Origin of the sequence: Vibrio sp. S457-15 (assembly GCF_000960545.1) — a bacterium.
GTDB lineage: Bacteria > Pseudomonadota > Gammaproteobacteria > Enterobacterales > Vibrionaceae > Vibrio > Vibrio parahaemolyticus.
Window position 1 is genome coordinate 1 of sequence record NZ_JYOQ01000129.1, and the last position, 115343, is coordinate 115343.

Here is a 115343-nt window from a genome sequence, read left to right on the forward strand (position 1 = left end):
GTCTGATGAGACTTTACTATATGAAAGCCTTCCCAGAATGAAGATAGGAAAGTATGATTCGACATGAAAACGGTAGTTTGTGTAGGTTTTGTTTGGCGATAAAACTCTATCACTTACTACCGTTTTTAGTTCCCGCTTATCCGCGATGAACCAAAAAAATTTCCCAGATTTCAGCGTTGAAGATGGGTTTCGTGCACCACAAACACACTTTATCGACAACATCGTTTATGACGGCCGTGAGCCAAATAAGTATCTAGAGAAGTTCTCTATCGGGCTTAAAGGAAAAGACAAGGTTTAGGATGAGCAATCCTACTAAAAATTCAGGGGGCAGGTGAGTCTGCCCGCAATAACAAGGATGTAGATTTCTTAGGAGTGAGTATGTCTAGTAATGTCATTTCCCTTTTTCCTGCTAAGCAGGTAGTGAACCGAAGTCGGCTGGTGCTTTTGCCCGTCATTGGCTTGCTGATCTTTTTGGCAATGTGGCACTTAGCAGCGAGAGAAGTGCAAACCTCATTAGGTACGCTGCCGGGACCTGTGCAAACTTTTCAGCAGTTCAGCAACCTTGTCGATGACCATTGGCAAGAGCGAGAAAAGGAACAAGCGTTTATCGAACGTCAGGAAAAACGCAATGCTGCGAAGTTAGCCAAGAATCCAGACACGGAAGTGAAGATTCGTCCTTACACAGGTAAGCCTACGTTCTTCGATCAAATCGTAACAAGCTTAGTGACTGTGACTGCGGGCTTTCTGTTGGCGACAGTTATCGCGATTCCACTTGGCATCGTGCTTGGTCTTAATCAAGGGCTGTATCAAGCGTTCAACCCAATCATTCAATTGCTCAAGCCTGTATCACCTTTGGCATGGCTGCCTATCGTTACCATGGTGGTGAGTGCTACTTATGTGAGTGATGACCCGATGTTTGCGAAGTCGTTCATTAACTCTCTGATCACAGTAGCGCTGTGTAGCTTGTGGCCGACGCTGATTAACACCGCAGTGGGGGTAACGAGCGTTGATAAAGACTTAATCAACGTGAGTAAAGTGCTTCAACTTTCGTGGTGGCAGCACATTCGTACCATCGTTTTACCTTCTGCCATTCCAATGATCTTCACCGGTTTACGTCTCTCTTTAGGTATCGCTTGGATGGTATTGATTGCGGCAGAAATGCTCGCGCAGAACCCTGGGTTAGGCAAGTTCGTCTGGGATGAGTTCCAAAACGGCAGCTCAGCATCATTGGGTCGCATCATGGTGGCGGTCATCACTATCGGCTTTATTGGTTTGATGCTCGATAGAGGCATGCTGCAACTTCAAAAGTGGTTGTCTTGGAATAAACAACAAGCGTTGAGATAAGGGAAAAGATCATGGAAAAAGCATTATTAGATCTAACGCGATTAGGGATGCGATTCCCAACGCTAGATGGCGAGTTCATCGCGTTAAAGAACGTCGATTTACAAATCAATAAAGGCGAGTTTGTATCGCTGATTGGTCACTCTGGTTGCGGTAAATCAACGGTATTGAACTTAGTCGCAGGACTGCACATGCCAACAGACGGCGGCGTGATCGTCGATGGACGAGAGGTGGCAGGGCCGGGACCCGACCGTGCGGTGGTGTTCCAAAACCATTCATTATTGCCTTGGTTAACCGTGTATCAAAACGTTGAGCTCGCAGTAAAACAAATTGCCGGCAAAAAGGGCAAAGCGTGGATTCAGGAGCAAGTGAATCACTATTTGGAGTTGATTCAAATGCAGCATGCCGCGCACAAAAAACCGGATGAAATCTCGGGTGGTATGAAGCAGCGAGTCGGCATTGCGAGAGCACTGGCACTTCAACCAAAGGTTTTATTGATGGATGAACCATTTGGCGCGCTGGATGCGTTAACACGTGCGCATTTGCAGGATGCACTGATAAAGATCCAAGCCGAGCTAAACAACACCGTCATCATGATTACCCATGACGTGGATGAAGCGGTGCTGCTATCCGACAAAATCGTGATGATGACCAACGGACCGGCGGCAACTATTGGTGAAGTGTTAGAAGTGAATCTACCTCGCCCTCGTGAGCATGTCGCACTGGCGGATGATGCGCAGTATCAGAAGTGTCGACAAGCAGTGCTGAAGTTCCTTTACGAGAAGCAATCTAAAACCGAGATTCCAGCTTCGAAAGAAGACAAACCCAAAACCGCAGCGCAAACGGCATAAGGAGGCAGCGATGAACAGTCCTTTAACGATCCCAGTAAAGAACGCATTGAGCCACATCGTTGTGGTAGGCAACGGTATGGTCGGGCAACACCTCGTCGAGCAATTAGTGCAGAAAAATGCGCATTTGGAGCACCGAATTACCGTGATTGGTGCAGAGCGTTTTATCGCGTATGACCGTGTACAGTTGTCCTCTTTGTTCGCGGGTAAGTCTCATGATGATTTAATGCTGAGTAACCAAGAATGGTACGACATGCATGGCATCCAACTGGTACTTGGCAGTCAAGTAACAGGCATCGACAGAGAGCAAAAGCGCATTCTGCTTGATGGTGAAGATGTGCTGGGTTACGACCAACTCGTGCTCGCGACCGGTTCGTACCCGTTTGTGCCTCCAATTGAAGGTAAAGACCGAGACAACGTGTTTGTCTACCGCACGCTTGATGACCTTTCACAAATCAAGAAGGCATGTGAAGGCGCAAGAACAGGCGCAGTGATTGGTGGTGGCTTGTTGGGTTTAGAAGCGGCAAACGCACTCAAACTATTGGGGTTAGAAACTCACGTTATTGAATTTGCACCCCGCCTGATGCCCGTACAGTTAGATGATGGTGCCGGCTTAGTGCTGAAAGAGAAGATTGAAGCGCTAGGGCTAACCGTTCACACCTCAACGGGTACGGAACGAATCTGCGATGGTGAAACGGCTAAGCATCGCATGGTGTTTAAAGACAAAGATCCTCTCGAAGTGGATGTGATTGTCTTTTCCGCAGGGATTCGCCCCCAAGATGAGTTGGCAAGGCTGGCTGAGCTAGAAGTAGGCGAGCGAGGCGGTATTGTGATTAATAACCAATGCCAAACCAGCGATGAGAACATATACGCGATTGGCGAATGTGCCCTTTGGGAGCAGAAGTTCTTTGGTTTGGTCGCTCCCGGTTACACCATGGCTAGAACCACCGCCGATGTCTTGACTGGAATGCCGAGCGAAGGTTTTAAAGGTGCAGACATGAGCACCAAACTCAAACTACTTGGGGTGGATGTGGCGTCTATCGGCGATGCACAAATGCAAACCGAAGGCGCACAGGAAATGGTCTTGCAAGACGGGGTTGCAGGCATCTACAAAAAGCTGGTGGTTGATGCGAGTGGTACCCAACTGCTCGGTGCGATTCTCGTCGGTGACAGCAGCGACTACGATGCGCTCTTACAGTGTTATTTGAACAAAACGGTTCTGCCAGACCACGCGGCGAATCTGCTGTTTGATACAGGAATGCTGGACGGAGAGATGCCAGACAGCGCCATCATCTGTTCTTGTCACAACGTCACAAAAGGTGACTTAGTTGCCGAGATTCAAGCTGGCACTACCAACCTGACGGACCTTAAAGCCAATACCAAAGCCGGTACTGGCTGTGGTGGCTGTAGCAATATGGTGAAGTCGGTATTGGATACGCAACTGGCAGCCATGGGGGTAGAGGTTAACAACTACCTTTGTGAGCACTTTGAGCTCAGTCGGCAAGAGATGTTCCATATTTGCCAAGTGGAACAGATCAAAGACTTCGACACCTTAATCGCACTGCATGGCAAAGGGCATGGGTGTGATATCTGTAAGCCGACAGCAGCATCAGTGTTTGCTTCTTTGTGGAATGAACACATCATGGAGCCACAGCATCAATCTCTGCAAGATTCTAACGATGCCTTTATGGCAAACCTGCAAAAAGACGGCTCTTACTCGATAGTGCCTCGTGTTCCGGGCGGCGAAATTACACCAGACAAACTCATTGTGCTCGGCGAAGTTGCTCAGCAATATGATCTGTACACCAAGATCACTGGCGGTCAGCGAGTGGATTTATTTGGTGCGCAGTTAGAGCAACTTCCTGAAATCTGGCAAACCTTAATTGATGCTGGTTTTGAAACAGGGCACGCCTACGGCAAATCGGTGCGCACCGTGAAATCTTGCGTGGGTTCTACTTGGTGTCGTTATGGTGTTGATGATTCAGTTGGATTAGCCATTGAGTTAGAGAACCGCTACAAAGGATTGCGAGCGCCCCATAAGCTTAAATTTGCCGTATCGGGCTGTACTCGCGAGTGTGCAGAAGCGCAAAGTAAAGACATTGGGGTGATCGCCACTGAAAACGGCTGGAATCTATACGTTTGCGGTAATGGCGGCATGAGACCAAGACACGCTGATTTGTTTGCATCCGACTTATCCAAATCAGAGTTGATCACCATGATTGACCGAGTTTTGATGTTCTACGTCAGCACCGCTGATCGCTTGCAGCGTACGTCGGTGTGGATGGAGAACATGGAAGGGGGCTTAGATTACCTTAAACAAGTGATTTTGGATGACTCTCTCAACCTATGTGACTCTTTGGATGAACAAATGGCGCGCGTCGTAGATACCTATCAATGTGAGTGGAAGAGCACGCTGGATAATCCTCAGAAACTGCAACGCTTCCGTCCTTTCTTGAACAGCACGTCGGGCAGCAAAGTCTTACCGTACCAGCGTGTGCGAGGTCAGCGTATTCCCGTGAAACAGGAGGTGTAAATGGCAGCGTTAACCAAAGTGAAATTGTGTCAGCTTGATGACCTAATGCCATTCATCGGTGCCACAGTGTTGATTGAAGGCGAGCATGTCGCGTTATTCTACATTCCAGATAGCGGTGTTTACGCCGTTCAAGATTGGGACCCAATTGGTAAGGCTTATGTGATGAGTCGAGGGATTGTCGGTGATATCGATGGTGAGATGTGTGTTGCATCACCACTGTACAAACAGCATTTCAGCTTAAAGAGCGGGCAGTGTTTGGAAGACGAGGCGCACTGTCTAAAAACGTGGCAAGTAACGGTCGACGATAATCAGGTTTGTTATTTAGTCGAAGAATGATCCTCGAAATTAGCTTGCTCGATATGAGTAAATTCTTAGCGTAAGAGATAAGCGAATAAAGCTCCAGAGACACCACAGTATGGTTCTGGAGCTTTTTGCTATTTGGAAGGATTCACTTGTAGTTCGGTATAGCCAGTCGAGTCGTCCATCGCTCTAGTGAACTCAAGTTCTGAGTAAGAATGGATGATCAATTCTGCGGTAGTATCAATCACTGTGCCTTCTAGCAAATGCCCACCCCAAACTCGTCCTTCACGATCAGAGACCGAGATATGAACGTGTTGATGTTCAGGCGTTAAGGTTCCCATCACAGAGACGATTTCAAATGGATTTTGTTTGGTTAACGTACTCTCTGCACCTGCCAAACGAAGGTTGAGCTGAGAGATACAGCCAACGCATGAAGCAATCGAACCCGCTTTGATACCGTGCTTCTCGACCAATTTCGCTAGGCTCAGCTTTAAGTCCATGCCTTTGGTAAGACGTACTGCTATTACTTCAATCGACATATTACTTCCTAATCAAAACCAGCAAGCAGGAAAGCGCCGTATCCAAGTCGGCATAACGTTTGGCTTTGCCAAGTACGCGCATGCCTTGCATGTTGTTGAGAACAAAACGGGCGAGTTCTTCTGGCTTGAGCGTTTTCGGCACTAAGGTTTCTTTCTGTGCGTTTTTCAAGGCATCGGTAATGATGTCGATTAAATGATCAAATAAAAAATGCCCTTTTCTCAGTACATCATCGTCTTCGCCTGCATGCTCCACAAGCGCATTTTGAATAAAACACCCACAACTTCGCTTGCGTTGTAACTCTGCAAAGGACTTAAGGAAAGACTCAAGTTCTGGCAGGGATGCGCCGTCTTTCTCTAAGTCGGTGAGTGAGGGCAATGAGACTTTTTTTAGATAAGCATCCAGTGCTTCGTAGTAAAGCTGCTGCTTATCACCATAGGTGTTGTAAAGGCTAAAGCGGTTGATATTCAACTCGTCAGTGAGATCAGAAATGGATGTATTAGCAAAACCTTTGCGCCAAAAAACGTCCATAGCGACTAATAGTTTTTCTTCTCGATCGAAGTTGGCTTTTCTTGCCATATGCGTACCTACCTGAGCGGTTTTTCTCAAACCACTCCTAAACTTATTGAACAACTTTTGGGAAATGAAGTTCTTGACTGATCGTTTATAAACTGGCTACAGTATATCCTAACCAATCGGTTAGAAAAAGGAAAAAGGATATAAAATGAAGCTCTACGAAACCGCGATAACTCCAAGTTGTAAGCGAGTTAGCATTTTTTTAAAGGAAATTGGTGGCGATGTTGAACGCATCGCTTTAAATGTGCGTGACGGCGAAAATCTAGCGGAAGATTTCAAGCAAAAAAGCGTCAATGGAAAAGTGCCATTGCTTGAGCTTGAAGATGGCACGACGATTTGTGAGAGCGTCGCAATTTGCCGCTATCTCGATGAAGCGTTTGAAAACGATTTGGCGTTGTTTGGGGCAAACCAACTTGAGCGTGCGCAAGTGGAAATGTGGCACCGTGTCGTCGAGTTCCAAGGCCTTTATGCGGCATTCCAAGCGTTTCGCAACATTACGGCGATCTATCAAGATCGTGAAAACTGTGTGGCAGCGTGGGGTGAAGAATCTAAGTCTCGCGTCCTCGAGTTTTTGCCAACCTTAGATAAACGTTTGTCAGAGAGTGAATACATCGCGACAGACCAGTTTTCCGTTGTCGATATTACCGGTTATATTTTCATTGGTTTTGCGGTGAATGGTTTGAGTATTGAAGTCTTCGAGAAGTACCCAAACATCGCTCGCTGGTTTGAACAAGTGTCTGCCCGAGACGCATTCCAAAGCTAATTTTTTCGCAGCGAGCGTTTTCTCTCTCGCTGCGTATTTAATGCCAATGACAAAAAGGTATTCAAATAATTCAAGTTTTCTCTTCTTTTTTTACTCATCTCCTATAATTATTTTTATATACAACAACCTCAATAGGCTTCAATGCGTTTTAGAGCAGAGTGCTCTTAGTCTGTAGACGTTCTTTTCATTTAGAGATGTCTGGCAAGAGACAAGGAGAGGTTATGAATCTTCAAATCAAAACCATCAACAACGTACTGTTTGCTTCGCTCGTTGTTTCTATTTTTGGTTTAGTGGCGATGTACCTGAACTATATGCAGCAAAGTGATCAAATAGAGCAATTGCGCGGGCAGCTTATCGAAAAAGAAAATCAGATCGTCATTTCAAACGAAGCATTGTCTTACACCCGTTATCAACATCAACTTTTAGCCGAAGACTACAGTCGTTTTAGAGATGAGCAGTCAATAAACAGAGTACTTCGTTAGTCGCTACCAGCGTTGAGGAGAGAGATGAAACCAATCTTATTGGTCGACGATAGCAAAACGGTATTGCTTTACATGACCTCCGCATTGCAAAAGCAAGGGTACGAAGTCATCGCTGTGGAGGACGGTGAGTCTGCACTTGAAGTCCTGACGCACCGAAAAGATATTCAGTTTGTTCTCAGTGACCTGATGATGCCTGGGCTCAGTGGTATTGATTTGTGTCGTGTACTCAAATCTGCGGCGTTTGAGCGGTATATCTTTTTTGTCCTACTTTCTTCACGCAATGATCAGGGCTCGATTGTTAAAGGCATTGACGCTGGCGCGGATGATTTCGTAGATAAAAAAACATCGGTAGAAGAGCTTCAAGCACGCATACGAGCAGGGTTTCGTACTCTCGATTTGCACAATATGTTACTCGCGAGAAATCAAGAATTAGATATCGCTTACCAAACGATTCGCCAAGATCTAGAATCTGCTGGTGATCTCATGAGGCAGCTTTTACCGGTAGAGCTGCAAATCGGAGCGACAAAATTAAGTTATTCCTATCTTCCTTGTTCTCAGCTTGGTGGGGATATGCTCGGTTATGCTGCGCTTGATGAGCAGCATGTGGCGTTTTATGTATTCGATGTTTCTGGGCACGGTGTCTCTTCTGCTCTGATGTCGTTTTCCATTCAAAAAACGTTATCTCGAAGCTGTGGACCGGAGTCGGTAACGACAGATCTTGTCGAGGGCGAATATGTTGTTTCGGAGCCGAATGTGGTGGTGGAGAGGCTCAACCTTCGATATCAACAAACACCTGACAGCCAATTGTACTTCACAATCGTTTACGCAGTTTTGAATACTCAAACAGGCAAACTGAGGTACTGTACCTCCGGTCACCCTAAGTTCTTATGGCGACATCAATCAGAAGCAACCATTGATATGGTTGGTGATGAGAATTTTATAGTAGGCGCGTTAGCACCAATGCAATACAAGGGCGGGGAAATTACGTTAGCACCAAACGACTCGATTTGGTGTTTTTCTGATGGCGTGGTTGAAGCGCGGTACGACAATGAGCTTTTCTCTGTAAATCGTTTAATCGCGAACGTACAGAGCGTTTCTGGACTTCCATTTGAAGCACAGGTTTCTTCTGTCGTCGAATGCATTAAACGCTGGCAAGTGAAGGAAGAGCTAGACGACGATTTGACGCTTTTACAACTTCAATGGTCTGGTCCAAACACGTCGACATGTGAGGGTGAGGATGACTGATTACGAGTTTAAAAAAACCTTTCTTAGCTCACTAAAATCTTCCCGTGAGGCGAGTAAGCAGCTTGCCGAGTTTCTCTTTCAACATCAGGTATTGGTAAGTGATGTCCAACATCTCGAATTGTGCGTAGTTGAGGTGATGAACAATGCCTTTATACACTCCTACGATGAGCAGGAAGGCGAGCCGATTGAGCTCGAATGTGCAATCTTATCTGACTCTAAGTCTACTCAGATCGAAATGCGTATTTCTGATTACGGTCGTCCTATTAAAAAATCGGTTTTCCAAGAGCACACGAATAAAGAAATAACAGCACCAAGCTTGTTTGATGAAGACAGCTGGATGTCGTCAGGAAGAGGATTAATGTTAATAAGTAATCTAGTTGACAGTTTTCAGGTATTGAGATGTGGTCGAAAAAATACGTTTGTATTGATTAAAAGAGAGGCGCGTCTAACAACCAAGCAAAGTTCTGTCACTTTACCTGGTTCTTAGTTTTCGTCCATGACGAATTAGCTTTCTTTATTTGTGATCCGTGGTGGAAGCCGATGACAGAAGCGCTTCCAATTCCTCTCTGGTCAACAAGTCTTGCGGAGTTAGCATTCCGCTCTCGTCGTCCAAAGACATTTTGGTTCTGCTGATCAAATATCGTTTTTGAGTAGGAGTTAAGTCCTTGAGCGACTCAATCAACTCCTTGAAATGGTTGTTGTCCATGTTCATAATTTCCCCGTTCTAAGCCTTAAGGTGTTTTATTTTAAGTTTTCTAAGTAAGCGAAAATCTGCTTTTTAATTGTCACCAGCTCGTTATTAACTATAGTTATATCTTCGCATTCTGGTGCAGTATTGTTTCTTGTGCTTGTTTCTATCTTCTCCAGTGCAGCAACTGCGGTATCTTCTCCAAAGCCTTCTAGAATACCTTTCAAGCTGTGTGCCATCAGATACAGCTCTGGCCAATTTTGTTGTACGAACATTTTATTTAGTTGTTCTGTCGCATCAGAGTAATCCTCCAAGTAAGTTGAAAAGACAGCAATGATGATGTCTACGTCATTGTCCATGTATTGATTGAGCAATTCGAAGTTGATCATTTTCACTCCCTGTCGGTTACGTGATAGCTAAACGGTTCGGGTATCTGGCTAGAAAAAGAACCAGAGAGATAATCGCTTAACCACCGCGACCAATTTGGTGGTAATGCCCTTTGTTTTAGGAAGTTAACCACCGACTCCGAATTAGAATGGTGTTGTTGGTCCGGCGCTGCCAGAGCGTTCAGTTTTGTCTCTACTGAAAATGGATAGTCGTATTCGTGTGGTACGATATTACACTCTTGAAGTCGGACTGATGAACACGATTGATTGATCACTCTAAGCAAGCTGCGTCTGATAGAAAACTCACCAAAAAAAGCTAATAGCGGAAGGGCTTGTTTCAATAATGCTATCGGCATTTGTGTTGGAATATCGTAAAAGTAACTCAATGACTCTAGCAATTTTAGGTGCGCTTCTGCCGCGCGAGACTCGACGAGAAGTAGCTTGCACTGCATGAGTTGCTTAAAAGCTAATAGATTAACTTGCTGCTCTTTACCCAACTGCTTTTGCGTGAGTAAACAGAGTTCATTCAGCTGAACAAGCACTTTCCTCTTGGTATGAATATGAGTAAGCGTTTTAAAATAGTCGCTGACTAAATCAACGTAAGAAGAAAGGACATTAAGCCATTGGGCATCGGTTTGTGATAAATGGGCTGCATAGGTACGGCCTAGCTCATAGAGATCTTCAAACAGGCCTAACTTGGCAGTAATTCGGGATGCTGAGAGAAAACGAGAACCATTACTTGGCGTGAGCGAAAAAGCTCTTTTTGCCAAACAGAGCGCATGTCGTTGTTGCCCCAAGCTTTCATAAAGACCGATCAAACTGTCAATGGCAGCCAAGCAGAGCGGATTCCGAGTTACATAATCAGCCAGAACTTTGACTGCTTCAGATATGTGGCCTTGATGATGCAACAAAAACGCGGTCGCACATACTTTACTTGCATGCTCTTTCTGACTGCAGAGAGGTAAATAATCCTCAAGTAGTGTGTAGTCACGTCTTTCAACTAAAGTATCGATAATCAGAGATTCAACACAAATACTGGACGCGTGGGTCTTGTGAAGCAAGATGACATCAGATAGTAAGAGAGGTTGTGAAGCCAGCAGTCTTGTTGTTACAGCGGCAATGTGCTGTTGTTCTTGCAGTGCTTGGAGCATTTTCGTGTAAAGTGCTTTTGTTTGAAGGGGTTTTGTTAGCAGGTGACGAACCCGCCCAGAGCTAGAAAGTGCTGTGAGAACTGTCTCTTTTGTGGCATCGCTAGAAATCATAAGCACAGCGGTTGTGTCTGAAATCAGTTGTGCTCTGCTCAGGAGGTGAACGAGATCCAAACCTGTGTATTTTTCTGCAAGATGGTAATCAATCACTAAGAAGGAATAAAAGCGAGTTTTTGCGGCGAGCAAGGCCGCTTGCGTGTTAGTCACGCAAGTGATGTTAGAAGCTTTTGCGCCTAATGCAATGAGTTGGTGTTTCACTAGCAGTGATGATGTAGAACAGTCATCAACGACCAGGATATTGATATCACCAACGGCGACTCTTCCCTCGGCCAAAGTCTATCTTCCTTACTACAGCTACACTAATAAGCTAGTCATCTGAGTGCATAAAGGCAAGGCGTTTTTGAGGAAAGGGGCTTAGAAGCCCCTTAAATGAGACAAAATTCGTTAACTTTGCTTGGAATCTTGCTCAATTTGTTTCATCAAATCGTTCGCTTTCTTCATTGCTCGTCTAGCGCTGGTGGTCTTTCTTTTATTCAACAGAATGTCGGAGAATTGTAGATACTTGTCCGCTGTTTGGAAGCGTAGGTCATTGATATCTTGGAATCCAACAGGGAAGTTTTCAGAGAATTTATCGACGTCTTTAACTAACTTATCCAAATGTACAGTGGTTCTTGCTTGCTTTAGGCGATAGTACAGGCCATCAAACTCGTCTTGATACAAGATTCGAGCAGCATCGATAGGGAAAGGTAACGGATTGCTCGAATCTATCGCCGTTTCATAGAGCTTCATTTCGAGCACCGCATCTTTCATCGCATTGCTTATCTCTAAGTTAGCTTTATGTTCATCGCTATTGGTGAAGAACGTGTTGCCAACCTTTATCAATGTTACTAATGCCGCTGCATCACGATCTTTCAACGCGTCACTTAAGTGTTTACCAAACACGTCACTAGAAAGTGAGCTCGGTACGAAAGGGTAGTCCTGATGGATCTGGTTTAGCTCTTCTTTCAGCTCATAGATAGACTTGGTATCTTCTTCCTTATCGTAACGTGATTTCTCCAAATGACTGTTAATCTGACGAGCAATAGAAAGTAGAGTAGAGTGCTTACTTGATTGAATGTCTAATGCAAGAACTTCGATTTTATGTGAGTCCGGGTAGTAGCCCTTGGCCTTTTGTAAAATAGCCTCAATCTCATCGTAATTCGGATAGCTAGTCGCATCGGAATTGAGTACATCGTCTATTTCTGATTCAAATTGACCGAGTAAATAGGGCTTATGTAGACGGAGCAACCCAGCTTTAATTAGAGGGTGAAGGGAAGCGTCACCATCGATTAAAGAGCGGCTATGCTCCGGCGAAGTACTTAATAGAAGCTCTGCATTTTGGATAACTTCGTTTTGTTGACTGAGCTTTGCTTCTAGACCGGAAATGGTAACTTGCTGTTGGTTGTAGACTAATCCAAGACCTGCCATAAACAACAAGCTGGCTGCGACACCAGTGGCCAAGGGCCAATATTGCTTGTTCAAACGACGCTTAACTGTCTTTGCATTAAAATCAGCGGGAATTGTACCAGTTGAAAAAATCTTCGAGAAAATCGGCCACTTCGCTATTGGCATATTTGCTGGTTTAGAGACCTTAATATTTTTCTTTAGTGCTTCATTAACTGGTGTTCTTGAATATGGATGCTTACAACTCAACAATTCATACGTAATACAACATAAGGCGAACATATCATCGCTTATGTTTGGTTCTTTTCCTGAGAGCAGGTTGAGTGAGGCGTAGTTAGGCGTGTAGCCCAGCGTTTCTAGATCTTCTGTTTTACGTTTTGCTGCATACTGATCCTGTTTGATCTGGTGAGTTTTCGACACACCAAAATCCAAAAGCTTTACATGGCCTTCGGAGGTTAAAATTACGTTGGCTGGTTTTAAGTCGGCGTGTACAACACCGAGCGAATGAGCATAGGATAGTGCGTCGAGGATTTGGTTGAGGATAGAAAGCATTGCATGGTACTTCAAACCATTTGGACGAGATCGTTGGATTAAACTTTCCAACGTTTCGCCGTCAATATATTCCATCACTAAAAAGTAGATATCACAGTCGACTCCGAAATCAAAGACCCGGATTACGTTTGGATGACTAAGTCTTTGTGTTTGTTGCGCTTCTCGAATCAACATTCTTGCTGTCTCTGGCTGAGACGCAAACTCTTTCTGTAAAACTTTTAGAGCAACATAAGGGGACTCCGAGCCAGAAGACTCAAGAATTTTGTCTTTTGCTAAATAAACATCACAGAGTCCACCATGACCTAAAATAGACTCAATTTCGTAACGGTTTTTTACTGTTTGCCCAATTAAATTTGAGTTAATAACACTTTTGTTTTTTATGTTCTTATTATCACTTTTGTTGATAGGTGGTATTGTGTTTTCTTTTTGAGACAGTTTTGTATCCGTTTCATTTATATTTTCATCGGAGTCTTGTTTATTAACATTTTTAGCGGGTTCAATTGCGTTTTCTCTTTTTTGAGTCTTTACAATTTTTGTTTTATCTCCGCTATCGCTGCTATTTATAGATTTGTCTTTATTTTTTTCTTCCATCACAAGGACTCCATATAAATGATGGGGTTAATATATATATTCCTGCTAAATGAAAAATACTTCGGTTAGATTTTCTCGGCCAAACTAACATCGGTTTTTTGACGGGTGAAAGTTTGAGTGTCAAAAATTTGAACCTGGTTGGATATTTAAAATTGTTCAACAATTCATGATTGCTTTGATAAAAAAATGATTCATTATGCCGTCAATAGTTTTTATAACAGCTATAAGAACTCTATTAATCTTAATGTTAATAATTAAAGCTTCAAATCTAATTATAAAAATCGATATATAAATATTTAGCAGGTCTTTGGCGAGGTTTTTCATGAAATTGGTATTGACCATAACGAGTTTCCACAAATTTACTCCGGAAATAGAGAGTGAGTTTGTGTTTGAATCAAGTGATGAGCATGCAAAGGTAACCTTCGGACGCTCAGAACAATGTGACTGGACGTTACCAGACCCTGAGAGAGTTATTTCTGGGACTCACGGCGAATTGATTAAATTTGGCGATAAATATCTAATTAAAGATTTATCAACAAATGGCACATTTGTTAATAATGCAGTTACTCCAATCGGCCAAGGGAATGAGCTTGCTTTGTCCCATGGTGACACTGTTGCTTTAGGCGATTATCAAATACAAATTAGTATTAGTGATATCTCTGAAGATAGGACAGAGCATCAATTTACATCTAACCCAGAGGTTAAGACGCCAGTTGGATTCGAACAGCACGTAGAATCGATTCCAGAGATGGAAGATTTTGGTTTAAGCGCTGCCGAGTTGATGGATGAAAGTGTCCCATCAGATTTTCAGTTAGACATTGGTCTAGTAGATGATTTTCTAGAAATTCCGAGTCACGAAACTGAAGTGCCACAACCTAAAGTTGCATCAATGCAGCCTGATACCAACGCTAAAAGCCAAAAACCTACAGTGCATCGAGGTGAACTGGAAGCCTTCATTTATGGCATGGGGATCGACCCCAATATGGTACCAAGCCAAAATCGAGAGCAGTGGTTTGAACAATTAGGTCAGTCGTTTTCTCTCATGCTTATTGGGCTAATGGAGACTCTTCACAATCGGGCTGTATTTAAACAAACCAATCGCGTCAATCATACTGCATTTAGAAAGTCTGAAAATAATCCACTTAAGTTTTCAGCAAATTTGGAAGATGCAATCCACAATTTGTATAACCGTCAAACGTCAAGTTTTTTAAAGCCTAATGCCGCAATAAAAGAAGCATTTAACGATATTGAAAATCATGAGCAGGCTTTAATGCAAGGAGTAGCGGGTACGGTATCGAGTGTCATGTCTCTCGTTGAACCTAATACTATTTATTCAGATGCATTGGCTAAAGACAATGTAATTAACAAGGTTATTCCAGCAAGAAAATATGCTCAGAGTTGGAAGCGCTTTGAAGGTATTCATAGCCAATTAACAGATGAACTTGTCAATAAAGAGTCTCCATTTTATTTAGAAGATTTTGCTAAGCACTACGAATTAGCGCTCAAGAATAAAGGTTAAGGTGGGATTGTGAAACAAATTTATAAATCATTTTTGTTATTTATATTTTTAGTATTAATGGGATGCTCCGCCGCTAATTTAGTGGTCGACCCATATGCGGATTTAGAAATAACGGCAAATCATAATATCAACCCTGACTCGAATGGAAGACCATCACCAGTTGTTGTATATGTATTTGAACTTACATCAAATACACTGTTTGAGAGCCAAGATTTTTTCTCTATTTATGAGGAGCATGAAAAAGTACTCGGTCCAGACTTGGTGAATAAATATGAAATATCTTTGACACCAGGCCAAAAAGAAATCTACCAAGCTAGTATGTCTCCTAAAACAGAATATTTGGGTATCGTAGCCGCGTTTCGCGATATTGAGAATTCAAATTGGCGACAAGTCATTAAAGTAGATAAGACGGGTTACAACACTTATCAAATCTCGTTAGAAGATCTGTCTTTGGTCGTACAATAACGTTTAGTTGGCTAATTATAAATGATGCAATACTCCAAGACGGCTTGGTGCGAGGGGATGTTTCTGCGTCCCCAGCATTTTCAACAGCACGAACGCGCAATATCTAATGAATATAAAGGCTTACACAGTTTAGGTGGCTCATATAACTGGGGCGTTTGGAATTGCCGTGTAAAAGAACATGCCTTAAAAACAGGCTTGATTGAACTTGATAATCTTCAAGCAATTCTTCCTGATATGACGCTGATAGACTTTTCAGCAACGACAAGTTTTCTGTCTCCTTTAAAGGTAAAAAAAGGGACGGAAAATACCTTAGTGAAGGTGATCGTTCCACTCTCAAAAGTCAGCAGTAAAATGATCGCGGATCCAAGTGAAACAACGGTTTCTCGGTATTTACTTCAAGATCTAGACGTTATTGATAACCTGACGGGCCAAGATGAAGAAACGATTCAAGTGGCCTCATTAAATATCGAGCTGAAATCAAGCAATGAGCAGTTAACAGGTTATATAGAGCTACCAATCCTTAAGATTAAAGAAGTTTCTACGGAAGGAGAGGTCATTCTTGATGACTCTTACGTACCGCCACTTCTAAACTTGTTAAATGACAAGGTGATGACGGGGTATCTACGTAATGCAATGGCAATGACCAAGATACGCGCAGATGTTATCGCTCAACGACTTGTTAAAGGAAAAGCGGCTTCAGCATCTGCGGTAGATTTCATAATGCTGCAAATGTTGAATCGATATGAAGCCATATTGAAGCATTTTAGTGAGCTGGAGAAAGTACACCCCTTAGAGCTTGCGACAACCTTTAAAGGCTACATAGGCGAGTTGGCAACGTTTTCTCACACCACCAAGCGCTTACCTAATCTCAAAGCTTACGATCACCTTGAAGTTGCAAGTGTGTTTGCTGAACTTAATCAAGTCCTTAGTCAGTACTTGAGTGTCGTTCTTGATCAGACTGCAAGTAAGTTGCCACTAGAAGTACGCCAGTACGGTATTCAAGTGACACCACTTCCAGATAAGCGACTATTGGAATCATGTCAGTTTGTATTGGCGATTAAAGCGGACACAACAACGGATGAGATTAGACGCTTAGTCCCTGCGCAATTGAAGCTTGGTCCGGCAGAGCAGATTAGAGATCTAATCAACAACCAGATTAATGGAATTAACGTAGCTCCTTTAAGTGTCGTGCCACGACAGATTCCATATCAAACGGGGTATGTTTATTTTGAGGTCGTTAAGAAGGGGCCATTCTGGATGCGACTTAAAGACAGCGGTGGTATTGCACTGCATTTATCTGGTCATTTCCCAAATCCGGACATAGAGCTTTGGAGCATTAATCAATAAAAGTGGTAAGTATGGAACAGACGATAGTAAAACCTACTCCTGGCGGAAGAGCGGCTGTATCTAAAGCTCAGCCTCAAAGATCAGCAGACAGTACTGTTGTGATATCCAAAAGCCCTGAGTTGGTTAACAACGATTCAGTTGTTGCTTATGGAGATAATCCATTATTGGCAGAAGCTAATGGTCTACTTTCGATTATTGGACAAATCAGAGCAACAGCTACTCATTCCGATCCTTTGTTTCTTAAAGAAACGCTCGCGCAAAAACTTAGGGATTATGAGAATCGTCTGCGTCAACATGATGTTGACTTGGAAACCATTGATACCGCACGTTATTGTCTGTGCTGTTCTTTAGACGAAGCAGTATTGAATACCAATTGGGGGAGTCAATCGTTTTGGACACATGATTCTCTGTTGAGTTCTTTTTACGCGAGCAGCCAAGGTGGAGAGGCTTTTTTTAAGCATCTAGATAGCTGTTTGGCTCATCCGGAATCCCACCTAGATTTACTAGAGCTAATGTACGTATGCTTATCTTTGGGTTTTATAGGTCAGTATCGTTTAGAAAAAAATGGGCTTGAAGCTCACCGTAGATTGAGAAAACAAGTTGTATCAGTGCTTAAGTCACATGGTCGCGGAGTACAGCAAGAGCTTAGTAACAAAGTAGAACAACATATATTGGCAGGTGCTCAGGTTTCGGAACGTGCTCCTCTATGGGTGGTTTGTTCGGTAACTTCCGCACTGCTTGTTTGTATTTTTATGTACTTCAGCTACGAGTTGAACAAAGCTTCCAACCAAACTTTTGCTCAATTGGTAAACCTGATTCAACCAACCCCAGCAGTTAGTAATCCTATGGTTGAGTCAAAGTCAGCACCTATTGCCGAAAGAATATCTATGTATTTGGCAACGGAGATTGGCAAGGATCTTGTCACTGTGGAAGCGTTGCAAGATAGAGTTCGTATTTCTCTTAAAGCTCAAGACCTATTTGAATCCGGTAGTGCGAGCGTTGTGGCTTACATACAGCCAGTTATTTCTAAAGTTGCACGCACCTTAGAAGCGACACAAGGGAAGATCATAATTACCGGGCATACCGATGACCGTCCGATATTTACCAGCAAGTACCCATCCAATTGGCACTTGTCTTTAGCTCGGGCAACTTCTCTTTCCGAACAGTTAATCTCCAACAGTGCACTTAAAGGAAGAGTGATTCCTGAAGGGTTGGGTGATGCGAGACCTTTGGTAGAAAATGATAGTGAAAAGAACCGAGCAATGAATCGTCGAATTGAAATCGATCTTATTGTGGGCAACTAACGGTTGGGCAAGGAAATGAGTATTAAAGAAATAGGCAGAGTATTTACCCAAAGATGGTTTCTTGGTTTAGTCGGTGTAGCCGCGTGCTCCATTTTTATTTGGGTTGTGGGTCCTCTGATCACGGTTGCAGGTTACGAGCCGCTTAAAAGTGATTTTCAACGTTTAGTTACGATCTTAGTGATTGTTTTTGCTTGGGCGCTTATCAACTTAACAAAGCAGCACAAACAGAAAGTTAGAGAAGACGAAAGTATTCAGACGTTGCTTGAAGTAGACAGTCAATCAGACAAAGAAGCCGCCAGTGAAATTGACGTAATGCGCGATCGTATAGAGCAAGCGATCAAAGTTGTGACAAAAACGCATAAAGGAAAGCGTAGTTTGTACGATTTACCTTGGTACGTTCTGATTGGTCCTCCTGGAACAGGTAAAACCACGGTTCTAAAGCAATCTGGCTTGGAATTTCCGTTAACTGAGAGCTTAGGAGCTGACTCTATAGCTGGTGTAGGTGGAACACGTCACTGTGATTGGTGGTTTGCTAATAAAGCAGTACTTATTGATACAGCAGGACGTTACACCACGCAAGATAGTCAAGAAAAGGTTGACTCTAAAGCTTGGCACGGTTTCTTAGGGTTGCTTAAGAAATACCGCACTCAAAGGCCTATCAATGGCGCTATCGTAACAGTCAGCCTAGCAAGTGTGATGTCTCAAACTCGTACGGAGCGTAGCTTACATGCCAGATCAATAAAATCTCGCCTTCAGGAACTCAAAAATCAGTTGGGTATGCAATTCCCAATCTATGTTCTGCTGACGAAAATGGATCTGGTTGCTGGCTTTAATGAATTTTTTGCTGATTTAAGTAAAGAAGAGCGTGAGGAACTTTTTGGATTTATGTTCCCACGAGAAGTTGATGACGAACGTGGTGTTATTTCTCTATTCAATAAAGAGTTTCACGGCATGTTGGAGCGGCTCGATGCGCGCATGTTACGTATATTAGAAACTGAAGATGACTTAGAAAAGCGCACGCTAATATTCGAATTTCCAAAACAGCTGCGAGTTTTACAAGCAAACTTAGATGAGTTTTTGTCTGAGATATTTGCGCAGAACACGTTTGAAGAGCCAGCCCTTATTCGCGGTGTTTTCTTGCTTAGCTCTGTACAAGAAGGCATTCCTGTTGATCGACTGATGAGTGAATCAACTAATGGATTGGGACTAGGGAGGTTGCCTTTAGCGACAAACGTTAACAGTTCGCATAGCTATTTTGTTAAAAATCTTTTTGAGCGAGTCATCTTTAAAGAGCAATTACTAGGTACCGTTAACCGCCACTATCAAAAGCAATCTGGATGGATGCGTACGGGCATATACGTGGGTTGTGCTGGTGTTCTTGTTGGTGCTTCTGCCCTTTGGTTCCTGAGTTATCAATGGAATTCAAAGTTAATTGTCGATACCAATAACCAAGCAAATCATATTGAAGCGATGATAGGTGCAGAGAGCCTTGATTTTGAATCGGACGTTATCAGTGCTGTAGACACGTTAGACAAGATCATGATGTTGCCACTAGGGAAAAATAGTGAATATGGTCATTCTGATGCAGTGAAAAAGTTTGGTCTGTATCAAGGTGACAAAGTTTCTCAAGCAGCAAATAACGCGTATTCAGATGCTCTTTCTCAACACTTTGCTACTCTGCTGTCAGAGAGTTTGCTCTCGGAAATGGAAGCGAATAAGCAGCATCGTGAATACTTATACGAGACGTTAAAGACGTATTTAATGTTGTTTAATCCGGAAAAGTATCAACAAGAAGAGGTAATTACTTGGTTCAACTTCTACTTTGAACGTCAGTATCCAGGAGAGTTAAACAAAGAGCTACGTGAGCGTTTGCTAGTGCATACTAAAAACTTACTAGAGAACGACGAGAAAGGCTTCTCAATGAATGCGACTGCTATTAGTGCAGCACGAGAAGTTCTAACGCAAATGTCACTTCCAGAGCGTGCATATCAGCGTATGAAGATGCAGTTTGCTAAAAGTCACGTTCCGTCTTTCCGTTTAACAGACGTGTTAGGACCTAAAGGTTTAGAACAATTTGAGCGAGCAAGTGGAAAACCTCTATCGCAAGGTATTTCCGGTTTTTATACCTACAACGGTTTTCACAGCATTTTCCAAATTCAGATTAATCGCACCGTCAAAGGATTGATGGAAGAAAACTGGGTGTATGGGGATGATCTTAAAGCTCATGAAATTGATCATGATAGTGCTATTCAGGGGGTTCAAGCCCGCTATTATCAAGATTATGTCAATGAGTGGAAAACTCTGATAGAGGATGTTCAGCTTAAACAAGCTCCGAGTTTGGCTTTAGCAACAGAGCAATCAAGAGTTTTATCCGGTGTAGAAAGACCAATTGAATCACTTCTGCGTGCAATACAAAAGGAAGTGGGGTTATCGAAAGTAACGTTATCGGAAAATCAAAAGGCAGCAACGGAAGTCGCAGGAAAGGTTGCAAAAGTGAAGTTTTCTAATACGGCAGACAAACTCGATATGTATTTGCCTGAAGAGAATGGATTTAATGTTGCTCTACCAGGTAAAGAAGTTGAATCCCATTTCACCGAAATCTTACGACTTAGTGAACAAGACTTTGATGATATTCAGCAAGCGATGGTGAATTTGCGTTCGTACTTATCTGATTTGTCTAGCTCAGGGAACAATCAAAAAATTGCTTACAAAAGCATATTGGATGGAACGGTAACTCAGGATGTTGCTGCCTCCTTTGCTAGAGCAAAAGATCTCTTACCAAAACCGTTTAATCAATGGTTGGGAGAGTTGTCACAGGAATCGGTTAAGTTTGCAGAAAGCGGCTCTAAAGATCATCTAAATCAACTTTGGGTGACTAATGTAGTGCGTCCTTATCAGCGGACTATAGCAGGTAGATACCCATTTGAACCTAATGCAACGAAGGAAGTTCGTCTAAAGGACTTTCAACGATTCTTCGGGTACGGTGGTACGTTGGACTCGTTCTTCCAAGAATATCTGGAGCCGTTTGTTGACACGTCTAAGAGTCGTTGGAGACTAGAAAAAGAAATCGGTGTAAGGCCCGAGACGCTTGCGGTTTTTCAAAGGGCAAAACGCATTAGACAATCGTTCTTTGAATCAGATAACTCGCTACGAGTCGAGTTTGGTATGAAACCCGTATATCTAGATCAACACATTACTCGATTTGTGCTAGAGCTAGGTGATCAAGACTTGGTTTATAAGCACGGTCCTGCGAGATCGAAGGAACTTCGCTGGCCATCGGGTCAAGATCAGACACGTATTGTGTTTACACCGCCCGAATCAAAACGAGAAATTGCTCATACCTATGAAGGGGAATGGGGCATTTTCAAACTATTGGACCAATCACTCAAGGCTCGACCAGAGTCCCGCAACGACAACATTGTCATGATCGATTTGAAGGGGAACAAGGTTCAGCTTGAGTTGATTCCATCTAGTGCAATCAATCCATTTTGGTCTAATGAGATGGAGAGGTTCAGATGTCCGCAAACCTTGTAACGCCTGAGTGGGGCTACATCGGAAAAATGCCGGCTAAAGGTGACTTTGTTAAGGACGGTATTTCTCCTGAATTTGCAAACCGTTGGCACGACTGGCAGCAAGCTGTTATTGCAGTGAGTAAAGAGCAACTGGGTGACACTTGGAACGATTATTTTTTAACTGCACCAGTTTGGCACTTTGCACTGGATGTGAGTTACATGGACGATGCTACGTATATCGGCAGCATGATTCCAAGTGTAGATGCATGCGGTCGCTACTTCTTTTTTACTGTTGTTCGAGCGGTAAAAGGCAAAGCAGCACAGTATTGGGCACAAAGTGGCTGGACTGAAGATAGCCAGACTCTAGCGCTGTCAGTGTTAGACGATGAATTTGTATTTGATGTATGGCACCGAAGCATGCAGGAAAAGTGTGAGCTTGTTTCTGAAGTATCGATATGCAATGAAGAAATGGCGCTTTTGTACCAAAGCCCGATCTCAACAGTGTTTAGCTTTTCAACTGAAGCAAAGCAAAACACGTTGTTAAATCATCTAATTGAGAGTCAACAGAGAAAACCATGCTTCTGGTGGACAGAAGGCTCTACTCATATTGAATCATGTATGTTTGTTAGCACTGGGTTGCCATCTATTGGCCAATTCTCTGCAATGTTAGATGGTCGTTGGCAAAAGTGGAGTTGGTAGGAAGCAAAGAATGAACTGGAATTATTTTACTTTTGCTAAAACTCATGCAGGTAAAGTTCGTCCTTATAATGAGGATGCGTTACTGGATATGACTGAACAGCATATATGGGTTGTTGCTGACGGCATGGGCGGTCATAGCGCTGGCGATATCGCGAGTCAAATGCTGGTCGACAGAATTGCACGCCATATGCAAGATGTGCCAAACACCAATATAGATGATATTCGCGCAGCAGTGCAGCAAGCGAATTTTGAGATCTATCAATATGCTCAAATGAACTTAGATGGAAAGACAATGGGCACAACATTGGTGCTGTTGTTTATTCAGGATGGTTATTACCACTGCCTATGGGTTGGTGATAGCCGTATTTATCAACTAAGAAACGGCACTTTTGTACAAAAAACTCGTGACCATAGCCAAGTGATGGAGTTAGTTGAGCAAGGCTTGTTGGCATTTGAAGACGCAGAGTCCCATCCATTAGCCAATGTAATTACCCGAGCTGTTGGGGTTGATGAGATGGTGACGATAGACCAAGTATCGGGACAGCTTGCGGATGGTGACCAGTTCTTGTTGTGCAGTGATGGACTTTCCAAGGAACTAAGCTGTGATGAAATGCATAAAACTCTATGTGCAGATTCAGTTAACCAAGCTGGTTTGGCATTGATGCACTCTGCTCTGGTGCGTGGCGCTAGTGATAACGTGACGTGTGCGCTCATTAAAGTGCGTCAAGAACCTAGTGAGTTTGACTCCGCTAGGCGAGATGATGCGACTATTCCTGTGTTTTTGAGGGGGAGAGTATGAGTAACACGATGTTTGATTGGTATGAGCAAGTCCTTGCACCAATTTCGGAAGACAATCCGACTGGCATTGATCCAAGAGAGGATGTCTCTCCTCAGTCTGCTTATTATCGACTTAAAGATCAGCGAATGGTGGCAAGAAACGCAGAGCGAAACGCCATCATCGAAGAAGAAAGTATTCATACACATAACAACTTATGGCGCGTTTTTGTTGAAGAAGTACCAGAAGTTCTCGCTACACAATCAAAAGATTTTGAGTTTGTTGCCTGGCTAATAGAAGCATTAACTCGGCTTTATGGTTTTAGAGGCATGGGCGTAGGCTACAAAATTGCTAGCGCGTTTGTTGAGTCATATTGGGATGAGTTGCACCCAATGCCTGATGAAGACGGCATAGAAACGCGGATTTCTGCCATCACTGGACTTAATGGTATTGATAGTGAGGGAACGCTGATCTTTCCTCTTGCCTCGATTCCATTGACGGATATGGGTATAGAGCAAGCTTATGCATATTGGGAATACCAACAAGCCATTGAACTCGAGCGCTTGGATGAAGACAAGCGAAGAGTGCGAGTAGATCAAGGCGCAATTGAATTGTCGCGTATTACTGACACGGTGAAATCAACGTCAGATGAGTTTTACCAGTCTCTGATTGCAGATCTCGAGTTCGCTACAGGTGCTTTTAATGAGTTCAGTCAGCGACTTGATGACGCTGTAGGGGATGTAACGCCTAGCTCATATATTTCAAAAAGAATTGAATCAATACACGCGGCACTTAAGCACTTGTTGGGTAATCGTTTTAAGGATAAGGCTGAGGTCTCCATTTCTGACGAAAATGATGGTGAAGAGTTGGAAGAAGCGAGTCAACAAGCAGTTACTCACCACTCATCTGCGTTATTAGTTACAAACATGCAATCTCGAGAACAAGCTATTCAACAGTTGCAACATGTGGCGGACTTTTTTAGAGAAAGCGAGCCTCACTCACCAGTTTCTTACTCCATCGAACAAATTATTCGTTGGTGTGGAATGCCTCTGCCTGAATTACTGGCGGAACTAATCTCCGACGGAGACGCAAAACGAAGCTACTTCCGTTTGGTTGGCATAGCAGAACAAAATGAAAATTAATAAAGGGAGAATGGTATGACGAGTATCCACTCGAAACTTTCACGAGTACGGAAGCCTCGTGTTCACATTACCTACGATGTTGAAACCGAAGGAACAACTTTGAAAAAAGAGCTTCCTTTTGTGGTGGGTGTTATGGGCGACTTTGCAGGCCAAAATACCGAAGCATTGAAACCATTAAAGGATCGCCGTTTCATTCAAATCGATCGTGATAACTTCGATGATGTACTTAAAAAGATGAGTCCATCGGTTAAGTTCAAAGTCGCAAACAAGTTAGCAAATGACGATTCTGAATTTGCGGTTGAACTGAGCTTTAAATCGATGCAAGACTTTGAACCAGCAGCGATTGTCAATCAAGTAGAACCATTGCGTCAGCTGATGGAAACTCGTAACAAACTGCGAGACTTGATGACTAAAGTCGACCGTTCGGAAGAACTTGAAAACATCCTAGAAGAAGTTCTCAACAATACAGACAATTTGGCAAAACTAGCTGGTGAGCTAGATCTTGGCAAAAAAGCGCCATCAGAAAGTACTGAGGGAGCAGAATAATGACGACTCAAGTTGAAAAACAACTCGATCCTGCGGTGGGTGAACAAACCACTTCATTTCTTGAACAGGCTATTGGTGCGACGAAACAAACAGAAGCATCGAGAGCAGAAGAGCTGATCAAGACACTGACTGAAGAAGCGATGAAGGGGACGGTTTCTTGGAATAAAAACCTAACCGTAACTTTCCGTGAAGCGATTAATTTGCTTGATAGACAGATTTCAGAGCAGCTTTCTGAAGTTATGCACCATCCTGAGCTACAAAAGTTAGAAGGCTCATGGCGTGGGCTGAATTACTTAGTCATGAATTCAGAAACAAGTTCTACGCTGAAAATTCGCATGATCAGCATCACGAAGAAAGAGCTTCATAAAGACTTAAGTAAAGCGGTTGAATTCGATCAAAGTCAAATCTTTAAAAAAGTGTACGAATCTGAATTTGGTAGCGCTGGTGGTGAACCGTATGGTGCTTTAATTGGTGACTACGAGTTTACAAACCATCCAGAAGATATTGAGTCTTTGCGTTTAATGTCGAATGTTGCTGCTTCGGGTTTCTCACCATTCTTGTCTGCTGCTTCTCCTGCGCTATTTGGTTTTGATGAGTGGACAGAACTATCTAAACCGCGCGATTTAGATAAAGTCTTTGAGTCGTTGGAATATGCGCAATGGCGCTCTTTCCGTGAAAGTGCAGATTCTCGTTTTGTAAGCTTAACGATGCCTAAAGTATTAGCTCGCTTACCATACGGCCAAGCTACGTCTCCTGTAGAAGCGTTTGGCTTTGAAGAATTTGATGTGGATCCTGTGTCGGGTATCGCCGTTAATGCTGATCACAATGATTATTGTTGGATGAACTCATCGTACGTGCTTGGCGTCAAACTGACGGATGCATTTTCTAAGTATGGTTTCTGTACTGCTATTCGTGGCGCAGAGGGTGGTGGGCGAGTTGATAACCTACCAACACACTTCTTCATGAGTGATGATGGTGACCCAGATATGAAGTGCCCAACGGAAATTGGCATTACAGACCGCCGTGAAGCGGAATTGGGTAAACTGGGTTTCTTACCGTTGTGTCACTACAAAAATACAAACTATGCCGTGTTCTTTGGTGCTCAAACTTGTCAAAAACCAGCAAATCATGAATCTCCAGAAGTGGCAGCAAACGCGGCAATTTCAGCAAGACTTCCTTACATGATGGCAACCTCTCGTTTTGCACATTATTTGAAAGTAATGGCTCGAGACAAGATCGGTAGCTTTATGGAAGCAGAAGACGTTGAATCTTGGTTGAACCGTTGGATTCTTGGCTATGTGAATGCTTCTGAAGGTGGCGGTCAAGAAATTCGTGCGAAATACCCTCTTGCCGACGCTCGCGTACAAGTTAAGGAAATTCCAGGTTCTCCTGGTTCTTACAACGCGGTTGCTTGGCTCAAGCCATGGCTTCAAATGGAAGAGCTAACCACGTCTTTAAGACTCGTTGCCAAAATTCCTCAGTCGGGTGGCTAAATAGAGTTAATGGCTGGTCACTTCGACCAGCCATTAAGCCAAGCTTATGGTAGTTATGACGAAAATAGATGCATTGAACTTTCTAGACCCAGAGGAACTCACACACGAGTTTACACCGATGGGCCTGGCTGAGTTTGACAGTCATTGGTTGACTCAATTTGTTGAATGTTCAGATTCAATACTTGCGGCACAAATTTGGTTGGAAGGCACGCAATCTAAAGATTTTGCGAGTTTTCGACATAGCATTGTGAGCACGATTAATTCCATTGACACACTATTACAGAAGCAGCTTAATGAGATCATTCATCATCCAGATTTTCAGAAATTAGAGTGCAGTTGGGTAGGCGTTCGATATTTATGTGAACAAGTTGATAAACCATCGTCTGACTCAGTAAAAATTAAAGTTCTATCTGCAACATGGAATGAAGTAAGTAAAGATGCGCTCAAGGCTATCGAGTTCGATCAGTCTGCCTTGTTTAAATTACTCTATCAAAATGAATATGGAATGGCTGGAGGAGAACCCTTTGGTGTGGTTGTTGGTGATTATCAATTACGTTATGACCCGAGAACAAATTATTTTGATAGAGATATCTCTGTGCTAAGCAAGATATCTCAGTCTGCTGCTGCGGCATTTAGTCCATTTGTAATGTCAGCGTCTCCTGAAATATTCGGTGTGAACACATTTGCCGAACTTTCGTCGACTCGAGACGTTGCTGCGCAATTTGAACAAATTGATTATGTCAAATGGAGACAGTTGCGAGATAACGATGATACCAAGTTTATTGGCTTAACCGCTCCTAACGTTCTTTTTCGACAACCCTACAAAAGTGATGGTTCTCGAAACGATCAATTTGAATTTCAAGAGAATATTGACGATTCAAATAACGATTTATTGTGGGGAAGTGGAGCCTTCTGTTTTGCTGCTGTTTCGATAAGAGCATTCCAAGAGCACGGTTGGTTTACTCATATGCGAGGAATAAAGCAGGGGGATTATAGTCAAGGAATTATTGTTGCTCCTACAAGAAACAAAACGCGCATTAATGGCAAAAATGACAGAGATAGATGCCCTTTAAATCTAAAAGTCTCTGAGCGTAAAGAGCAAGAACTGTCTGATTGTGGATTCATTCCGATTTCACCAGTTCCTGAAACAGACATGGTCGGCATGACTTCCAATGTTTCGTTGCATAAGCCAAAACTATACGAAGAGAAGCATGTTGCGACCAATGCAAAACTCACCTCAATGCTCCAATACACGATGTGTGTATCGCGTATAGCACACTACGTCAAAGTTATGGGGCGAGACAAGATAGGTGGTTATCAGGACGCGGCATCGCTCGAGAGGGAGTTTCAAACTTGGTTACATCAATATACAACGGCTTCAGACGAAGCTTCGGATGAACTCAGAGCTAAGTACCCATTGAACGAAGCGAAGATCAAAGTTAGAGAGAAACGCGATACGCCAGGGCACTTCTACTCGGTGATACATTTACGCCCTCATTTTCAGCTCGACCAAATGGTCTCAAGTATCAAATTAATTACGGAATTATCACCAGAACATTTGGTGTAAGGAAAGAAAGATGACTCAGTGGAAAAATGCCTTATCTGAAGGGCAGTTGCAACAAGCTTTAGAATTACTAATCGAAGCGATAAAGGCATCTCCAAAAGATGCCAGTTTGAGAAGCTCTTTTATTGAACTGCTTTGTATTGATGGTGATTTTGAGCGAGCTGATGAGCAACTGATGCAGTCTATTAAACTGTTTCCTGAATATCTTCCAGGCGCTAGCCAGTTAAGACATCTGGTTAAAGCTGCTCAAGCGCGAAAGGATTTCGCTCAAGGTGCGGCAACCGCGAAGGTATTGGGTGAGAACGAAGAACTAACTAAGTCATTGGTTAGCTTCAACTTATCAATGGTGAGTCAAGATTATGAACAAGTTTCTGAACTTGCTCTTCAAATCGAAGAACTGAGACAAGAAAAAGGCTTTTTAGCTAATGATACTTCGTTCTCAGACGTGCGGGATATTGATGATCGTTTAGGTGGTTACATTGAGCTGTTTTCTACCGCAGGCAACTACTTCCTCGTCCCTATTGCTAGCATCAACACTTTAGAAATCAAATCTGCTACCTCTTTGCTAGAAAGTGTTTGGCGCCCCGTTGAGTTTGACATTGACGGTTTAGGTGAAGGTGAAGGCCATATGCCGATGACTTACGTGGATTCAGAAAGTGATGCTCAGAAACTAGGTCGTGAAACGGACTGGAAACAAATAGCTGACAAAGAAGTTTATTTAGGTTTAGGTCTGAAGTGTTGGCTTGTCGGTGAAATGGCGCTGCCGATTTCTGACTTACAAAATCTACAAGTAATAAAAGAGTTGGCGTAAGAGCAATTATGGCTTTAACGGTTTCACTGCTAGACAAGTTGATTGATAGCGACCCAACTACCAGAGAAGAAAAAGATTTTCCTGTCAGTCAGCAACACATGCTCAATGGTTTGTTAAGAGACTTAGAGTCGATGCTTAATAGTCGTATTGGTTGGAAAAATATTCACGAAGACTTTTTAGAAGTTAGATACTCAATTCTGAACTATGGGTTACCTGATTTTTCATCAATGCCTTATAGCAGCCAAGATGGACAAAGTCAGTTGTGTGACATCGTTTATGAAGCTATTCGGGAGTTTGAACCTCGGTTAAGAAATCCGCACGTTCAAATTTCTGATGAAAAAAATGCGATAGATCGAACCTTACGGTTAGAAATTAGCGCAACTTGTTTGATTGATAATGACATCCACGAGTTGAAATTCAATTCGGAAGTCGAGCCAGTGAACTTAGGAATGAAGTTGAGTCGAGCGAAATGAGTGAAGAGTTTCTAAAATACTACAATCGTGAATTGGCCTATCTGCGACACAAAGGACAAGAGTTTGGCGAGCAATATCCTAAAATTGCGGCTAGGTTACGTATCAGCGAAGAACAAGTTGAAGACCCACATGTTGAACGTCTGTTGGAAGGTTGTGCTTTTTTAACCGCTCGGATAAGACAAAGTCTGGATAACAGTTACCCACAGTTTACGGAATCACTGATGGGACAGTTATATCCGGACTTTCATGCGCCAATTCCTTCGATGTCAGTGATCAAATTGAACTGTTCAGAGTCAACCACTAGTTCATTTGCTATTCCTGTGGGTGAAAGAGTCGAAGTTAGTGCCCCTGGATATCAAGATTGCCAGTTTCGAACCGGTTACCCGACAACAATGTATCCACTCGATATTATCTCTGGTTCATTTGAGAACGCGCCTTTCAAGCCTACTGGCTCTAAGTGGGAGCACAATGCGCACTCTGTACTAAGGTGTCAGCTGAGTGCTCATGATTCAGAGTCCTCTATCAATTCCATGGGTATCGATTGTTTGCGTTTGTACTTAAATGGACAGACGCAATTAACACTCAAGCTATATCAAATGTTATTCCAAAGTTTGATTGGTCTTTCAATCGTATTGGATGGTAAAGAAATCATGCCTCTAACTAAGAGGCATCTTCAATCGGTTGGTTTTGGGGACGAGGAGCAAGTCGTCCCTTACAGTAAGAGAAGTTTTTCGGGATCTCGTTTATTGGTCGAGTACCTTCATTTCCCAGAAAAATTCATGTTCTTTGACTTGATTGAGCTCGGCTTAGATAAGTTAGAGATTCAAGGGCAGGTCGAGATTTGTTTTTACTTCGATACAAGCGATGACTGGCTACCAAAGCAAGTAGACGAGGAAAGTGTCATGGTTGGCTGTGTTCCCATTGTAAATCTGTTCAAATCAACAATGGAACCTAAACGTCTCCTTCCAACAGAGTACGAGTATCAATTATCTCCTCAGTACCAAGATGCAGAGAGTAATGAAGTTGTCTCGATTTCTGATGTGACCTTGAGAAACTGGAACAAAACTTACGAGCACTTACCCTGCTACCATTCAGGAGAGCACACGCACTACATGAGCGCGAGTGAAGTGTATTGGTTAATGAGACGAGAGGATAAAAACTGGGCCGGTGGCTACGATGAGCCTGGTCGAGAGACTTATGTTTCTTTTGTTGATAAGCAATACCAGTTGTTCTGCCCTGAAAGCAGAGATAATTGGCTGATGTATGTGGAAGCTGAGTGTTGCAATCGTAATTTGCCACAAAAAATTCCATTTGGTGGCGGGCTACCAAAGGTTCAGTTACCCAATGTTGATGATAACTTTAAATCAATCAGGTGCTTAACGTCTCTCTCCGAAACGCTTAGACCAGAGATGGATGAAAGCACACGATGGCAGCTTACCAAGCTATTAACATTGAACCATTTTACTGAAGCTGACGGCTTAGCAACGTTAAAACAAACATTGAACTTGTATGCATTTGCAGGCACTGCCGAAACAAAAGCCGTTATAGATGCTCTAGTCAAGCTAGAGTTTGAACATACAACCGGTAGGGTTAGTCAGAAAGGAAAAGTTGGTTTTGCACATGGAGTAAAGCTGGTTCTAACAGTATCCGATCAGATACTGCCAAAAGAGCAGATCTTTTTATTGGGTAGCGTGTTATCTGTTTACTTTGCTCAATATGCGGAGATTAACGTGTTTACGCAGTTAGAGATTAAGTTGAAATCAACCAGCAGCTCCTTTCACGTATGGCCTGCGCTGACAGGTGATAAGGTGTTGTTATGAGCTCAGAGGACTTCTACCGCGAGCTAAAGCAACGTTCTTTGTTTGAAGCTATTCATCTTATTGAGCAAGAGCTTTTGAAAGTTGAATCGCAAATTGGAACAGATGCATTACCCAAAAACGAGAAACTCAACTTAAAGGTCAATGCGTCTTTAGGCTTTGAGAATGCGCAACTCGTTTCTACTAAACCATTAGGTAAAGATAAATTAGCGCTTGAGACAAATTTGATTGGCTTGACGGGGGAGCAGGGTGTACTGCCTCAGCATTACAGTGAGCTTGCATTGCATCGACTGAAAGAAGGCGATCATGCGATGGTGGACTTCTATGACATTTTTAACCATCGGCTTTTATCCCTCTATTATCGAAGTTGGCAATTGAGTCAGTTAACCATACAAGCGCGTGCGCATGCAAAAAATCAGCGCTCCCCATTAATTGATTGCATGTCGTCATTGACTGGCGATGGGAATGATCTTGCACTGCATTATGGCGGCATGTATGCATCTCCAACACGAAGTAAAGGTGCATTGAAGAGCATTTTGGAATGTTTGTCTGGTTGCCAAATTCGTATTCACGAGTTTCAAGGTCAATGGATGCGACTGTCTAAATCTGAACAAACTCGTTTGGCATCGAAAAGTATGCCCGAAGGCCAGTTTGCACAACTCGGTGCTGGTGCGTCACTAGGAAAAAGAGCCTGGAATATCAATGCAAGTACAACAATTGAGTTTCTCCCAAAGGAAAGAAAGCAAGTCAAAAATCTGTTACCCAAGACCAATACATTGAAAACGATAAAACAGGTAGCAGGTGACTTCATTGGCAAACACAAGCACGTTAAATGGCAACTCACGACTAAACATAGTCTATTGCCTCAAGTTCAAATATCTAAGCAACAAGGTCAGTTAGGTGTCGGCTCTGTACTGAAAAAACATGAACGTACGGAAGATCGCAACATAACAATTACGGTTTAAAGGAAACATAATGGCTTCATTATCACTTTCAGCGTTGGTCGAAAGATTGTCTCCGCAAGCGAAGGAAACGCTAGAGCAAGCGGCGGCAATGGCAAGTTCGCGTACACATCATAGTATAGAGTTGACCCACTGGTTGTTGGCGATAGTTCAACATCCATCCGGTATTTATTCAGAAGTGTTTGAAGCTTTTGATATTGATGAAAGAAAAGTCGAAGAACAACTGCAAGCTCAGCTTGAAAAATACAAAACTGGATGCCAAACCGTCCCAGGCCTTTCTGCTCATACTGTAACCATGATGCAGAATGCTTTGATGTGCGCAACGATAGAGTTTCATGAAGAACAAGTGAACTGTATCCACTTACTGTTTGCATATCTTTCTGATGACACGCTAGTGAATATGATGAATGCTATTAGCGCGGAGCTAGACAAAGTCGAACCATCTCGCCTAGTCGTAATGAAAGAGCATGTGGGCGATGGTGGAAACAATACTTCTAAGGCGACGAGCAGCTCGAACTCTGCATTGAATCAGTTCACAACGGATCTTACTGAGCAAGCTAAAGCTGGAAAAATAGATCCTGTTATCGGTCGCGACAATGAAATCCGCTTGATGATCGATATCTTATTGCGTCGCCGCCAAAACAATCCGATCTTAACGGGTGAGGCTGGTGTAGGTAAAACTGCGGTAATTGAGGGGCTGGCGCAAAAAATAGTGGATGGGGATGTTCCTCCGGCTTTACATGATGTTGCCATCAAATCACTCGATCTTGCTTTGCTTCAGGCGGGTGCGGGGATGAAAGGGGAGTTTGAAAACAGACTTAAAAATCTCATTCGAGAAGTTAACGAATCTTCGCAGCCAATCATTCTTTTTATCGATGAAGCTCATGGTCTAATCGGAGGTGGTGGTCAAGCGGGGCAAGGTGATGCTGCTAATATATTGAAACCAGCGTTGGCTCGAGGAGAGTTACGGACCATCGCTGCAACTACTTGGGCTGAATACAAAAAATACTTTGAGAAAGATGCCGCGTTAACGAGGCGCTTCCAGGTTGTGAAAGTAGACGAGCCGACTCCTGAGTTAGCGGTAGATATGCTTAGAGGCTTGGTTAACATCATGGGGCAACATCATGATGTTTATATCACAAGCCAAGCACTGAATGCTGCGGTACAACTTTCTGCTCGCTACATCAACGGACGCCAACTACCAGATAAAGCAGTATCAGTATTAGATACTGCATGTTCGCGTGTTGCATTGAGCCAATCTGCCACTCCGGGCGCGTTGGATAGCAAAAAGAAAAAGCTAAACATCAAAGAAGCGGAGTTGCAACAACTTTCCAAAGAGGCTCTGTTAGGCGTAAGTCACGATGAACAGCTTAATAATATTCGATATGAGATCGATGAGTTATCTAATCAAGTCATAGAATTAGAGGCAATTTGGGAACAAGAAAAGCAGTGGGTTCAAGAAGCTAAGTCCTTGAGAGCTAAGGTGATAGAAGAGAATGCCGACTGTGACAAAGAGCGATTACAGGAAATCGAATCGAACTTAGCGCTCAACGCGCAACCTTTAGTCTTTTCTCATGTGAATGAATCTTTGATTGCTGAGGTAATTTCTGATTGGACAGGTATTCCACTTGGAAAATTGCAAGATGACGAAATTGAAGCGGTTCTTAACCTAAAAGATAGCTTGTGCGAGCGAGTGGTGGGGCAAGATCATGCTCTAGAAATCATGTCCGAAGTGATCAAAACAGCAAGTGCCCAATTGACGGATGAAACTAAACCTAATGGCGTGTTTTTATTAACTGGCCCTAGTGGTGTCGGAAAAACGGAATCCGCTCTTGCTATCGCAGAGAAAGTTTATGGGAGCGAAGACAACGTAACCACCATAAATATGTCGGAATTCAAAGAAGAGCATAAGGTTTCATTGTTGTTAGGCTCTCCACCTGGATATGTCGGATACGGTGAGGGGGGCATTCTAACGGAAGCCGTAAGGCGTAAACCTTACAGTGTGATTCTGTTGGATGAAATGGAAAAAGCGCACCCCGGTGTGCAAGATATTTTCTATCAAGTGTTTGATAAAGGCTCCATTAAAGATGGTGAAGGTCGAGATATCGATTTTAAAAACACCATCATTATCATGACGGCGAATACTGGCACAGAAACCACAATGTCTCTCTATGCAGATCCAGACTTAGCGCCAGAACCGGAAGCTCTAAAAGAAGCGCTTAGAGATGATTTGCTAACAGATTTTAAACCTGCATTTTTGGGGCGGGTTAATGTATTACCTTACTTGCCTCTCGGAAAAGAAGTCCTAACGGAAATAACTAAGTTAAAACTCAACAAAGTATCTAACCGTATCCGAAAACATTATTCGGCAGGGTTGTATTTTGATGAACAACTAATTAATGACATTGTAGACAATAGTAATGAGTCAGGAAGTGGTGCTCGTGTAATTCAAACCACCATTGAAAATAATTTACTTCCTAAAATTTCTCATGAAATATTGAATGCAATTCTTAATGGTAAGACGTTCGATGAAATTAATGTTAGAGGTTCAATTAAAGAACTAGAAGTCTCACTTATTTAACAAGTTTAACTCTGTAAATAATAATTGAGAGTTGCTTCATAATAACTATTATTAGTTATAAATATCGCTTAATTTAAATCTAATTTAAAGATATAAAGGAGCGTATTTAAAATGAAGTTTTTGATACATCAATCATTAATTATCATTATTCAGATAATTTAATTAATACGAAATATGTCAATTAATAATGCTCTAGGAGATTAGCATGCAGTCTAATACGTATCTTAAATACGCAGATATTAAAGGTGAAGCGACAGCGGAACAATATAAGGATTTAATTACACTACTATCTGTAGATTGGAGTGTTGGTCGTGAAATTTCTTCTTACACAGGTACAGCAATGGACCGTGAAGCAAGTGCAACACGCCTATATGATTTAACTATCACTAAACTTCAAGATCGTTCGTCTCCTGATCTATTCAAGGAAGCAACAATCGGTAAAGGTAAACCTGCAGTATTCCACATCACTAAGCAGGGTGAAAAAGTTGAAGAAATCATGAAAATCGAACTGACTGATGCGATGATTTCTAACTACTCAGTATCGATTCAAGATGATCGCCCAGTAGAAACTATCACAATTTCATACACTGAAATGATGATGACAGTGACACCTACTGATGACAAAAACAACACTTCTGCTCCGTTGGTTTACGGCTACAGCGGTGTTAAAGGTCAACAAATGTAATTTATTGTGCGGAGGGGTTATCTCCTCCGCTATTTCAAAAGGAAATATAAGTATCCAATGAAAAAAGCAAGTCAAGACAACAACTTTATCCGTATTTCTTCTCCGTTTGGAAAAGATGCTCTTATTCTCAATTCGTTCGAATATAGAGAAGGGATCTCGGAGCTTTTTTCATTGCGTGCTAAAGCTTATTTTAATGATCAAAAACATGAGCTCAATGAAATCGTGGGTAAAGAAGTAACGATTTCAGTGGAAAATAGTAGTCGTGTTTCTAAAAGTCCGCGTTTTTTCCATGGCATTGTCTCTGCTGCAAAGCTCGAAGGCCAGAGAGTGATGAATTCTCATAATGGAGAAAACTACAAAAATATTGAAATTATTGTTGAACCGAAAGTTAAGTTCGCAGCGTACAGAAATAATTGTAAGATCTTTCAGAAGAAAAATATAAAAGACATTATTTCCGAAGTGCTTTCAGAGCATGGTGTTGCATTTAAATTTGAACTAAAAAATACGTATCCACAATATTCCTACAAAGTTCAGTATGAAGAATCTGATCTTGCTTTTGTTCAGCGCCTCCTAGCCGAAGAAGGGCTCTCTTTTTGCTTTAGTCACTCTAAATCATCCCATGTCCTAGATATTTTTGATGATGTAAGCTTTTACAAACCCAGTCCTGAGTTTATGGTCGATTTCGATACAGGTAGTTCAGAGTCGAGTCACATTTCTGCTTGGAACGAAACACAAGTTTTAACGACTAAAGCAAGCCAGAAGTCTGGCTTCAATATGCTTAAACCAGCCTCACAACCCAAAAACGTAGCTGCTGGTGATACTGCACTGTTTACCGTACCTGCGAGTGAGTATTTTGAGTATCTGGGTGAAACAGAAAGTGACGATCAGTACTCGCTTCGAAACACTCACGCAATTGAATCCCTTCAACAGAACGTTTATCTATGTAGCGGAGAGGCGAGTTGTCGAACCTTTTCTGTGGGTAAATGTTTTAAGTTCAAAAAACACGAAGATAAATCGCGAGTAGGAAAAGAATATGTCTTGGCCTCTGTGACGATTTTTGCTTCTGTGTTTAATCAAACTGGTCTGGGTGGCACCGCTTCTCAAGGTGTTCGTGTTGCGTTTACTTGTGTGGACTCTAAAACCATTTTAAGGCCGGCGGTTACTTACCCTAAACCGCAAATTAAAGGTCTTCAAACAGCCATTGTGACTGGTAATAAAGACGGTGAGGTATACGTTGATAAACATGGCAGAATAAAAGTACAGTTCCATTGGGATCGTTTGGGTAAGTACGATGTAAATAGTTCGTGTTGGATTCGAGTTGCTCAAAGTGTTGCCGGAAATGGATGGGGTGCGGTGTTTCATCCTCGGGTAGGGCAAGAGGTTATCGTAGAGTTTGTGAATGGCGACCCAGATCAACCTATTGTCACGGGTGCGCTGTATAACGGGAGCCAGTTGCCCCCGTATTCTCTTCCAGAGAAAAGTTCTCAAAGCGGTTTTAAGTCCCGCTCAGTTCAAAAAGGAAACGCCAATTTCAACGAGTTACGCTTTGAAGATAAACCTGGCGAAGAACACATTTACCTTCACGCAGAAAAGTTGTTCCAAATGTTAGTCGAAGACTGCGTAGATATTGTGGTTGAGAACAATAAAGTTGAGAAAGTAACCAACGATGTCACTCAAGACGTTGGAAAAAATGCGATGTTAAAAGTGGGAGAGAACTATACCTCTGACACTGGAAAAGTGTTGTCCCTCAATGCAGGGAAAAGTATTGAAATTAAAGTCGGTGGAGCCTCAATTCAAATGTCGAGTTCTGGCGAAATCAACATTAAGGGCAACAAGATTTCTATCAATGGCTCTGTAATCGCATTGAAAGCAGGACAAATCTCTTTGAATTAAGAGGGAACTGAGAATGGGTAAACCAGCAGCAGTGATTGGAAGTTTTCACCTTTGTCCAAAGAAAACAGGCAAGATCCCTCATGTTGGAGGTCCTGTTGTTATGGGTTCTCCAAATGTAAAAATAGGAGGCATCCCTGCCGCGAGAAAAGGTGACAAACTCGTTTGTATCGGGCCGCCTGACAGCATATCTGCGGGGTCTTCTAGCGTTAAGATTAATGGTAAACCGGCTGCTAGATCAGGGGACTCTACATCTCATGGTGGAAAAATTCTCGTCGGTGTACCGACCGTCCTCATCGGGGGATAGATGCGAATTGGTTTTAAGATGCCTTTATGTCTTATTGACGATGAGGAAGTACAAGTCAGCTCTATTCTCGATACTTCATTTAGGTTTTCCGGTGAAAGAACACAAAACGTTAACAATGAAGTTTATGAAGAACGACTTTTTAAGCTCATTGCGTCACATGGGAGAAGCTTAAAACAAGCAGAAGTATCTGGTTGTGTTTGCGTATTGTTGCCCCAACTCAGCGACAAAACGCTACTGAAAAAAATCATGCTTAATATATCATCTGCCTTAGGTGGTCATCCAAGTACAAATATCTACTTGTATCCGTACGGGCAGGCATCCTTTTTGATGGCTCTTGGAAGAATAGAAAGAGAGTTGGTCTCAAGTCGACCAACCTGGGTTTTGGGATTTAATGCCAAAAATGACGACGTGAATGGTTCGCGTAGTTCGGTCGTGGCGGCGAAATGCGAGCCGTGCAAAGGTGGTTTATTCAGCAGAAACGTTTGTGTTGATTTAGATGCCACACAGCAGTCAATTGCAGTAGAGAAGGTCATGAAGCAGTTAGGGCTTAACTGTAAATATCCGGTGAGTGACTTTACTGTATCTGTTGAAGGCGAAGAGCCTATTTGGATGCATCATATTCAGAGCTTCTCACCGTGGATTACCTCCGACACTAGATACCATTTTCTGAATGTGAAGTTAGGTTCGCTTGGAGCCTGTAGCGGTATTCTCAAAGCAGTTTGCCTGTATCAACAACAATTGAACGAGGCGAGTGAACGCTTTCACGCTGTTCAGCTAGACATCGAGCCTTGTGGGTATGTTGTTGGGGCCTTATTTGGTCGAAGTGAGGAGGAAGATTCTTAGAACAATCAACACAAACCACATGAAAAGCTTACGAAGTCACGATATCCTAACGGGATAATAAGATAACGCCATGTTTGTGGCAGAAAGTGAATTCGAATGAAGTTTATCCACACCTCAGATTGGCATCTTGGCCGACAATTTCACAATGTCTCTTTGCTTGAAGATCAGCAGGCAGTTCTTGAGCAACTTATCCAATATATTGAAAACAATCCGGTTGATGCTGTAATCGTTGCCGGAGATGTCTATGATCGCTCCGTTCCACCAACGATTGCTATCGAGTTGCTTAATCGAGTCGTAAAGCGAATCTGTGGTGAGCTCAATACTCCTATGATATTGATTTCAGGCAATCACGATGGCGCAGAGCGTTTGGGTTTTGGTTCTGAGCAAATGAAACGTTCGGGACTGCATATCATCAGCAACTTTGAAGATATGTTAACGCCAGTTGTGATTGAAACGAAAGCCGCTGGTCATGTCGCTTTCTATGGAATGCCATACAATGATCCTGAACAAGTTCGTTATGTATATAAAGAGCCGGTGTCGACACACGATGAAGCTTATAAACTGCTTGCCGAAAAAATTACAGAGCAGTTCCAATCTGAGCATCGAAATATTCTAATCAGTCATTGCTTCGTAGATGGTGCTATTGAATCTGAATCAGAACGACCGCTCTCTATCGGTGGCTCTGATCGAGTTAGCCACGAGCATTTTTTAAACTTCGATTATGTCGCGTTAGGTCATTTGCACCAACCTCAAAAGAAAGGTGAGGAGTACATTCGTTATTCTGGTTCGTTGATGAAGTACAGCTTCGGTGAACAAAATCAAAAGAAAGGCTTCACATTAGTTGAAATCGGCAAAGATGGCTTTATTGGGGCGGAACATATTGAGTTAACTGCGCCTCATGAAATGCGTATCGTTGAAGGCGAATTGGAACAAATTCTAGAGTGGGGCAAAACGGACCCGAAAAATGAAGATTATTTACTGGTGAGATTAATGGATAAACACGCCATTTTGAATCCGATGGAGAAACTTCGTACGGTTTACCCGAATGTTTTGCACCTAGAGAAGCCAGGAATGCTAATTGGTGTTGAGCAAGAAATGGCGCAAGCTAAGCTCGCTCGCAGTGAAATTGACATGTTCAAAGATTTCTTTGCTGAAGCGCAGGATAGTGAATTATCCAATGAGCAAGAGCAAGCAATCAGCGACATCATTAAGCAACTTTCACAGCAGTAAGGGCCAAATATGAAACCAATCAAACTCACGATGCAAGCCTTTGGTCCGTTTGCGAAAACAGAAACTATTGATTTTGAAAAGCTTGGAAGTAATGCTTTATTTTTAATTAATGGACCTACTGGTTCAGGTAAAACCTCGATCTTAGACGCGATTTGCTTTGCGCTATATGGCGAAACCACTAGCAATGAACGTCAAGGGATCCAAATGCGCTGTGATTTAGCATCGCCACAGCTGCTAACCGAAGTAACTCTAGATTTCTCTTTGCATGGCAAAGTTTACCGAGTGACTCGCGCGCCGGAGCAAGAAGCTCCGAAAGCCCGTGGTGAGGGCTTGACCGTTCGCAAACACACGGCGTCATTGTATGAATTGGGTGAGACAGAAAAACTCATCACCAGCAAAACGACCCAAGTTAAAACTGAGATCACTAATATTATTGGTTTGAACGAAACTCAGTTCCGTCAGGTTATGGTATTGCCTCAAGGTAAATTTCGCGAGCTGTTATTAGCAACGTCTAAAGAGCGTGAAGAGATCTTTGGCCAGTTGTTCGAAACGGATATCTATAAAAAGATTGAATACGCCTTAAAAGACAAAGCAAGCTCGATAAGCAAAGCAAAAGATGAGTTTGATAACCAAATTCGTGGCGCGCTTCAAGTTGCGGGAGTGACATCAGAAGCGGAATTAACAGAACAACGTGAAACGCTGTCTGTCCAATTCGCGTCAGCGCAAAAGCGAGAGCAGGAATCGCTTGCTCAGTTAAATGCCGTGAAAACAGAAATTCAGAAAGCTGAAACGTTAAGCAATGAATTTAAAAAGCGTGAACAAGCAGAAGCCGCGCTCCACCTGCACTTGCAACAAACTGAAACCATTTCGGCTCACCAACTGCAGTTAGATAATGCGAAAAAGGCGAGTAGGATTGAACTGCCTTATATCAAGCTGCAAAATGCCGCCCAGCAAGTTCAAGATTTAAACCAAAAGGTTGCCGTTCTTTCTCAAGATCTAAAAGCCGCTGACGACGTTTTAAAAACGAAGGAACAAGCCTTCCAACAGGCGAAAGAACAAGCGAATCGTGTTCCTAGGCTGACAGAGCAGCAATACCAACTTGAAAGCATGAAAGGCAAGTTGGTCGAGAAGGTTGAGCTGGATAGCGCCATCGCTGCAGGACTACAGCAGAAATCAGAATTTGAAGAAACGCTAAAAAAATACATAGTGTTTAGGGAAAAACTGACGCAAGACGCCCTGCAAGCGCAAAAAGTGTTGGAGCAAGCTCGCATTGATGTCGCAAGTATTGGTAGTGTGGATGCAGAGATCAAACAGCAGCAGCGTTTGATGTCGGATCTTCAAAAGTTAGGTAACTTAAATCAAGAGCTTTCAAAGCTAGATGTATTGACGTCAAGTAAACAAGCCTCGGTAACTCAAGCCAAGTCTTATTATGAAAACCTTCAACGTGAAGCGGATGCGTTAGAGCTCAGTTGGCATAATGCGCAAGCAGCAGTTCTTGCTCTTCGTTTACAAACTGGAGAGCAGTGTCCCGTTTGTGGTAGTACCGAACATCCCCAACCTGCTCAATTTGTTGGTGATGAAGTCACAAAAGAGCAAGTTCAACAGGCTCGTCATAAGGAGCGTGAGGCTCAAATCACGCTGAACCAATTGAGCAACCAGTTGGAACAACACAATATTGCGATTGCTCAATACACACAGCAAATTGAGCAAATGGTTTCGGAGTTGGGGCAGAACGCGAACCTAGAGCTGCAAGCATTACAGGCATCAATTCATCAACTCAATGAACGATTACAGCATTTGAACGCAATGAATATTGCTCAGCTTGAGCAAAGCGTGAACGAGTTGAATCAACGTTGTTTGGTTGGCGAAGGTAAGATCAACGATTTGCAAAACCAGATGGCTGCAAATGAATCGACGATTAAAGCAAATCGGCAGCAGTTAGCGAAATTGACTGCGTCATTAGGTGATAAATACACATCACTAGAGCAACTAGAAAACGACTTGACTCAGATACACAAGCAAATTGTGGAGCTGAATAACGGCCTAGAATCTGCGCAAGTGCAGTTACAAAAAGCTGTGCTGGCGAAATCAAATGTCGATAGTCGGTTGACGACTCACCAACAGTGGCTGTTGGAAGCGAATAGTAGACTTGAAGATGCTAAAACCGAATGGGAAAGTGCACTAAAAACGAGTGCGTTTGCTGATGAAGCGCACTTCTTACAGAGTAAAGTGAGTGAACAACAAACTCAAACTTGGCAACAAGAAATAGATAACTTTAAGCAGACACAAATTCAGTTAGAACAAACTCTTGCGGATTTAAATCAAGCTTTGAAGGCGGTCGATAAGCCTAATTTAGAAGCGCTTAACGTCAGTTTAAGCACTGCTCAAAATTCGTATCTAGAAATTAGAAATCAGCTGGATAGCACGCGTTCACTGTTTGAGGGCTTGGAAAAAGTTCGCAATGAAATTTCGAATCTGCACGATAAAAACCGTAAATTAGAGGAAGAGTACAAAGTTTTCGGTACGCTTTATGATGTCGCCAGTGGTAAAACGGGCAGCCGTATCAGTTTACACCGATTTGTGTTGGGGGTTTTATTGGATGATGTGTTGATTCAAGCTTCTCAACGACTGAGTTTGATGAGCAAGGGTCGATATATTCTAGCGCGTAAAACAGAGGGTTTTAAAGGTGCTGCAGGGCGAGGACTTGATCTCGTGGTGGAAGACGGTTACACCGGAAAAATGCGTGATGTTGCAACGTTGTCGGGGGGAGAATCCTTCATGGCAGCTTTAGCTTTGGCATTAGGCTTGTCTGATGTCGTGCAATCTTACAGCGGTGGAATTCGTTTAGATACGTTATTCATCGACGAAGGCTTTGGTAGCTTGGACCCTGAATCTCTCGATCTGGCGATTCAAACATTGGTCGACTTGCAGCAAACGGGCCGCATGATTGGCGTAATTTCACACGTGTCTGAACTCAAAGAGCAGATGGCGTTGCGAATCGATGTTGAACCGTCTAGGTTTGGTTCTACCGTTTCGGTTAAATCTCAGATGCTATTATCTAAATAAAAATCAAATAGTTAAATGAAAACAAAAAAGCCCCTTTATGGGGCTTTTTTATCGACTCTGACACTTATTGTTCGCAGAAGTGACCTTCTTTTGGCGATTGAGTAATCGCGTACTCTCCGTCGAGATTACGATACACAATAGTGTTCCAAATCGAGCCATCATCCATTTCAAATTCAATTGCGTAGTTCACACCGCTCACTATTTGTGCATGAACTGTCAGAATTTGTTTGAATGACGAAAGGGTATCCATTTGTTTCAGGACAAAGGCCATCGCCTTTTGTGCATCAGGGGTAGCATCAAATTCGTTCCACCCACCTGGCATGTTTCCCTGTGTATTACATACATCTGCCGAGGCTGTTACATGTGTCGTCTCTTCTTGATTTTTTGGTTGGCAACCAACAAGCAACCCCAAAATTGCACAAGTCGACACTGTTTTTAACATCATAACTATCACCTCTATTCATATCGGGTGGTATTATAGCGGTGATGAAATCACGCCATTGTCTATGTTGTGCAAACTTTTGATATGCACAAAGTTAATTCGATGAGTAATTGGAGCGAGTTTACATAGAAAATAAGCACGATAAATCAAAAATTCTGTTCTTGATAAATCAGTTTACAGTGTAAAAACTCGTGATGTTGTTGCCTACGAAGACTCAATTTACTCGAGAGTTGGGGCAGCGTTAAGCGCTATAAATCAAATTTAATATGAGTTATGGTTCACATGATTGACGTTGAAACTTCTTATCAATCATACAAAACACTACTATCACCGACCTGTAAAAATAAGCTGTAGTTTTGACTAATTGCAGCGTTCTTCGTCAGTTTGTTGCCAGCGCCATGGAGGGCGTTATATGAAAAGGATAAATGTCATTGGTAGTAGCGGCAGTGGTAAGTCTACTTTCGCAAAAGCCTTAGCTCAGAAGCTCGACGTTACACATATCGAAATGGACAAATTGTTTTGGAAAGCGGGCTGGCAAGAAAGCACCGACCATGAGTTTTTCAGCAACTTAAAAACGGCCCTCACGCAAAGCGAATGGGTTTTGGATGGAAACTATTCTCGAACTGAAAGCATAAAGTGGCAAGATGTCGACATGATCATTTGGTTGGACTATTCAAGAACGGTGACGTTTTACCGAGCGATCAAACGTGCACTCACTCGTATTTACACAGAGCAAGAGCTGTGGGAAGGGACTGGTAACAGAGAAAGTCTGTATCGACTGTTTACAAAAGACTCCATCGTATTATGGTCTATTAAAAACTACGCCAAACGACGACAAAAATATCTTCAACTGAAACGTGAATTGAGCGGCTCACCCATTTAATTTGTTCATTTGACTAACCCGAAAAAAGCACAAGCTTATCTCGAAAAACTATAAAATAAGTAAAAGCTAAGAGAAAACAAATAGATGGACATTATTTTTGTGCGACATGGCGTGCCAGATTTTTCATTAGCTGATGAAAGATGCATGACGCAGTTAGAGAAAGATTACGCGCCATTAGATCGAGCGTATTTATCGGAACTTCATCAAAAGTTTACCAACGCCGTATTCGATGATGCGCAGGCTATTATTTGTTCACCATATACGAGAGCGCTCCAAACGGCGGAGATCCTTAACCGTCGTCATGGATTTGAATTGTTTGTCGAACACGATCTGAGAGAGTGGCGGGCGGATACTGCTGGTGGTTATATTTCGTTGGCCGAGCGAGACCGGCGTTGGCACGAATATCGCAAGTTGCTAAAACTAAGGCTGCCGATGAGCGACGAGCGCTATGAGCATGTGACAGTGTTAAAAGAACGAACGATGGCGGTTTTGGAAAGATACAGACAATATGACAAAGTTATTGTCGTCAGTCATTTCAATGTTTTTGAAGCTTTGCAAGGTTATCAGGAACAAGGGTTGGCTTGCGGAGATTCTAAAATCTTTCGTCTGTGATCGATTTTCAATCTTATAGAGTAAAATCAATGAGTAATCGCTATTGGAGTTAAAAATGAAATCTATAAAAGCATGGATGTTGTTATGTTTGATCGCGATGTTTGGTTGTACGTCAAAACCAGATGATGTTGAGCCTGTAAACAATTTTGCACTCCAACCCTACCTCGGTAAATGGTATGAAATCGCTCGACTGGATCATTCCTTTGAACGCGGCCTCTCTAACGTTACGGCTGAATACGAATTGCGTGAAGACGGTGGTGTCACGGTTATCAACCGTGGTTATTCGCAAGAAGATAAAAAGTGGACACAAGCCGAAGGCAAAGCGTATTTCTTTGGAGATGAAAACATCGGCCATCTTAAAGTTTCATTTTTTGGCCCGTTCTATTCTTCGTACATTGTGTTCGAGCTAGGAGAAAACTATGAGTACGCCTTTATTTCAGGTTTTAACCATGATTACTTGTGGCTACTTTCTCGGAAACCAAATGTCGATAAGGCGACGGTGGAGCGATTTAAGCGAGTCGCCAAAGAGAAAGGCTTTGTGCTAGATGAGTTGATCCTGGTCGATCAAAAACAGTAAATTGTCCAACTGCTGACCTTACAGTAAGGTTCGATGCTTCATAAAGCTCAGTGGTGTTTGTCCCGTTTGTTTTTTAAAGAACGCAATGAATGCACTGTCTGATGAAAACTCTAAGCAATGGGCAACATCACTGACTTGCTTCTCCTCACACAACAGCTCTATTGCCTTTAACAATCGCCATTGCTGGCGCCAATCTTGATAAGACATGCCTGTTTCGGACTTAAACAGTCTTGTAATTGTCTTACTGCTTGCCCCGATTGTTTTCGATAAATGGTTGAGATCAGGAGCAATGAATCCGTCTTTTGTCATCGCGTTTCGAAATGAAGACAAACGACGATCCGATGGCAATGGTAAAGTGAGCTCGAATTGCTTCGCTTGATAAAATTCTTCCCAAAACAATATGGTTGTCGCATTCGTTTTGGTTTGTTCTATGTCCCACTCCCACAAAGCCATTTTATTGATCAGTGCTTTTAGGAGATCGTTAACTTCAATCATTACGATGCTTTTCGGGCAAGAAAATTTGTCACAATCGAAATAAACAGAACGATACGCCACAACATTCGTCATTACGGCGCGATGTGGAGTCTTAGGTGGGATCCACACTGCTTTGGTTGGCGGCACAATACAAATGGAATCATTTAGGGCAAACGTCATGCATCCTTGTGGCGCGTAAAGTAACTGACCTTTATGGTGCTGATGCATCCCTGAGTCGTGTTTACCAACATCTGCAGCAATGCCGACCACGTTGGCTGTGAGCTTGTCTGCATCAAACTGAGTGTTTTCTTCAATAAGTGCCATTTGTCCGAATTTTGATGTTTTTGGTCTTAATTATGTTAATGGGTAAAGCATAACGCCTTCTATACTGCGCGCCAAGTTAAGTTTGTTACCCACTTAAGCTTCTGAATTGATCAGGTCGAAGTGGGATAGAGAGGCAAAAATGAAAACGAAACCTTCTATTGGATTAATGGTTGTGATGCTGATGTTTCCGCAAATTGTAGAGACGATTTACAGTCCTGCACTTGGTGATATTGCACAGTCATTCTCAGTCACCTATACGCAAGCAGCGCAAACCCTATCGATCTACTTTACAGCATTTGCAATCGGAGTCGTGGTTTGGGGGCTATTAGCAGATAAATGGGGAAGACGTCCAACCATGCTAGTTGGCTTGCTCGTTTATGGGCTTTCTGCATTGGTTGCGATGCAAACTGACCGCTTTGATGTGGTCATGTTGGCTCGAGCGTTGAGCGCCTTTGGTATCGCAGTTGGCTCGGTGGTGACGCAAACCATGTTGCGGGACAGTTTTTCTGGCGAAGAGTTGGGTAAAGTATTCGGCGTAATGGGAATAGGAATTTCTGTCAGTCCGGTGATTGGCATGTTGCTCGGCGGTCAGTTAATCGCATTGGGCGGCTATCAAACCGTCTTTTTTACACTGTTTGTCATGGCATTAGGCTTGTTTGTTTACAACGCTTTCAAACTGCCAGAGACACAAATTCAGAAACAGCCTTTGAATATGGGTTCACTTCTGGGGCGAATGCTGAGAGATGCGCAAATCTGGCAATCGACGTTATTAGTTGCGCTCTACAATATCGCATTGTTTTCTTACTACCAATTAGGTGCTTTCACATTTGAGGCGTTAGGTTTTAGCTCATCGGAGTTTGGATACAGTGGCGTTGTACTTGGCTTAGGTACATTTGTCGGCAGCTTGTTGAATAAATTTTTGTTGGGTAAAGGACGAACGCAAACATCTTTGTTGTGGATCGCATCGATACTGTTGTTGGCTGGTGGGTTTGGTGTCTTTTGGGTTCAAACATCTATTTGGTTTTTAGTTCCAATGCTATTGGTCGTGATGGCGTTTGGCATTGCGATACCGAATGTACTAAGCGCTGCTTTGGTGGATTATAAACAGCAAGCGGGCAGTGCAGGCGCAGTATTTGGGCTGATGTACTACTTACTGATTGGGTCGGGGCTTGGATTGGCAGGAATAATTCAAAACCTAGGTGTAGTGCAGATAAGTTGTGCAGTAACCGTATCGTTAGTGACAATGTCACGAATGAAGAAATAGATTCTATACATAAAAAGCCCCGCTAAATGAGCGGGGCTTTTTGTTGCAAATTGACCTATACGAAAAAAGTGCTTTCAAATAGCGAACAACTAGGGCTATTTGATTAGGCGTACAACCAATGAACCAGGAGCCCTGATCGACTCAATGTTGTGACTTAATACCGTGCCACTAGTTGGTGCCATGTAGCGCTGAATTTCGTCACCAAAGCTATCGTATTGAATCGCAAGCAATTGACCTTGTTCAACGGTATCCATCATTTTCACTTGTGGTAGAACGAAGCCACCAAACTCGGCTCGAATACTGATGATCTCGTTACCTTCAAGGCAAGGGATGACTGGCGAAGCTTCACCAGAAATCACTTCGTGGCGCTTTAGCACGTTAAAAATCCCCGCAACCGTACGATCAATCAGCGCTTGCTCAGTGTAACGCCCCATGCCCACTTCGATAGTAATGCTTGGAATGCCGCTGTTGTTCCACACGGTTTCTAAAACACCTGCGTCCCCCGGATCGTTTAAGATAGCGTCTGGGTTAATTGAGCGAGCCATTTCCAACGATTGTTCGATACGGAAATCGGCAAACACATACAATGGGTAAGCGGCACCACTGGTTTGGGTGTGCAGATCAATCGCAAGCTCTGCATTTGGCTTAAGCAGATTGTTCCATAATGCAAACAGGTAGCGATTGGCCTCATTGCCGTTTGCGTCGCCTGGGAAAAAGCGGTTTAGGTTTGCTGGTGAGGCATCAGGATCAGCGGAGCAAAAATCGCGGCTGTGGTTCAACATACCCGTTAAGTTGATGGTTGGAACAACAGTGACAGTGCCCGCCAGTTCTTTGCCGATCAGCTCTCGAGCTGTTTTTTGCGCGGCAAGAACGCCGTTGTATTCATCGCCATGAACACCGGCAGTGATCATAATCTTCTTGCCCGGCTTGTCGCCTTTGAATACCAATACTGGTAGGTGTTGCCACTGAGATAGGGCATTGGTTGCAATGCGGAACCAGAATTTATGCTCGCCAGCAGGCAAGTCAGTTACGTCGAGAGATTGAATGACTTGATGACCTTGAATTACGTCATCCAGAAATTGTGTTGCCATTAAAGTTGTCACTCCAAAACATCGTTTTGATGCTTATTTGCCATTTGGCTTGAATCAAAAAAGGCGAGAACTTGTCTCGCCTTCTTATCTGTTAATCAGTTTACGCAAAACCCATCACGTGAGCTGCGACGACGACAATGCTCGATAGGGTAAAGAGTAATAGCATAAAGCGCCAGCAGAATTTCGCCCAGTCACCCCAGTCGATACGACACACGCCAAGTGTTGCCATTAGGGACGCAGAAGTAGGGACGATCACGTTAGTGAAACCATCACCCAGTTGGAATGCCAGAACCGCTACCTGACGCGTTACGCCAGCGATGTCTGCAAGAGGAGACAGCAGAGGCATCGTAAGTGCTGCTTGGCCAGAACCCGAGGTCACGAAGAAGTTGAAGATGGATTGGAACACATACATCAACCAAGCTGCGGCGACATCAGGAAGGCCGCTGATCACACCGCCTGCGCTGTTCAAAATCGAGTTCAGTACGCTTGCTTCATCGGTAGTACCACCCCCCAGAATAAGCAATACACCTTTCGCACAGCCAACCAAAAGAGCAGGAGCTAGCATGATTGCTGCGCCTTCTTTGAATGCGTCCGCCGCACAGTTAAGGGTCATGCCGTTTAGGCGGAAGATCGTACCGATGATGGCAACCACAAAGCCCATTGTGAAGAACTGAGAAGCGATTTCTGGGATGTACCATGCTTTAGCTACTACGCCCCAAACCACCCAAATCGTCGTTGCGATAACCGTTAGAATAACGAGCGTGTCTCCGAAGTTCCAACGAGAGTCGTGACTACCTAGTTCTTGCTGACGGAAGTATTTATCCGTACGGCGGCTGTAAGAGTACTCAGGATTTGCTTTGATGCGAGACGCATAAACCATCGTAAAGGCGATACCGATGAGTGTAAAACCAACCCAAAGTGCCATACGAACCGTCATGCCTGATAGTACAGGAATACCAGCAATACCTTGTGCAATCGCAACCGAGAATGGGTTCATCCAAGATGTCGCAAAACCAATCTGAGTCGCAACGTAAGTCACCATTACGGTCGTAATGCCGTCATAACCTAGGCGAACCATCAATGGAGCGATGATGATGGCGAACGCCACCGCCTCTTCACCCATCCCAAAGACAGCGCCGCCCAAAGAGAACAGCAAGAACAGAACAGGAATGAAGAGCGCTTCATTACCTTTGGTTTTGTCGATCAGACGAAGGATACCGTTGTCGATAGTGCCCGTGCGCATCACGACACCAAAAGCGCCGCCGATCACAAGCATAAACATGATAACGCCGATTGCGCTGCCCCATTTTGAACCTGAAACCAGACCTTCAAATGGGAAGTTCATCAAGCCGATACCGCCGCCAGAAGCGAAGAGACCCACTTTGTTGTAAACCAGCTCGCCGTTTTCGTCGGTTGCGTACGAGAAAGAAGACGGATCAATAACAGTACGTGTTTTTTCCGCACCATCTACCACGTAAGACACCTGTTGGCTATCAAAGTGACCAGCAGGAATTAGATAGGTAAGAATCGCAGCAAAGATACCAACAAAAAAGATTAAAATGAGAGTGTCAGGCATCTGCCATGATTGCTTTGTTGCAGCCGATTCCGATGGCTGCGCATGTGTGTGAGACATAACTTACTTCACGTCGAATCAAACAAAGCATGAAATATCGATAAAGTAGAATAAAAAGTCAATATTAATGCCTGTAGTGAACTATAAATTCATCAAATATTTGATCTAAAGTGTGTTTGATTGATTTGTGTTCATTTGTTGGTGGAATGTGTTGTTGGTTTTATATTCAGGAAAATAAATAGGCTCGCACTGCTGACGAGCCTTTTCTCACTCATTAATACAAACCGTTTAGTCGCCTTATTGCTCGGCAAAAAATGCAGCAACATCGCGGAGATCTTCATCGTTCAGCATACGTAATTGCGCTTTCATCATCTCTGCCAGTGGCCCGGTTCGCAAACCATCCTGATAGGCTTTCATCGAGTCATACAAGTATTTAGGACTTTGACCTGCAAGGTTCGGATAGGCGTCATTACTGCTTAGTCCATTTGTGCCGTGGCAATATACGCAGCTTGGGGCTTTAACTTTGCCTTTCTCAGCATCGCCAAAAGGATTGGCATAAACGGTGGAAGTAAAAATGAGAGACGTTAAAAGGAGGGTTCTTAGCATTATGGATTCTCGATTTAGCGATAATTGACCGTAGAATAAAGCTTCCCCCAAGGGGAAGCTCAATGATCAAAATCAATCTAAAGCAGAGATTTAAGGCTCGATAGGAAGGTTTGAATATCTTCAGCAGAGATGTCTTTGTGTGTGACAAAGCGAATTGGGTTTCCTGGGCTGATGATGATGTTTTGTTGCTTGAGTTGTTCCGCGATGCTTTGGATATCGACTTTAGCACCCAACTTAGCAAACACAATGTTGGTTTGAACGAAGTCAGGATTTACCGAGAAACCCGGTAGTTCAGCTAAACCTTCCGCCAATGCTTTTGCATTGATGTGATCTTGCTTTAACTGCGCGACTTGTTCCGTGATCGCCAGTTTACCTGCTGCCGCTAGAATGCCGGCCTGACGCATTCCGCCACCGACCATCTTTCTTAAACGGCGAGCTTTCACGATGTATTCCTTGCTGCCAAGCAGCAGTGAACCAACGGGTGCCGCAAGACCTTTAGATAAACAAATCGTCATGGAATCAAAGTACTGACCAATCTCCTTGACGGGAACATCGAGCGCAACGGCTGCGTTAAACACACGAGCACCGTCGAGATGCAGTTTCAGATTGTGTTTATTAACGAATTCACGAGCTTCCGCTAAGTAAGACAGTGGGATCACTTTACCGTTGATGGTGTTTTCTAAACTTAGCAGACGAGTACGAGCAAAGTGCGCGTCATCAGGTTTAATTGCCGCCTCTAATTTGTCAAATGGCAACGTGCCATCTGGATTGTTTTCTATTGGTTGAGGCTGGATAGAACCCAGTACCGCTGCGCCACCTGCTTCATATTTGTAATTGTGCGCTTGCTGGCCGCATAAATATTCATCGCCACGCTCACAATGTGCCATTAACCCTAAAAGGTTTGCTTGCGTGCCAGAAGTGGTAAACAACGCTGCCTCAAACCCTGCTAATTCAGCCGCGAATTGCTCTAGCTCGTTTACGGTAGGATCGTCACCATAAACATCATCGCCAACAGGGGCGCTGAACATTGCTTCGCGCATAGCTTGGGTGGGTTGAGTCACTGTGTCTGAACGAAAATCCATGAATATCTCCTTGGTCCAAATTCCTAAATGTATCCGCAAAGGCGAGCTTTGCTTAAGCAAGCGATGGTTTTGGCATCGGTAATGGTGCCATCAATAATTTTTTCTTCGAGCTGTTCCCGTGACAATGTCACGACTTCAATCACTTCATCGTCGTCACACTCGTAGCGATTGGTTTTGGCTAAGTGTTCGGCGACAAACAAATACTGAATTTCATCACAAAACCCAGCAAGCGGCGTCACTTGACCGAGTGGGGTAAATTTTTCTGCGCTGAAGCCGGTTTCTTCTTCCAACTCACGTTGCGCGCAGCAGAGCGGGTCTTCGTCGCCTTCGCGAGTCCCTGCTGGTAACTCCAGAAGCCATTTATTGAGAGAAGGTCGAAACTGATTCACTAAGACTATATCGCCATTGGCGGCGATTGGCAGTATTACAGCAGCGCCTGGATGGTGAATGGTGGTGTGTGAAATGACTTGACCAGTAGGAAGCTGAACGTCTTCTTCAACCAAAGAAATTTGCTTCCATTTATGAATTGTTTTGCTCATGCAGTTGTAAACCCTAGCAATGACCGCAATTTGACGTTTTTGAACATTAACTACAAACGGTGGGAAACAAAAGCAAAAATTGTTGCAAGGCCACGAAAGCGTTTGCACTTTCAGTGAGCTATATCTCATAAATGGAAACTTTGATTGCTCAGCAAAGAGAGAGATAAGCATCTGTTATAAGGGTGATTCGAACAAATTACACTTGTAACAAAGTGATAACAAATGTATAAAAATAAATACACAGCATCAGTTCAGCAGCCGGAGTACGTATGATCCAACCTTCTTTTGCATCCAATGCCGAAAAAGCACTACTTTCCGAGCGTATTAACAAGCTTGCAAAAGCGTTAACTGATGGCGTTTATGAACGCGAACACACCATCAAACTCTGTCTCCTTGCCGCTTTGGCTGGGGAGAGCGTCTTTCTTTTAGGTCCTCCAGGTATTGCAAAGAGTCTTATTGCAAAGCGTCTTATCCAAGCTTTTGATAACAGCAGTTACTTTGAATACTTGATGACTCGATTCTCGACACCAGAAGAAGTGTTTGGGCCTTTGAGTATTCAAGAGTTGAAGGACAACGGCCGTTATGTCCGACTCACCAAAGGTTACCTACCTACAGCGCAAGTCGTTTTCCTTGATGAGATTTGGAAAGCGGGCCCTGCGATTCTGAACACTCTGTTGACCGTCGTGAACGAAAAAACATTCAAAAATGGCAGTGACATTGAACGTGTTCCAATGCGTTTGTTGGTTTCTGCTTCCAACGAATTACCAGATGAAGACAGCGGCCTAGACGCACTGTACGACCGAATGCTCGTACGTGTGTTCGTAAACCGAATTCAGAATAAGCAAAACTTCAAATCCATGCTGACCGTTGGCACATCGCAAGAAGCGCAAATTCCGGAAGGTTTGGCGATTACCGATGAAGAGTATCACCAGTGGCAGCAACAACTCGACAAACTGACACTCACCGACAATGCATTTGAAAAGCTGTTCCAGCTAAAAACGATGTTGGAAACCAAAGTGGAAGCGCAATTTGGCGACGCAGCACATACCGACATGTACGTGTCTGACCGTCGCTGGAAAAAGGCGGTGAAGTTACTGAAAGCGAGCGCTTTCTTTAATGGTCGTGATGAAATTAATCCTCTTGATCTGTTGTTATTGCAAGACTGTCTCTGGAATAGCCCTGAATCGCGTGATGTCGTGCGTGAAGTGGTACAAGAATTCGCGCTCAAGCACGCATTTGACCAACAAGACGCAGAGCAGGAAATCGAGTACTGCCGCGAGTCTTTGATTGATGTTCAGCATGAGCTAGAAGATACCTACCGTATGACGCTGACCTCTGAAGCAGCAACGGGTATTTTGCGCAAAGAAACCATGCGTTTCGATACTTCGAAGGCGAAAACCTACAAAGTGGGTGCGGCCGTTAACCTAGTGAAGTTAGTTATCTTGCAAAGCAACATGTCGGTATCGGAATCGGAAAAAGGCGATAGCCGCTGGGTTTATGTACCGAAAGATGAGCTGGACCGTGTGATCAAAGATGGCCAAGGTGATGTGTACGGTTACGTAAACCAAAACACCAATATGTGTCGTCTGCGTTTTGATGTGGATGCGGCGAACAACTTGGTGATCCGCGATATTGCTAACCGCGGTATTTTGGTGAGCTTGGGAACGCAACAAGGTTTGGACATTGAGCTGTACCAAAAATGGTTGTCGCAAAGCGAAAAAGCCGTAAACCAACTGAGTGAAGCAGAGCACCACATGCGTAAAGTCAAAGCGAACTTTCATGATGCACTGCCACACAGTTTTGTGGATCCTGAATTACCACGTCTTATGGAGTCGAGTCTGCAACAGGTGAGCCAACGACTTGAGTCTATCCAAGGTGAAAGCGAGAAGATCATTCAACGCTTTAAAAACTTACATCAGTTTTTCTCTTAAGGAGACGACATGTTAGGTGCAGACGGACTCAACTTGGCGCTGATGGTGGCGGATTCAGGCATCATCGACAGTGCTGTAAATGATTTGATGGCTCGCTCTCAAGTCATGATGATGGCAGAAAACCGAGGTGTAAAATCGTCGGTGAAAAACCATTTGTTAAAATGGCGCGGCAACGTAAAGAAACGCATCACCAAAGTATGTGAGACGGAGCGTTTCCAACAAGAGCTCGCTTTATATCAAGAAGTGATTCACTGGGATGAAGACGAGTTTTTTGAGCGCATAGAGGATGTGATCAAAAAGCTTGAGTGGCACTCCGCGTTTTATATGCAAGCACGCCGCATGATGGAGAAAAACAAAGGGGTTAATAACCCTATGTTCCCGCATTACTTCTGTGACCAATGGTATCAAAGCCTTGCTGATGCAATTAAACAGGCGCAAGTAAGTGAGTTAGAAGCCAACAAAGAGAAAGTTCTTAACGATCTGTATCAACGTATGGAAACCATGCGCAATATGGATAAAGTGACGGAATCTGGCGACGCTGAAAGCGTAGGGCGCTTGTGGGATATGGCTTCGGCGAAACTCAGCAAAACCGATTTAACGGTGATGAAGCGTCATGCGGAGTTTTTGAAAAAGCACAAAGGCTTGCAAGAAATCGCAGAACAGCTTGGCCGTATGGCTGGGCAAGTGAATGATCCTGACTTAAACCGTGCACCAGCGGAAGAGCTGCAAATGGTTGAAGAAAAAAGCGACGAAGCGACTGATGATATCGTCGGTATCCATGAAAGTGACGATCTCAACAAGCTGCTGCCAAACGAGACCATGTTTTTGGCTTACCCTGAGCTAGAAGTTGTGTTCTACAAGCATCTGGTCGACAAGCGTTTAATGAACTATCGCACGCAAGGTAAATCTCGCACTTTACGTAAAGTCAAAGCACATCGTCCAGACAACAAAGCTGTGGATATCGAAAAAGGGCCGTTCATCGTCTGTGTGGATGCCTCTGGCTCGATGAGTGGTTTCCCTGAGCAGTGCGCAAAAGCGATGGCGTATGCGTTAATGCAGATTGCACTGGCCGAACAGCGCGATTGTTACGTGATCATTTTCTCTACTGAACACATTACTTACGAGCTCACCAAACAAGATGGTTTGCGTGAGGCGGCGGATTTCTTAACGTACAGTTTCCATGGTGGTACAGATTTGGAGCCAACGCTTATCAAATCCATCGATTTGATGAGTGGAGATAAATACAAAAACGCCGACATGGTGGTTATTTCTGATTTTATTGCGCCAAAACAGCAAGATGAGCTGTTGGCAAAAGTGGATGCGCTTAAAGCGAAGAAAAACCGTTTCCATGCGATCAGTTTATCTAAGTACGGAAACCCTGCGTTAATGTCGATGTTTGATCATACTTGGTCTTACCATCCAAACGTTGTGGGACGTTTACTCAAGCGCGTAAGTAACGGTTAATCAAATAAAGCGGCGAATTCGCCGCTTTATTTTTAGTTCGTTTATCGGATGAAAGTGTTTGGGGCAGAATCAATAAATACGCAATTGGATCGAATTTTCATCTGATTGATTTAAAAAAAAGCAAACAAACAGAAAATGAAAGATTTTTGTTTGACTATCTTTTCTGAATCCGTAAAGTAGCAACCAACGCAACGGGGGAGACCTCTTAAAGCGTTAAAGAAAGGCGCGTTGGCAGAGTGGCTATGCAGCGGATTGCAAATCCGTGGACCTCGGTTCGACTCCGGGACGCGCCTCCATTTGCGACACTAGCTCAGTTGGTAGAGCGCAACCTTGCCAAGGTTGAGGTCACGAGTTCGAACCTCGTGTGTCGCTCCAAATTATTCAGATATGGCAATTGCGGTATCTCGATGCTTAAAGCATCAAATTAAAACCAGCGAAAGCTGGTTTTTTTGTATCTGAATATCCGAAAACAGATCCTATTCTTATTTCTCTCTCGTGATTTGTAGGTATCACCATTGGTAACTGTGACCCTACATTTAGCGCCTCGGCTGATATCGGTTTACAATATCGGCCTCTAAAGGATTTGACGAAGACGCATGAGAAACACCGACGATTACATCATTTTTTACCATTTGGTCGAACAAGGCTCCTTCAGCAGTGCGGCAAGGCACATGGAGCTCACTAAATCGGTGGTTAGTAAACGTATTGCGAAGTTGGAGCAAGAATTAGGTGTTCAGCTTCTTTATCGCACGACGAGAACGCTGACGTTGACAGAGGCGGGGCAATCCTTCTTTGTGCACGCTAAAGCGGTTTATCAAGCTGTTGCTACAGCCGAAGAATCGATCGTTGGATTGGGGAAGAACCTGTCTGGCAACATTAAGATCACGGTACCTACCATTTCTGGTGAGTTGATTCTTCCGGGTGTGATTTCGGAGTTCAATGACAAGTATCCTGACATCAATATCGATATGGAACTTGATAATCGATTTGTCGATATCGTCAATGAGCGTTTCGATCTGGCCATTCGTACTGGCATGTTGCCAGATTCTAGCCTTATTGCCAGAAAGCTGGTGGATGCAAACTGGGTGGTGTGTGCGTCTCCCAAATATCTTGCCAAGCATGGGATTCCAAAGCAGCCGATCGAACTGACTAAGCATAACTGTTTAGTATATTCCTATCAGGAGACTGGCGCGCGTGAGTGGGCGTTTAAAGCCGGCGATAAGATGTACCAAGTTACCGTTGATGGCAACTTATGCACCAACAACTCTTCCGCATTGCGAAATGTCGCGCTGCTAGGGCAAGGTGTTATCTATGTGCCTCGCGTACTGGTGTATGAAGATTTAAAGCAGGGCAGCTTGATCCAGTTGTTCAAAGAAGAAACGGCGAAATGCTTGGGTATCTACGCTGTCTACCCATACACAAGGCAGCAACCCGAGAAGATTAAGATCTTCATTGATCATCTATACAACAGCTTCCAAAGTCAAAATCATCGATTTTAAATCAAGTCTACAACGCCATTGGTTACTTTGGTGTTGTGGTTTTGTTTCCACTTTTTCTCATAAATAATTCATCCAATTTAGCCACTTACATGGTGTTACTCCCTCATCACTTACTTTGATAACAAGACGTTGTGCACACCTGTTAAAGAATGGTTTTGTTATTGTTTCTTTTTGGAAACGATCTGTTTCTTTCGTTCTAACGTCGGTTTGTGAACGCTAAGTTACAGAAAAACAACAGATTAATTACGCTATGTGAGTGCTGGTTAAGGTTTGTACGCTTGACCTTGATGGACGCAGGGAAATTGACTGCTTATAGTGAGCCAAACTCAAATCCACACCGTGTTCGGTTGGATGTGAATGATGCAAAATAACTAGAGATACGGATATGAAACAGAAGCAGCTGATAGAAGAATTTAAAACGATAGTCGGGGAAGAGAATGTCCTGACCGATCAGGTTAAAACCAAATACTACCGCTCAGGTTTTCGCTCAGGTAGTGGTACAGCGCTTGCCGTCGTGTTTCCTAACACTTTGTTAGAACAATGGAAGATCATTAAACAGTGTGTCGAGGCGAATTGCATCATCATCATGCAGGCTGCGAAAACAGGTCTCACAGAAGGCTCTGCACCAAGTGGTAGCGACTATGACCGCGATGTCGTGGTGATCAACATTACCAAAATCAAAAAAATTCACCTGCTGGATGGTGGCAAACAGGCGGTGTGCTTACCCGGTGCAAGTCTACATTCACTAGAAAAAGAACTCAGAGCCGTTAACCGCGCGCCGCATTCTATTATTGGATCTTCATCGCTAGGAGCGACGGTTGTCGGTGGCATTGCCAATAACTCAGGCGGTGCGTTAGTGAAACGCGGCCCGGCGTATACTGAGCTTGCCATCTACGCGCAGGTCGATAAGCAGGGCAACCTCCATCTAGTAAATCACCTTGGTATTGATGGCTTGGGTGAGACGCCGGAAGAGATTCTTCACAATCTGCAAGAAGGTAATTTCGACCCAAGCAAGATCGTTCACGATGATCGCATGGCATCAGACAAAGAATATGATGAACGAGTTCGTGACGTAACATCTGACATCCCTTCTCGTTTTAATGCAGACGAGCGTCGCTTGTTTGAAGCGAGCGGTTGTGCGGGCAAATTGGGCGTGTTTGCAGTGCGTGTTGATAGCTACCCAGTGCCAAACAAAGAGCAAGTGTTTTACTTGGGCACGAACGACGCAAACAAGTTGACCAAATTGAGAAAAGATTTTCTGACTCAATTCGATAACCTGCCAGAAATGGGAGAGTATTTGCATCGTAATATTTTCAATATGGCAGAGAAATACGGCAAAGACGTGTTCTTGTCGATCGACTTATTGGGTACGGACAAACTGCCTAAGATGTTCGCATTGAAAGCAAAAGTAGAGAACTTTTTAGAGCGAGTGCCATTTGTCAGCAAATATTTGCCAGACACCATTTTGTACTACGCAAGCAAATTGTTCCCGCAGCATTTGCCTGAGCGAATGTTAGAATTCCGCGATAAATACGAGCATCACTTGGTGCTAAAAATGAGTGATGGCGGAATTGAAGAGGCACAAAAATACCTGAAAGAAGTATGGGCTGTTGAAGATGATTGCGATTTCTTCGAATGTACGCCAGATGAAGGTAAAAAAGCTTACTTACATCGTTTTGCGGCGGCTGGGGCTGCGATTCGCTACGAAACGATTCATCGCAACGAGGTTGAAGACATTGTTGCGCTCGATATCGCATTGCGCAGAAATGATGAAGAATGGTTGGAAACTTTGCCTGAAGAGGTGAGCAAAAATCTGGTTCAGTCGCTCTATTACGGGCACTTCATGTGTTACGTCTTCCATCAGGATTACATCTTCAAAAAAGGTACAGATACCAAATTGATGAAGAAGCTGATGTTAGAGCACCTCAATAGTCGTGGTGCGAAATACCCAGCTGAACACAATGTGGGTCATTTGTACGAAGCAGAAAACTCATTACAGAAGTTCTACCACGAGCTTGATCCAACCAATACCTTTAACCCGGGCATCGGTAAAATGGACAAATATAAGCGCAACTGCAACTGCTGTGCTTAAGACCTTGTTTTGAAAATTAGAGTATTAGGCTTATATATCTGAGATTCATCAAACATTAAGAAAAGCCCTGCTGATGCTATTAGAGTCAGCAGGGCTTTGTTGTTTATGAATACGTGATTTTGATGAATATGGCTCTTTCAGAGCCTTTGAGGCGATTGAAAACCCAGTTTTAGAAAGCGCGCACTGCGGCGGCAGCGATAATGCCAGCAGCAATAGCAGGAAGCGGTTTTTTAACGATAAACATCACCACAGCGGTTGAAAATAGCGCGGCTCTCGCACCGTTGTCACCTTCGACGGCGAGAGGCGCTAAGAGGGCAATCAGTACAGACCCTGACATAGCGGTGATAAAACGTTGCACGCGTTCGCTAATCGGAATGAATGACATCACATAAACGCCGCCCCAGCGAGTTGCCAGAGTTACCAATCCCATTGCGATAATGATAAACAGCGTGCCGCCTAAGCTTGTTTCAATGTTCATGCTTTTTTCTCCTTCCAACAAGCTCCTAAAATACCGCCAGCGATTGCGCCGACAACGACATGGCTGTTTTCTGGCAAATACCAGTAAGCCATTAGTGATGAAGCTGCTGCCATGCCCCAAATCGCGAAGATACGCAGATTTTTAGGGCCGCCTGCAACCATAGAAAGTAAAAAGCAACCCATGACCATATCAAGGCCAAGACTGACTGGATCTTTGATGGCGCCACCAAAGTAGATCCCCATCCATGTGCCGACAATCCAAAAGCCCCAAAGCGCAAGCCCTCCGCCGACCAACAAACCAAACCCAGGCTCTTTCTTGCCAAATGCGTTCATCGCCATTGCCCAGTTCGCATCGGAGGCAAGTAACATAATGCCATAGCGCTTATGTGGCGGTAGCTGTCTCAGCCAAGGGTAGAGCGTCGCACCCATCAGAAGGTGTCGAGCATTGATGGCAAACACAGTAATCAAAACCGGTACAAGTGGTACTTCAGCTCCCCACATTTCTAATGTGGCAAACTGAGACGCACCAGCAAAGACAAGCGTACTCATTAAAAGAGTCGGAAAGGCGTCTAAACCGGTTTGCACCGCAGCAACCCCAAAGGCGAGACCAAAGACCACCACAAAAAAGGAAAGCGGTAAAAGCTGAGTAAATCCACCCCAGACGTCAGCCCGAGTGAACTCATGTAGCTCCCCAGAAGATCGAGGAAAAGAGGATGTATTTTCTGTCATAAATGTACCTAGCCGGCAGCAAAGTCGGGAGAAGCCCCAAATGGGTATTGTTGTGATTTTGTAAACTGCATGTTTAACATCAATTGGATGGGCTTTCAAACACAACCAGAATGTGGTTTTCGTCGCAGACAACAAGATGACATTAACGTTCTCGGTATTTCAGGTTTTATTGAGCGAAAAAAGAAAGCGAGCACGAAGCTCGCTTTGAGTTAGGAAGTGTTTAAAAAGGAAGTCGTAAGACTACTTCACATACACACGAGGGTTTGATGTGCCCCAAATGGTGTAAAGTTCTGGAAAGATCACGTCGGCGTTCTTCTCGATTTCTGCGGCATTGATGGTTTGAGATTTTTGGTTGCCGAACAGAACGACCTCAGAACCCGGCTTCACGCCTTTGATATCGGAAACGTCGATCATTGTTGTATTCATTGACGTTACGCCAACCACTTTTGCACGTTGACCATTAATCAGCACGTCTGCCGTATTGCCCATTTTTCTTGGGTAACCGTCAGAGTAACCGACAGGAAGGTTCGCCATTACGCTTTCTTTAGTGGTTGTAAAGCTGCTGTCGTAACCCACAGTGCTGTTTTTCGGTAGGTGGTGCAGTGATGCTACGCGTGTTTTGAAAGACACGATAGAAGGGTATTCAAGGTTAGTTGGTAGATCACCGTAAAGCACACCACCAGGACGAACCATATCAAGTTGAGCTTCAGGTACGTTAAGCGCTGTGTACGAGTTCGCTACGTGCAGAAGAATGTCTTCACGTTTTAGATCCGCTTCTTCAATTAGCCATGCCGAGCTTTCTTTGAATGAGCCAAGTTTCGCGCGTACTTCTTCTGCGTTGTAATTCGGGAAGTGCGTCATGATACCGACAATCTCAACGCCAGATTGCTTAGCAATCGCAAGGGCTTCTTTTTTGCCGTTTTCTGTCGTCATGTCAATGCCGTTACGACCCATACCGCCGTCATTAAGCGCAAGGTGAACTTTGACTGTCTTGTTTGCTTTTTTAGAGAGTGCAGCGATCGCCTTTGCTTGATCAAGCGTGCCGATTAGCTCTTCAACATTAAGATCAAGTGCACCTTCAATTTCGCCAATCTCTGCTGAGCGAACACGCATTAATTGACCTTTAAAGCCGCTGTCGCGCACGACTTGTGCTTCTGCATTACTTGCGATCGCTACGCAAGGAATTTGCTGTTCTATGATAGTTGGCATTAAGCCTGCGATACCGTTGCCATAGGCGTCAGCCTTCATCACCGCACAGATTTTAGTCTGGTCACTCATGTGTGACTTAAACTGTTCGATGTTTTGCTTAAACTGACCTAAATCGATTTCTAGCCAAGTGTTGGATGATTGAATTTGACTCTCTTGGTCTAACGTCGTTTGAAGCTGGAGTGGAGCTGCGATTGAATGCATAGCAGGGGCGAACGTTGCTGCAGCAATGGCAATAGAAAGAAGAGTTTTCTTAAGGCGCATAAAACCTCCATACGCGTTTTTTATTGTTAAAGGAAAGCGTACGAGGGAATGTACGCCAGAAAAACAAAACGCCCCAAACTGCGGAGCTTGGAGCGTTTTTGTCGAGTCGTTTTAGTTTAGCTTAAAGCGGCTCATTACATCTTGAAGAGATACGGATAGCTGGCTCAGTTCGCGGCAAGCTTGTGCAGTTTGCTCTGAACCTTGCGCGACCTCTTGAGACGCAAGATGGATGTTTTCGATGCTACGGCTTAGTTCCTCAGCAACTGAGTCTTGCTGGTTACATGCTGTTGCGATTTGACTGCCCATGTCTGAGATATCAGAAATCGCATGTTCGATGTCATTCATCAGTTGTTTTGACTGAATGCCTTGGTCAGCGCACTCGGCAATGCTTGTGCGAGAAAGCTCAGTCGCTGATTTCGCGTCTTTCGCTAGTGATTGTAGCTGCTCGATGATCGCTGTGATTTCACTTGTTGAATCTTGAGTACGGCCAGCAAGAGTACGAACTTCGTCCGCTACAACTGCAAAGCCACGGCCCGATTCACCAGCGCGCGCTGCTTCAATAGCGGCGTTAAGCGCAAGCAAGTTTGTTTGATCCGCGATATCACGGATAACATCAACCACAACGTTGATTTGGTTCGATTGCTGTTCAAGCTCTGAAACTGTATCACCAGCAGCGCCGATAACATTTGCTACTTCACCAATCGCATCAACCATGCTTTGTGTTTCACGCACACCAAGTTGTGTACGGTGGTTTGCATCGTTTGCTTGGCTCGCTGACTCTTCCGTGTTGCGTGCAACGTCGGCTACCGCAGCTTTCATTTCCGTCATTGCTGTTGCAACGTGCGTGATTTGTAGCTGTTGGTCTTTCATGCCAGAAGCAGAAAGCTCAGAGATTTGGTTCATCTCTTCTACTGCACTGCTCAATTGCGTTACAGCGGCAATAACGTTGTCGATAACTTGGCGTAGGTCGTTTTGCATCTTAGTCGTTGCATCTGCCAACTCGCCCAGTTCATCGTTACCAATCAATTTACGATCGATGTCTTTAGAAAGGTCACCTTTCGCAATCGAGTTTGCTTGTTCCACAACAAGTTGTAGTGGGCCACAAATCAAACGCGTTAGAACAAGCGTCATAACAATCATGATCACTAAAATGGTCACGTTGCTCGCGATGGATGAGTTGCTCAAACCGTTCACTGAAGAAAGGATGTGATTTTTGTTGCTGTCCATTGCGACTTTCAACAAGCGGATTAGCTCGTTTAGATCAGAATCGACGGCTTCGAAGTCGTTTAAAGAGTTAGATAGAACAGCGAGCGCTTCGGTTTTGTTGCCTGCTAACATCGACTCATTGTATTGGTCCATAGTAACCAAGTACTGTTTCCATTGACGCATTAGGCGTTGGAACGTTTGTTGTTCTTCACCTGGCCAAATGGTTGAGCCGTAAGCTTCAAGTTCTTTGCTGATCTTTTCGCGTTCACGGATGTTACTTGCGATTTTGTTTCTGATCTTATCTGCGTCCTTATAGGTGTAAGTAGCAAATTGAGAGCGACGCCAGTGAGAAAGATCATCTCGGATCGCATCCACTCTTTCCATTGCTGGAAGAGTGTCATCAGTATAGTTTAAAAGCTCAGATTTGATTTCTTTGAGCTCTTTAGACAAAAACACGCCAAATACAATATTAATAAGCGCAATCAGTAAAAAAGAGAGCGAAATTTTCTTCGCAATAGATAGGTTTCTGATAGACATTGGTGATATACCTTGTTTTTTTTATGCAGTGTTGTCAAAGTAAACCACGTCCTTATATGTGATATTGATCCATTAAATTACTGCAACACATTTAAAGTATCATTAATCGAAACGATTTTCGATAACGCATTGAGCTTTTCAAAAAAATAAATTATGTCAATGATTTTATAATGGTAAGACCAGGCGTTTTATGCATTTACGTGTAACAAATTGTTGAAAATGAAAGGATGCTTCCATTTTTACGGGGTGTTAACGATGTGCTTAATGCACAAAAGGTGAGGGAAGTACCGGAATGGTTGTGCATGGATATGATAAGAGCACGATGCGACGCTTGCTGAACTTATTGTTTTACTCATTTGGTGACGAAAATGTGTGCTGATTGATCGTCAATTAAACTTGTTAGCGTGCTTTTTAATCGTTTGAATCAAAAAGGTAAAATTTATTGTTGACCAGATAAATTAATCCGTTAAAGTACGCCTCGTTCTCACGGCACAGGCCGCTGAGAGATGGTGTTACCATCGCAAAGATTTGCGTTGCCCTGGTGGTGGAATTGGTAGACACAAGGGATTTAAAATCCCTCGGCGTTCGCGCTGTGCCGGTTCAAGTCCGGCCCGGGGCACCATCAAAACGATGTATGGATTTCAGATTCAGTTTTAAAGCATCGTTCTCATGACAATGAGAAAACAATCAGGTAAGGCGCGTTGGCAGAGTGGCTATGCAGCGGATTGCAAATCCGTGGACCTCGGTTCGACTCCGGGACGCGCCTCCATTATTTCGAAAGCCAGTCTCTTATGACTGGCTTTTTTCGTTTCTAGTGCTCGCAAATCGCTTCTTCTCTTCTCTTCGCTTTGTTTCATTTGTATCCGTATCACCAAACTCATTTGATCGTCATTCAATATTTTACACACGCTAATTATTGATTTTATAAATGTTAATCAACTCAATAATTGCATGGGTAGATTGGTGTTAATTTCTCTTCGATTGTAATCCGAACTTTCTGTCTTACAGACAATACGTTAGCAAGTTTTATGTGTTGCTATCGCCGCTGCCTAGTAGGTCAGAAAGCGGGTTTTAGTCCTTTAACGTGAGAGAAAAATAATGAAAACATTCAAATTAAAACGCACTTTTTTACCGCTAACCTTGCTGCTCAGTGCTCCTGCCTTTGCCGGGCAAAATGGCACCATGATGCAGTATTTTCATTGGTACGTACCTAATGATGGCGCATTATGGACGCAGGTTGAAAGCAATGCTCCAGCACTCGCTGAAAACGGTTTTACAGCGCTCTGGCTACCGCCAGCGTACAAAGGCGCGGGCGGCAGTAATGACGTCGGTTATGGCGTCTATGATATGTACGATTTAGGTGAGTTTGATCAAAAAGGCTCAGTACGAACCAAATACGGCACCAAGGCTCAGTACATCTCTGCAATCAATGCCGCGCACAACAACAATATCCAAATTTACGGCGACGTTGTGTTTAACCACCGAGGTGGCGCAGATGGGAAGTCGTGGGTCGATACAAAGCGCGTTGATTGGGACAATCGCAACATTGAACTGGGCGACAAATGGATTGAAGCTTGGGTTGAGTTTAATTTTCCTGGCCGCAACGACAAATACTCGAACTTCCATTGGACTTGGTATCACTTTGACGGTGTTGACTGGGATGACGCCGGCAAAGAAAAAGCGATCTTTAAATTCAAAGGCGAAGGGAAAGCATGGGATTGGGAAGTCAGCTCTGAAAAAGGCAATTACGATTACCTAATGTACGCCGATTTAGACATGGATCACCCAGAAGTTAAACAAGAGCTGAAAGACTGGGGTGAGTGGTACATCAACATGACCGGCGTTGATGGCTTTAGAATGGATGCCGTTAAGCACATTAAATATCAGTATCTACAAGAGTGGATTGATCATTTACGTTGGAAAACAGGCAAAGAGCTTTTCACCGTTGGTGAGTATTGGAATTACGACGTAAATCAACTGCATAACTTTATTACTAAGACCTCTGGCAGTATGTCGTTGTTCGATGCGCCGCTTCACATGAACTTCTACAACGCTTCAAAATCTGGCGGCAATTACGATATGCGCCAAATCATGAATGGCACGTTGATGAAGGACAACCCAGTCAAAGCTGTGACTCTCGTAGAAAACCACGATACACAGCCATTGCAGGCGTTAGAGTCGACAGTGGATTGGTGGTTCAAGCCTCTTGCTTACGCATTCATTTTATTGCGTGAAGAAGGTTATCCATCGGTGTTCTACGCAGATTACTACGGCGCGCAGTACAGCGACAAAGGCTACAACATCAATATGGCCAAAGTGCCTTACATTGAAGAACTTGTAACACTGCGTAAAGAGTATGCGTATGGCAAACAGAATTCTTATCTCGACCATTGGGATGTGATTGGCTGGACCCGAGAGGGCGATGCTGAACATCCAAACTCAATGGCGGTGATCATGAGTGATGGACCGGGCGGCACAAAATGGATGTATACCGGTAAGCCAAGCACGCGCTATATCGACAAGCTGGGTATCCGAACTGAAGAAGTTTGGACCGATGCCAATGGCTGGGCAGAATTTTCTGCCAATGGTGGTTCAGTCTCGGTTTGGGTGGGCGTTAAGTAACGTCGTCCTGTGATTTTGATACAGAACATGCAAATTTCAATGAAACATTACATTTAATCAAGGTGTTATTTGATATTCATGTAACAAATGCGTAACTTATATTTGAGCATTATCTAGAGGAATATAAAGAATGGAATCTATTGCTGATGTATTGGTTGTCGCCATTGTGTTTGGTGCCATTTTTGGAGGCGGGATCGTCAAGTTGATCTTAAATCATCGTAAAGAAGTTCGAGCGTTAGAGATTTCTGAGCGAAATACGATGAGCCAAGAAGAGCAAGAAAGCCTCAAAAAGCAAATTGGCGAGTTAAAACGACGCGTTGAAGTGCTAGAGAGAATCGTCACCGACAGCAAATATCAACTTGAGAAAGAAATTGCTTCGCTGTAATTCAAATCTTAGAAAAAGCCGGATCAGTCCGGCTTTTTTATGTCTATCGTTTGGCTTTTCAATCAACGTTCATCGAAAAAGTCTTTGTTTCGGATGTACTTACTCATTAAATGGTAAGAAAACGGACGAATCAGCCAACTAAACAGTGAACGCCCGAGGCGAATGAGTGTTGGCGTGTTCTCATAAATTCTGCCATTGTACAGCCACAGCATTTTTCCGACGTGCCAGTAAAGAAAAGGCACCGGAGGCATGAACGTCACAATATCGATATCACAACAAATTCGGTAGGTTTTGTGCGCCAGACGATAGCGGCGTTTGAACGTCCAGTCACCAATGGCGGGCTGCCCGAAAGTCACAACGCGCTTGATGCTTTTCGGATACTTCTTTTCTATGTAATCCGCAAACACGCTACCAATTGCACCACCAGAAGAGTGGCCTGTCACCGAAATGCGCTTGCCTTGCAGAATAAGCGGGACAACGGTTGCTTCTAGGCGTTCTATCACGCTCAAACCTAAGCGATCTTCGTTTCTACTAGGTAAACTTTCTTGGAACAATAGGTGATAAAACCCTGCGTGAATACGGTAGTTGAGACCTAATCGCCGGCAGCTTCGTGTCCACATTGCAAAGTTGAGCAACCAATCGGTAACGCTGTGAGAACCTTTAATAACGACCACGACTTCATCGCGGTTTTTGCTCCACAGTACGCGAATCATAATCTTGCCGTGTTCGTTTCGGATGACTCGCTGACCATTCGGATCGAAGCCATAACGTGTTTGTTTAAAGACTCTTGGATACGCGAGGTTGCACAGTACGGCGTAGCGTTCGTATTGGTATCGTTTTAGTGGTTTCACGTTGTCTTACTTAAAACTGTCCAACCTTATACTCTAGTGAGCGAGTGTGAAGAACACGTGAACATCCGCAGAATGTTTTACCGGTTCAGTCCTCGTGGTTAACGGTAAATCTCTAACGTTGAAGCGTCATTGATAAATGAATCAAAACTTTTTAGACGAAGTAAGGTAGATTGCCGAGATTGCTCATGAGCCTGTTTTATTTCCTTAATCAAAGATTTGAGTACTTGGCGATCTGGTTTGTTGTAGCGTTTGTCTTTGCGGAGCTGGGTGAAAAACGCAATTTGAGTCGAAGTGTCATTGAAGTCGCCGAGCTTGTCTTGAAGCTGCTTAAGTTGCTTCACATTTTCTTTGTGTTGTTGCGCGGGATAGAGAGCAGAGAAGCACTCCAGCAAGTAGCGCAGTGCTTTGCATTTAATGCGTAATGTGTGAATGACATCGTCTTTACTCGCTGGCGAGATTTTTCTTTGTGACTTATCTACTTTTCTAAACTGGTCGGCAATCTTTTGATTTGCGAACGTCACTAATTCAATGTCGTTTTTTAGCAAGTCGTATTGTTTAGTTCGCTCAAGGCTGTTTCGAACCACAGCGCAATGCGCTTGGTAAGCAAGTGATGCCAACCAACTTGCTACGCGCACTTGTTCTGCATTCTTCATGGCATCAATATCCGTGAAAATGCGCGTTAATGATGAATGCTGTTCTGGCAACATCGCAAGATATTGGTTGGTGTCTAAAGTGAACACATCTAGGTCTCGCAATAAGTTCGTTTGTTTCATTAATGTCTTTAAATGAGGCTTGAGGATGGCTAACTCAAAACAGGGGATGACTTCGCTGAGTAAAACGCATAAAGAGCGCATGCGTCGTAACGTGACGCGATATTGATGTGTAAATTCAGGGTGAAGGTTATCCATGATCCCTTGCTCTAACGAACGAGCATACTCAAACTCTCTCGCAAGAAAATCAGGCAATACAAAGCAGAGTTCGGAATCGAGATGCAGTGGCAATCGACTTGAAGATTTTGGTGGGGCGTTCATGGTTTTCCTCCAACATACTTAGACTAAGTGTAGAGGTTGATATTGCATAGACATAAAAGTCGTTCAAATAAATCGAAATCTTACCAAGCAATAAATTAATTGTTTTAAATACATGTCGTTAACCGATGTTCATTTTATATAAGCATAATATGACTATTTCTTATAACCATATTATTAACCGAATTGACTTATATCGACTCCTTTACAATACTTTTTACCAACTTAAAAGAAATTGCTGTCTTATCGTCAGTGTTAATAGCTATTCAGAATTTATTAATACTCAGATTAGATGGAAGTCTGTAGCTTGTTGTTATTACTGATAGTTTAAATTTTCTCTAATCACTTAACAGGCATATTCTGTCAATGACCTCTCAGCAAATCTTTTAATAGGGATAAGTAAAGTGTGAATTTATATTCGTACTATTTCATAGTGAGGGCGTGAGATGTTTATACAAACAGTAAGAATCGTCATACCGTTAGTGTTACTGCAGTTTTTAACGGGTTGTCAGTCGGATGATAACGATAAGCTAAAATCAGAAATTGAGTCGTTAAAACAAGAGATCAGTCAACTAACAAAAGAAGTAGGAAAGATAGAAAATGAAGTGAAAGAAATGAAAGATTTGGCATTTAACCCACCCAAAAAAGAGCCACCGACTTTGCCGAATCAACCTAACTTTACTGAAGATGGCACATTGCCACTTCTTGGAAGTAAAGACGCAAAAATTGCTATTATTGAATTTTCTGATTTTCAATGTCCTTATTGTAAACGATTTACAGACAGTGCTTTTAAACAGATAAAAGAAAATTATATTGATACTGGTAAAGTGCAATATATTGCGCGCGATTTCCCGTTGAGTTTTCACGCGAAAGCCATGGGTGCTGCGATCGCAGCTACGTGTAGTCTTCAACAAAATTCCTACTGGCCAATGCGAGATATGCTGTTTAGCAATGTCAAAGACTTAGGAGACGAGCTCTATCAAAAAGCAGCCACAGATTTATCTTTGAACTTGGAAGAGTTCAATAAGTGCATGAAAGATAAATCTATTGCTAACAAAGTTGAACAAGATTTGACGTTAGGAAAATCCTTGGGCATTCGTGGTACGCCAAGTTTCTTAATTGGCCGCGTCGAAAACGATCAACTTGTAGAACCACAGATAGTAGTGGGCGCGCAGCGGTATGCAGTGTTTGAATCGCTATTAGAGCAGTTATCGAATAGCGATAAAGCAAAATAATATTTTTCATATTGAATAAAAGGCAACTAATGTTAGTTGCCTTTTATTTTATCTAAATTAACCAGTTTATTAATTTAGAGCTTGTCTTTATATATTGATATTAGGTGTCGATATTTATAGTTGTTCTGGTGAATTGAAACTACACACATAGATCTTCTTAAATCATCGATGCTTAATAATTGTTTTGTTTGTGTTAATTTTTGGTTGTTTGAGATAAATTGCTTATTTTTCATGGGGTAACTTTGATCATATATTAAAATGGCAAAGTTATATTAAGCTGAATTCATATTGGGATTGGCATTTTACTTGTAATTTAAATCTTCTTATATATTCATGCTTTAAATAAGAATGTTTGATCTTGCGATAAAAATTAATTGTTTTTGGTTGAAATTTAATCACTGTGTTTGTAGGATTTTACCTTCAAAAACCAACCTGCGCTTAAAAAATAGGAAAGAGGGGTAAATTTATTGCATACAAATAAATAATTTATCTTGTGTTACTAATGCAAGTTTAACCTAAATAATAAATGACTATTTTAGAGTTTTGCTTTTTAATTTTTGTTAAAAGGCACGGCATCTTATTGACTAATTATTAGATGTCTTTGGGGTTCTAATTCTAGCATCTATTGCTTACCTTTAACGTTTGTAGCTTTTCGAAATGAATGGAAATTCATGCGTTTAGCTTAGTTATTTGCGCTCCCTAAGCGTCAAGCGATCGACATGATTGCGGACTTCTGCTGCGCAAAAATTAAGAACCAAAGATAAAAATACATAAGAAATTAAGTATGTTTAATACCCATTTTAATATTGTTACTTCCAATACATTTAAACTATCAACAACGGCTCTTATCGGCCTCTTATCTCTGACATTCAACGCGACGGCTCAGTCGCAAGACATCCCACATGGACATGTGATTCAACAAGAAAAACTGGTTTCACCTACTGCTAAGGGAAAACGCCAACAGGCTCAAGATAATACCAGCGCATTAAAGCAAGCGATGGCTGATTATCGCGGTGCATCGGCGAAAAACAAACATCACTATCTAGAGCAAATGATTTCTCTTGCTCACGGTCGTCAAGCATTGCTTTCCGAGCTGTTTCAGTCAGATCCTAGCGCGGTAGCGCAGGTTGCTCTGACTGCAAAAGCTCGCAAAGGTATGCCTGAAAAAGTACAAGCTTTGCTAGAGCAGGAGCAAACGCTAGAAGGCGAACTGGAAGTCTTCTACGAAGATTATGAAGATCACAGCAAGAGCCGTCTTCGACACGTACTAAACACCTCAGAGGGCTTTATTGAGGTTCACGGTTCTTCTCAATCACCAATCAACGCGATTCAGTCGGGTGTAAAAGTACGTGCGCGTGGTTGGAAGTTTAAAGACGTAGCAGATAAATGGGACGCTTTAGTCGTAGCTGACGAAGCGGATGGACTGTCTGTGTTAGCGCAAGACAGCACGGGGACGGTTACTGCATCGACTACGACGAGTTCTGCTGCGTTATCAAACACTTTTGGCGAACAGCGCACGTTGGTGCTTCTGGTTAACTTTCAAGATAATCCGCAGCAACCGTGGACCATTGATGAAGTTAAAGACATGGTTTTTGGAAAGGTTAACGACTTCTACAAAGAGAACTCCTTTGGTCAGACGTGGTTGAGTGGTGATGTACACGGTTACTACACGTTGCCGATTAATAGCAGTTGTGATTATAAAGGCTTTGAAAGTTACATTACGGCAGCCGCTGAAGCGGATGGCATTGATACGTCTAGCTATTCACGCAAAGTTTATATCTATCCCAAAGTAGAGAACTGCGGTTGGTCTGGAATGGGTACCGTTGGTGGCAACCCGTCAAGAGCTTGGATTAACGGCGCATTTAGGCTGAACACGATTGGACACGAATTAGGTCACAACTTTGGCCTTCATCACGCTCAAGCATTAGAGTGCGGTACAAATACAGTCGGTGGTACGTGTTACAACTATTCGTACGGTGACACGTTGGACATTATGGGAACATCTAATGGTCATTTTAATGCCTTTAACAAAGAACAGTTAGGTTGGATTAAACCATCCGAGCAAGAGGTCATTACGGTTACCAATAGCGGCACATATTCTTTGGAACCCTATGAAACGGCGCCAGCAGGTGCAGCTAAAGGTCTAAGGATTAAACGTGGGACTGATGCGGCATCTGGACAACCATTGTGGTATTACATTGAGTACCGTCAACCTATCGGTTTCGATAGTTTTCTTGAAGGGCAAACTACAATAACGGATGGCGTCGTTTTCCACGCTGTAACTGGAGATGATTTGAGTAGTGTCCAACTGCTTGATATGACGCCTAACAGTGTGAACTCAGACCTGATTGATGCTGCCTTGATAGCGGGCAATACGTATGAGGATACAGAAGCCGGTATTACCATTACGACCGAATGGGCTGATAGCACAGGCGCAAGTGTCCACGTTAGCTTCGCTGAGCCTATGTGTGTGCCAAGCATGCCGAGTGTTGCTGTTGTTTCCAATCAAGTTTCAGGTGTAGAGTCTGGTAGCACCGTGGGGTATTCGGTTACGGTAACTAACAATGATGGTGATGGATGCGCAACATCGAATTTCGCTATTGAAGCAAATGCTCCAAGTGGGTGGGTGACAACGGCATCTCAGTTAAATTTGGCTCCTGGTGCGAGTGATACAGTGACGGTTGATGTGACTTCGGATCAAGCTGCGATAGACGGGACCTACGGCATTACATTCAACGTGACAAATGTTACTGATACTGACTACGACGTGAGTGCTACCGCAAATTATGTGGTTGAAACTGCGGTTGAAGCTTGTCAGCTATCGACGCCATTTCTCATCATGTCTACTAACCAAAACGGGGATTTTGAACCGGGTAGTACAGTAAGTTACACAGCGACGGTTACCAACCAAGATAGCGCAACTTGTGACGCGACTACTTTCACGCTAGCGGCAAGTATTCCGAATGGCTGGAGTGCGAATAGTGGTGCTATGACTTTGATTCCTGGTGAAACCCAATCAATTACAATGACAGTAACATCGAGCACTGAAGCTACTGACGGTACTTATAACATTGTTATCAATGCGAAACATTCTGCTGATGCAAGCTTGAATGCTAGCCAAGTAGTGAGTGTGAGTATTGTCGCTCCAGTCACGGAAAATAACGCTCCTGCCGCTCAAAACGATTCTGTGACGTTGACATCGAAAGAGCCAGTGACTATCGATGTACTCAAGAATGACAGTGATCCCGAAGGAGATACGTTGAAGGTTATCTCAGTGACTCAAGGCGCGAAAGGAACCGTTCAAATTACATCAAATGGTCAATTGCTTTATTCTCCAGCGAAAAGCTTTAAAGGTAGCGATAGTTTTAGTTACACCATCAGTGATGGCGTGAATACGGCTTCTGCATTGGTGAATATTGGTTTTGGTAGTTCTGATACGAGTACTTCTACGGGGAGCAAAGGCAAAGGTCGAAACAAGTAAGTTGACTTAGACAAGTTGCTCTAGAAAAACAAAAATGCCAGTCAGAAGTTCTGACTGGCATTTCTTTTAAGGTAAGGTAGGCCTTACTGATTTTTAGTGCATTCAAACATTAAGGTTGAATCACATCTTGAGTTTGAACCGTAACTTCCACTTCTGCAGCTCGAATACTACCGTCATCATCCAGCACTTCTATAACAATACCATCATCTGCACCAGAGGCGCTGAAGGTATCGAAAATACCAAGTGCATTGAAGAGTTGAACACGAACGAAACAAGCATAGGTCTCGCCAGCTGGAATCGTTTGTCCAACATTACAGTAACCATCAAGCAATTGTTGGAATGCAGAGTCAAGCACACCTTCAATGCTCGTACCAGAGTCATCGAAGATTCTGAATAGAGTACCTACATCAACATCACCAGGGGTGGTTGCATCAGGAATACTCACACCGCGAATCGACATTTTGTTCAAAGTAATGTCTTCAAAAGTACTGCTGTTGGTTACTTTGACAAATACGTTGGCATGGAAACCGAAGTTAGCTTCAAATTGCGGAAGCACATTATCAAAGTTCACTTGAGCAGTATCTTCGTTCGATTTGGTCTCAGGTTCACTTGCATCATTTGGATCGCGTTTAGCTGTGACGAATGCAGTATTTAGCAAGAATGTGTCGTCGTAATCTGTATTTGGATCGTTTGAACCATTACCAGTTACATCAGCGACTAAGGTACACATGTAAGGTGTGCCATATTCAATCACTTGAGGGAACGAACACTCATCGCTTCGTTGAGTTGAAGAAGCACTTGCTCTCACGCTGCTAAATAGCACGTCATCCGTCAACGAAATCACGGTCAAGTCTTCTTTGGTTACCGCATTAGCATTGGTCATCGTAAATCGGTAAACGACCTCATCTCCCGGTTCATCCACGTTGATAGATTGCATGAACGAAGCTGAATCGATAGCTGGTGTTGGAACGTTTGCGTCTACAGACACGGCAACATCTTTGACAAGCGTAATCATTGGTTCGGCACGAGTCACACTGACTACCGCCATATCGTTCGCTGCACGAGCCTCATTGTCGTTGATAATGACGTTTACGGTATTGGTATAGGTACTACCATCCGCAACAGTGACATCGACAGTATATCGACAAGTGAAGGAACCAGTCATTTTCGCTAACGGTGTATCGCTGTTAGGATTATCTGGAGCCGTATTACAGGCTGGAGAACCCGTGCTGTCAGCTAACAGATTAATATCGTCGGCCAAGTTTCCTGGTGTACCGTTATCATCGACAAGTTGGATTACCCATGCCGAGTCAACTGTACTTAGATTGGTCACAGTAACTTCATAGGTGATAAGTCCTTCATCATCAATATACCAAGCGCCAGCTACATTACGTAAACCTGGGCCGCTGATAGGGGTTTTAGTGATATCTACGGCTGGGTCGACGTTGATCATTTTAACTGTAACGACATTCGAACAGTTACCATCATCGTTTGTCGCATCACCATCGGTAGGGTCACAGGTATCATCGCCAATTACAGTGCCACGACCTTCATTATCGGTAGCGCTAAAGCGAATGAAGTTTTGATAAAGCTCCTCAGGTTGTCCCGCAGCGTTTGCTGTGGTTGGGGCAGGATCATCTGGGAGATCTTCATCATTGATCTGAACGTAGAAACTACAAGAAGTACTTGGAGTTGTATCAGTTAGTATGATTGGATAACTGAGTGACTTACAAGTATTCGGGTTACCCGCAGTGTCTAGCAGATTAAGCGTACCTTGGTTGTCTGCACCGCCAGTTAAATCAAACTGTTCAAAGATCGAACCGTCTGTGCTTGAACGATAGATATCGGAAAGGCTCGTGATTTGAACTGCTGAACCGGCAGCTTTAGTAATCGTCAAAGTATATTTGAACGTACCTGCTGGCTCGTTGCTGCTAGCTGGCTCGACGGATTTCAACACTGTTGGTGGATTCGGTTTAATGAATACCGGAATGTTGAAGTTGTCACATTTACATTTCGATTTGTTGTTTGGAACTTGGCCAGGATAAGCGCTGTCTTCAGAACAGTTGTCGCGTTCGATGTTGTCCCACGCGGCACAGTAGTTGAAGTCAGCTTGTCCATCTAAGCCGTCATCCTCACAGATAATTTCGAATACAGCATCTTCTAGAGTGTATTCGTCAGCGGTTAGCTCAGATTTTTTAATATCACCACAGGCGTCTCCATCAAGCTGCTGGGCGACAAGAAAATAAGGGTCAAACCCACCAGCACCAACTGGTACTGGCAATAGGACACTACATGCGTCCCCATCTTGATAAATTACGTCTGGATCGACGTTCTCTTTTCGAGGTACATAAAAGGTGGTATCCCAGCGCTCTGCTGCATTAGCACGCACACGAATATCTGCTTTTAATTTAAAGGTTTCCCCCAAGGTACAGGTCAAATTCCCAGAGCTGCTGCCATCTGGAAGGATTATCTCTTTAGGAATGACCTGCGTAATCTCAACGTCGTTCGCGGTACAGTTTAGAGCTTCACCTAACGTACCTTTCATACCAGAACCGCCAGTATCGAAGTACGCGTCCGCCATACAGCTGTTTGCTGAATTAGCGGGATCTGGATAAATAGGTTGCTCGGTTAATGCATTCGCAGGTGAAGCGGTGGTTAACCCATAAAAGGCGGCAGCACTTATCAACATAGCGCTGAGTATCCCTTTATGTCGGTTGTATATTAAATGTTCCATCATCTACCTTCTTTTCTCATTGAAAGTTGATAAAAGGGCGATGTAAGTATCCAATGATGCCAACACTGGACTCCGGCATCATTGAACACACGAACTGCTGTGCCCCCTGTCCCATGACAATTGCTCCACAAAGTGTGTGTTCTGAAACTTGTATGGTGGAGCGCTTGTCGGTGCCCACTAGAGAGCAAAAAACAAACCAACACCTATTGCATTGATTTTTAAATATTTTGTGTTTTCTAAAACTGTTTCAAAAACACTTTGTGTGAACAGAGTGTTAACTTGTTGGGAAACGGTCTAGGAGATCATTCCTAGGAATTAAACGGGATATCAGTCGGTTATGGAGGGAAAGAAAAACGTGCCACTTGGGTAGTGTTCGAGTTAACAGGTGGACACTTTGTTGACAGCGAGTGAGAAAGTCATGTGTCTTGCTGTGGTTTTTTGTGCCTAACAAAGTCAATGTAGAGACTGGGGGAAGGGGATTCGAACAAGATTGTGAGGAACCGATTTGAATGATAGTTGCACTAATTGTGCGTGATTTATGCTGTTGGGATTGCTTTTTAAGCATCTGAATCAAAAAGATAAAATTTATTGTTGACCAGATAAATTAATCCGTTAAAGTACGCCTCGTTCTCACGGCACAGGCCGTTGAGAGATGGTGTTACCATCGCAAAGATTTGCGTTGCCCTGGTGGTGGAATTGGTAGACACAAGGGATTTAAAATCCCTCGGCGTTCGCGCTGTGCCGGTTCAAGTCCGGCCCGGGGCACCATCAAAACGATGTATGGATTTCAGATTCAGTTTTAAAGCATCGTTCTCATGACAATGAGAAAACAATCAGGTAAGGCGCGTTGGCAGAGTGGCTATGCAGCGGATTGCAAATCCGTGGACCTCGGTTCGACTCCGGGACGCGCCTCCATTATTTCGAAAGCCAGTCTCTTATGACTGGCTTTTCTCGTTTATAGCGCTCACAAATCATTTTCCTCTCTTGTTCTGGCTACAATTAATTTTCATCATTCTATTTCTCACATCATTATTATATTCAAAGTGTATTTCCATTTTTTCTACAGAATAAAACTATTTATCTTGTTCAATTTTTTATTCATAGGTAGGAATTGAATAGTAGAGTGAAGCTTCTATGTTTCTTCGAGTGATTTTATTATTGTCATCATTTTATATCTATTATGTTCATATAAATACCACCTTAAAGATAAAGTGCACACTTGGTGTGCAATGTAATTAATGTTTTTATTTTGTTTGTCAATTGTTATTATTTGTTGTTGTCTTAAGGTAAGGCTTTGAAATGTGGTCAGTAAAAGAACTAATAGCAGTTGAGTGAGAACAGTTTTGCGCTCATTTTCTATTTTCGACATATATTTTATTGATTCATAATAGTTTTTATGTTTAAGAGTGCAATCGGTTCATTATTGATTCGATTGAATATTCTCAATTTTAGAGCAAAAAACAATCGATGTTTAACTATTTGATGTGATTGAAACTCTTTGGCTATTACAAAGAATTAACGTAATTTGGTGATGTGGTTGGTTGAATTTTAACCTTTTGCTTTGTTATGATGCTGCCTCATTTATTGATGTTGGTGATGTTTTAGAAGAATAAATACATTATGTATAGAAAATTGAGATTATTCATAGAATAAGCTCTGGTTCTATATTTTCTAAATTTTAACCTCTATCTAATCCTATATATTCTTATCGTTAATTCGGTGGGAAGGATAATTATTATAATTATTTCAGGTGAAGCAGTGATTGATAAACTCCGCATGAATAAGAACGCCCTAAATAAAGGGATCTTTTTCTTGCTCGTCTTATTTCTATTTCTACAAAATATCCAGTACGCCAAAGCCGCAGGAAGTTCAATAGGCCAACAAGATACGTTGGTGATACTATTGAATTTCAAAGAGAATCCTAACGATCAACCGATCACATCAGAAGAGGCGCACGCGTTAGTATTTGGTGAAGTTAACGATTTTTACCAAGAAAACTCCTATGGCAAGACATGGTTAAGTGGTCAAGTTGCAGGTTGGTACACATTGTCTGTCTCGAATCAGGTGTGTGATTATCCTTCGGTTCAAGCGGAAGCGGATAAAATGGCGCGTGCTGATGGCGTAGTGCTTGAGGATTATCAGCGCATCATTTACATCATGACGCAATCAGGTTGTGCTGGTGGTGGTTCTGCAACAACAGGGAAAACGTTCCCGAGTCGTGCATATATAGATGGCACGCTGTCAGCAAGAGTGATTGCACATGAATTCGGGCACAACCTTGGTTTGAGCCACGCCAAGGCGTTGGATTGTGGCGATGCGTCGGTATCGAGTAACTGTAGCGTAATTGAATACGGCGACTCGTACGATGTTATGGGTACTCCTGATATGGGTTACATCAATACGTACTACAAAGAACGTATGGGATGGTTGAATGATGCGGAATCACCCAACATTCTTACGGCAATTCAAGATGGTTTGTATGAAATCGCAGAGTACGAAACCCAAGACATAACACAAAACATCGCGTTAAAAATACCTCGCGGTGTGAACCCTAATACTGGCTTGAAGGAGTGGTTCTATGTCGAATATCGTCAAGCGATGGGTTATGACCAGTTTTTAGATGACCGCTCTTATATGCTGTTTCGTGGCGATGTGACGGATGGTGTGATTGTTCGTTTAGTCGAAGAAGGCGCGGAAGAAAGTTACATTCTGCACATGAAGCCAAATTCGGATTACAGCCAAGTTTATGGCCGAAAGGATTGGAAAGACACCGCGTTACCAGTGGGTGACAGTTTCACCGATCCAGTTTCTGGTCTCACGATTAATCTTGCGAGTGCAGCCAATGGTTTTGCTGGTGTGAACGTATCGTTTGGTGGTTCGGTAACTCCAAGCGTTTGCGAGATGTCTGCGCCAAGTGTGTCTGTGAAAGCGACGTCTGATACACAAGTTAATGCTGGCGACACGGTTGAATATCAACTGACGGTAACAAACACGGCGAATGATGTTTGTGGCATGATTCGTTTTGATGTGTCTGCTCAAGTAGAGAGTGGCTGGCAAGCGAGCTCTCAATCTATTTCCCTTGCGTCTGGCGAGTCTAGTGTAGCTACCATCGCGGTGACTTCTGCTCTAAGTGCAACCTCTGGTGACTACCCTGTGACGTTTAATGTGGTAAACACGAAAGATGAGGCTTACAACGTGGCGACACAAGCAACGTATGCCGTTGCTGAGCAGCAAACGGGCAGTGGTGATGTAGTGGCGGTTGACGATAACGTTCAGATGAGCAAAGTTTCAACGGTAAGCATTAATGTGTTGGGTAATGACATCATTGCTGATGGTGTGTCTGTCGAGATCTCAGCAATGAGCGCACCGAGTAAAGGAACGGTGAAGCTACTTTCTGATGGGAGTATCCAATACACGCCAGCGAAGCGATTCAAGAATCAAGACAGCTTTAGCTATACGATCACCAGCGGTAATGTTACGTCGACGGCAATGGTGACTGTGGCGCTGCAATCATCTCCTGATTCTGGCGGATCTTCACCTGGCAAAGGTAAGAACAAATAACAAAGCAAAGCCACCTTATGTTTAAGGTGGCTTTTTCGTTATTGTTTACTGTGGATTGCTGCTATCGGTTTGTCTTGCTTACGGTGCAGGACATAGTGGACAGCTTGCCTCTACAGGCATGCCTGTATCGACAGTGACACCTGTAATGGCGTTAACACCTTCTGCAACGACGGTGTCTTTGAAGGTTCTTACATCATGTGCAACAACCGGACCACCAGATACGTCACTACCCGGAGCAGGGATGTAGGTGCCATCGTAGTTCATACAGCTTTCAGGATTTAAAGTACCGACATCTTTAACGACTGTCATACCGTCATGCATTTCAGTAATTTTCACATCGTTAAGTTTCACTTTACTGTCGTTACATACTTTACCTTCGTAGTTCACTCTTAATCCGTACGCGCCAGATGCGTTTTCTTCAACGTAGGTTGTACAGTCTTTAGTGATACTCAATGCGCCCACTGGAGTAAGTGGAGGACAGCTATCTGTGTCAGACTTAGTAAGCACAGGTTCACCACCATCTTTGATGGCTGCGCTCGCCGTAGCCTCATTTTCTACACCGTTGATGAGCGAAACAAAGGAACCTGTAAATGTTGCAGTTTCGCCAGCGGCAAGAACGTCAGCAGTGAATGAATCGCCAGCAGTAATATCTTCAACATAAAGGTCGTAAAGTGCACCAAAACCAGTATTGGTTACTTTGATCTCGTAGTTGTAGATGATTGAGTCACCACTTGGTGATAATGCACCTGTTGGACATGTTTTCACAAGTTCCATACCACATAACTGGAATTGACCTAAAACGAAGTCTTTCAAAGATGCGGTGAATGAAGCAGACGAACGGGTTTCAGCCATGAAGCTGCTGAAACAAGACGCTGTGCCGTCGATTCCGCCAAGCAGTTGAGTGAGGTTTACACCACCTTCATAGAAGCTTTCGTATGGGAAAGCGTTCATTGTGCCGTTTTTTGCAGTGTATGGCCAAGGTGATGGGATTGGTGTTTCACCTTTGTTGGTGGTTGCACAACCAAAGTCACCATCATTGACAGCAGAACAGTCAGCAGGGTTTGCACCACTGGTTTCCGCTTGTAGGCGTAAGTTTTTGGCTGCACAATCGCCAGGGGCAGGGTCATTACTGTCCGCTTTTGAACAGGTTGGATCCCAAGTTACCAATGCGGCGTAAGGTTCATCATTCGCACCTTGCGGATAATCAATCAATACCAAAACGTCGCCCACAACGTGTTGACCAGAGAACGAACCGTCATCAAGGGCTTGGACATCATCTTGGAAGAACCAGAAACCCATAAAGGCATCACCTACGTTCGCAAAACGGTCGGCACCAAAATAAATGACCAAATCCGAACCGCCACCGCCGTTATCGACGCCGTAGGCAGCAGCGTAAGCATTGGTTAAGTCATCTTTATCTGGTACGGAACCATCTTTGTGAGACCATTCTGATATGTCTTGAATATCTTTTCGACCACCAGTAAATATGGAGACAGGTGACGGATCGGGAAGAATCCCAGTATCGACATTGGCACTGTCGCTACCATCGTAAATATTTTCCCAATCATCCCCCGCAACGGCGTCGTCTGTTGCATTACCTTCCAGTTCGAAGGTGCCCAGATCATGAACCGCCCAAGTCGGCGAGGCGAACACACTCAATATCAGCCCCAAGCAAAATGCTCGAGCCAATATCACCAGTTTATTAAAGTCCATCTTACTTTCTCCTTTTCCAAACAGAAGATACGAGCCGATTGACGCTCATAACGGCAAGGAGCGTCTCCAATTAACACGTCATCACGATTGACGCTGGGCTCGTTACGTACGGGAGGGGTTAAGCAAGAAGTAATCCGTTAGTTAACTGACTGAAAAATTTGGGAAAAATAATTTCAAGCTGTCGAGGTGAACAGTTTAAATAGCGGTGTTTAGGTGATACGGAACGATAAGCGTATGAATTCGATTGAAAAGACAGAAATCTGTATCAGATGGACAATGTGTAACACATGTGAACAGGTTGGAGAGGCTGGCGAAGAGAGTAGCAAGGCTGCGCGAGGGAAGACGAAGGTGAAAAGCGACGATGTAAGAGAAAGTTCGAGAAGCTCTCCTGGTGCAAAGTCTTGCGATGTCCTTTGCACCGGGACTCCTGAGGGTTAGCGGTTTAGTGCACCACAACGCTCAGGTTGGTATGTGATATCGACAATTTCAATCGTCTTCACTTGTTTGTTTGGCATTGGCCAATCGAGCTTTTGACCCACAGACAAACCGATTAGTGCGCTACCAACAGGAGCAAAAATCGAAATGTCATCACTGCTTTTTAGCTCTGATGGGTAGACCAATGTTTTGGTCATGGTTCTTTCTTCGCCCGAAAATTTAAACTCAACGGTTGAGTTCATGGTGACCACATTCGACGGCATCTCTTCTGGTTCTAAAACCGTTGCGCGGTCAAGCTCTGCTTCTAGCTCAACAAGCTCTGCAGCGATGTTTGGCATCTTATCCAGCAGGGCGGTAATTCTGTTCATATCTAAGCTTGAGATATAGATAGAGTTGTTTTCTGACATTTTATGACTCCCAAATAAAATGCCGCCTCATAAACATGGGACGGCGCTCTATATGTCAATTACGGTATAAATCACATGGTTTTCATTCCATATGAACTACTTTTGATTCTAGTCTTTATGCAATCCGTTAGCTAGTAAAAGATTTTTATTGTGGGGCTTGATTTTTTCTAAAACTATCAAACACTTCGAACGCTGTTCGGTACAAAATTCTTCTTTATAACCATAACTTATCATGGGCAGCTGATTGCTTATAAGGGTTCTTTGTAAAAACTACCAATATTCGTTAATAAATTACCTTATTTTATAGGTAAACAGAGCAAATAGAGCCAACTACCCCTTTAGGGTAGTTTGAATTTGTAATTGATTTACATCATGTATTAATTTTCTTTCACAATTAACAATGCGCTCAGTGATAAGAACCTAACCCTTAGGAAGTACAATGAGCAAGTTGAAGCTAGTAGTTATCGGTAACGGTATGGTAGGGCACCGTTACATCGAAGACTTAGTCGAGAAAACGGATGTCTCGCAAATGGATATCACCGTTTTCTGTGAAGAACCTCGTGTCGCATACGACCGTGTGCACCTTTCCTCTTACTTTTCTCACCACACAGCTGACGAACTGTCTCTAGTTAAAGAAGGCTTTTACGAGAAACATGGCATCAATATGTTGATCGGTGAACGCGCGATTAACATCAACCGTGAAAACCGAATCGTTTACTCAAGCACTGGTCGTGAAGTTCAATACGACAAGCTGATTCTTGCTACTGGCTCATTCCCATTTGTTCCGCCTATCAAAGGTCATGAAAGCAAAGACTGTTTTGTTTATCGCACAATCGAAGATCTTAAAGCGATCGAAGCGTGTGCGAAGAAGAGTAAATCAGGCGTGGTTATCGGTGGCGGTCTGCTAGGTCTTGAAGCTGCAGGCGCACTAAAGGCACTCGGTGTAGAAACACACGTCGTTGAGTTCGCGCCAAAGCTAATGGCTGAGCAACTTGACCTTGCTGGTGGTAATCAACTTCGTCAAAAAATCGAGCGTATGGGCGTGAACGTTCATACCAGCAAAAACACGCTAGAGATTGCAGCAGAAGGTAAAAATGCTCGTAACGTCATGCGTTTTGCTGACGGCACTGAGTTAGAGACAGACTTCATCGTATTTTCTGCGGGTATTCGTCCACAAGACAAACTGGCTCGCCAAATGGAGCTAGAACTTGGCCCTCGTGGCGGTGTTGCCATCAACGACCACTGCCAGACTTCTGATGAGAACATCTACGCGATTGGTGAGTGTGCGTCTTGGAATGAAATGTTCTACGGCCTTGTTGCTCCTGGTTACAAGATGGCGACCGTTGCGGTTGATCACCTACTAGGTAACACAGAAAGCAAATTCGAAGGCGCTGATATGTCTGCGAAGCTAAAACTGCTTGGTGTGAAAGTGGGCTCTATCGGTGATGCGAATGGTCGCACTGAAGGTTGTAAGAGCTACGTTTATCAAAACGAAGAGCAAGAAGTTTACAAACGTCTTATCGTTTCTGAAGACAACAAGAAACTGCTCGGTGCGGTATTAGTGGGTGATACGTCTGACTACGGCGATCTGCTTCAACTGATGTTGAACGAAATCGACCTACCAGAGCATCCAGATGCCTTGATCCTTCCTGCACACGCAGGTGCTGAGAAACCAGCACTCGGTGCGGATGCACTACCAGAAAGCGCAGTGATCTGTTCATGTTTCGACGTAACCAAAGGCAAGATCGCTCAAGCGGTTGCTGATGGTCACCACACATTGGGTGACATCAAAGCAGTGACTGGCGCAGGTACAGGCTGTGGTGGCTGTATTCCTCTAGTGACGTCTGTTCTAAATGCTGAGCTTGCTAAATCGGGTATCGAAGTGAAGAACGACGTGTGTGAGCACTTTGCTTACTCGCGCCAAGAGCTGTTCCACCTAATCCGTATTGAAGAGATCAAAACGTTTGATGAGCTTCTAGAGAAATACGGTAAAGGTTACGGCTGTGAAGTTTGTAAACCACTGGCTGGTTCTATTTTGGCTTCTTGCTGGGGTGAGCACATTCTTAAGCCACAACTGGTTAAGCTGCACGACACGAACGATAACTTCCTAGGTAACATCCAAAAAGACGGTACTTACTCTGTTATTCCACGTATGGCGGGTGGTGAAGTAACACCTCAAGCACTGGGTGCGCTAGCGAACGTTGCTGCAGAATACAACCTATACACCAAAGTAACCGGTGCTCAACGTATTGGTCTGTTTGGTGCTCAAAAAGACGATCTTCCAGAGATCTGGCGCAAGCTTATCGACGCTGGTTTCGAAACAGGTCAAGCGTACGCAAAAGCACTTCGTATGGCGAAGACCTGTGTTGGCTCAACTTGGTGTCGTTACGGCGTTCAAGATTCTGTTGGTCTAGGTTCTTACATCGAGAACCGTTACAAAGGCATTCGTACACCTCACAAGATGAAGTTCGGTGTTTCTGGCTGTACTCGTGAGTGTGCGGAAGCACAAGGTAAAGACCTTGGCATTATCGCGACTGACGCAGGTTGGAATATGTACGTTTGTGGTAACGGCGGCATGAAACCTCGTCACGCAGACTTACTAGCCAGCGACCTAGATAAAGAAACGCTAATCAAGTACATCGACCGCTTCATGATGTTCTACATCCGTACTGCTGCGCCACTACAACGCACATCAGTTTGGATGGAAAACATGGAAGGTGGTGTTGACTACCTACGCGACGTGATCGTGAATGACAAACTTGGCATCAACGCTCAATTAGAAGCAGACGTAGCGAAGCTTGTAGACGAGTACGAGTGTGAGTGGACGGCAACTATCAATGACGAATCACAACTGACTCGTTTCGCACATTTCATCAACTCTGACAAGCGCGATGACAACGTTGTGTTTGTTCAAGAGCGCGAACAGCACCGCCCAGCGACCTTCACGGAGAAACATCCTGAAGCGAAAGGCGACATCCTACACGTAGCGATCACTGAAGCATAAGGGAAGGTTGAACATGTCATTTGAAAAGATTTGCCAAATCAGCGACATCGTACCAGGCACTGGCGTTTGTGCTTTGGTTAATGGTCAGCAAGTTGCGGTATTTCGCCCAACAGAAGCGGAAGAAGTGTTAGCTATCAGCAACACCGACCCGTTCTTCCAATCGAACGTGCTTTCTCGCGGTTTGATTTGTGAGCATCAAGGAGAGCTTTGGGTGGCGAGCCCGCTTAAAAAGCAACGCTTTAACCTGACAACAGGTGCTTGTATGGAAGACGAGCGTTTTAACGTGAAAGCGTACAAAGCGCGCGTGACAAACGGCGAAGTCGAGATTCAAGCGTAAGTTTAATCCCTCCTCTGCGGAGGAGGGATGTTTCTTCGCCTTTCGGTATCCGTTTCATAGATTCAATAGACAAAGGCTTTCCACGCATCATTTCCGGGGGACAGGGAAGCGAGATGATGTCGACAGCAGTGGATGTCAGTGGGAAGCCTTTCTCTATTCAATCTTCAACTTTTAACTTTCAATTTTGAATAAGGACACATTCATGTCTACAGACTTTAAACCTGCTGAATTCGTGCAAACCATGATCAACGTTGGTGAAGCAAAAACCAATACAAGCACGCGCGACCTTCTGCTTCGTGGCACGATGGCCGGCATTATTTTGTCGTTAGCGGTAGTTGTCGCGATTACTGCGATGGTGCAAACGGGAATTGGCCTTGTGGGTGCACTTGTTTTCCCTGTTGGTTTTGTGATTCTTAGTGTGATGGGTTACGACCTAGTTACGGGCGTATTTGGTCTTGCGCCTTTGGCGAAGTTTGCAAACCGTCCGGGCATCACTTGGGGGCGCATTTTCCGTTGCTGGGGTCTGGTAGGTTTGGGTAACCTGATTGGTTCTCTGATTGTGGCTTACCTTGTGGCGATTTCTCTAACCGGTAACTTTTCTCTAGAACTCAACGCGGTAGCGAAGAAGTTTGTCGCTGTTTCTACCGCTCGTAGCCTTGGTTTTGAAAACATGGGTATGGACGGATGGATCACGTGTTTCGTACGCGGTATCTTCTGTAACCTAATGGTGTGTCTAGGCGTGATTGGCAACATGACTGCGCGTTCAGTCTCCGGTCGCGTGGCGATGATGTGGTTCCCAATCTTCATCTTCTTCGCACTCGTATTTGAGCACACTGTGGTAAACATGTTCCTATTCCCACTAGGTATGATTCTAGGTGCGGACTTTGGTATCGCGACTTGGTTGAACTTCAACTTAATCCCAACCATTCTAGGTAACATCATCGGTGGTCTTGTCATGACTTGTCTACCACTGTACCTAACTCATGCGAAAACAGCGCCTTCTCTAAGTGTTGAAGAGGACGTTATTGCAGAACCTGCAATCGCAAAATAAACCGCTTTATTTGGCCCTACCTTTGGTGGGTAGGGCTATTCAACTCATTTAACTTTCGATAGATATTGTATTGATTTAGCTATAAAAAGTAATAACTCCTTGGGGTAGTTTGAACCCTAAGCCAATTAAGTGAGTGTTACTCTTTATATCCCAATTTTCCGATAGGCGTTGATATGACTACTGCGAACTCATCTTTAAACAGCGGCTTTGTTTCTCTTGTTGGTGCTGGGCCTGGCGATCCGGATTTACTGACGGTCAAAGGTTTGAAAGCGATTCAAGCGGCTGAAGTTGTGGTGTATGACCGTTTGGTATCGAAAGAGATTCTAGAGTTAGCACAGGCATCCGCAGAGATGATTTATGTCGGGAAAAAGCTCGATTTTCACTGCGTACCACAAGATCAGATCAACCAAATTTTGGTGGAAAAAGCACAAGAAGGGAAACGCGTTGTGCGCCTAAAAGGTGGAGATTCATTTATCTTTGGACGCGGCGGTGAAGAGTTGGAAGAGCTTGCAGAATACGGTATTCAATACGAAGTGGTGCCGGGGATCACCGCTGCGGCGGGGGCGACGGCTTACGCAGGTATTCCACTAACGCACCGCGATCATGCGCAAAGCGTTCAATTTATTACAGGTCACGTGCAAAAAGACGGGCGCGAAATTGAATGGCACTCGTTAGCGCAATCAAACAACACGCTTGTGTTCTACATGGGGTTGAAGCAAAGCGGCCACATTATGGACAAGCTCATCACGCACGGCTTAGACCCAGAAATGTCATGCGCAATCATCGAAAATGGGACGCGACCAGAGCAACGTGTGTTCCAAGGTAAACTAAATGAACTGTCTAACATGGCAGAGCAAGCAGTAAGCCCTGCATTGATTGTGGTGGGGAGCGTTACGCAGCTGCATAATAAGTTGGCGTGGTTCGGAAAGTAACGAAGAATCCTGTTTCTTCACGAGTCTTCATTTCCTCAAGTGCTTCAGATTTCGCAGGGGCTTCGCTGCCTCTGCATCTCTTGTTTCCGCATCGGCATTTGGTCAATCAAATCGTTAATGTATTGCCAGTCGGTTTCTGCCCCCCAGCGGTATTTTTCTAAGCCATCTTTACCGAGTAAAATCGCAGTGTGCTCGCCTTTTTTCACGCTGTAGATCTCTGCGAGTATCTTTAAATCAAACTCTTCTTTAAGCCAGCTTGGCACGGTGTAGCCGTCTTCTGTGATCACCAGTGTGACGACATCTCTATCAACTAACTCGCACTCGTGCATCAATGCTTCAAGCAAGAACTGTTTTACGTAATCATCATTTTCAGGCGCGAAATACAGAACACTGCGATGCGGCCAGTATTGAGTGTGCGCAGGATAGCCGAGTGCCGTCGAGGCAAAGACGCACAAAAGCAGTATCACCAATAACTTTCCACCCATGACTCACTCCTAAAAACGCGATTTTCCGTTTATACGTTAAGTTTAGTGGAATTGGCTCATTGTGCTTTTGGGCGATCTGGCTTAGGGTAGGCGGCAAATTATCGGTATGAGATCACCATGCAATCAGACCACAAAGAAAAAATCGCCATTCTCGTTGACGTTCAAAACGTTTATTACACTTGTCGCGAAGCGTATCGCAGTAACTTTGATTACAACCAGTTTTGGTATGTCGCGACACAAGAAAAGGAAGTAGTAAGCGCAAAAGCTTATGCCATTGCCAGTAACGATCCGAAGCAACGCCAGTTTCATCACATTCTGAGAGGTGTGGGATTTGAGGTGATGTTGAAGCCTTACATTCAGCGTCGAGATGGCAGCGCCAAAGGGGATTGGGATGTCGGTATCACGCTCGATGCGATTGAGATTGCGCCTGATGTCGACCGCGTGATTTTGGTTTCTGGTGATGGCGACTTCAGTTTGCTGGTGGAACGTATTCAGCAGCGCTACAACAAGAAGGTCACCGTCTATGGTGTACCAAGGTTAACCTCGCAAACCTTGATTGATTGTGCTGATAATTTCGTCGCGATTGATGATGATTTCTTGCTGTAATCATTAGACTAGACAAAGAAAAGGCGAGCCATTCAGGCTGTACTTATGCGTACAATGACTCGCCTTCCAATCTTACTTTACAGGTTGTTTATGAAGGAATGATGATTTGTCCTAGTACGTAACCTAAGCAACACGCGCCGATCACACCAATCAAACCTACCGACATAAATGAGTGGTTGAAGTACCACTTACCAATCTTAGTTGTACCTGATGTATCGAAGTTCACTGTTGCGATATCAGAAGGGTAGTTTGGAATAAAGAAGTAACCGTACACCGCTGGCATTAGACCGATAAGCAGTGCAGGATCCAGACCCAAGCCAAGACCAACAGGCAGCATCATACGAGCCGTTGCTGCTTGAGAGTTCACCACAACCGATACAATGAACAACGCAAGCGCGAACGTCCAAGGGTAGTTCGTTACCATCTCTACAATGCCAGATTTGAATTGAGGCATTGCGTATTGGAAGTAAGTATCAGACATCCATGCGATACCGAAGATAGCAATTGCCGCCACCATACCTGATTTGAATACCACACCGTTTGGCACGTCACGCGGGTCAGTTTTGGTTGCAAGAAGAATGATACCGCCGAAGCAGAGCATCATCATTTGAATGACAACGGCCATGCTGATTGGTTTCGCGCCATCCACAATGGTACGAATGTCTGGCCACATCGCGATAACGACGATAACCAAGATAGAAGCGATGAATAGCAACACAGAGTTGCGAGCACTTGTTGGTAGCACTTCGTCAAGAGACGTTGCAGTTGTGTTGAGGATCTTTTCACGCCACACAGGATCTTTCAAACGCTCTTGGTATTCTTCATCGTCTTCCAGTTCTTTACCTCGTTTGATGCTGTAAAGTGACATCAGCAACGTACCGAATAGTGTTGCTGGAACCGTAACGAGCAAAATAGAAAGCAGAGTGATCTCGTGCTGAATATCAGAGAGTTGAGCTAAGTAGTAAACCACGGCCGCTGAAATTGGTGAGGCTGTGATTGCGATTTGAGAAGCGACAGACGCCGCCGCCATTGGACGCTCAGGACGAATGCCGTTTTTCAATGCAACGTCGCCAATGATTGGCATAATGGAGTAAACCGCGTGACCTGTACCGAGCAAGAAAGTCATAAAGTAAGTCACAAAAGGAGCGATCAGGGTGACGCGTTTTGGGTTTTTACGAAGCACACGTTCGGCAACTTGAAGCATGTATTTCAAACCGCCTGCGGCTTCAAGAATCGATGCACATGTTACAACCGCTAGGATGATCAACATAACGGTGACAGGAGGGGAGGTTGGCGGCATCTTAAAGATAAAGACTTCAATCACCAAACCAATACCAGATACGACCCCGAGGCCGATACCACCATAGCGTGAGCCGATATACAGCATCACGAGCAAAAATAGAAACTCAAGATACAACATGTGGATTTCCTTATTCAAAACAGAGGGCTATATAGCCAAATTACCTAGTTATATTGTCCCGATATTCAGATGGAAAATACTTCATGTTGTTCACATTCCGTTGGATAAGAAACAGCAATATTCAATTATTGGCAATAACTCACGCTATCAGAGCGAACTGTTACAGACCTTTTACCAAGGTGTTTTTATGCTGTGGCATTTTTAAATCGAAATACCTCAAAACCTGCTGATGATTTAATCATTTGTTGAATTTTATAGTGTGTCGTTTTACTCAAGTGGTTGAGCAACGAAATGGATACTGACTTGGAGCGCCGGTCAACGGTATATAAAATGCACAAATACAAAAGATAATAGTTTGCATTGCGATTCATGCTTAAGTATAAAGGGGGCAGATCTCAAACCGTAACCGCACGCAATCATGTCCGAGCCATTCTTCCCGCAACTCTTTCAAACATCGCAAACCATCACTCCTTATTTACATGGCGATATTGGTCGCATTGAGTCGGATGCCATTCATATCGATAATGATATCAATCCCATCGTCCAAGAGTTGTATCGTCAACTTTCTGAAACGTATCCAGAGGCCGGAAGGGCGTATTGGCTCACAAGAACATGGGATTTGCTCTGCTGGCAGCCAATCTACGTTGCGCTTGTCTCTATCTACGGTTTTCAATCGCTCCCGAATTTGGGAAATATTGCGCAGTACTTACAGCCCTGCTTTGTAAGAGGATTTCGCTTTGCGGATCAGGAACATATTCAAGGTAGTCACACAATATTGATTGCGCAGGCAGGGCGTCAAATTCGAGCTTTGTTCGATTTTTATCAAGAACAGATGAACGAGTGGATTCGCATTCGTCCGGGGTTTACTCATCAGTTGATGTCAGACGGTATTTTGGCGTGCTTGTTAAGGTTACAGCAACATTTCCCTCAACTGACCGATGCCATCATTAAAGAGCACGCTAGCTTGTGGCTTAGTGCTCTGGGGCTGGATGAGCGTCATATCGATGCTTTGCATGGTGTGCCTCACGAGCAACCGCTCAAATTGGTCAGAAAAAGCTGCTGCTTGGTGTACAAGTGTGAAGGAAGAAAGCTCTGCGAGGACTGCCCTAGAGCAGCAAAAAACCGTCAGTTAATCATGCAAAAGAGCAATGGTTAACAACTTATTAACCTATGTAACAGTGCTCGATTTGTTATTGATAATAAGTATCATTGTCGATTCTTTGGCTACAACAAAAAGATAAATACAATGACAAATAGGAAGTTCTCTTTAAACCTCATCGTATTAGCGATGAGCAGTGGATATGCAGCGCACGCATTGGCTGCAGAACAAGCTCAGCAACTGGCGTCTCAAAACGCAGCAGATGAACAATTAGTCGTGGTTGGCAGCGTCATGCCAAAATCCATCTCTGATATTCCCGGTACGGTTTGGTTTGTAGGGCAAGAAGAAATTGCTCAACAATACCGAGCAGGTAAAACTCTGGGTGATATTCTTTCTGCGACGATCCCTTCTTTAGATGTTGGCACTGGCGGCCGAACAAACTACGGCCAAAATCTGCGTGGCAGAGCCATGTTGGTCATGATTGATGGCGTTTCTCTGCAATCTTCTCGTCCTATCAGTCGTCAATTGGATGCGATTGACCCGTTCAACATCGAACGAATTGAAGTGCTGTCAGGCGCGACCTCCATTTATGGGGCTGGTGCGACGGGTGGTGTCATTAACATCATCACTAAAAAAGCGTACTCAGATGAATTGGCGTTTGAATCTTTTGTCGGCGGTACGTCAGGCTTCAACAGCAGCGATGATTTTGACTACAAAGTCGCGCAATCCGTTGCTGGTGGAAATGACATCGTAAAAGCACGTGGCTCAGTGGTGTATTCAGAGACACAAGGTGCATTTGACAGAAATGGTGACATTGTCACGCCAGACATTTCTCAAGGTTCTCTGCAATACAATTCAACGCTTGATGTTATGGGGTCGGCAGAGATCCAAATCTCCGATGCCAGCAAGTTAAACCTTGTCGCGCAATACTATGACAGCCAGCAAGATTCGCAATACGGCTTGTACATTGTTAATAGCAAATTTGTTGATGTGCGAAAAGGGTTCGATTCCGATCGTGAGCATGGTACAGAGCGTGTACTTTTAAGTGCAAACTACGCACACGACAACGTATTCGGTCATCAATTGATTGGTGAATTGTCTTACCGCAGCGAAGATCAAACCTTTACACCGTATTACCAAAGCTCTTCACAGCAAGAAACCGAAGTGTTTACGGGGCGTTTAGCGCTGGCGAAAAGTTGGGGGGCATTCAGTGCCGTTTACGGTGTGGATGCATACCTGGATCGATTCGATAGCAATCAAGCTTTGTTCGACAAAACCATCGCAGACAACTCAGGTAACCTAATTAACCGAACGTATACGGAAGTGGGGCGTTATCCTGGTGTAGACGTAACATCTTACGCGATGTTTGTGCAGGGGGATTACCAAATCAATCAAGATTGGTCTGTACAGGCGGGATACCGTTATCAATATATGGACAACAAGATTGATGATTTTGTCGCATACAGCGTGCAGAAGAACATTGCTTCGGGCAAAGGTGTGTCTGCCGATGCAGTGCCGGGTGGCAGTACTGATTACTCGGTGAGTTTGTTTAATGTTGGGACAATTTATCAGTTGAATGATGAATCTCAATTGTGGGCGAACTTCTCACAAGGTTTTGAATTAGCAGACCCAGCGAAATACTACGGTCAAGGCAGCTACGAGGCCGTTGATGCCAACGGGCACTACGCACTCAAAGACAGCATCAACGTAGCCGATTCAAAAATGTCGGGCATTAAAACGGACAGCTACGAAATTGGTTACCGCTTAGATACCGATACCGTTGCACTGCAAGCGGCGGGTTACTACTCGGTGTCGGATAACTCCATCAAGTACGATAAAAAGACGCTTCTAATTACCAACGTCGATGACGAGCAACGCGTGTACGGCGCAGAAGCAAACATCAATTATTGGGTAAGCAGCGACATCCTATTGGGTGCTTCTGGTCATTATGTTGTGTCTGAGCTGAAAACCAACGGGAAGTGGGAAGACTTAAGCGCAGGTAAAGCAAGCACATCAAAAGCGAACGCGTGGGCGGCTTATTATCAGGATGATTATTCAGTGCGTCTACAAAGCCAAACCATGTTTGATTACGAAGATGATGCTAACAACAAGCTTGATGGTTACACCACGTTTGATCTACTGGGCAATGTGAATTTGCCAGTTGGTCAGCTTGGCTTTGGTATTCAAAACCTGCTTGATGAAGATTACACCACGGCTTGGGGTCAACGTGCACAGATCTTGTACGCAGCTCACTACGATGTGGCGGCGTATGATTACAAAGGTCGAGGCCGCACGTTTACACTGAACTACAGCCTTGAATACTAAGTTCAATATTCTTTTCTAAAAGTAAAAAAGCCGCATTATGCGGCTTTTCTTTTTAAGCTTGGTCAGCAGTTGCTGTCTCTACAACGTTTTCAGAAGATTGCTGTTGTTCTTCGGCTTCCATTTTCGCGCGCTCAGCTTTAGAGATGTAGCGCGGTTTGTTGCTTTTATGCAGCTTCGCGTTGTGCTTCTTCTGCTTCGCTTTTAAGATCTGATTGATTTTCTTCTTGCGGTTCATGGTGTTGGTCCTTTAATTTAGCGGGGCAGGATAGTGATTTTTCATCCAAGTTACAACCTTAATGGAGTTCGTATGAAAACTTTGACCACCGAACGATTGATACTGCGTCTAGTGAGTGTAGATGATGCGCCATTTATATTGGAGCTCTACAACCACCCTGACTTTTATCGCTTTGTTGGGGATAAGCAAATGCGAACCGATTACGAAGCGGCTCGTTACATCAAAGAGAACATGTTGCGTATGGAAGAAAAGAAAGGTGTGAGCTTGCTGGTGGTTGAAGATAAGCAGACAAAACAGCCGTTAGGCATTTGTGGGTTAGTGAAGCGTGATACCTTGAACGCTTACGACATCGGCTATGGTTTTCTTCCTTCAGCTTACGGCCAAGGTTTTGCTATAGAAGCGGCAAAGGCAGTAGTCGAGTACGCGAAGCAAGGGATGCAACTTAGTCAACTGGTCGCGATTACGAATAATGATAATATTCGTAGTATAAGTTTACTGAAAAAACTCGGTTTCGAATTTGAACGTGTTGAGCAGCAATATGATAATGGCCGAACTTTAGAACTCTACACTCTCCAACTGTGATTTTGGGCAATACCATGAGCGATATTTTACTTGGCAAACTCGCCACCGAATTTAAAACCGTCAAAGCGATGGTGGAGGTATATTGCCATGATCATCATGGAACCAAAGATGCGCTGTGCAGTGAATGCCGTGAACTGCTTGATTACGCGGAAGTGCGATTGGATCGATGCCCATACGGAGAAGAAAAACCGACGTGTAACAAGTGCCCAATCCACTGCTATAAACCCGAACCTAAAGAACAGATGCGTTTAGTGATGCGCTATTCAGGCCCGAGAATGTTACTCAAACATCCGATTCTGGCAGTTCGGCACCTGCTGCACGAGAAACGCGAGGTTCCTGAAAAACCAGCTGCCAATGCATCGAACCGCCACAAAAGAATCAATGAAGAACGCGATACTAAGAAGTCGTAATGACGGTTAGATTCTTTATCCAATACTTTTGCGTATATCGACGATAACACAACGCCAACTTAACGACTTCCTCTGCAATCATCAGTGCATACACGTACTTAAACTCCCAACCAAGAACAAACGCAGCGATTGCACAAAGTGGCAAGCCTGTCATCCACATGGCGATAAAGTCCATGCGTAAGCAGAATACGTTGTCGCCACCAGCTCGAATAATCCCGTTAATGATGATCATGTTCAACATACGCAACCAAATCGCGCAGCACAAAATCATAACCGCAGGGGCGGCGAGTGGGTAAAGCTCAGGGTTGTCCAAATTCAATGCTGCAATGATCAACTCACGATTAAGAAGCAACAGTGCGCCGATGGAAATACCAAACACAAAGACTGCTTTGATAAAGAATTTTGCCATGTGTTCAGCTTGCTCAAAGGCATCACGCCCCAAGGATTGACCAATCATCACAGAGCACGCCACAGAGATCCCAAAGAAAATCGAGTAACAGAGTGATTCAAATGGGCCGAGCATGCTAAACACCGCCAATTCGGTTGTCCCCATGTGGCCAAAAATCATCTGATAAACCATGGTGCCGATTGCCCAAAGTAGCGCACCTAGCGTCATTGGCAGCGCAAGACGACGATAAGACAGCCACAGCGAAGGGCGTTCAGAGCCTTCTTTTACTTCCAGCAACCAGTGCTTCCGCCAACGCATGTAGGCAATCATGGCGAGTACTTGGAACAAACGAGAAATGGTCGTAGCGAATGCCGCACCAGCGACCCCCATTGCTGGGATGCCAAAGCCGCCTTTGATTAACCAGAAATTCAAACCAATATTAAGGACGATGGTCATTGCACCCATTAATAGCGGAGTGACGGTGTCTCCCGAGGAGCGCATGCTGGCTTCGAGCACGATGACGATATGCGTAAGCAACAGCACCGGAAACGCATACCACAAGTAAGTCGCACCCAACTCAATCACTCGTGTATCGCTGGTTTGTAAACGCATGATGAGTTCGCTACCAAGCGTGATGATCAACGTCACTGGGATAAGCACTTTTAAGCCAAATCGGATGGCGATACCAGTGACGGTTTTGGCACTGACGGCATCATTTCGCCCCCAATATTGAGCAACGAGCGTGCCGTTGGCAGAGGCTAGACCGGCCATGATCATGATCGCCACGAAATGCCATTTTGACGCAATTCCCACAGCCGCTGTCGCTTCTTTACCAAAGTCACTAACCATGAGAACATCAGCCAATGCCAATATCGCGACAAGCGCGCTTTGGATTGCGACCGGAAAACCTAAGCGAATAATCTGACGTAACAAGTCGCCAGACATAGGATTTGTTTGGTTTTTGATGTCAGTATTGTTCGTCATAGTCACTCCTCAGTTTGTGGGGGAATATAAAACCAACCGAGGCATAAATACATGTTCGAAAATCGACAAAACCTGTGCAAATCCGTCATTGGTCAATTCTCTCCTCAACATGAGTGGCACGATGACGTCTACCTTGCGCCTGCGTGCAAAGAACGTTTTCTTACGCTAACGGAAATTCCAGAATGGCAACGTGCCGATATTTTTATGGCGGGATTGGCTGAGCTGCACGACGGTTATCATGTTGAGCGTGACAAGGTGGGCGTGCATACGTTGTTATTCACGTTAGAAGGCGGCGGTGTGTTGATTACGCCGAACTGCGTTAAGGAGATCGAACCATATACGCTGACCATCTTGCCCGTAGACACTTGCTTTCGTTTCGAGATCAACCCGCGCTTGGGAAGTTGGAAAATGGTCTGGTTGCTGCCGCAAAATGCACCTGCATGGCATCATCTCAATGATCTTGGCCAGTGCGTGATTCCATTTCGTGGCTCAGAACAGATTTGGTCGTTGATGACCTTGATCTACAACGAAATCGGCGGACGCTCTGGTTTTCGTCAGTTATTGATCAGTGAAGTTCAACGGTTGGTGCAAAGTGTGGAAACGCCAATCAGTACGTCGCTTTCGCGTGTTCAGACCTTGTTTAATGAGATAGAAGGGCAACTGCATTTGCCTTGGACTGTCAGTGAAATGGCGAAGCGATGTTTTATTAGTGAAGAACAGCTAAACCGTTTGTCGAAACAGCTCTTCAATATGAGTCCGAGGAGCAAGTTGATCGAGCTGCGAATGCACAAAGCAGCTGACTTGTTGCAATACCGGGCGTGGTCAATTGCGATGATTGCCAATCGATTGGGGTACCGAGACCCGTACAACTTTACGCATCGATTTAAGAAGTTCTACGGCATTTCACCAACACGTTATCGAAAGCAGTTAATGGAAAACGCATAAAAAAACGAGGGCAGATAGCCCTCGTTTTCAATGGTCATTTGGTTGTTTTAGCTTTATAGGCCCGCAGCCATTTGCTGTTTGGTTTTGCTCGCTGCAAGCAACATGTAAACGCATGTTGCTACCAAAGCCGCAAACAAGTAACCCAACAAGCCGTGTACTTGGCCCATAAATTTGTCAGCGACCACTGGGCCTGCTACTGAGCCTACGCTGTAGCTAAACAGCATGACTTGAGTTGCAGAGACAATAAAGCGTTCATCAAGTCCTTCACAGCCGAGGTTGATTGCCACTGGGTATAGAGCAAACGTGGCCATGCCCAATAGGAAAAGCGACGCCGCCAACACTGCGGTAGACGTAGAGATGAACGTCAAACCGATAGAGAAAATACCCAAAATACAGAAGAACGCCATTAAGACTGTTCGGCTCATGTATTTGTTTAATGTGGTCACCATAGGTTGAACCAACATGCCGCCAAGGATCACCAACGCCATAAGCGTACCAATGTCTTGGTGGGTAATTTTACGGTTCGCCAATTCAACAGGCATAAGGCCGTAAATCGCACCCAAGGTTAAACCAGATACGACGCAACCGATGATCGCTGCATGATTGAGTTTTGCAATCTGTTTGAATGACAATGAAGTCGATTCATGGCTGTTCGGTTGTTCGCAATCAATAAACATCAGTACCAGCATCGCCATTAGGATCAATGTTGTAATCGCAACAAAGGGTACGCCGCCACTTACGCCAAGAACGCCAATACCAAATTGACCTAGAGCCGAGCCGCCGTACAGAGAAAGCATGTATAGGCTTAGGCGTTTTGCGCGTGATGCTTCGTCGCCTGACATCAACCAGGATTCAACGATCACGAATACACCAGCAACCGCGACACCAGCAATAAAGCGCGCAACGAGCCAAACTAGGCCATTCGGGAATGCTGGTAGGGCAACGATGGTGAGCGAAAAGGCAGCCAAACAGCCAATAAATGCTTTGCGGTGGCCAACATTGCGAACAATGCGTTCGATAAACATGGCACCAATCAACAAGCCGCCATAAAACACGCTCGCCAACCAACTCGCGTAATCAGCAGAGATGTTGTATTCGCCGAGCATGAGTGGGATCAAGCTCATCAAATAGCCTGAAGCAACCGCGTAAAGAGACAGTGCGACGACTGGAACTGTAACTCGTGGTGATGCTGCAGAAACGACTGTGTTTTCCAATGTTTTGCGCCTATAAATTAAGAGAAATCTGGGGGTTATTCGGCGCGAATATGAGGCTAATTAGTAGGTATGTAAAATGATAAATTTGTGTCGTATCGACAAATAAAATTTGTCGAGATTATATGGCAATTTGCTGCATAAAAAAGCCTGCCAGACTGGCAGGCTCAAGGTTGGGATTATTTTGTAAGTGCTTGATTTAACCATTGATCAAACTGCGATTTAGGCAGCGCACCATTCAGCATATCAACGCGCTGACCGTTCTTAAATACCATGATGGTTGGAATGCTGCGAATACCAAACTGCGCCGCAAGCTGTTGCTGGGCTTCAGTATCAATCTTTACAAAACGAGCCGTTCCTGCTTGTTCTTGCGCGACATCCGAGAAAACAGGAGCAAAGCCGACGCACGGATTGCACCATGGAGCCCAAAAATCGACAACAACTGGCGTTGAGCTTTCTAATAGTGCAGAAAAGTTATCGAGTGTACCTTCAATAGGCGCGCCATCTAAAAGCGGGCTCTTACATTTACCGCACGTTGCAGATTCTGCAACACGCTCATTAGGGACACGATTTAAACCGCCACAAGATGGGCAACGAGTTTTAAACGATGACATGACTTCTTCCTTTATAACAACTTGATGAAAACATGACTTATCAGTCAGCTTCATAATGCGTATACTTTCTTTTTACTTGCAAATTTTATGGAATAGCAAGTTTTATAATAGAACCGGATCAGGTTCTTAGATATTTCATTAAAATACAACAATAAATAGGTCTGCGATGACAAATTACTACGCTGAAATTACAGGTTGGGGGAAATGTGTTCCGCCAACCGTGCTCTCTAACGATGATCTTAGCACTTTCCTTGATACTTCAGATGAGTGGATTCGCACCCGAACAGGTATCGAAAATCGCCGTATTAGTCATGTAAATACTTCAGATATGGCGACAGTAGCCGCTCAGCATGCGTTGGCAAGAGCAGGCGTTGAAGCAAGCGAAATCGACCTAATCATTGTTGCAACGTGCTCTCCTGATTCACTTATTCCAAACATTGCGTCTAAAGTGCAGCAAAATCTGGGCATTCGCTCAGCGGCGGCTTTTGACTTAAACGCAGCATGTACCGGTTTTGTATACGGCCTAGAAACGGGCACGCGTTTGATTCAGTCCGGTAACTACCGACACGCCATCATCATCGGTGCGGAACGCTTATCTTTCTACATTGACTGGGCGATGCGTGATACCGCGGTTCTATTTGGTGACGGCGCGGGCGCGGTGGTTCTATCTCGCACAGAGAAAGAAACGGGCTTGCTGCAATCGCAAATTGGTTGTGATGCCAAAGGTCGCGATATTCTTTCTGTGCCGAAGTTTGGTACCTGTATGGACCGCTTTGCGGAAGATAACGGTTACTGGGATTTCAACTTTGTGGGTCAAGAGATCTTCAAACGCGCAGTGAAAGGCATGGGCCTAGCGGCGAAAACCGTACTGAAAGCATCTCAGTTGACGACGGAACAAATTGATGTGGTGATTCCGCATCAAGCGAACATCCGTATTATTCAAACGCTGTGCGACCTTTCCGGTATTCCTCAAGACAAAGCGTTTGTGAACATTCAAAACTACGGCAATACCTCTGCGGCAACGGTGCCAATTGCATTGTGTGAAGCAGTAGAGCAAGGCCGAGTAAATCCTGGCGATAACATGCTTCTGGCTGCGTTTGGTGCAGGTTTGACGTGGGGGGCTGCAGTGCTGAAGTGGGGTGACCGCGTAACGCCAATTGGTGAAAGTGATGCGGCTTTGCCTGAGTGTGAGCAATCCGCGCTAGAGTTACTTGAGCGCGCTATCAAGCTTTGTAACGAACGTCGTCGTGACGAAGTTTAATGAACGTTCGTTAACATAGATGATATTGCAAAGGGAGCATTGCGCTCCCTTTTTGACAATTAAATAAACGAAACTAAGCCACTTAGCTTAAGCCATAAAGCCAAGGTTAGATGTGGTGAAATTACGGATGTTCGGGAATACGTATTCCAATGCGGCATTGTCACTCACGCCCATCCACTGTGCGAGAGTTGAGCCAACTTGGTCTGCGGCAATAGCCGGAATCAATCGACCTTTTGAGTAATCATCTTGCCCTCCAAGTGTTAACTCTGGCCACGTACCGATCGGCGCACTGCCATTTACCGCACCACCTATCAATAACTGATGACCGCCCCAGCCGTGATCGGTACCGTTACCATTATTGGTCATTCGTCGACCAAAGTCAGACATCGTAAACGTGGTCACGTTTTTACTCATACCGAGCTTATCAACTGCGCGATACATGGCATTTAGGTTGGTGGCGAGATCTTCGAGTAACAAAGGGTGTCGCGCGAGCTGCGAGTCATGTAAGTCGTATCCTGTATGTTTTACAAAGAACACTTGTCGCTGCTGACTAAGCGCACTCTGGCTGGCGATCAACTTGTAAACGGTCTGCATTTGTTTGCCGAGCGTAGAAGAGGAGAATAAAGGCGCGTCGTCGATCAGTTTCAGTTGCTCCGCAAGGATGTTGCTCATCATCATGGATTCGTCGACCATCAAATTAAAATGCCCACTGAACGGGTTATCTGCGCTTTGTGAGAGCAGTTTTTGATAAATCTCTTCGTAAACTGGATTTCCAACCGCCGTCAATTGAACCGCTTTGTCTTTTTTGAGTACGGTCTGACGGTGCTCCATTGCCTTCAACCATAACGTATCGCCATGCACACTATACAGCGGAGTAATTTGAGCGTCTGACGTTAGCACATCGAGCATGCGTCCAGCCCAACCTAAATTCGTAGAAGCATCCATCCCACCGCGCAGCCAAGATGCGGTCTGTGAATTGTGAGAAAACAGCTGCTCTGGCAATGGAACATCACCTTGTTCGATGGCTTGTTTTGTCACAGGTTGGTTGAGAATGCCGCTATTGAGCACCAAATTAGCATCGCCTTGTTGGAATAGTGGAGCAAGTGCCGACAACTTAGGATGCAGCCCAAGCGGAACGGCGTTGTTGTTTGCGTCGTGGGCATTCAATCCGATGGGAATAATGGTATTTTTGGCAACAGAAAGAGATCCTCTCACATTGGCGTACTGGTTGTAGTGAAAATCAGATAGCGGCAATATGGTATTAATCGCGTCGTTTCCGCCAGCTAAGTACACACAGATTAGCGCTCGGAAATCATTTGAAGGCGCGGCAAGTGAATAACCCGGCAATCCGAGTGATGCGATCGCCCCAAACGATGCGGTGCTTTTTAGAAAGTTGCGTCTCGAAATGTCCATAATTCCCCCCTAATCCTGAATGTAAAATTCATCGCCAGAAATCGCAGTAAAGATAACGAGTGCGAGTTTTGTTGTTGGTACGTAATCGGTTCGATACTCATCCGACACTTCTAGCAAAAGCGCTTTGAGTTCAGGCGAAGCCGTGCCCGCAAAGAATCGTTCATCGACACGCTCAACGAGAGCTTCGTGATCATCGAGTAGGGAATACAGTTCGCTAAAGTCCAGCGTATAAGTATCGCCACCACCCGAGCGAGTGCTACTAAGCATGAAATTGACCAGATCGGTATACACTGACCAATCGAGCAATTCGTATTCGGGTGACACCATGCCTGACTGCACAAACTCATTCGAAGGTTGATAGTCTGGCGAGTAGAAGTTGAATACCGAAGGAGAACGCAGTGCGCCTTGTTCTGCGGTGTTCATCACTGTTGTTGCTCCGTCATAGCGCGCAGCGGTAAGTGTAAAGCCTGCGGCTCGGTGGAAGTTGGTGAGCACCAAAATGGGCTCTTTCACTTTCATTGGCGGCGTGTTGGTTAACCCCATGGCTTCGTTATCAAGTAAAACCGCGCGGATCACTGCGCTTAAATCACCTTTAACCCCTTTTCCGTTGTTGTTGAATACGCGAGCAACTCGCGCAACGTACTCCGGGCTTGGGTTAGAAGAGACGAATCGTTGAATCAAAAACTTCGACACAAATGGCGCAATGTTAGGATGAGACATCAATATATCCAGCACTTGTGAGAGCTCTTCTTGGGCGGTCAAACCCGCAGGAATGGTTGTTCCCAACACGGTTTTTTCGTTGGTGTCATGTCGGCTGTTTATCACGCGCATGGGTTCAACAAATGCCGTGTCTGAATTTTTCCAACCAGTTAGCGCACGGGCCAGTTCTTGGATATCAGTTTGAGAGTAGGTCGGCAGCGGTTTTCCGGTTTTAGGATCACGTTTTACACTGCCATCAAGGTTTAGCTCGTAAAGTCCTAACGTAAAAAGCTGCATCAGTTCTCTGGCAAAGTTTTCATCCGGTAGCGCGCCTGTTGAAGTATTTTCCTTAGTGCTGCCCATCATCGATAGGTAGTTGCCCATCGCCGGGTGAATAGCCACTTCGTGTAGAAGATCACGATAGTTGCCAAAGGCATGCTTCACCAACACATCGTAGTAGTCCACTAGGCCTGTTGGCTTGCTCGATAGTGCTCCGCCATAGCGCGAGACCACGAGTATTTGGCTTAACGCAAATGCCATTCGCTGACGAAGCTGGTCTTCTGATGTGAGAACAATTTGATACCAAGCATTTTCTCGATTTGCTTGTGCTCCTTTGCTAAAAGGAGTGTCGTAGAGAGGACGATGATAGGTCGCCGGAAGAAGAAGTTGTTGTTTGATCCAACTTTCAATGCCAACTTCTTCGACTTGATCAATCAAGGCTGGCGTTGGTCCAAACGTACTTTGATAAAGAAAGCGCGCATTGATGAAGTTAGCGGAATCCTCTTCTGAGGAAACGGGCCCTGCATAGCAGAGCAGCATGGCTAAGAATCCTAGCACCCAACAAGAAATTCCATTTTGTTTCTGACGTCTCATAGTTAACTCGCTTACCCAAAGGAACGACTTAAATCCATTTAACGGGAGTAGTGACGCTCGTGTGAGCTTTAAAATAAATTTAGAAAAATCAAGCAGCTGCAGAGGTGAGTATAGTCGCTATAAGTGACTAATAAAAAACACAATTACTGAAAATAGTACGATTTTGTAACGACAGGAATTGGTAATTTGAGATAACTTACTGAATTTTATGTATAGACAAAAAGAAAGAAAAACCGCGTAAGAAAGAGAATAATTGTGAACAGATACGGAACTGACGGTCAATTTTACCCAATGTAAAGAGGCGGCTTTATCGATGAGAGCGAACTCGGTGTTTAAAACGAATGAGCCATGAAAGAAAATTATCGAAGAGAAGGATCTGAATAAGTGCCCCGCAGAAGTTCAGCGCTCAGAGAAAAACAAAAGGTCTTCTCTGAGCGGCGAGTCAGTTATTTACGCGCTAATTTATGATGAGCTCGGGAGAAGTGATCGGCACAAAATGCGCCAACAATCGAGAGTTCGCCAGCCAGACAAAGCGCAGCTGCGACTTCGGCTAAGGCTTTCGCTTTGCCGTTGCCGTGCAAACCTAAAATATCCAAACATGCTTTTTGCGTAGGAAGGCCAGTGCCCCCGCCAACCGTTCCCACCATGATGTTTGGCAAGGTCACGCACGCGTACAAGTTGCCTTGAGCGTCCACATCCATACGAGTGATACCAATGGCAGACTCTGCAACGCAAGCTGCATCTTGACCGCAAGCAATGTACAGCGCGGCAAGAGCGTTTGCGTAATGCGCGTTGACGCCAATTGTCCCGCTGAGTAAACCGCCCACCGTGGTCATTTTGCCAAATTGAACCATAGACTCCGGCGTTGTATGTAGATATTTTTCCACCAACTCTGCTGGAATGGTCACTTCGGCGGATACTTTCTTACCGCGTACCGAGCGCAGCGTGTGCGCGTTTGGTTTTTTGTCGCCTGATAAGTTGCCATCCAAGAATGCTTGAGTTGGTTTGATTGGGCTGGTCGCCAAAATATGATGGAACACTTCGTTTGTTGCGATGGTCACCATGTTTTGTCCGGAAGCGTCACCGGTCACGTATTCAAAGACCAAATAAACGTGGTTTCCTTCGATATTTACATTGATATCTTTGAGTTTGCCATGTGAGGTGGTGGATTCCGCTATTTGACGAAATACTTCAAATTGGGTCACAACCCAACTGACGAACTGGCCAGCGTCGGCAAGGTTATTAAAGGCGAACACTGGTGTTCGGCTCACCCCTTCACTCAGTAACAATGCGCTTGCGCCACCAGCGGCGGTAATAAGATTTGCGCCACGGTTGTAGGAAGCGACTAACGCGGCTTCTGTCGTTGCGAGCGGAACCAAAAAGTCATCGTTCGCATACAAACCGTTGACGCGCAAAGGGCCTGCGATGCCGACCGGCACATTGACAGTACCAATGAAGTGCTCGATGTTGTTGGAGTAAGCGTCGCAATGTGACTGCGTGAAAGGATCAAGAAGATGATCTTTATTGGTCACTTGTTCCAATACTTGCCAACGGCGCGCCAAATGCTTATCCGATAGGCCAGGGCTTAAGCAGAGACGCTTCTCTGGCTTGTGAAACTTCGGTTCTAATGCCGATTGAATCTTACTGCTGGTTTCGATATCGGAAAGGGCGGAGCTTTGAACAGGGTTATCTTGGTTTAACTTCGGCATACAAACGTTAACTGAAAAATCGAACCAGAGATTGTAGTGATTGAGGCTTTGATTACAACGTTGATTATACGTTTTGCAACAAATACCACTGTGCAAGCGCCTTTATTATCCAAGTGATTTGATATTGGAGCGGCGAATTTACCGGAAATAAATGGGTTTTGACAATGAATGTTGCAGTGAATAGAGGAATCTAGGGTTCTCAGAGAACTTCGGTGGTTTAGACCGCAGCGGCTTTGAGTCGATAAGGTGTAAGAATGAGTGTCTTAAAACCGGACAGGCTCAATCTATGAGAGGAATAAATTGTCTAACCCAGTCCCTTGGGTCAGACGCTAGCTTGAATCCGTTATTCAGAAGTTAGTTAAAGGCGCGAGCCACTCGTCCCGCACTTTGAATACAGTAATGGCCAATGTAAGCAGGAACAAATACCGATTGTCCTTTCGCGGCGGTTAATGTCTCACCGTTATCACTGATGAGTGTCAGGTCGGCATCAATCGCCATCAAAATCTCTGCGCTGTTAGCCTCAACCACTTCATTGTTCGGTTGGTTAAGAATGCTGAAACTAAAGTCTGCCACTGGAACGGGATAAAGGCTCTGGCAACCATTGGCATTGGGTTCTAGAACAAGGCTGTTAAACGGCTTAGGCACAAAGTCTGTGCATTTAACCAGTTCTTCAACATCCATATGTTTCGGCGTGAGTCCTGCACGCAAAACGTTATCTGAGTTCGCCATGATCTCTAATCCCGTTCCTTTAATGTAAGCGTGTGGCGTTCTTGCGCTCAGGAACATCGCTTCGCCAGGTTGCAGCGTGATGACATTCAACAGTAATGGCGCAAACAAGCCGACATCGCCGGGGTATTGAGTGGATAGATTCAAGATGAGCTGGAAAACATCGCTGTCAGTGCCTTGCTCCGATTGACGTGAAGCGTGGGCAAGAAGCTGTTTCAGTGCTCGCTCTTTTGTTTCTCCTTCCATGGTCAGAATGTGCACAAAGAAATCGCGTAAACCTTGTGAGTTGGCTTCGTGTTTGAATGCATCTAGTGGCGCGCGTAGCTCATCGATATCGCAAAGGCTAAATGCCTCAATAATCTCGGCATACGAGCGAAAACCGTTCATGGCTTGGTAACTTGTCAGCGCGTACACCAACTCAGGTTTGTGGTTTGGATCCTTGTAGTTACGATGGCTCGCGTTTAGTGGGATGCCAGCACTTTGCTCTTTTTCGAAACCTACCTCGGCATCTTGTTTGCTTGGGTGAACTTGAATCGACAGTGCGTGTTCGGCCGCTAAGATCTTAAACAGAAAGGGCAGGTCGCCAAATTTCGCTGCGGTTTCTGCTGATAAGTAAGCGGGTTGGTTTTGTTTGATCAGTTCAGACAAAAGCAGCGTGTTTTGCTCAATCTGAACTTCAGAGCAGCCGTTTGGGTGAGTCCCCATCCATACTTCTGCTTGAGGCTCATTCGTTTCGTTAGAAAAGCCAAACAAATTGTGAATAGACGAGGTGCTTCCCCAAGCATAGTTTTGGATTTTGTTGTTCATTTGAAAGAAGCTATGCGATGAAATAGTGTTCAAATTCATGAATTTTTCCCATAGTTAACCCTCCGAACTGAATCGGAAGAAAAATTGAGCAGAGATACGTTAAATAAGGAGGGCGAGCGCGGTTAGGTCACTCGCCAATTTGCCCGAAGGGCGATAAGTCGATTTACAACCGAGGTTTTGGTTCGAGTGGTTTTCGTGATGGTTGCGCTTGCAAAAATGGCAGCAACAAAAGGCCAATGACGGCTGCACAAACTGAAATAGTGATGAAGAAACCCGTCCAATGATATTCTTCAAGAATTAACGCCAGTGGATAGCCAGACAATGCTGCGCCCATGTAGGCGAACAAGCCCACGAATCCTGTTGCTGCGCCTGCAGAATCTTTGTGAGAGCACTCAGCCGCCGCCATACCGATCAGCATTTGTGGCCCAAAGACAAAGAAGCCGATGGAGAACAATCCCGCTGCTTGGAATGCAAAGTTGGTCAGAGGCATCAGCCAAAGCGCGGAGACAGATAAGAAAATCCCAATCGCGAACAGCAAGTTCATTGGCCCACGGTTACCGCCAAAGAGTTTGTCTGAGCCCCAACCCGCAACCAATGAACCAACAAAACCACCGATTTCAAACATCGACAGAGCAGCGTTGGCGTTAATCAGGCTATAGTGATGCTGCTCTGTTAAGTACAGGTTTCCCCAGTCATTGATTGCGGTTCGGACGATGTAAACCAACACATAACTGAACGCGAGCAGCCAGATGTATTTGTTGTTAAATACGTACGATTTCAGAATTTCGCGGTAGGTGAGGCCACGTCCGTAATTTTCTTGCGCAAGTTCTAGTGCGTCGTTGCGCCATTGTCCGACACTTGGTAAGCCCATTGTTGTGGGTTTGTCGCGCAATCGCCAACAAACGAATAGGCCGAGTAATACCCCGATGATGCCGGGTAGAATAAAGCCTTCACGCCAGCTGTAGTGCAACGTTAAATAGCCCACCCAAATAGGGATCAGCGCGCCCCCAACGTTGTGTGCGGTGTTCCAAATCGCCCATAAGAAGCCACGCTCGGAGCGTGAATACCAAGTGGTTAACAGCTTGGAGCATGAAGGCCAGCCCCAGCCTTGGAACCAGGCGTTTAAGATCCACAGAGTAATGAAAGCCGCGAGTGAGCTAGAAAAACCGAACGCGATATTTACCAGACCTGTCGCAATCAATCCTAATCCCATGAAATAACGCGGGTTAGAGCGATCTGAAATCGTACCGGAAATAAACTTCGAGCAGCCGTAAGTAATGTAGAAAAGCGTACCGATAAGACCCAAATCGCCTTTATCTAAGCCAAGATCGGTAATCATCGCTGGTGCGGCGTAGTTAAAGGTCTTACGGGTAAAGTAGAAACCTGCGTAGCCGATGTACATCCCCAACATAATGTGCAAACGCCAATGGCGGTAACGCTGGTCGATTTGCTCGTTGCTCAGACTCGGTTGAGTAAATTTAGGTGAACGTAAAAATCCAAACATCTTGAGTTACACCTTAGGTAAAGTAATGCTGATTTGTGTGCCGATCACTTGATCGCTGGTGGAGTAGATAACCATTTTCCCACCCAATGCATGCACACGCTCTTGCATGCCGCGAACGCCCATGCCTTTCATGCTGTCCTGAACTTTGAAGCCGACACCATCATCGTGAATCATCAGTGACACCGCAGCTTCTCCAATTGTCAGTTCAATATTGATCAACTGCGCTTCTGCGTACTTGGCTGCGTTATTTAATGACTCTTGGCATAAACGGAATAGGGTGACTTTGAGTGTGTCACTCAGGCTGGTGTAATCGCCTTGCCAGTTCAGTTGAACAGTTGTTCCGTGATTGGCGAATTCCATCTCTCGCGTCAGTTGCTCGACGGATTCTTTTAAGTCCAAATCATCCAGCATTTTGGGTCTTAGTTTGCTCAACAGTCGCTTAGTGGTGTCGTACACGTTGAGAGAAAGTCCCTCAATGGTATCTGCGCAATGTGCGCTCATTTCTGCGTTATCGATGCGCTTGATGATGTTGGCTTGAGTACGGATAGCGGTAATGTTCTGGCCGATTTCGTCATGCAGTTCGCGGGCAATGTCGCGTCTTACCGATTCTTCCGCTTCGATAAGTTGACGAGACAGATTTTGATTGCGGGATAGCTCGCCACGCAGTTTGTGGTTGAGATCTTTTTGCTTTTGCACCGCCAAACCCAGCATGATGCCAGTGATGGTTTGAGCTGAAAGAGACAACAACAAATCGGTGATTTCTAGATTCGATACGCCGCTGCGAGCCGCAATCAGCGCAATGCTGTTGAGCATGGTGGCGAGCAGGGCTCCTTGCCAACCGTAACGAAGTGCCAGCACGATGATTGGGATAGCCATACAAAATGGCGCAAATCGTTTTAACTCTTCAGGCAAACTCGTTTGCACTAGAATGCTGCCGATAAGAAGTACGGCGTAAAACACTATGTGTCGAATGCTGAACACCACAGTGTTGTTCAAAAGATGCGACGTCAGAGGCGACCATCGGCTTTGAAATAGGTAATTCCACAGTAGGTAGCACATAGGAACCAGCATCAGCCCACCAGAAATACTGGCTAACCACACCATGTAAACAGAAGGCACGTGAAAGCCGACCGCCATTACGTTGATGAAGGCGGTAATGATGATCACAATACCCATGACGGCTAAGTGGCGGTTTTGGTCACCGTAGTAGTATTTTTTCGCAATCAGTGTGACAGGGATGCTGGCAACGCTGGCGATCAGCACGGTGAGCCATTGAGGTTGCTCTAATAGGGTCGCCAGTGCAATTGTCAGCGCCCATTCTGATACGTAGATTGTTGGCCAGTAAGCGGTGCGAGTGTGCAGCGCAATCCCCAGTCGTAAGGCGAATGGGAAAAGCAGAATGGCGAGCTCTGGATCGTTGACAAAGTAGTAGGCGATCACCCACAAACAGAACCAAGCACAGGCCATAACAAACAGGCCACAAATCGTTGTGACAGAATAGGCTCGCATTAAAAGGACTCTTGAGAGAATAGTTTGGCGAGCTCAACGTTGTTTTTCACGCCGAGTTTGTCGATGGCATTCGCTCGATGAACGTGTACGGTCTTGTGGCTCAAGCCAAGCTCTGCCGCGACGGATTTTACATCCAGCCCTTTGGCTAAAAGCTGGCACACTTCATTTTCGCGTCTTGTTAGCTGGCAAAGCGATGCCGCTTTGTCACTTGGTGTTGCCAGTTTGATGGCAATGTCGGAGGTAAGATAGCAGCCGCCAGACGCACTGGTTCTCACAGCTTGAATAAGTTCGTCTGGGCTACAGCGTTTGCTTAGATAGCCTTTTGCACCAAGTTTTAGTGATTTTTCCACCATCGCAGGGGAGTCGTGCACGCTTAGCATGACACAGGCAATGCCAGTTGGAATTTCGCTCAGTAAGTTTAATCCGCTCTCATCGGGCATGGAAATATCTAGGATGACGACGTGTGGGTGTACCGCAGGCAAGCCTGTGCGTGCTTCGGCGACAGAACCAAATTCACCAACAACGGTAATATCATTTTCTAAATTTAATAATTGTGCGAAACCAGAACGCACGATGACGTGATCATCAACTAGAGCAACATGAATCATCATTACAACCAAATAGAGCAGACAATAAACAACAATAAGCCCCAAAACGGAGCTAATAGAAAAACCTTTAATGATACTGAATTGATCAACTCATTTTAATGATCTTGCGCGCTTTACCGAAGTAAAGCGCGCAGAGAAGTTAGGCTTGGTTTTGTGCAAGTTGAAGCTTCTTCGCGTGTCGAATCTTCTTCTCTTCCGCGATAGCAACGAAAGCAAGCAAAACAATACAAATCATGGCGGAGGTATCTAGGGCTGCGAAGGTACCTTTCCAGCCTGTTAGACCGAAGATTGGTGTACCGTCTGCAATCATACCGAGACCAAGTTTCGCGAAGCTGTCACCGATTAGGTAAGCGAATGTACCTTTCACACCGTCAGCCACACTGATTGCTTTTTTAGGAACAAAACCAACCGCTGCAACACCGATAAGAAGTTGCGGACCAAACACCAAGAAACCAAGTACGAATAGAGACGACAAGTACATGAATTCATTTGTTGCGTGTTGGTAGAACTCAAGCGATACGATGATCAAACCAAGAGACACACAAGCAACCAATGCGCGGCGACCATTTGCTAGGTCAGATAAGTAACCCCACATCAAAGTACCCACAAGCGCACCAACTTCGAACAGAGTAAAGCCAGAGATTGCCGTTTCTTTTGACAGACCAAGTTCTTGGTACGCGTATACCGTTGACCATTGGTCGATACCGATGCGAACGATGTAAAGGAAGATGTTGGCAAAGCAAAGTAGCCAGATAACTTTGTTTTTAAGAACGTATTCAACAAAGATTTCTTTTTTGGTCATCTGGTTTTCTTCAGCGGCGGTGTCTTCTTCACTCACTGCTTCATCGAAAAGTTCTTCTACTTTACCTAGACCGTAAGCTTCTGGTGAGTCGCTACCAAAGCGCATACCGATAAAGCCAACGATGATCGCGATGATAGAAGGGAACACGAACATGCCGATTACGTGGCCGTCGAATAGGTAGTTAGCACCGAAAAGAGCAACACCCGCTGCGCCCGCACCACCAACGTTGTGTGACATGTTCCACAAGCCTAGGTAAGAGCCGCGCTTGTTACGAGGTGTCCATTTTGTAATGGTTGAGTAACTAGAAGGGCCACCAGTACTTTGGAAGAAACCACTTAGAGCGTAGAAAGCCACCATCAAGAACAGGCTTGCACTACCGCCGCCCATGCTGAAGCTGAAACCAAGCATTGCAAGACCAGAAAGGATCAGCATAAAAGGGAGGAATTGCTTGGTGTTCTTACCGTCAGCGTAGTAAGACACAACGGTTTTACCGATGCCGTATGTGATGGAGAAGCCAAGGCCAATAAGACCTAGGTCTGTCATGCTCAAACCGTAAGTTGAGATCATGTCGTTTTGCGCGACATTGAAGTTCTTACGAATCAAGTACATGGTTAGGTAGCCGATGAATACGACCAAGTAAGATTGGATGAACGGTTTAAACCACATCTTTCTTCTAACTTCGACAGGAAGATCGAGGGTCGGCTTCCGCACCTGTTCGAGGAATTTTAACATGATGAACTCTCTTGTAATTGTTTTAGAAACACAACGGAGACCGTTATGCGCTCTTGTTACCTTTGACTGAGCGGAATTCTAGAGAGTGGTTTTGTGAGGCACATGAGATGGTTGCCTAGATCGGATAGGAAAAATTCCTAGAAATGCCTAGGAAGGAGGAAAAGCGTGAAAAGAGTCACACAAAATCCTTACTAATTTATGGGTTTTTGACTGGGTTCTTATCGGATTGGAAAGCGTTCAAATGCAAGCGGGTTAATATGCGTAAGCTTAGTGCAGACAAGGGGTGAGCACGTTTGGTTGGAGAGAATAGTGGCTTGTCGCTAAGTATCAATTAGGAATGAGAAGCAAACAACAGAAACCCGGAGGTCTCTGTTAGAAATATTAGGAATTCGGCTAGGTTGACGTGTTAAGGCGCAGGGCTGTATAGACGCGGCGAGCCGTGTTTTGGCAAGTGAATTAGGTTCAAATGGTTTCTTCTTGCCCATTCGACGGTTAACGCTGTAGGTGCAGATAAGCAAACCAGAGTGGGGATACGCGCGCGAACGGCCTTGTGGATCAACTCTAAGCTGCAACGGCTTGTCATGATAGCGAAGCCACTTTGAGGCTCGATGTGGTTGTTGGCCAATGCACCAATCAACTTATCTAGCGCGTTGTGACGGCCGATGTCCTCTCGGCACAACTTGATGTTGCCTTGTAAATCTGCAAATAAAGCGGCGTGTAACGCGCCAGATTCACGTGCGGCTTCTTGATGCAGTGCGACTTTGTCTCGCAGCCCTTCGAATACATCGGAGCGCGGAGGAAGAGACGGTGTTAGCGGTGCCAAATCAGGCAAAGCTTGTTCCAGAGCCTCGACGCCACAAATGCCGCATCCGGTTGTGCCTGCAAGATTCCGACGTTGTGTTTTTAACGCCCAGAAAGCGCGGTTGCTGATTTCCACTTCCGCATAGTGAGATTCGTGATCGCCACCAATTTCAATGTCTTTGATCTCTTTGAAGTCGTGGACGATGCCTGTGCTTAGGCTAAATCCTTTCACGAAGTCTTCCAGATGGCCTGGCGTCACCATCATGACCGCTTGGCTAATGCCGTTATAGCTGATAGCTAAAGCTGACTCACTTGCCAACGACATTTGTTGCACTGGGCGGCCATCAATCAATTCTCGGTAATTGAACGCACTTGGTTGAGGTGGTGCTTGATTGAAATCGGACAGTTCAAAATAAGATTGAGTAGTACATCTCATGAAATCACCTCATAAGCCGTTATGTATGCCAAAAGTTGACGTGTGGATTCTTGTTATCGATTGAATATGTTTTTTGCTTCTGCGAAGCACTGATCGGTTAGCGCGGAGAAGGGTTCTTGTTTTCGCTTTAACAAACCTAGCGGTGCGTGAACGGCGGCTTCTTCGATAGGGATAATGCGAAGCGTATCGTTCAACTCTTCCAATCCACAATTCAGCGGCATAATGGCGCAACAAAGGCCACTGGTTACTGCTTGGATCAAGTGAAAGGTTGAGTTACTTTCAATGACGGTTTGCGGAACCAGCCCTTTACTCACAAAGCTAAGATCAATTGAGTGGCGATAGTGCATGCCCTTCGAAAGCAGCCCTAGCGGAATGTTATTGAGTGACTCCCACAACACTTCAGATTCGGCAAAATCAAAATGACGCTCATCGAATAAAACGCCAAGTTTGGTTGAATCTAGTTCGATAACATCGAAGTAAGCGGTGTTGACTTGATCGACATAACACATCCCCAAATCAAGTTGATTGCGATTGAGTTGGTCTATGATCTGTTCGGTCGTCATGGAGAGTATTTGAAAGCGTAACTCAGGGAACTGTTGAGCTAATGGTTTGAGCAATTGCATAGGGTTTTGGCTGGCGAGTGGCACCATTCCAAGCCGAAGAGAGCCTACCAACTGACCACGGCAGTTGGCGGCTTCGGCTTGCAATCCATCATGAGCTGCTAAGACGGTTTTTGCCCAAGCTAAAATGCGTTCTCCGGCTTCAGTAAATCCTTCAAATCTTTGACTTCTTTGGATTAATTCGAGATCGAGTTCTTCCTCTAAGCTTCGGATTCTCATGGACAAGGTAGGCTGCGTAATGTGGCACAATGCGGCGGCTTGACCAAAGTGTTTGGTCTGTTCAAGTGCGATGAGATATTTAAGTTGTTTGATATCCATAATGGCTTGTTAACCTTGCGTTGTGAGTCACATGTACGGGGGAACTCCCTAAAAAGGGCACAGCACTACCGTACTTTTTAAGCGCTGGAGCGTTTTAACTGGGGAATGGAAAACCAAAACCAAGTCAAGAATAAAACCACACTCAAAATTGATCTGAATCAAGGCTATTCCTGATATTAATTAGGGTCAAATTTAAAGTATCTATAGTGTGATAGATATTATCTATTATCAAGAGGGCCGATTTTATTGAGTTCGTTAAGCGAACTAGGTGGAATCGAATGGGAAAACGATTAACCTCATAAATTGTATTGATTAAAAATGTGATGACCGTCAGTGGAAAAAATCGTCATAGATTTTGTTTATCACTCGGTCAGGATTATCAATTGGACGCATATTGAATAACGACTTAATCTTTGATTTAGATCAAGACGCAACAATGCAAATTGAATCTAACAGTCTTAGAAACAGTAGGCGGGTATCCGATATCAAGAATCTAGATAAGTAAACGCTCGGACAAGCGAGAGCATGTTGAGTGGTTACTTATTTGGATTAAAAAATACATGGATTAGAAACCTAAGCCCTTCAATACTTCCGCATTATCTCAATAAATAACGCGCTTGTTTTCACGGGCACCCTGCTTGCTGGTATATCTGCGAGGAGTAAAGTCGTGAGCCAAAAAGAACAAATAAAAACATACAAAGGTCCAGCTGGTGGTTGGGGTGCACTGAAAGCCGTAACCAGAAGTTGGTGGGGCAGTGAAAATGCAGTTAAAAACATTCGCACTATGCTCAAAACCAACCAAAATGGCGGTTTCGACTGCCCGGGATGTGCATGGGGTGAGTCGCCAGATAGTGGTAAAGTCAATTTCTGTGAAAATGGCGCGAAAGCGGTAAACTGGGAGGCGACCAATCGTCTGGTTGATCCTGAGTTTTTTGCCAGTCACAGCGTTTCTTCTCTCTCAACGCAAACCGATTATTGGTTGGAATACCAAGGCCGTATCACCCACCCAATGCGATACGATGCTGAATCCGATCACTATGTGCCAGTCTCTTGGAATCAGGCTTTTGCACTTGTCGCGAAACATCTCAATCAATTGGATTCACCGCACCAAGCGGAGTTTTATACCTCTGGCCGTGCAAGCAACGAAGCGGCGTTTTTGTATCAGCTATTTGTGCGCGCATTCGGTACCAATAACTTCCCAGATTGTTCCAACATGTGTCACGAAGCCAGTGCAATCGGGATGAAAGACACCATTGGTGTTGGTAAAGGCACAGTGATCTTTGATGATTTTGAAGAAGCTGATGCGATTTTTGTGATTGGTCAAAACCCGGGCACGAACCACCCACGAATGCTTGAACCTCTGCGCGAAGCGGTAAAACGTGGTGCACAGGTTATCTGTCTAAACCCGCTGAAAGAGCGCGGATTAGAGCGTTTCCAAAACCCACAAATGCCGATTGAGATGTTGAGTAACGGCTCAGAGCCTACAAACACGGCGTACTTGCGTCCTGCTTTGGGCGGAGACATGGCAGTGTTTCGTGGCATCGCGAAATTCTTGTTGCAATGGGAGCGCGAGGCATTGCAAAACGGTGGCAAAGCGGTATTTGACCGCGAATTCATCAAACAACACACGATAGGTATTGATGAGTATTTGGCTGAAGTGGACGCAACCTCTTGGGAACACATCGCTGAACAGTCGGGTCTTGATTTAAGTGAAATCGAGATGGTGGCGAGCATGTATCGACGTGCAGAACGTGTGATCATGTGTTGGGCGATGGGGTTGACTCAGCATCGTCACTCTGTGCCAACCATTAAAGAAGTCGCAAACGTGCAAATGTTACGAGGTAACGTTGGTAAGCCGGGCGCGGGTCTTTCACCAGTGCGTGGTCACAGTAACGTTCAGGGCGACCGTACGATGGGCATTGATGAAAAACCTTCAGATCTGTTGTTGGATCGCATTGAAAGTCGATTTAACTTTGCCGTCCCGCGTGGTGAAGGCCACAACACTGTGCAAGCCATTAAAGCGATGGAAGAAGGGCAAGCGAAAGTATT

Annotated in this window: 93 protein-coding genes, 6 tRNA genes and 1 pseudogene (1 of these 100 running past the window's edge); 62 read left to right on the forward strand and 38 right to left on the reverse strand. The window is 44.3% G+C overall.

The window, feature by feature from the left end; genetic code table 11:
* Window positions 1-145: 145 nt before the first annotated feature.
* From UF05_RS13700 to nirD (UF05_RS13720), 5 genes and pseudogenes are all read left to right on the forward strand, one after another.
* Window positions 146-298: pseudogene (locus UF05_RS13700) on the forward strand (nitrate ABC transporter substrate-binding protein); the annotation flags it as partial.
* Between the two features lie 80 nt (window positions 299-378).
* Window positions 379-1344: an ABC transporter permease gene (locus tag UF05_RS13705; RefSeq protein WP_005480283.1), complete on the forward strand. Its 966-nt coding sequence runs from the start codon at window positions 379-381 to the stop codon at window positions 1342-1344.
* 11 nt (window positions 1345-1355) lie between these two features.
* Window positions 1356-2192 (forward strand): ABC transporter ATP-binding protein, encoded by an 837-nt coding sequence (locus UF05_RS13710; protein WP_045545362.1) that lies wholly within the window; start codon window positions 1356-1358, stop codon window positions 2190-2192.
* Between the two features lie 10 nt (window positions 2193-2202).
* Window positions 2203-4722 carry a nitrite reductase large subunit NirB gene (gene nirB, locus UF05_RS13715; protein ID WP_045545363.1) on the forward strand — a complete coding sequence of 840 codons (2520 nt, stop codon included), beginning with the start codon at window positions 2203-2205 and terminating at the stop codon, window positions 4720-4722.
* Window positions 4723-5058, forward strand: coding sequence for a nitrite reductase small subunit NirD (gene nirD / locus UF05_RS13720; protein WP_017820230.1), 336 nt, complete (start codon window positions 4723-4725; stop codon window positions 5056-5058).
* Window positions 5059-5156: 98 nt separating this feature from the next.
* Here nirD (UF05_RS13720) and UF05_RS13725 read toward each other — a convergent pair whose 3' ends face one another.
* Both UF05_RS13725 and UF05_RS13730 read right to left on the reverse strand, forming a co-directional pair.
* Window positions 5157-5561 (reverse strand): PPC domain-containing DNA-binding protein, encoded by a 405-nt coding sequence (locus UF05_RS13725; protein ID WP_020837951.1) that lies wholly within the window; start codon window positions 5559-5561, stop codon window positions 5157-5159.
* Between the two features lies 1 nt (window position 5562).
* Complete coding sequence (locus tag UF05_RS13730; RefSeq protein WP_015313322.1) at window positions 5563-6138, reverse strand: TetR/AcrR family transcriptional regulator; 576 nt, start codon at window positions 6136-6138, stop codon at window positions 5563-5565.
* Between the two features lie 145 nt (window positions 6139-6283).
* Between UF05_RS13730 and UF05_RS13735 the strand changes: the two genes are divergently transcribed.
* The 4 genes from UF05_RS13735 to UF05_RS13750 all read left to right on the forward strand — a co-directional run bounded on the left by UF05_RS13735 (window position 6284) and on the right by UF05_RS13750 (window position 9112).
* Window positions 6284-6898, forward strand: coding sequence for a glutathione S-transferase (locus UF05_RS13735; protein WP_045545364.1), 615 nt, complete (start codon window positions 6284-6286; stop codon window positions 6896-6898).
* A gap of 221 nt (window positions 6899-7119) precedes the next feature.
* Window positions 7120-7380: a hypothetical protein gene (locus UF05_RS13740; RefSeq protein WP_021450811.1), complete on the forward strand. Its 261-nt coding sequence runs from the start codon at window positions 7120-7122 to the stop codon at window positions 7378-7380.
* Window positions 7381-7404: 24 nt separating this feature from the next.
* Complete coding sequence (locus tag UF05_RS13745) at window positions 7405-8625, forward strand: PP2C family protein-serine/threonine phosphatase (protein WP_045545365.1); 1221 nt, start codon at window positions 7405-7407, stop codon at window positions 8623-8625.
* Window positions 8618-9112 (forward strand): ATP-binding protein, encoded by a 495-nt coding sequence (locus tag UF05_RS13750; protein WP_045545366.1) that lies wholly within the window; start codon window positions 8618-8620, stop codon window positions 9110-9112. The genes UF05_RS13745 and UF05_RS13750 overlap by 8 nt, the downstream gene beginning before the upstream one ends.
* A 27-nt stretch (window positions 9113-9139) precedes the next feature.
* Here UF05_RS13750 and UF05_RS26355 read toward each other — a convergent pair whose 3' ends face one another.
* From UF05_RS26355 to UF05_RS13770, 4 genes are all read right to left on the reverse strand, one after another.
* Window positions 9140-9331, reverse strand: coding sequence for a hypothetical protein (locus UF05_RS26355; protein WP_025794062.1), 192 nt, complete (start codon window positions 9329-9331; stop codon window positions 9140-9142).
* Window positions 9332-9366: 35 nt separating this feature from the next.
* On the reverse strand, window positions 9367-9702 hold the full coding sequence (locus UF05_RS13760) for a hypothetical protein (RefSeq protein ID WP_020842220.1): 336 nt from the start codon (window positions 9700-9702) through the stop codon (window positions 9367-9369).
* 2 nt (window positions 9703-9704) lie between these two features.
* A complete protein-coding gene (locus UF05_RS13765) occupies window positions 9705-11240 on the reverse strand; it encodes a response regulator (protein WP_045545367.1) in 1536 nt (511 codons plus the stop codon).
* Between the two features lie 111 nt (window positions 11241-11351).
* Window positions 11352-13493: a serine/threonine-protein kinase gene (locus UF05_RS13770; RefSeq protein WP_045545368.1), complete on the reverse strand. Its 2142-nt coding sequence runs from the start codon at window positions 13491-13493 to the stop codon at window positions 11352-11354.
* Window positions 13494-13815: 322 nt separating this feature from the next.
* Between UF05_RS13770 and tagH the strand changes: the two genes are divergently transcribed.
* From tagH to UF05_RS13885, 22 genes are all read left to right on the forward strand, one after another.
* Window positions 13816-15012 (forward strand): type VI secretion system-associated FHA domain protein TagH, encoded by a 1197-nt coding sequence (gene tagH / locus UF05_RS13780; protein WP_005463793.1) that lies wholly within the window; start codon window positions 13816-13818, stop codon window positions 15010-15012.
* Between the two features lie 9 nt (window positions 15013-15021).
* On the forward strand, window positions 15022-15477 hold the full coding sequence (gene tssJ, locus UF05_RS13785; RefSeq protein WP_005463795.1) for a type VI secretion system lipoprotein TssJ: 456 nt from the start codon (window positions 15022-15024) through the stop codon (window positions 15475-15477).
* A gap of 21 nt (window positions 15478-15498) precedes the next feature.
* Entirely contained in the window at window positions 15499-16824 is a 1326-nt protein-coding gene (tssK, locus tag UF05_RS13790) for a type VI secretion system baseplate subunit TssK (RefSeq protein ID WP_017447471.1), read from the forward strand.
* 11 nt (window positions 16825-16835) lie between these two features.
* Window positions 16836-18128 (forward strand): type VI secretion system protein TssL, long form, encoded by a 1293-nt coding sequence (gene tssL / locus UF05_RS13795; RefSeq protein ID WP_020842215.1) that lies wholly within the window; start codon window positions 16836-16838, stop codon window positions 18126-18128.
* Window positions 18129-18143: 15 nt separating this feature from the next.
* Window positions 18144-21662, forward strand: a complete 3519-nt coding sequence (gene tssM, locus UF05_RS13800) for a type VI secretion system membrane subunit TssM (protein WP_045545369.1) — start codon at window positions 18144-18146, stop codon at window positions 21660-21662.
* A complete protein-coding gene (tagF, locus tag UF05_RS13805; RefSeq protein WP_025817543.1) occupies window positions 21644-22339 on the forward strand; it encodes a type VI secretion system-associated protein TagF in 696 nt (231 codons plus the stop codon). The genes tssM and tagF overlap by 19 nt, the downstream gene beginning before the upstream one ends.
* A gap of 10 nt (window positions 22340-22349) precedes the next feature.
* Complete coding sequence (locus UF05_RS13810; RefSeq protein WP_005463805.1) at window positions 22350-23138, forward strand: PP2C family protein-serine/threonine phosphatase; 789 nt, start codon at window positions 22350-22352, stop codon at window positions 23136-23138.
* Window positions 23135-24256, forward strand: coding sequence for a type VI secretion system protein TssA (tssA, locus tag UF05_RS13815; RefSeq protein ID WP_031851146.1), 1122 nt, complete (start codon window positions 23135-23137; stop codon window positions 24254-24256). Before UF05_RS13810 ends, tssA begins: the two co-directional genes overlap by 4 nt.
* A gap of 15 nt (window positions 24257-24271) precedes the next feature.
* The gene (tssB, locus tag UF05_RS13820) at window positions 24272-24802 is read left to right on the forward strand and encodes a type VI secretion system contractile sheath small subunit (RefSeq protein ID WP_005463809.1); all 531 of its coding nucleotides are present in this window, start codon (window positions 24272-24274) and stop codon (window positions 24800-24802) included.
* Window positions 24802-26295, forward strand: coding sequence for a type VI secretion system contractile sheath large subunit (gene tssC, locus UF05_RS13825; protein WP_045545370.1), 1494 nt, complete (start codon window positions 24802-24804; stop codon window positions 26293-26295). Before tssB ends, tssC (UF05_RS13825) begins: the two co-directional genes overlap by 1 nt.
* 55 nt (window positions 26296-26350) lie before the next feature.
* Window positions 26351-27862, forward strand: a complete 1512-nt coding sequence (gene tssC, locus UF05_RS13830) for a type VI secretion system contractile sheath large subunit (protein ID WP_045545371.1) — start codon at window positions 26351-26353, stop codon at window positions 27860-27862.
* A gap of 10 nt (window positions 27863-27872) precedes the next feature.
* Complete coding sequence (locus tag UF05_RS13835) at window positions 27873-28670, forward strand: type VI secretion system accessory protein TagJ (RefSeq protein WP_005463815.1); 798 nt, start codon at window positions 27873-27875, stop codon at window positions 28668-28670.
* A gap of 8 nt (window positions 28671-28678) precedes the next feature.
* On the forward strand, window positions 28679-29143 hold the full coding sequence (gene tssE, locus UF05_RS13840; RefSeq protein ID WP_015313304.1) for a type VI secretion system baseplate subunit TssE: 465 nt from the start codon (window positions 28679-28681) through the stop codon (window positions 29141-29143).
* Window positions 29140-30963, forward strand: a complete 1824-nt coding sequence (tssF, locus tag UF05_RS13845; RefSeq protein WP_045545372.1) for a type VI secretion system baseplate subunit TssF — start codon at window positions 29140-29142, stop codon at window positions 30961-30963. Before tssE ends, tssF begins: the two co-directional genes overlap by 4 nt.
* Window positions 30960-31925 carry a type VI secretion system baseplate subunit TssG gene (gene tssG / locus UF05_RS13850; protein ID WP_020842208.1) on the forward strand — a complete coding sequence of 322 codons (966 nt, stop codon included), beginning with the start codon at window positions 30960-30962 and terminating at the stop codon, window positions 31923-31925. Before tssF ends, tssG begins: the two co-directional genes overlap by 4 nt.
* Before the next feature lie 10 nt (window positions 31926-31935).
* A complete protein-coding gene (gene tssH, locus UF05_RS13855) occupies window positions 31936-34503 on the forward strand; it encodes a type VI secretion system ATPase TssH (RefSeq protein WP_045545373.1) in 2568 nt (855 codons plus the stop codon).
* A gap of 205 nt (window positions 34504-34708) precedes the next feature.
* Window positions 34709-35188 carry an Hcp family type VI secretion system effector gene (locus tag UF05_RS13860; protein ID WP_005375967.1) on the forward strand — a complete coding sequence of 160 codons (480 nt, stop codon included), beginning with the start codon at window positions 34709-34711 and terminating at the stop codon, window positions 35186-35188.
* 57 nt (window positions 35189-35245) lie between these two features.
* Window positions 35246-37081, forward strand: a complete 1836-nt coding sequence (gene tssI / locus UF05_RS13865) for a type VI secretion system tip protein TssI/VgrG (RefSeq protein ID WP_025794077.1) — start codon at window positions 35246-35248, stop codon at window positions 37079-37081.
* Between the two features lie 13 nt (window positions 37082-37094).
* Window positions 37095-37385, forward strand: coding sequence for a PAAR domain-containing protein (locus UF05_RS13870; protein ID WP_005499010.1), 291 nt, complete (start codon window positions 37095-37097; stop codon window positions 37383-37385).
* Window positions 37386-38228, forward strand: coding sequence for a hypothetical protein (locus UF05_RS13875; protein WP_025794080.1), 843 nt, complete (start codon window positions 37386-37388; stop codon window positions 38226-38228).
* A 96-nt stretch (window positions 38229-38324) separates the two neighbouring features.
* Entirely contained in the window at window positions 38325-39458 is a 1134-nt protein-coding gene (locus UF05_RS13880) for an exonuclease SbcCD subunit D (protein ID WP_045545374.1), read from the forward strand.
* Between the two features lie 9 nt (window positions 39459-39467).
* Window positions 39468-42524, forward strand: a complete 3057-nt coding sequence (locus tag UF05_RS13885) for an AAA family ATPase (RefSeq protein WP_045545375.1) — start codon at window positions 39468-39470, stop codon at window positions 42522-42524.
* A 64-nt stretch (window positions 42525-42588) separates the two neighbouring features.
* Here the strand turns inward: UF05_RS13885 and UF05_RS13890 are convergent, their stop codons facing one another.
* Window positions 42589-42969 carry a cystatin domain-containing protein gene (locus UF05_RS13890; protein WP_005480328.1) on the reverse strand — a complete coding sequence of 127 codons (381 nt, stop codon included), beginning with the start codon at window positions 42967-42969 and terminating at the stop codon, window positions 42589-42591.
* Window positions 42970-43378: 409 nt separating this feature from the next.
* Between UF05_RS13890 and UF05_RS13895 the strand changes: the two genes are divergently transcribed.
* The 3 genes from UF05_RS13895 to UF05_RS13905 all read left to right on the forward strand — a co-directional run bounded on the left by UF05_RS13895 (window position 43379) and on the right by UF05_RS13905 (window position 45038).
* On the forward strand, window positions 43379-43849 hold the full coding sequence (locus tag UF05_RS13895; RefSeq protein WP_045545376.1) for a shikimate kinase: 471 nt from the start codon (window positions 43379-43381) through the stop codon (window positions 43847-43849).
* 84 nt (window positions 43850-43933) lie between these two features.
* Window positions 43934-44461: a histidine phosphatase family protein gene (locus tag UF05_RS13900; protein WP_045545377.1), complete on the forward strand. Its 528-nt coding sequence runs from the start codon at window positions 43934-43936 to the stop codon at window positions 44459-44461.
* 55 nt (window positions 44462-44516) lie between these two features.
* Complete coding sequence (locus UF05_RS13905; RefSeq protein WP_045545378.1) at window positions 44517-45038, forward strand: lipocalin family protein; 522 nt, start codon at window positions 44517-44519, stop codon at window positions 45036-45038.
* Between the two features lie 18 nt (window positions 45039-45056).
* Here the strand turns inward: UF05_RS13905 and UF05_RS13910 are convergent, their stop codons facing one another.
* Window positions 45057-45836, reverse strand: a complete 780-nt coding sequence (locus UF05_RS13910; RefSeq protein WP_045545379.1) for an AraC family transcriptional regulator — start codon at window positions 45834-45836, stop codon at window positions 45057-45059.
* A gap of 139 nt (window positions 45837-45975) precedes the next feature.
* On the opposite strand from UF05_RS13910, the gene UF05_RS13915 reads away from it, so the two are divergent.
* Entirely contained in the window at window positions 45976-47100 is a 1125-nt protein-coding gene (locus UF05_RS13915) for a multidrug effflux MFS transporter (RefSeq protein ID WP_045545380.1), read from the forward strand.
* 95 nt (window positions 47101-47195) lie between these two features.
* On the opposite strand, the gene UF05_RS13920 is transcribed toward UF05_RS13915, so the two are convergent.
* The 5 genes from UF05_RS13920 to UF05_RS13940 all read right to left on the reverse strand — a co-directional run bounded on the left by UF05_RS13920 (window position 47196) and on the right by UF05_RS13940 (window position 51991).
* Window positions 47196-48191 (reverse strand): succinylglutamate desuccinylase/aspartoacylase family protein, encoded by a 996-nt coding sequence (locus UF05_RS13920; RefSeq protein WP_025592111.1) that lies wholly within the window; start codon window positions 48189-48191, stop codon window positions 47196-47198.
* A gap of 100 nt (window positions 48192-48291) precedes the next feature.
* Window positions 48292-49824, reverse strand: a complete 1533-nt coding sequence (gene yfcC, locus UF05_RS13925; RefSeq protein WP_005463845.1) for a putative basic amino acid antiporter YfcC — start codon at window positions 49822-49824, stop codon at window positions 48292-48294.
* Between the two features lie 237 nt (window positions 49825-50061).
* Window positions 50062-50370 carry a c-type cytochrome gene (locus UF05_RS13930; protein WP_029817315.1) on the reverse strand — a complete coding sequence of 103 codons (309 nt, stop codon included), beginning with the start codon at window positions 50368-50370 and terminating at the stop codon, window positions 50062-50064.
* Window positions 50371-50447: 77 nt separating this feature from the next.
* Entirely contained in the window at window positions 50448-51452 is a 1005-nt protein-coding gene (ltaE, locus tag UF05_RS13935; protein WP_045545381.1) for a low-specificity L-threonine aldolase, read from the reverse strand.
* Window positions 51453-51475: 23 nt separating this feature from the next.
* A complete protein-coding gene (locus UF05_RS13940) occupies window positions 51476-51991 on the reverse strand; it encodes an NUDIX hydrolase (protein WP_021821731.1) in 516 nt (171 codons plus the stop codon).
* A 269-nt stretch (window positions 51992-52260) separates the two neighbouring features.
* Between UF05_RS13940 and UF05_RS13945 the strand changes: the two genes are divergently transcribed.
* The 6 genes from UF05_RS13945 to dld all read left to right on the forward strand — a co-directional run bounded on the left by UF05_RS13945 (window position 52261) and on the right by dld (window position 58977).
* Window positions 52261-53922 (forward strand): ATPase RavA domain-containing protein, encoded by a 1662-nt coding sequence (locus UF05_RS13945; protein ID WP_045545382.1) that lies wholly within the window; start codon window positions 52261-52263, stop codon window positions 53920-53922.
* 9 nt (window positions 53923-53931) lie between these two features.
* Complete coding sequence (gene viaA / locus UF05_RS13950; protein WP_005463855.1) at window positions 53932-55386, forward strand: ATPase RavA stimulator ViaA; 1455 nt, start codon at window positions 53932-53934, stop codon at window positions 55384-55386.
* Window positions 55387-55608: 222 nt separating this feature from the next.
* Window positions 55609-55682, forward strand: a tRNA-Cys gene (locus UF05_RS13955).
* 3 nt (window positions 55683-55685) lie between these two features.
* Window positions 55686-55761, forward strand: a tRNA-Gly gene (locus UF05_RS13960).
* A gap of 221 nt (window positions 55762-55982) precedes the next feature.
* Entirely contained in the window at window positions 55983-56885 is a 903-nt protein-coding gene (locus tag UF05_RS13965) for a LysR family transcriptional regulator (RefSeq protein WP_023585096.1), read from the forward strand.
* Between the two features lie 385 nt (window positions 56886-57270).
* Window positions 57271-58977: a D-lactate dehydrogenase gene (gene dld / locus UF05_RS13970; RefSeq protein WP_045545383.1), complete on the forward strand. Its 1707-nt coding sequence runs from the start codon at window positions 57271-57273 to the stop codon at window positions 58975-58977.
* Window positions 58978-59146: 169 nt separating this feature from the next.
* Here the strand turns inward: dld and UF05_RS13975 are convergent, their stop codons facing one another.
* The 4 genes from UF05_RS13975 to UF05_RS13990 all read right to left on the reverse strand — a co-directional run bounded on the left by UF05_RS13975 (window position 59147) and on the right by UF05_RS13990 (window position 63396).
* A complete protein-coding gene (locus UF05_RS13975) occupies window positions 59147-59455 on the reverse strand; it encodes an AzlD family protein (RefSeq protein ID WP_005460963.1) in 309 nt (102 codons plus the stop codon).
* The gene (locus UF05_RS13980; RefSeq protein WP_005480275.1) at window positions 59452-60183 is read right to left on the reverse strand and encodes an AzlC family ABC transporter permease; all 732 of its coding nucleotides are present in this window, start codon (window positions 60181-60183) and stop codon (window positions 59452-59454) included. Before UF05_RS13980 ends, UF05_RS13975 begins: the two co-directional genes overlap by 4 nt.
* A gap of 240 nt (window positions 60184-60423) precedes the next feature.
* The gene (gene alr, locus UF05_RS13985) at window positions 60424-61653 is read right to left on the reverse strand and encodes an alanine racemase (protein ID WP_045545384.1); all 1230 of its coding nucleotides are present in this window, start codon (window positions 61651-61653) and stop codon (window positions 60424-60426) included.
* A gap of 111 nt (window positions 61654-61764) precedes the next feature.
* Complete coding sequence (locus UF05_RS13990) at window positions 61765-63396, reverse strand: methyl-accepting chemotaxis protein (protein WP_021452312.1); 1632 nt, start codon at window positions 63394-63396, stop codon at window positions 61765-61767.
* 535 nt (window positions 63397-63931) lie between these two features.
* Between UF05_RS13990 and UF05_RS13995 the strand changes: the two genes are divergently transcribed.
* The 4 genes from UF05_RS13995 to UF05_RS14010 all read left to right on the forward strand — a co-directional run bounded on the left by UF05_RS13995 (window position 63932) and on the right by UF05_RS14010 (window position 66403).
* Window positions 63932-64018, forward strand: a tRNA-Leu gene (locus UF05_RS13995).
* Between the two features lie 73 nt (window positions 64019-64091).
* Window positions 64092-64165 (forward strand) — tRNA-Cys (locus UF05_RS14000).
* A gap of 329 nt (window positions 64166-64494) precedes the next feature.
* Window positions 64495-66018, forward strand: coding sequence for an alpha-amylase (gene amyS, locus UF05_RS14005; protein ID WP_045545385.1), 1524 nt, complete (start codon window positions 64495-64497; stop codon window positions 66016-66018).
* A 130-nt stretch (window positions 66019-66148) separates the two neighbouring features.
* On the forward strand, window positions 66149-66403 hold the full coding sequence (locus UF05_RS14010; RefSeq protein ID WP_005460888.1) for a hypothetical protein: 255 nt from the start codon (window positions 66149-66151) through the stop codon (window positions 66401-66403).
* Between the two features lie 62 nt (window positions 66404-66465).
* On the opposite strand, the gene UF05_RS14015 is transcribed toward UF05_RS14010, so the two are convergent.
* On the reverse strand, window positions 66466-67254 hold the full coding sequence (locus UF05_RS14015) for a lipase family protein (RefSeq protein ID WP_020842190.1): 789 nt from the start codon (window positions 67252-67254) through the stop codon (window positions 66466-66468).
* A 98-nt stretch (window positions 67255-67352) separates the two neighbouring features.
* Complete coding sequence (locus UF05_RS14020; protein ID WP_045545386.1) at window positions 67353-68285, reverse strand: CHAD domain-containing protein; 933 nt, start codon at window positions 68283-68285, stop codon at window positions 67353-67355.
* A gap of 443 nt (window positions 68286-68728) precedes the next feature.
* Between UF05_RS14020 and UF05_RS14025 the strand changes: the two genes are divergently transcribed.
* Window positions 68729-69517, forward strand: a complete 789-nt coding sequence (locus tag UF05_RS14025) for a thioredoxin domain-containing protein (RefSeq protein ID WP_025794099.1) — start codon at window positions 68729-68731, stop codon at window positions 69515-69517.
* Between the two features lie 784 nt (window positions 69518-70301).
* Window positions 70302-72998 carry an Ig-like domain-containing protein gene (locus UF05_RS14030; RefSeq protein WP_045545387.1) on the forward strand — a complete coding sequence of 899 codons (2697 nt, stop codon included), beginning with the start codon at window positions 70302-70304 and terminating at the stop codon, window positions 72996-72998.
* Between the two features lie 109 nt (window positions 72999-73107).
* On the opposite strand, the gene UF05_RS14035 is transcribed toward UF05_RS14030, so the two are convergent.
* A complete protein-coding gene (locus UF05_RS14035) occupies window positions 73108-75735 on the reverse strand; it encodes a hypothetical protein (RefSeq protein ID WP_079854993.1) in 2628 nt (875 codons plus the stop codon).
* A gap of 678 nt (window positions 75736-76413) precedes the next feature.
* Between UF05_RS14035 and UF05_RS14040 the strand changes: the two genes are divergently transcribed.
* From UF05_RS14040 to UF05_RS14050, 3 genes are all read left to right on the forward strand, one after another.
* Window positions 76414-76500, forward strand: a tRNA-Leu gene (locus tag UF05_RS14040).
* A 73-nt stretch (window positions 76501-76573) separates the two neighbouring features.
* Window positions 76574-76647 (forward strand) — tRNA-Cys (locus UF05_RS14045).
* 843 nt (window positions 76648-77490) lie between these two features.
* Window positions 77491-79293, forward strand: coding sequence for an Ig-like domain-containing protein (locus UF05_RS14050; protein ID WP_197065583.1), 1803 nt, complete (start codon window positions 77491-77493; stop codon window positions 79291-79293).
* Window positions 79294-79371: 78 nt separating this feature from the next.
* Here UF05_RS14050 and UF05_RS14055 read toward each other — a convergent pair whose 3' ends face one another.
* Window positions 79372-81006, reverse strand: a complete 1635-nt coding sequence (locus UF05_RS14055) for a hypothetical protein (RefSeq protein WP_005498963.1) — start codon at window positions 81004-81006, stop codon at window positions 79372-79374.
* 434 nt (window positions 81007-81440) lie between these two features.
* Complete coding sequence (gene rnk / locus UF05_RS14065; RefSeq protein WP_005486313.1) at window positions 81441-81848, reverse strand: nucleoside diphosphate kinase regulator; 408 nt, start codon at window positions 81846-81848, stop codon at window positions 81441-81443.
* A gap of 439 nt (window positions 81849-82287) precedes the next feature.
* Between rnk and nirB (UF05_RS14070) the strand changes: the two genes are divergently transcribed.
* From nirB (UF05_RS14070) to cobA, 4 genes are all read left to right on the forward strand, one after another.
* Entirely contained in the window at window positions 82288-84852 is a 2565-nt protein-coding gene (nirB, locus tag UF05_RS14070; RefSeq protein ID WP_025575991.1) for a nitrite reductase large subunit NirB, read from the forward strand.
* Window positions 84853-84865: 13 nt separating this feature from the next.
* Window positions 84866-85189 (forward strand): nitrite reductase small subunit NirD, encoded by a 324-nt coding sequence (gene nirD / locus UF05_RS14075; protein WP_005460996.1) that lies wholly within the window; start codon window positions 84866-84868, stop codon window positions 85187-85189.
* A gap of 202 nt (window positions 85190-85391) precedes the next feature.
* Window positions 85392-86240 (forward strand): formate/nitrite transporter family protein, encoded by an 849-nt coding sequence (locus UF05_RS14080; RefSeq protein ID WP_015313275.1) that lies wholly within the window; start codon window positions 85392-85394, stop codon window positions 86238-86240.
* A gap of 173 nt (window positions 86241-86413) precedes the next feature.
* Window positions 86414-87172, forward strand: a complete 759-nt coding sequence (gene cobA, locus UF05_RS14085) for a uroporphyrinogen-III C-methyltransferase (RefSeq protein ID WP_005498944.1) — start codon at window positions 86414-86416, stop codon at window positions 87170-87172.
* A 44-nt stretch (window positions 87173-87216) separates the two neighbouring features.
* Here the strand turns inward: cobA and UF05_RS14090 are convergent, their stop codons facing one another.
* A complete protein-coding gene (locus tag UF05_RS14090; RefSeq protein WP_005480278.1) occupies window positions 87217-87657 on the reverse strand; it encodes a DUF4174 domain-containing protein in 441 nt (146 codons plus the stop codon).
* A gap of 117 nt (window positions 87658-87774) precedes the next feature.
* Between UF05_RS14090 and UF05_RS14095 the strand changes: the two genes are divergently transcribed.
* Complete coding sequence (locus tag UF05_RS14095; RefSeq protein WP_005480252.1) at window positions 87775-88263, forward strand: LabA-like NYN domain-containing protein; 489 nt, start codon at window positions 87775-87777, stop codon at window positions 88261-88263.
* 88 nt (window positions 88264-88351) lie between these two features.
* On the opposite strand, the gene UF05_RS14100 is transcribed toward UF05_RS14095, so the two are convergent.
* Entirely contained in the window at window positions 88352-89683 is a 1332-nt protein-coding gene (locus UF05_RS14100) for an anaerobic C4-dicarboxylate transporter (protein WP_005460955.1), read from the reverse strand.
* Window positions 89684-90101: 418 nt separating this feature from the next.
* Between UF05_RS14100 and UF05_RS14110 the strand changes: the two genes are divergently transcribed.
* Window positions 90102-90839 (forward strand): siderophore ferric iron reductase, encoded by a 738-nt coding sequence (locus UF05_RS14110; RefSeq protein ID WP_025794398.1) that lies wholly within the window; start codon window positions 90102-90104, stop codon window positions 90837-90839.
* A 90-nt stretch (window positions 90840-90929) separates the two neighbouring features.
* A complete protein-coding gene (locus tag UF05_RS14115) occupies window positions 90930-93107 on the forward strand; it encodes a TonB-dependent receptor (protein ID WP_045545390.1) in 2178 nt (725 codons plus the stop codon).
* A 52-nt stretch (window positions 93108-93159) separates the two neighbouring features.
* On the opposite strand, the gene UF05_RS14120 is transcribed toward UF05_RS14115, so the two are convergent.
* A complete protein-coding gene (locus UF05_RS14120) occupies window positions 93160-93342 on the reverse strand; it encodes a DUF2986 domain-containing protein (protein WP_005480281.1) in 183 nt (60 codons plus the stop codon).
* 72 nt (window positions 93343-93414) lie between these two features.
* Here UF05_RS14120 and UF05_RS14125 point away from each other — a divergent pair, with 72 nt between their 5' ends.
* Both UF05_RS14125 and UF05_RS14130 read left to right on the forward strand, forming a co-directional pair.
* The gene (locus tag UF05_RS14125) at window positions 93415-93924 is read left to right on the forward strand and encodes a GNAT family N-acetyltransferase (RefSeq protein WP_021454441.1); all 510 of its coding nucleotides are present in this window, start codon (window positions 93415-93417) and stop codon (window positions 93922-93924) included.
* Between the two features lie 14 nt (window positions 93925-93938).
* Entirely contained in the window at window positions 93939-94334 is a 396-nt protein-coding gene (locus tag UF05_RS14130) for a nitrous oxide-stimulated promoter family protein (RefSeq protein WP_025505122.1), read from the forward strand.
* Here UF05_RS14130 and UF05_RS14135 read toward each other — a convergent pair.
* A complete protein-coding gene (locus UF05_RS14135) occupies window positions 94321-95667 on the reverse strand; it encodes an MATE family efflux transporter (RefSeq protein WP_373416099.1) in 1347 nt (448 codons plus the stop codon). The two genes, UF05_RS14130 and UF05_RS14135, sit on opposite strands and share 14 nt — an antisense overlap.
* 90 nt (window positions 95668-95757) lie before the next feature.
* Here UF05_RS14135 and UF05_RS14140 point away from each other — a divergent pair, with 90 nt between their 5' ends.
* Entirely contained in the window at window positions 95758-96651 is an 894-nt protein-coding gene (locus UF05_RS14140; RefSeq protein ID WP_045545391.1) for a helix-turn-helix transcriptional regulator, read from the forward strand.
* A gap of 53 nt (window positions 96652-96704) precedes the next feature.
* On the opposite strand, the gene UF05_RS14145 is transcribed toward UF05_RS14140, so the two are convergent.
* Window positions 96705-97865 carry an MFS transporter gene (locus UF05_RS14145; protein WP_005460918.1) on the reverse strand — a complete coding sequence of 387 codons (1161 nt, stop codon included), beginning with the start codon at window positions 97863-97865 and terminating at the stop codon, window positions 96705-96707.
* Between the two features lie 176 nt (window positions 97866-98041).
* Window positions 98042-98476 (reverse strand): thioredoxin TrxC, encoded by a 435-nt coding sequence (gene trxC, locus UF05_RS14150; RefSeq protein ID WP_005486290.1) that lies wholly within the window; start codon window positions 98474-98476, stop codon window positions 98042-98044.
* A 166-nt stretch (window positions 98477-98642) separates the two neighbouring features.
* Between trxC and UF05_RS14155 the strand changes: the two genes are divergently transcribed.
* Complete coding sequence (locus tag UF05_RS14155) at window positions 98643-99737, forward strand: ketoacyl-ACP synthase III (protein ID WP_005498926.1); 1095 nt, start codon at window positions 98643-98645, stop codon at window positions 99735-99737.
* A gap of 87 nt (window positions 99738-99824) precedes the next feature.
* Here the strand turns inward: UF05_RS14155 and UF05_RS14160 are convergent, their stop codons facing one another.
* The 10 genes from UF05_RS14160 to UF05_RS14205 form a co-directional block, all read right to left on the reverse strand.
* On the reverse strand, window positions 99825-101150 hold the full coding sequence (locus tag UF05_RS14160) for a DUF1501 domain-containing protein (protein ID WP_024701967.1): 1326 nt from the start codon (window positions 101148-101150) through the stop codon (window positions 99825-99827).
* Between the two features lie 9 nt (window positions 101151-101159).
* Window positions 101160-102722: a DUF1800 domain-containing protein gene (locus tag UF05_RS14165; protein ID WP_025505088.1), complete on the reverse strand. Its 1563-nt coding sequence runs from the start codon at window positions 102720-102722 to the stop codon at window positions 101160-101162.
* Between the two features lie 446 nt (window positions 102723-103168).
* The gene (locus tag UF05_RS14170; RefSeq protein ID WP_025505086.1) at window positions 103169-104431 is read right to left on the reverse strand and encodes a hydroxymethylglutaryl-CoA reductase; all 1263 of its coding nucleotides are present in this window, start codon (window positions 104429-104431) and stop codon (window positions 103169-103171) included.
* A 354-nt stretch (window positions 104432-104785) separates the two neighbouring features.
* Window positions 104786-106003 carry a mannose-6-phosphate isomerase, class I gene (gene manA, locus UF05_RS14175; RefSeq protein ID WP_045545392.1) on the reverse strand — a complete coding sequence of 406 codons (1218 nt, stop codon included), beginning with the start codon at window positions 106001-106003 and terminating at the stop codon, window positions 104786-104788.
* Between the two features lie 124 nt (window positions 106004-106127).
* Complete coding sequence (locus UF05_RS14180; RefSeq protein WP_005394568.1) at window positions 106128-107468, reverse strand: MFS transporter; 1341 nt, start codon at window positions 107466-107468, stop codon at window positions 106128-106130.
* Between the two features lie 6 nt (window positions 107469-107474).
* The gene (gene uhpB, locus UF05_RS14185) at window positions 107475-108977 is read right to left on the reverse strand and encodes a signal transduction histidine-protein kinase/phosphatase UhpB (RefSeq protein ID WP_005486302.1); all 1503 of its coding nucleotides are present in this window, start codon (window positions 108975-108977) and stop codon (window positions 107475-107477) included.
* On the reverse strand, window positions 108977-109585 hold the full coding sequence (gene uhpA / locus UF05_RS14190) for a transcriptional regulator UhpA (protein ID WP_005486300.1): 609 nt from the start codon (window positions 109583-109585) through the stop codon (window positions 108977-108979). The genes uhpB and uhpA overlap by 1 nt, the downstream gene beginning before the upstream one ends.
* A 139-nt stretch (window positions 109586-109724) precedes the next feature.
* Entirely contained in the window at window positions 109725-111119 is a 1395-nt protein-coding gene (uhpT, locus tag UF05_RS14195) for a hexose-6-phosphate:phosphate antiporter (protein WP_005479317.1), read from the reverse strand.
* A gap of 406 nt (window positions 111120-111525) precedes the next feature.
* Window positions 111526-112356, reverse strand: coding sequence for a formate dehydrogenase accessory sulfurtransferase FdhD (fdhD, locus tag UF05_RS14200; protein WP_017447522.1), 831 nt, complete (start codon window positions 112354-112356; stop codon window positions 111526-111528).
* A gap of 53 nt (window positions 112357-112409) precedes the next feature.
* Window positions 112410-113294, reverse strand: a complete 885-nt coding sequence (locus UF05_RS14205; RefSeq protein WP_005460961.1) for a LysR family transcriptional regulator — start codon at window positions 113292-113294, stop codon at window positions 112410-112412.
* 667 nt (window positions 113295-113961) lie between these two features.
* On the opposite strand from UF05_RS14205, the gene UF05_RS14210 reads away from it, so the two are divergent.
* Window positions 113962-115343 carry the 5' portion of an FdhF/YdeP family oxidoreductase gene (locus UF05_RS14210; protein WP_045545393.1) on the forward strand. It continues 943 nt past the right edge of the window, so only the first 1382 of its 2325 coding nucleotides appear in the window; its start codon is at window positions 113962-113964; the stop codon falls past the right edge of the window.

Bases quoted from the DNA above. Each gene is read 5' to 3' on its own strand.
- UF05_RS13705 (WP_005480283.1), top strand. From the start codon at position 379: ATGTCTAGTAATGTCATTTCCCTTTTTCCTGCTAAGCAGGTAGTGAAC.
- UF05_RS13710 (WP_045545362.1), top strand. From the start codon at position 1,356: ATGGAAAAAGCATTATTAGATCTAACGCGATTAGGGATGCGATTCCCA.
- nirB (WP_045545363.1), top strand. From the start codon at position 2,203: ATGAACAGTCCTTTAACGATCCCAGTAAAGAACGCATTGAGCCACATC.
- nirD (WP_017820230.1), top strand. From the start codon at position 4,723: ATGGCAGCGTTAACCAAAGTGAAATTGTGTCAGCTTGATGACCTAATG.
- UF05_RS13725 (WP_020837951.1), bottom strand. From the start codon at position 5,561: ATGTCGATTGAAGTAATAGCAGTACGTCTTACCAAAGGCATGGACTTA.
- UF05_RS13730 (WP_015313322.1), bottom strand. From the start codon at position 6,138: ATGGCAAGAAAAGCCAACTTCGATCGAGAAGAAAAACTATTAGTCGCT.
- UF05_RS13735 (WP_045545364.1), top strand. From the start codon at position 6,284: ATGAAGCTCTACGAAACCGCGATAACTCCAAGTTGTAAGCGAGTTAGC.
- UF05_RS13740 (WP_021450811.1), top strand. From the start codon at position 7,120: ATGAATCTTCAAATCAAAACCATCAACAACGTACTGTTTGCTTCGCTC.
- UF05_RS13745 (WP_045545365.1), top strand. From the start codon at position 7,405: ATGAAACCAATCTTATTGGTCGACGATAGCAAAACGGTATTGCTTTAC.
- UF05_RS13750 (WP_045545366.1), top strand. From the start codon at position 8,618: ATGACTGATTACGAGTTTAAAAAAACCTTTCTTAGCTCACTAAAATCT.
- UF05_RS26355 (WP_025794062.1), bottom strand. From the start codon at position 9,331: ATGGACAACAACCATTTCAAGGAGTTGATTGAGTCGCTCAAGGACTTA.
- UF05_RS13760 (WP_020842220.1), bottom strand. From the start codon at position 9,702: ATGATCAACTTCGAATTGCTCAATCAATACATGGACAATGACGTAGAC.
- UF05_RS13770 (WP_045545368.1), bottom strand. From the start codon at position 13,493: ATGGAAGAAAAAAATAAAGACAAATCTATAAATAGCAGCGATAGCGGA.
- tagH (WP_005463793.1), top strand. From the start codon at position 13,816: ATGAAATTGGTATTGACCATAACGAGTTTCCACAAATTTACTCCGGAA.
- tssK (WP_017447471.1), top strand. From the start codon at position 15,499: ATGATGCAATACTCCAAGACGGCTTGGTGCGAGGGGATGTTTCTGCGT.
- tssL (WP_020842215.1), top strand. From the start codon at position 16,836: ATGGAACAGACGATAGTAAAACCTACTCCTGGCGGAAGAGCGGCTGTA.
- tssM (WP_045545369.1), top strand. From the start codon at position 18,144: ATGAGTATTAAAGAAATAGGCAGAGTATTTACCCAAAGATGGTTTCTT.
- tagF (WP_025817543.1), top strand. From the start codon at position 21,644: ATGTCCGCAAACCTTGTAACGCCTGAGTGGGGCTACATCGGAAAAATG.
- UF05_RS13810 (WP_005463805.1), top strand. From the start codon at position 22,350: ATGAACTGGAATTATTTTACTTTTGCTAAAACTCATGCAGGTAAAGTT.
- tssA (WP_031851146.1), top strand. From the start codon at position 23,135: ATGAGTAACACGATGTTTGATTGGTATGAGCAAGTCCTTGCACCAATT.
- tssB (WP_005463809.1), top strand. From the start codon at position 24,272: ATGACGAGTATCCACTCGAAACTTTCACGAGTACGGAAGCCTCGTGTT.
- tssC (WP_045545370.1), top strand. From the start codon at position 24,802: ATGACGACTCAAGTTGAAAAACAACTCGATCCTGCGGTGGGTGAACAA.
- tssC (WP_045545371.1), top strand. From the start codon at position 26,351: ATGACGAAAATAGATGCATTGAACTTTCTAGACCCAGAGGAACTCACA.
- UF05_RS13835 (WP_005463815.1), top strand. From the start codon at position 27,873: ATGACTCAGTGGAAAAATGCCTTATCTGAAGGGCAGTTGCAACAAGCT.
- tssE (WP_015313304.1), top strand. From the start codon at position 28,679: ATGGCTTTAACGGTTTCACTGCTAGACAAGTTGATTGATAGCGACCCA.
- tssF (WP_045545372.1), top strand. From the start codon at position 29,140: ATGAGTGAAGAGTTTCTAAAATACTACAATCGTGAATTGGCCTATCTG.
- tssG (WP_020842208.1), top strand. From the start codon at position 30,960: ATGAGCTCAGAGGACTTCTACCGCGAGCTAAAGCAACGTTCTTTGTTT.
- tssH (WP_045545373.1), top strand. From the start codon at position 31,936: ATGGCTTCATTATCACTTTCAGCGTTGGTCGAAAGATTGTCTCCGCAA.
- UF05_RS13860 (WP_005375967.1), top strand. From the start codon at position 34,709: ATGCAGTCTAATACGTATCTTAAATACGCAGATATTAAAGGTGAAGCG.
- tssI (WP_025794077.1), top strand. From the start codon at position 35,246: ATGAAAAAAGCAAGTCAAGACAACAACTTTATCCGTATTTCTTCTCCG.
- UF05_RS13870 (WP_005499010.1), top strand. From the start codon at position 37,095: ATGGGTAAACCAGCAGCAGTGATTGGAAGTTTTCACCTTTGTCCAAAG.
- UF05_RS13875 (WP_025794080.1), top strand. From the start codon at position 37,386: ATGCGAATTGGTTTTAAGATGCCTTTATGTCTTATTGACGATGAGGAA.
- UF05_RS13880 (WP_045545374.1), top strand. From the start codon at position 38,325: ATGAAGTTTATCCACACCTCAGATTGGCATCTTGGCCGACAATTTCAC.
- UF05_RS13885 (WP_045545375.1), top strand. From the start codon at position 39,468: ATGAAACCAATCAAACTCACGATGCAAGCCTTTGGTCCGTTTGCGAAA.
- UF05_RS13890 (WP_005480328.1), bottom strand. From the start codon at position 42,969: ATGATGTTAAAAACAGTGTCGACTTGTGCAATTTTGGGGTTGCTTGTT.
- UF05_RS13895 (WP_045545376.1), top strand. From the start codon at position 43,379: ATGAAAAGGATAAATGTCATTGGTAGTAGCGGCAGTGGTAAGTCTACT.
- UF05_RS13900 (WP_045545377.1), top strand. From the start codon at position 43,934: ATGGACATTATTTTTGTGCGACATGGCGTGCCAGATTTTTCATTAGCT.
- UF05_RS13905 (WP_045545378.1), top strand. From the start codon at position 44,517: ATGAAATCTATAAAAGCATGGATGTTGTTATGTTTGATCGCGATGTTT.
- UF05_RS13910 (WP_045545379.1), bottom strand. From the start codon at position 45,836: ATGGCACTTATTGAAGAAAACACTCAGTTTGATGCAGACAAGCTCACA.
- UF05_RS13915 (WP_045545380.1), top strand. From the start codon at position 45,976: ATGAAAACGAAACCTTCTATTGGATTAATGGTTGTGATGCTGATGTTT.
- UF05_RS13920 (WP_025592111.1), bottom strand. From the start codon at position 48,191: ATGGCAACACAATTTCTGGATGACGTAATTCAAGGTCATCAAGTCATT.
- yfcC (WP_005463845.1), bottom strand. From the start codon at position 49,824: ATGTCTCACACACATGCGCAGCCATCGGAATCGGCTGCAACAAAGCAA.
- UF05_RS13930 (WP_029817315.1), bottom strand. From the start codon at position 50,370: ATGCTAAGAACCCTCCTTTTAACGTCTCTCATTTTTACTTCCACCGTT.
- ltaE (WP_045545381.1), bottom strand. From the start codon at position 51,452: ATGGATTTTCGTTCAGACACAGTGACTCAACCCACCCAAGCTATGCGC.
- UF05_RS13940 (WP_021821731.1), bottom strand. From the start codon at position 51,991: ATGAGCAAAACAATTCATAAATGGAAGCAAATTTCTTTGGTTGAAGAA.
- UF05_RS13945 (WP_045545382.1), top strand. From the start codon at position 52,261: ATGATCCAACCTTCTTTTGCATCCAATGCCGAAAAAGCACTACTTTCC.
- viaA (WP_005463855.1), top strand. From the start codon at position 53,932: ATGTTAGGTGCAGACGGACTCAACTTGGCGCTGATGGTGGCGGATTCA.
- UF05_RS13965 (WP_023585096.1), top strand. From the start codon at position 55,983: ATGAGAAACACCGACGATTACATCATTTTTTACCATTTGGTCGAACAA.
- dld (WP_045545383.1), top strand. From the start codon at position 57,271: ATGAAACAGAAGCAGCTGATAGAAGAATTTAAAACGATAGTCGGGGAA.
- UF05_RS13975 (WP_005460963.1), bottom strand. From the start codon at position 59,455: ATGAACATTGAAACAAGCTTAGGCGGCACGCTGTTTATCATTATCGCA.
- UF05_RS13980 (WP_005480275.1), bottom strand. From the start codon at position 60,183: ATGACAGAAAATACATCCTCTTTTCCTCGATCTTCTGGGGAGCTACAT.
- alr (WP_045545384.1), bottom strand. From the start codon at position 61,653: ATGCGCCTTAAGAAAACTCTTCTTTCTATTGCCATTGCTGCAGCAACG.
- UF05_RS13990 (WP_021452312.1), bottom strand. From the start codon at position 63,396: ATGTCTATCAGAAACCTATCTATTGCGAAGAAAATTTCGCTCTCTTTT.
- amyS (WP_045545385.1), top strand. From the start codon at position 64,495: ATGAAAACATTCAAATTAAAACGCACTTTTTTACCGCTAACCTTGCTG.
- UF05_RS14010 (WP_005460888.1), top strand. From the start codon at position 66,149: ATGGAATCTATTGCTGATGTATTGGTTGTCGCCATTGTGTTTGGTGCC.
- UF05_RS14020 (WP_045545386.1), bottom strand. From the start codon at position 68,285: ATGAACGCCCCACCAAAATCTTCAAGTCGATTGCCACTGCATCTCGAT.
- UF05_RS14025 (WP_025794099.1), top strand. From the start codon at position 68,729: ATGTTTATACAAACAGTAAGAATCGTCATACCGTTAGTGTTACTGCAG.
- UF05_RS14030 (WP_045545387.1), top strand. From the start codon at position 70,302: ATGTTTAATACCCATTTTAATATTGTTACTTCCAATACATTTAAACTA.
- UF05_RS14035 (WP_079854993.1), bottom strand. From the start codon at position 75,735: ATGATGGAACATTTAATATACAACCGACATAAAGGGATACTCAGCGCT.
- UF05_RS14055 (WP_005498963.1), bottom strand. From the start codon at position 81,006: ATGGACTTTAATAAACTGGTGATATTGGCTCGAGCATTTTGCTTGGGG.
- rnk (WP_005486313.1), bottom strand. From the start codon at position 81,848: ATGTCAGAAAACAACTCTATCTATATCTCAAGCTTAGATATGAACAGA.
- nirB (WP_025575991.1), top strand. From the start codon at position 82,288: ATGAGCAAGTTGAAGCTAGTAGTTATCGGTAACGGTATGGTAGGGCAC.
- nirD (WP_005460996.1), top strand. From the start codon at position 84,866: ATGTCATTTGAAAAGATTTGCCAAATCAGCGACATCGTACCAGGCACT.
- UF05_RS14080 (WP_015313275.1), top strand. From the start codon at position 85,392: ATGTCTACAGACTTTAAACCTGCTGAATTCGTGCAAACCATGATCAAC.
- cobA (WP_005498944.1), top strand. From the start codon at position 86,414: ATGACTACTGCGAACTCATCTTTAAACAGCGGCTTTGTTTCTCTTGTT.
- UF05_RS14090 (WP_005480278.1), bottom strand. From the start codon at position 87,657: ATGGGTGGAAAGTTATTGGTGATACTGCTTTTGTGCGTCTTTGCCTCG.
- UF05_RS14095 (WP_005480252.1), top strand. From the start codon at position 87,775: ATGCAATCAGACCACAAAGAAAAAATCGCCATTCTCGTTGACGTTCAA.
- UF05_RS14100 (WP_005460955.1), bottom strand. From the start codon at position 89,683: ATGTTGTATCTTGAGTTTCTATTTTTGCTCGTGATGCTGTATATCGGC.
- UF05_RS14110 (WP_025794398.1), top strand. From the start codon at position 90,102: ATGTCCGAGCCATTCTTCCCGCAACTCTTTCAAACATCGCAAACCATC.
- UF05_RS14115 (WP_045545390.1), top strand. From the start codon at position 90,930: ATGACAAATAGGAAGTTCTCTTTAAACCTCATCGTATTAGCGATGAGC.
- UF05_RS14120 (WP_005480281.1), bottom strand. From the start codon at position 93,342: ATGAACCGCAAGAAGAAAATCAATCAGATCTTAAAAGCGAAGCAGAAG.
- UF05_RS14125 (WP_021454441.1), top strand. From the start codon at position 93,415: ATGAAAACTTTGACCACCGAACGATTGATACTGCGTCTAGTGAGTGTA.
- UF05_RS14130 (WP_025505122.1), top strand. From the start codon at position 93,939: ATGAGCGATATTTTACTTGGCAAACTCGCCACCGAATTTAAAACCGTC.
- UF05_RS14135 (WP_373416099.1), bottom strand. From the start codon at position 95,667: ATGTCTGGCGACTTGTTACGTCAGATTATTCGCTTAGGTTTTCCGGTC.
- UF05_RS14140 (WP_045545391.1), top strand. From the start codon at position 95,758: ATGTTCGAAAATCGACAAAACCTGTGCAAATCCGTCATTGGTCAATTC.
- trxC (WP_005486290.1), bottom strand. From the start codon at position 98,476: ATGTCATCGTTTAAAACTCGTTGCCCATCTTGTGGCGGTTTAAATCGT.
- UF05_RS14155 (WP_005498926.1), top strand. From the start codon at position 98,643: ATGACAAATTACTACGCTGAAATTACAGGTTGGGGGAAATGTGTTCCG.
- UF05_RS14160 (WP_024701967.1), bottom strand. From the start codon at position 101,150: ATGGACATTTCGAGACGCAACTTTCTAAAAAGCACCGCATCGTTTGGG.
- UF05_RS14165 (WP_025505088.1), bottom strand. From the start codon at position 102,722: ATGAGACGTCAGAAACAAAATGGAATTTCTTGTTGGGTGCTAGGATTC.
- UF05_RS14170 (WP_025505086.1), bottom strand. From the start codon at position 104,431: ATGCCGAAGTTAAACCAAGATAACCCTGTTCAAAGCTCCGCCCTTTCC.
- manA (WP_045545392.1), bottom strand. From the start codon at position 106,003: ATGAATTTGAACACTATTTCATCGCATAGCTTCTTTCAAATGAACAAC.
- UF05_RS14180 (WP_005394568.1), bottom strand. From the start codon at position 107,468: ATGTTTGGATTTTTACGTTCACCTAAATTTACTCAACCGAGTCTGAGC.
- uhpB (WP_005486302.1), bottom strand. From the start codon at position 108,977: ATGCGAGCCTATTCTGTCACAACGATTTGTGGCCTGTTTGTTATGGCC.
- uhpA (WP_005486300.1), bottom strand. From the start codon at position 109,585: ATGATTCATGTTGCTCTAGTTGATGATCACGTCATCGTGCGTTCTGGT.
- uhpT (WP_005479317.1), bottom strand. From the start codon at position 111,119: ATGTTAAAATTCCTCGAACAGGTGCGGAAGCCGACCCTCGATCTTCCT.
- fdhD (WP_017447522.1), bottom strand. From the start codon at position 112,356: ATGAGATGTACTACTCAATCTTATTTTGAACTGTCCGATTTCAATCAA.
- UF05_RS14205 (WP_005460961.1), bottom strand. From the start codon at position 113,294: ATGGATATCAAACAACTTAAATATCTCATCGCACTTGAACAGACCAAA.